Consider the following 113,446-nt stretch of genomic DNA (forward strand, 5'->3'; position numbering starts at 1 on the left):
AGGACTTCATGATCCTGTTCCTGTCCACCCGTCGCAACGGCCGCTCCCTGGGGGACATGGTCCGCGAAGAAATGGGCCGCATTCCCGGGACTATCGCGCTGTTTGGCTGCTTCCTGATCATGATCATCATCCTCGCGGTGCTGTCGCTGATCGTGGTCAAGGCCCTGGCCGAAAGCCCGTGGGGCATCTTCACGGTGATGGCGACCATCCCGATCGCGATGTTCATGGGCGTGTACATGCGCTACATCCGTCCGGGCCGCATCGGCGAAATTTCGATCATTGGCGTGCTGTTGCTGCTGGGTTCGATCTGGCTCGGCGGGCAGATTGCCGCTGATCCGGTATGGGCCAAGGCCTTCACCTTCACCGGGATCCAGATCACCTGGATGCTGGTTGGCTACGGATTCGTGGCCGCGGTACTGCCGGTGTGGCTGATCCTGGCCCCGCGCGACTACCTGTCTACCTTCCTGAAAATCGGCACCATCATCGCCCTGGCGATTGGCATCCTGGTCACCATGCCTGACCTGAAAATGCCGGCGCTGACCCAGTTTATCGACGGCACTGGCCCGGTGTGGAAGGGCGGCCTGTTCCCGTTCCTGTTCATCACCATCGCCTGTGGCGCGGTATCGGGTTTCCACGCGCTGATTTCCTCGGGCACCACGCCCAAGCTGTTGGCCAATGAAGCCCACTCGCGCTACATCGGTTATGGCGGCATGTTGATGGAGTCGTTCGTCGCCATCATGGCCATGGTTGCCGCTTCGGTGATCGAGCCAGGCGTGTACTTCGCCATGAACAGCCCTGCGGCGATTGTCGGCACTGATGTGGTGACAGTTGCGCAAACCGTCAGCAGTTGGGGCTTTGCGATTACCCCGGAAGCGCTGCAAGCGGTGGCCAATGACATCGGTGAAACCACCATCCTGGCCCGTGCCGGCGGTGCGCCGACCCTGGCGGTCGGCATCGCGCAAATCCTGCACAGTGTGTTGCCGGGTGAAAACACCATGGCGTTCTGGTACCACTTTGCAATCCTGTTCGAAGCGCTGTTCATCCTGACCGCTGTGGACGCCGGTACCCGTGCCGGGCGCTTCATGCTCCAGGATCTGCTCGGTTCCTTCGTGCCGGCGCTCAAGCGTACCGAGTCCTGGACGGCCAACCTGATCGCCACTGCAGGCTGTGTGGCGATGTGGGGCTACTTGCTGTACCAGGGCGTGATCGACCCGCTGGGTGGTATCAACACCTTGTGGCCGCTGTTCGGCATCTCCAACCAGATGCTGGCCGGTATCGCGCTGATGCTCGCCACCGTTGTGCTGATCAAAATGAAGCGCCAGCGCTACATCTGGGTGACCCTGCTGCCGGCTGTCTGGCTGCTGATCTGCACCACCACCGCAGGCTTCATCAAGCTGTTCGACGCCAACCCGGCGATCGGCTTCCTGTCGCTGGCCAAGAAGTACAGCGATGCGCTGGCCAATGGGCAGATCCTGGCCCCGGCCAAGAGTATCGACCAGATGCAGCACGTGATCTGGAACGCCTACACCAACGCGACGTTGACGGTGTTGTTCCTGTTCGTGGTCTTCAGCATCCTGTTCTATGCCATCAAGGTCGGCGTTGCCGCCTGGGGCACCAAGGAACGTACGGATAAAGAAGCACCATTCCAAGCCATGCCGGACGCGTGATAGAGGGTTGCAGACATGTTCAATGACATCGGTCGCCTCGGTAAATACCTCGGTCAGGCTGCACGCCTGATGGTCGGCATGCCCGACTACGACACCTACGTCGAGCATATGCAAACCAAGCACCCGGACAAGCCGTTGATGGACTACAAGGCGTTCTTCCGGGAGCGCCAGGAAGCCCGTTACGGCGGCAAGGGCGGGCCCAAGTGCTGTTGATCCAATAGGGTTGGGCCTATGTGATCCCCTGTGGGGGCGGGCTTGTGTGGGAGCGGGCTTGCTCGCGATAGCATCACCTCGGTATACCAGATAGACCGAGTTGCCTGCATCGCGAGCAAGCCCGTTCCCACACAAGCCCGCTCCCACATTTGTTTTGTGTTTCCTCAAGGAGAATATTTTGTCCTCTCCCATCCCCGTCACCGTCCTCAGCGGCTTCCTCGGCGCTGGCAAGACCACCTTGTTGCGCCATCTGCTCAAGGCCGAGCACGGCTTGAAAATCGCCGTGATCGAAAACGAATTCAGTGACGCCGGCATCGACACCCAGCTACTGGGCGATGAGCCGGTCCAGGTCATGACCCTGTCCAACGGTTGCGTGTGCTGCACCATCCACACCGACTTGACCAAAGCCCTGTACCTGCTGCTCGAACGCCTGGACAGCGGCGAGATCGCCTTCGACCGTCTGGTGATCGAGTGCACCGGTCTGGCTGACCCGGCGCCGGTGGCCCAGACCTTTTTTATCGACGAGGAATTGCGCGAGCGCTATCTCCTCGACGGCATCATCACCCTGGTGGACGCGGCCCACGCCGAGCACCACCTGACCCAGACCATCGCCCAGGCCCAGATCGGCTTTGCCGACCGCCTGCTGATAAGCAAGCGCGACCTGGTGGACGACGCCAGCTTCGAGGCGCTCAGTCAGCGCCTGACCCGCATCAACCGTCGTGCGCCGATTCGTGTGGTGGAACATGGCAAGATCGACCTGGCTGAGCTGCTGGACGTGCGCGGCTTTAACCTCAACGCCGGCATGACCCTGCGCCCGGTCAGCCAGGCGCCGTCCATCGACCGTATCTCCAGCCTGGTGTTGCGCACCGACCAGCCGCTGGATATCGACCGGCTCAGTGAGTTCATGAACGAACTGTTGGAAGAACACGGCAAACAACTGCTGCGCTACAAGGGCGTGCTGAACATCGCCGGGGAAGATCGGCGCATGGTGTTCCAGGGCGTGCTCAAGCTCTACGGGTTCGATTGGGACACCGAATGGGCCGAGGGTGAGGCGCGGGAGAGTGTGATTGTGTTTATTGCCGATGAGTTGCCGGAAGACAAGATCCGCGAAGGCTTCCAGCGGGTCTACCAACCCTGACTTGAAACGCGGTCAACAGGCATAAAAAAGCCCGGCTCAAGAGCCGGGCTTCTTATTCAAGCAACTGCAATCAAGCGCCGTATACCGGCAGCTTCTTGCAGATGGCCTTGACCTTCTCACGTACCGCGTCAATCACGGCTTCATTGGAAAGGTCAGCCAGGATGTCGCAGATCCAGCCAGCCAGTTCCTTGCACTCTGCTTCCTTGAAGCCACGAGTGGTCACGGCCGGGGTGCCGAAGCGCAGGCCCGAGGTGACGAACGGCGAACGTGGGTCGTTCGGTACAGAGTTCTTGTTCACGGTGATGAAGGCTTTGCCCAGGGCAGCGTCAGCATCTTTACCGGAGATGTCCTGCTTGATCAGCGACAGCAGGAACAGGTGGTTTTCAGTACCGCCGGACACCACGTCAAAACCGCGCTCGATGAACACAGTGGCCATGGCCTGGGCGTTTTTCACCACTTGTTGCTGGTAAGTCTTGAACTCAGGCTGCAAGGCTTCCTTGAAGCAGATCGCTTTAGCGGCGATCACGTGCTCCAGCGGGCCACCTTGGGCGCCTGGGAATACGGCGGAGTTCAGCTTTTTCTCGATATCGGCGTTGGCGCGCGCCAGGATCAGGCCGCCACGTGGACCGCGCAGGGTCTTGTGGGTCGTGGTGGTCACCACGTCAGCGTAAGGCACCGGGTTCGGGTAGACGCCAGCGGCGACCAGACCGGCCACGTGGGCCATGTCGACGAACAGGTAGGCGCCCACTTTGTCAGCGATTTCACGGAAGCGTGGGAAGTCGAGGATCTGCGAGTAGGCAGAGAAACCGGCCACGATCATTTTTGGCTTGTGCTCGACGGCCAGGCGCTCGACTTCGTCGTAGTCGATCAGACCGTTGCCATCGATGCCGTACTGGACAGCGTTGTACAGCTTGCCGGAGGAGGAAACGCTGGCGCCGTGGGTCAGGTGACCGCCGTGGGCCAGGCTCATGCCCAGGATGGTGTCGCCGCCTTGCAGCAGGGCCAGGTACACGGCCGCGTTGGCTTGGGAGCCGGCGTGTGGCTGGACGTTGGCGTAATCGGCGCCGAACAGTTCCTTGGCGCGGTCGATAGCCAGTTGCTCGACGATATCGACGAATTCGCAACCGCCGTAGTAACGCTTGCCCGGATAACCTTCGGCGTACTTGTTGGTCAGAACCGAACCTTGAGCCTCCATCACGGCAGGGCTGGTGTAGTTTTCCGAAGCGATCAGCTCAATGTGCTCTTCCTGGCGCTGAGCTTCTTGCTCCATGGCGGCAAAGAGATCGGCGTCGTACTTGGCAATAGTCAAATCACGGCTGAACATGGCGGTCCTCAAGGATCGGGGGCAGAAAAGAGGGGCATTCTAACCCAATGGGTTTTAGATGGCATATGAAAGGACATCATGTCGCGGACAAGTGGCGTTCATCCAGAGATGGATGGCGTATTTGATGGCCCCTTCGCGAGCAAGCCCGCTCCCACATTTGAATGTGTTCGCAAATCAAAATGTGGGAGCGGGCTTGCCCGCGATGAGGCCATCAGCCCCACCGCAAAACCTCAGTCAAACATGAAAAGGGCGTCGTTACTGAACTGCGCCTCAAACCGATTGGCCGGCATCGGCCGCCCGAACAGGTAGCCCTGCACCTCGTCGCAGCCATGCTCGCGCAGGAAGTCCAGTTGCTCATGGGTTTCCACGCCTTCGGCGATCACCGCCAGGTTCAGGCTGTGGGCCATGGCGATGATTGCCCGGGCGATCTGCGCATCCTGTTCGCCAGACGGCAGGCCGTCGACGAAAGTGCGGTCGATCTTCAGCACGTCGATGGGGAATTGCTTGAGGTAATTGAGCGATGAGTAGCCGGTGCCGAAGTCGTCCACAGCGATGCTCAGGCCGAGGTTTTTCAGGCTGGCAAGGATCTGCAGGGCCTCGTTGACCTCGCGCATCAGGATGCTTTCGGTCAACTCCAGCTCCAGGCACGCCGGCGGCAGGCCGGTTTCCTTGAGGATGGTGGCGATCCGCGTGCCCAACTGCCCGTCGGAGAACTGCCGCGCCGAAATATTCACCGAGACCTTGGGCACTCGCACCTTGTTCTGGTGCCAGGTCTTGAGTTGGCGGCACGCCTCGTCGATCACCCAGTCGCCCACGTCCACCACCAGGCCCAACTCTTCCAGGACCGGAATGAAATCCCCCGGTGGCACCAGGCCACGGCGTGGGTGACGCCAGCGCAGCAGGGCTTCGGCGCCAGTCAAACGTTTGCCATCGCCACTGAACTGTGGCTGGTAATAGAGCACGAATTCGTTCTGGTCCAGGGCATGGCGCAGGTCGCTTTCCAGTTCCAGGCGCTCCAGGGCGCTGGCGTTCATGTCGGCCTGGTAGAACTGGAAGTTGTTCTTGCCACGTTCCTTGGCGTGGTACATCGCCGTGTCGGCGTTTTTCATCAACTGGCTCAGTTCGTTGCCGTCCTGAGGGCTCAGGGCGATACCGATACTGGCGGTGACAAAAAACTCGCGGCCTTCCAGCACAAACGGCTTCACCAGGCTGGCGAGGATCTGTTCGGCCACATGAATCGCCCGGTTCAGCGCCATTTCGCGGCTGACCCGGGGTTGCAGGAGCAAAGTGAACTCGTCACCGCCCATGCGCGCCACCGTGTCGTCCTCGGCCACACAGCCGAGCAGGCGGGTCGCCATTTCCTTGAGCATGCGATCGCCGGCGGCGTGGCCCAGGGAGTCGTTGATCGGTTTGAAGCGGTCGAGGTCGAGGAACATCAGCACCACCCACGACTTTTGTCGTTCGGCCGACTGCAACGCGGTGTGCAGGCGGTCCTGGAACAGCGTGCGGTTGGGCAGGTGGGTCAGGGCGTCGTAGTAGGCCAGGCGGTGGATGCGTTGTTCGCTCGCCTTGCGCTCGCTGATGTCGCTGAAGAAGCACACATAGCTGGCCAGGTCGCCCTCGTCATCGAGCACAGCGGTAATGCCGACCCAGGCCGGGTAGTGCTCGCCGCTGCGGCGCTTGAGCCACACTTCGCCTTCCCAGGTGCTGTGCTGGTGCAGTTGCTTGAGCACATAGCGCAGGTGGGCTTCCTGCTGTTCGTCGACGGTGAGCATGTTCGGCAGTTGGTCGAGCACATCGGCCACGGCATAACCGCTGACCCGACTGAAGGCTTCGTTGGCCTGCACGATATAGCCGGCCGGGTCGGTGATCAGGATCGCCGAGGTGGAGTGCTCGAATACCGTGGCCGCCATGCGCAGGTCTTTCTCGGCGCGGCGTTGCTGGCTGATATCGCGGCCCACGCCGAGGATGCCTTCGAACGCGCCGTGCTCGTCCCACACCAGTACCAGGCGCAGTTCGATCGGCACCTTGCGCCCGTCGGCCCGCAGGCAATCGAACAGGAACAGCTGGGTCTGCACATCGTCGCGCAACAGGGCCAGGGCTTCGGGCTGGTCGAGGGCGCGGCTGACCCGCTCCACCAGGGTGTAGATGCCGGTCAGTTGCTGCGGGTTGGCGATGGTCGATTGCCAGCCGTTCTTGAAGATCCAGTCGACTTCATAGCCCAGCACCGCATTTACCGACGGGCTAACGTAGTTGAGGGCCAGCTTGCTGTCGGTGGAGAAAATCACGTCGCTGATGCTTTCGGCCAGCATGCGGTAGCGCTGCTCGCTGTCGCGCAGGGATTCGCTGGCCTCGATCTGGTCGGTAATGTCTTTGGCCACCCCGATAATCCGCGTGACCTGGTCGGTCTTGTCCCGTGCCAGGGCCTGTTCGCGGATCTCGAAGCGCCGCCATTGGTTGTTGCGGTGGCGAAAGCGCAACTGGCATTGCAACTGCGCCAGGTACCCGGCGGCGCGTTGTTGCTGGCGCAGGTCGTGATAGCTCTCGGCGTCTTCGGGGTGCAGCAGGATCTCCCAGAAGTACTCGCCCATTTGCTGCAGTTCGTGTTTGTTGTAGCCCAGGGTGTGGCCCAGGTGGTGGTTGCTGAAGATCATGCGCTGGCTGATCACATCCTGCACATACAGGTGGTCCGGCACGGTGCGCACCACGTCCGACCAGAACGCCTCGCGCTCCACCAGCGACAGTTCCACCAGTTTGCGACTGGTGATATCACTGATGCTGAGGATCACCGCCTTATAGTCGTGCTGTTCTTCCGGCAGGCGCATGACCAGCCACAGGTACTGGTCGTTGCCCTCGATGTCGCTGAGTTGAATCTCCAGCTCCAGCTGTTTGTGCTGGATCAGCACCGCTTCAAGCACTGCGTAGCCGATGGCGCTGGTGTTCAGCGGGCAACCGTCGATCAAGCGTTCCCAGGCCTGTTCGCAGGACGCCACGTTCAGCAGGCGCACGGCGACCTGGTTGACCTCGGTGATGCGCAGTTCCTTGAGCAATTGCTGGCGTTGCTCGGGGCTGTTGTGCAGCCACTCCTGCAATTGCTCGCGGGTGTGCAACTGGGCTTTGTCGAAGAAACCGCGCAGGCCCGACAGGTCGAGCACGCACAAGGCCACACCGGTGCCGTCGAAAATATCCTGATAGCGGCGCCGGCCTTCATTGACCTGGCGCTGGCGCCGCCGCATGTTCAGCAGCACCAGCACCGGGATCAGCGAAAAGGCCAGGCCCAGCAGGCATTTGCCGATAAACGCCGGCAGCAGTTGCTCCAGCACAGCGGCGCGATCAAACAGCCCGCGCAGTTGCCAGTCGCTTTTGCTCAAAGGGGTGACCAGTACGGTTTTATTCAGCTCTTCGGGGGTCAGCCCGGCCGACCACTGGCTGGGCATGCCGCTGTCACGGCTGACAACCCGGTGGTTCACCTGGTTTTCAATTGCCCACATCGGGCGTGAGCCCTGGCCGTCCTGGCGCGTCAGGTTGGCCAGGTAATTGGGAGCCAGGCGCAACACCCAGTACATCTTGGCGCCGCCGCTGGGCTGGTGCAGCAGCAGGTAGATGATGGAGCCGTCGCCGTTATTGCTCAAATAATAGGACTGCGCATGGCTGCGCTTGACCAGTTCTTCGAGCCAGGCACTGTCCTGGCTGTTATCGGCGGAGTCACTGAGGATCGCGCCGCTGGGGGCGAGCAGGGCAACGCTGCGCAGTTCCGGCAACGAGCGTTGCAAGCTGCGCATCAGGGCCTGGTGTTGTTCTTCATTGCGTGGCGGTTCGACGATCGGCAGCAGGTTGAGGGCGATTTGCGCGCTCAGGGCCATGTTCAGGCTGATCTGTTCGGCCAGGTCGGCGCTGTAGTTGATGGTGTATTGCTGTTGGTCCTTCTGGTTCTGCTGCAATTGATCCAGCAGTTGTCAGAACAATAGTGCGAGCAGCAACAGGACCAGCGTCGCCAATGCGCCCTTGAGGGGGCCGTGCAGGGGGGCGCCCGGCGCAATATGGGCTGCGCGCAACGGGCTCGGCTTTGTTACGTTGGTCAAGCTGTGATCCTGCGGTTTGGCTGGATTGGCGCGCGACGTGCACTATAAGCCGGACGCCCGAAGGGCGGCTAGCATGCCTTGAGTTGTGGCAAAGTGCCAGCCCCGCCTGGCAGGACTACAGCGCCGGGCCAGTACTGATCAAGCCATCCGCCAGTTTGAATAAAATGGCCAGTGCAAAGCAACTAATAACCACAGAAGCGGTGCGGTTTATGTTCTGCGGCGTCAGCCAGGCATGCCCGCTGCGTTTGATGCGTGCGCCGAATAGCACCCAGGCGCAGCCCACTGGGATCACCACTGCGGTGAATTGCATGACGAACTGCCCATATAAGGCCAGATCGGCAAAGGTCTGCACCGGCACGATGAACGAAACCACCAGCAAACCCTTGGGGTTGATCAGCGTCAGTAAAAAGAAGTGCCACCTCGACACCCGCGCTCCGGGCAGCAGGGACAGGTCGACGGCGGGCTCGCGCCACAGGTCGTACGAGGTCTTGACCAGGTAACAAATAGAGACGAACTGCATCACTTTCAGGCACCAGGGCGCATTGGCGCCAATATGGCTGAGGGCGTAGCCCCAAAAAGAGATCTGCAGCAGGTAGGCCAGGCACTCCAGCAGGCTCAGGGTCCAGGCCCGCCTGAAACCCGAGAGCACGCCCGAGCGCAATAGCAGGGTATTGGTCGGCCCCGGCATCAAGAGCAATAGCCCAAGTGCAGACATGACGTTAAGCATCGAAGCTGTCTCCCGGGACAGTCAGGGGGTAAGGCGTGGTCCAGAATGCAGGTGGCATGTGTCTTCTTCATTAGGGGGATGTTGCCGGGTATTGTGTTCCATCTGGCCCACAGCAGGAAAAAGCGCGGCTCAAAAGCGCCTGTCAATCTGCCCGCCGTCGCTGACTTAGGTTAACCTTGATCATTCGATGTGCTACGTACAGCGCCATGACGCTACGCAGGCCCTGTTCTCATCTTTTTACGAGGTCCACATTTTGGCTCAATACGTTTTCACCATGCATCGGTTGGGCAAAGTTGTTCCACCGAAGCGGGAAATCCTGAAAAACATTTCGCTGTCCTTCTTCCCGGGCGCCAAGATCGGCGTACTCGGCCTTAACGGTTCGGGTAAGTCCACGCTGCTGAAAATCATGGCCGGCGTCGACACCGAGTTCGAAGGCGAAGCCCGCCCAATGCCCGAACTGAACATCGGTTACCTGCCGCAAGAGCCGATCCTGGACCCGTCCAAGACCGTGCGTGAAGTGGTCGAGGAAGCCGTCAGCGTGATCAAGGACGCCCAGGCCCGCCTGGACGAAGTCTACGCGGCCTACGCTGAGCCGGATGCCGACTTCGACAAACTGGCCGCCGAACAGGCCAAGCTCGAAGCCATCCTGCAGGCTGGCGACGGTCACAACCTGGAGCGCCAGCTGGAAGTCGCCGCCGATGCGCTGCGCCTGCCGGCCTGGGACGCCAAGGTCGAGCACCTGTCCGGTGGTGAAAAGCGCCGCGTGGCGCTGTGCCGCCTGCTGCTGTCGGCCCCCGACATGCTGCTGCTCGACGAACCAACCAACCACCTGGACGCTGACTCCGTGGCCTGGCTGGAACACTTCCTCCATGACTTCCCGGGCACCGTGGTCGCGATCACGCACGACCGGTACTTCCTGGACAACGTCGCGGGCTGGATCCTGGAACTCGACCGCGGCGCCGGTATCCCTTACGAGGGTAACTACTCCGGCTGGCTGGAAGCCAAGTCCGACCGTCTGGCGGCCGAATCCAAGCAGCAGTCGGCCCATGAAAAGGCCATGAAGGACGAACTGGAGTGGGTGCGCAAAGGTGCCAAGGCTCGTCAGTCGAAATCCAAGGCCCGTCTGCAACGCTTCGAGGAAATGCAGTCCCAGGAGTTCCAGAAGCGCAGCGAGACCAACGAAATCTACATCCCGGCCGGTCCGCGCCTGGGTGACAAGGTCATCGAGTTCAAGAACGTCTGCAAAGGCTATGGCGATCGCGTGCTGATCGACAACCTGTCGTTCTCCATGCCTAAAGGCGCCATCGTCGGCGTGATCGGGGGTAACGGTGCGGGTAAATCCACGCTGTTCCGCATGCTGATGGGCAAGGAACAACCGGATTCGGGCACCATCGAAGTCGGCGAAACCGTGCAGTTGGCCTGCGTGGACCAGAGCCGTGAAGACCTCGACGGCAGCAAAACGGTGTTCCAGCAGATTTCCGACGGTTCCGACCAGATCCGTATCGGCAACTATGAAATCCCGTCGCGCACCTACGTTGGCCGTTTCAATTTCAAGGGTGGCGACCAGCAGAAGTTCGTCAAGGACCTGTCCGGTGGTGAGCGCGGGCGCTTGCACCTGGCCTTGACCCTGAAGGAGGGCGGCAACGTCCTGCTGCTCGACGAACCGTCCAACGACCTCGACGTTGAAACCCTGCGTTCCCTGGAAGAAGCCCTGCTGGACTTCCCGGGCGCCGCGATTGTGATCTCTCACGATCGGTGGTTCCTGGACCGCGTGGCAACACACATCCTGGCGTACGAAGACGACTCGCAAGCGGTGTTCTTCGAAGGCAACTACACCGAGTACGAAGCCGATCGCAAGAAGCGCCTGGGCGAAGCGGCTGCCCAGCCGCATCGTGTACGGCACAAAAAACTGGCCTGATTCGGGTTGGTTTGAACAAAACGGAGCCTTCGGGCTCCGTTTTTTTTTGCACAATTGAGGTGGCCCGAGTTGCCTGCATTAGCGGTTTAACTATTGGTGCATAGCTCTTGTTGAAATCCCTGTTAAGGGGCAGAAAATCAGGGTTATTTATATCTATTGCACCATTTAAATTCACAAAGGCGACATTTTGCCCTGTCACGGTGCGGCGCGAATTGATAAAGTCCTGGGCAAATCGCCATTAATGACAATAAATCTGCCGAGACTTTTCATGATCGAATCCGTCGAATCCTTCCTTGCCCGCCTCAAAAAACGCGACCCGGACCAGCCGGAATTCCACCAGGCTGTGGAAGAAGTCCTACGCAGCCTGTGGCCGTTTCTTGAGGCCAATCCCCACTACCTGACTTCGGGCATTCTGGAGCGCATCTGCGAGCCGGAACGCGCGATTACCTTCCGGGTCTCGTGGGTTGATGATCAGGGCAAGGTCCAGGTCAATCGCGGCTTCCGTATCCAGATGAACAGCGCCATCGGCCCTTACAAAGGTGGCCTGCGCTTCCACCCCTCGGTCAACCTGGGGGTGCTGAAATTCCTCGCCTTCGAGCAGACCTTCAAGAACTCCCTGACCTCGCTGCCCATGGGCGGCGGCAAGGGCGGCTCGGACTTTGACCCCAAGGGCAAGAGCGACGCCGAAGTCATGCGGTTCTGCCAGTCGTTCATGAGCGAGCTGTACCGTCATATCGGTGCAGACGTGGACGTCCCGGCCGGCGATATCGGCGTGGGCGCTCGGGAAATCGGTTTTCTGTTTGGCCAGTACAAGCGCCTGAGCAACCAATTCACCTCGGTATTCACCGGCAAGGGCATGAGCTACGGCGGCAGCCTGATCCGCCCGGAAGCCACCGGCTTTGGTTGCGTGTACTTCGCCGAAGAGATGCTCAAGCGCCAGGGCCAGCGGGTTGAAGGCAAGCGCGTGGCAGTCTCTGGCTCCGGCAACGTGGCACAATACGCGGCACGCAAAGTCATGGACCTGGGCGGCAAGGTGATCTCCCTGTCCGACTCCGAAGGCACCCTGTACTGCGAGACTGGTTTGACCGAGGAACAATGGTCGGCGCTGCTGGAGCTGAAAAACGTGCAGCGCGGGCGCATCAGCGAGTTGGCCCCGCGTTTTGGCCTGGAATTCCGCGCCGGCAAGACCCCATGGGAACTGGCATGCGACATCGCCCTGCCCTGTGCGACCCAGAACGAACTGGACGCCGAAGCCGCCAGCGCTCTGCTGCGCAACGGCTGCATCTGCGTGGCCGAAGGCGCCAATATGCCGACGACCCTGGAGGCTGTGGATATCTTTATCGACGCCGGTATCCTGTTCGCGCCGGGCAAGGCATCGAATGCCGGCGGCGTGGCAGTGAGTGGCCTGGAAATGTCCCAAAATGCCATGCGTCTGCTGTGGACCGCCGGTGAAGTGGACAGCAAGCTGCATAACATCATGCAGTCGATCCACCATGCCTGTGTGCACTACGGCGAAGAAAACGGCCGGATCAACTACGTGAAAGGCGCGAACATCGCCGGTTTTGTGAAAGTGGCGGATGCAATGCTGGCGCAGGGCATCGTCTAGGCTGCGACCTGAGCGCCACCGAGAATCAATTGTGGGGGCTTGCAGCTCCCACATTCGTTCTGGGTGGTGTTACTGGCTGCGATACGCCCGTGCGGCGTCGCGGTCCTTCTCCTGCTGCCAGGCGCGCTCGCGCTCGTCCCAATGGCGTTCCCTATACTCATCGCGGTCTTCGCTCTCACGCATGGCCTTGCACTGGCGAAAGCCATCTTCCCAACCTTCGGCGTAGGCGCGGTCTTTCAAGTAACGCGGGACGTCCTTGCGAAACGTCCCGGTGATCACCCCGGCCGCCTGGCGCCCACTGCTACAGCCACCGTCAAACCCGTCGGCGAAGGGCGGTGGATAACCCTTGGCCAGCAACTCATCGCGGGTGGACTGGCAGCCTGAAAGCGCCATCACCACCCCCAGCATTACGGCGAACCGCCACATCTCATACTCCCAGGCCGTTAAGCGGCTGATAAGGGAAGTCTAGAAGGGGATTCGTCGGGGAGATGTGAAAAGCGGGTGAGTAATGTGTTTGGGCGGCTTACTCGCCACAGGGGCTTATGTGGTGGGTTGCGAGAGAGCGGCGTGTTCGGCCAGTTCCTGCTGGATGAATGCGCCAATCATCGCGCGGTACACCTGCTCCGTGACGTCGGGGTTGGCGCCCAGGGTCTGCGCTAAATCGCGAACCTTGCTGATGACCTGTTCGACGCGCTGAGGGGCCTTGACCCCATCGCTGTCTTTTTTGAAACCGGCGGCCTGGGACACGAAGCTGCCGCGTTCGGCCAGCAGGGCGACGATCTGTCGATCAAGACGGTCGATGTTTTCCCGGACTTGTTCAAGGGTGGTGCAGGTAACGGCCATGTCGTAAAAACTCCTTAAGGTGCGGGATAAACGCGGGCCCAATGTGGGAGCGGGCTTGCCCGCGATGGCGGTGGATCAGTCATATCCACAGCGACTGACACATCCCTATCGCGGGCAAGCCCGCTCCCACATTGGATCTTCAATAGGCGTTGGGGCCGTTCAGTAGTGATACCACTTCACTTCAAGCATCACTTCGTTCACCGGCGTTGCCAAGTGGCTGAACTCCCGTTGTGCACTCAGGCGCACACCCAGGTTGCGTGATACTTCCCACTGCTGATTCAGGCTGATACTACGCCTTACCTCGCCATTGGTGAAAAAGTCGCCCTTGGCCTCCAGGCTCAGGTTGCCCAGTGGGTTTTTCCACAGCAGGCCGGTATTAAAGCCGGCCGCAGGGGAGATGAATTCGCTGAAGTCGTTGTTATGTTCCACACGTACCGTGCCGAGGGCGAAGCCGAGCATGTCGTCGTGCAGTTGCCAGGTGCCGCCGGCACCGCCGTTGACATGGCTGACCAGGGTTTCGTCGTCATGTTTGCCCGGCACGCGCTCCAGGCCGCCGGTGACCTGCCAGGACAACGGCTGCAGCAGCTCATTGCGCGGAGTCAGGGAACGGATGGTCGCCAGGTCCAATTGCTGCAATTGCCAGTTGTTGCCTTCGTACTGGCGCAGTTTCATTTGCAGGATCTCGATCTGCGCGCCCAGGGGGAAGCCTTCGGCGTTGTCGTTGAGGTCGTGGTAGGCCATGCGCAGGCCGTACTCAGCAAAGGCCTTGTCGCCACGGGTGCCGATACCGGCCTGCCAGGTACGTGACTCATGGCCGTTCTCCGGCAGGCCGGGGCGCTCGATCTGCAGGTCGGGCGCCGGGTTCTGGTTGATCGCCCGCAACAACTCGAAGCTGCGCTGGGAGCGTTCGCTGTCGCGCTCCAGGCCGTTGGCGCGGTAGCGGCCCAGGCGGTAGGCGGCGTCGATGATCAGGGCCTGGCGGTCTTTGCCGAGGGCTTTGAATGTCGGGTCTTGCAGCTGCTTCTGGTCATCGCTGATCCTTAGCACCCATTGCTGCTCGTCACTGTCCAGGGGCTTGGCGCGCTCCAGCAATTCGCGTTCGCGGGACGGACGGTAGTCGATTTTTTCCACCAGGCCCGCGTCCTTCACCGCTTTCACGGTGTCGGTGGGGATGGCGGTCAGCGGGAACTGTTCGGTCAGGCGCAGGCCGGGGCGGGCCACTTGCAGCAATTCCAGCAGGCGGTACGAGCAGTTTTCATCGAAGAAGAAGTAGTCGAACTGGATCTGCTTGAGTTCCCACACATGCTCGACCATGCGCTCGGTCTCGACCTGGGTCAGGTTCAGGCGGTATTCCCACAGGTCGCGGTTCTCCAGGCTACGGTATTCCGAGAGTTTTTCCTGGTAGGGCACCAGGGCGAACAGGCCGGGATAACCACCCATCAGGCCTTTCCAGGCGTAGAGGATGCTGTTGTCCGAACCTTCAATGTAGGCGCCGAAGTTGATCGCGTAGCTGAGCAACGCGGTCTTGTTGCTTTGCACGTCAGCCTGGTCGATACGCAGCAAGGTATGGCCGAACATCGACGACGGGCTGTTGAGGTAGGCCGCGGGGAAGATCATCACCGCGCTGTGGGGCGCGACATCCTTGAACCATTGCTTGAATTCGACGCAGTCCACGGCGGGCAGGTCGGTCAGGTGCAACTGGTCCTTGAGCCAGCGGGTGCGGGCCGGATACACGCATTGAGCATGTTTTTCGCCGAGGCTGGCCGGTGCGTAGAGCGCGTCGACGGTGGCCTTGAGTTCGGCGTCCGGGTGGTGCGCGCCGTCTTTGGCGAGGAAGAATTTCGCGTCGCTGACATAGCTGCGCCAGCCTTTGAGCTTGCCGGCTTCGTAGTGCCCCAGCGAGAGCCAGAACGGATCATTGGCCAGGTGCTGCAAACGTTGATCATCAAGGTGCGGCGCCGCATATAGCGGGGCGCAGGCGAAGAGTGCCAGGCTGGCAAGGCGTTTGAGCATAGGGGCAACTTAAGTCGGAATAAATAAAGACCCAAGAAAGGGGCAGGTCCAAAAAATAAAACCCGCGCCGGGTAAGGGCGCGGGCAGGTCGAGCTTAAGCCTGGGTGGCGTATTTCGCCAGGCGGGCGTCGCCTTTGAGGATCGCCAGGGTGTTGGAATGCACGTCTTCTGCGGTCACGTCAGCCTTGCTGAAGATCTGCTGGAAGTGCTCGTGAGTCACAGCGGCGAAGTGATCACGATCTTCTGGAGCAACGCCCAGGACCACGGCATAGGTGGTCAGAGCTTCGCCATTGCCTTTGGCCATGTCTTCGGACAGCTCGTTCATCATGCCATTCATGGCAATCCACGATTTGCCGCCGTAAGTCAGCGCGCTGTTGGTGCTGCAACCGTTGGTGCCCGAGGTCATGCCGAAAGTGGCGTTACCGGAGGTGCCGTTGGTGGTGGAAGCGAGGAAGTGAGCCGGCGTGCCGCGCTGGCCTTCGAACAACATGTTGCCCCAACCACAGTTCGGGCCACCTGGCGCTTCGGCCATTGCATTGAGGGAGACAACGGTGAAGAGAGTACCGAGAAGGATCCGTTTCATAGCTTTGTTCTCTTAGTGTGCAAACCAATGGACAAGGGTTCAGGCGCCGCAAAGCACCCTAGGGGCCAGTTATTAGTCCAACCCGCGCAGTTTGGAGTTTAGGCATGTTCCAAGGGTTCCGTGGTTTTTTGTAAAACAATCAATGCAGACTGGTTTTTTTGCAGGCGGCATCCCGTGTCTATGCTTTACCTCAGTCGTGCCTTGCCAGCCGGCTACGCACGGCGCCAGAATGCCGCCATTGCCCCGCCTGATGTAAGGAAGCCCGATGCCTGATCCTGTTGCTGCCAGCTTGCGTCTAGCGCCCGAAGCGCTGACCCGTCCTTTCTCCGCTGAACAGTTCAGCTTCTCGACCACCAATGATTTGGAGCCCTTTCGCGGTGTGCTTGGCCAGGAACGCGCGGTTGAAGCCTTGCAGTTCGGTGTGGCCATGCCGCGCCCCGGTTACAACGTATTTGTCATGGGTGAGCCCGGTACCGGCCGTTTCTCGTTCGTCAAACGCTACCTCAAGGCCGAAGGCAAGCGCCTGCAGACCCCGGCAGACTGGGTCTACGTCAATAACTTCGACGAGCCTCGCGAGCCCCGCGCCCTGGAGTTGCCTGCGGGCGGTGCGGCGCCCTTTATCGCCGATATCAGTGGCCTGATCGACAACCTCGTCGCCACCTTTCCGGCAGTGTTCGAGCACCCAACGTATCAACAGCGCAAAAGTGCCATCGACCGTGCCTTCAACCAGCGCTACGACCGTGCCCTGGATGTGATCGAGCGCCTGGCCCTGGAAAAGGACGTGGCGCTGTACCGTGATAGCACCAACATCGCGTTTACCCCGATGCTCGATGGCAAGGCCCTGGACGAGGCCGAGTTCTCGCAGTTGCCGGAAGCCGACCGCGAGCGTTTCCACACGGATATTTCCGCGTTGGAAGAGCGCCTCAACGAAGAACTCGCCAGCTTGCCGCAGTGGAAGCGCGAGTCCAACAACCAGATGCGCCATTTCAACGAAGAGACCATCACCCTGGCCTTGCAGCCGTTGCTGGCGCCGTTGTCGGAAAAGTACGCCGAGAACGCCGGGGTGTGCGGCTACCTGCAAGCCATGCAGGTCTATCTGCTCAAGACCGTGGTCGAGCTGCTGGTGGATGACGCGAAAACCGACGCCCAGGCGCGCAAGTTGCTCGAAGAGCAGTACTGCCCGAGCCTGGTGGTAGGCCATCCGCTCAATGGTGGGGCGCCGGTGGTGTTCGAGCCGCACCCGACCTACGACAACCTGTTTGGCCGTATCGAATACAGCACTGACCAGGGCGCGCTTTACACCACCTATCGCCAGCTGCGCCCGGGGGCGTTGCACCGCGCCAACGGTGGTTTCCTGATCCTCGAAGCCGAGAAGATGCTCAGCGAGCCATTTGTCTGGGATGCGCTCAAGCGAGCCCTGCAATCGCGCAAGCTGAAGATGGAGTCGCCCCTGGGCGAGTTGGGCCGCCTGGCCACTGTGACCCTCAACCCGCAAGTGATCCCGTTGCAGGTCAAGGTCATCATCATCGGCGCCCGTTCGCTGTACTACACCCTGCAAGACCTGGATCCGGACTTCCAGGAGATGTTCCGGGTGCTGGTGGATTTCGATGAAGATATCCCGATGGTCGATGAGAGCCTGGAGCAATTCGCCCAGTTGCTCAAAACCCGCACCTCGGAAGAAGGCATGGCGCCGCTGACCTCGGATGCCGTGGCGCGGCTGGCGACCTACAGCGCCCGCCTGGCGGAGCACCAGGCGCGCCTGTCGGCGCGGATCGGCGACCTGTTCCAACTGGTCAGCGAGGCGGACTTCATCCGTCATCTGGCGGGCGACGAACGCACCGACGCCGGGCATATCGAGCGTGCACTGAAAGCCAAGGCCACGCGCACCGGGCGGGTCTCGGCGCGGATTCTCGACGACATGCTCGCCGGGGTAATCCTCATCGACACGGCGGGTGCCGCAGTGGGCAAATGCAACGGGCTGACCGTGCTGGAGGTCGGTGATTCGGCGTTCGGTGTGCCTGCGCGGATTTCCGCCACGGTGTACCCCGGCGGCAGCGGCATCGTCGATATCGAGCGCGAGGTCAACCTCGGCCAGCCGATCCACTCCAAGGGCGTGATGATCCTCACCGGTTACCTGGGCAGCCGTTATGCCCAGGAATTCCCCCTGGCGATCTCCGCAAGTATCGCCCTGGAGCAATCCTATGGTTATGTCGATGGCGACAGCGCCTCGTTGGGCGAGGCCTGCACGCTGATTTCGGCACTGTCGAAGACGCCGCTCAAGCAGTGCTTTGCCATCACCGGGTCGATCAACCAGTTCGGCGAAGTGCAGGCGGTGGGTGGGGTCAACGAGAAGATCGAAGGTTTCTTCCGCCTGTGCGAGGCCCGTGGTTTGACCGGGGAGCAGGGTGCGATCATTCCCCAGGCCAACGTCGCGACGTTGATGCTCGACGAGAAGGTCTTGCAGGCGGTAAGGCAAGGGCAGTTCCACGTGTATGCCGTGCGCCAGGCCGACGAAGCCTTGAGCCTGTTGGTGGGCGAGCCTGCCGGTGAGCCGGATGCCGAAGGGCAATTCCCCGAGGGCAGCGTCAATGCCCGCGTAGTTGAGCGTCTGCGGGCCATTGCCGAGATGATCAGCGAAGAAGACCTCAAGGAGGCGGAAAAGGAGCTGGCGCAGCAGGCGTTGGCCGCAGCCAAGCCAAGCTGAGGTTTCCACTGTAGGTGCGCGAGCTTGCTCGCCCCTACAGACAGCGTGTCATGATTTTGACTGGGTTTTTCGGGGCCAACCGCCGTTGGTCCCTACGGCCTTGGTTTGTACCGGTTTTCTTCTATTCTCAGCTCTAGGGATAGCTACAGGGGTCATGGGATAGAGACAGCCTTGTGTCTGGAGGCTGAACACCGGATCTACCGAGGGTCGCCGCTATGCCGCGCAGCCTTTGCCTCACTCGCCAGTGCCTGGGCCTGGTCACCCGAATTGAATGTTCCATTCGCCCTCTTGCGGGGGATACCGGGATGTGGACGTTGCTGTTTGCCGCCGGAATGACCGGCGAGCAGCCCTCGACCATCAAGTCCCAGGGGCCCTTCCCTGGGCCGTTCGTCGCAGAAAATATGCTGGATTCCATCGTGCAAAGCCTGACCCTGCACGGCTATGAACTGGCCGACGATCCGCAGATATGGTGCCTGCACCTGCAGGCACACCTGCGCCAGCTAAATGGCGGGCGGGTTCATGCGGTTCACCTCTAGCCCACGGCTTATTTGGTCTCGGGCTTGTCCAGCTTGACCTCAAAGCCGTATTGCAGCGTGTTCAGCGCAGTGCGCTGGTAGGTTTCAAGCACGGTCGGCTGGCCATAAAAGTAATGCACGTCAAACAGTGCGGTGCCGTATTCCTCGGCGCGGTGGCTGACGCCTAGGATTTCCTTCAGGTAGTTGCCGCTGGCATCCTTGGCAAAGAACCGCCAGCTGTCGGAAGGGAACAGCGCCTGGTCGACGATCAGGGCGTTATCTTTCAGCAACAGGCCCTTGGGCAAGTGCGTGGTGTCTAGGGTGTTTTTTTCGATCGTGGCCAGGAACAGCGGGATGGATCCCACCGCATAGGCCGGGGTTTCCGGGAATAAATTGAGATCGTAGGTGATGGCGCCGCGCCATGGGTCGACTTCAAAGGCTTCGGTGGGCAACTCGATGGGTTCCCCGCGGTTGCCTTCATCATCTGCGGTAAAGAACGTCAGCGGGGCGTCGCTGCTGGTGCGTGTCGAGCCGACCAGGTCGTCATTGAAGGTGAAAGGGTGGTCGAAGGTGATGTGGGCGGCGCTGGCGTCCTCTACTGACTGGCTGATGGTGATGCTGCTTTTGAGCTGGTCTTCGGAGAGCGTGGCACTTTTGAGCCAGTCCGCAGCTTGGTCGTCATACACAGTGACCGGCATGGGCAGGCCCTGGACGGTCTTTTCCAGGCTGTTCTTGTCGAAGCGCCGTACAGGCAGCTCCAGATCCTTATGGGTGACTGTCGCGTCGGAGAAATCCAGCACGTTGACCTGCAGCGTATCGATCACCCCATTGAAGTAGACCTTGGCGTAGTGGCTGGCCTGCTTTTGTTCAAAGGCTTTTTGCGCGTCTTCCAACTGTTTCTCAAAGGCCTCGGACCAGGTGTTCTGCTTGCGCATCTGTGCCAGTTGCTGCTCGTAGAAGGCGACCTGGGCGGCACTTTCGTTGATCGAGCCGGAGCGGGAAAGAAACTGCCCCGTGGTGTCCCGGGCCTGGACCAGCAGCGGGTTGGGTGATTCATCTGCCACTTGTGGCGCCAGGGGGCTGGTGTTGCTCAGCTCGATCTCTGCGTAGTTGTTTTCCAGGGCCAGCAGGGTCAGCGTGATGTTTTCCTGAGTGCGTTTCTGGCCCACGTCCTGGCGGGTCAGGTCGAAGGCCAGGACTTTACTCGGGGCAATCACCTCGACCTGGCCTTTGAGCATGACGGGCTGCGGCTGGCTCTTGTTGTCCGTCTCGATACCTTCGATGAACGGATAGGTCACGGTCAGGTCGTCCGGATTGGTCAGGTTGGAGCTGCTGGGGCTCAACTGAATGCCGGGGTCGGTTTCCGACCATTCCGGCTGGAACGGGATGATCTTGTTGTTGCTCAGGGTCACCGACTGCCATTCCAGGCCATGGGGAAAGGGGAATTGGTCCGGCATATTGAAACTGAACGGGAACACCGGTTGCAGATCGGTCAGGTAGTCCGAGTGCGAGTTCTTGCGCAGGACAAACAGCCCGTTGATGTAGGTATCTACCAGGGCTTGCGGGGTAGGGTAGTGGGCAAGCACGGCCAGGGCGTTTTCCCCGTACTCGGTCTCGACAGGCCTGGTGTCGAGCTTGATGCGCGCCCGCTCCAGTAGCAGCAGCGAGCCGCCCAGTTCGCCTACGGCCTCTTTGAGGCGGGGATCCTGGATGGTGTCAAGGGACTGTTCGAACTGGGCGGTTTTTTCTTCGAGAGTGGCTTGCTTGTGCTCGTCGCTGGGGGAGCAGCCGCTGGCCGCCAGCAATGCCACACACAGGCCAAGACTGGCCAAGGGAGATCGCACATCCATTATTTGAGATTCCTGTCCGGCAGCATCGAGCCACGTTGATGGGGCCGACACTAGCAGAAAAATTGTCTTACAGAAGCGCTACAGGTCAGTTTCCGGGTGGTTATGGCGCGATGCGCGCGGCTGATATACTCGCCGCCATTTCTAGCCAAGCTGTGTGAGATTCCATGGAACGCTTTATCGAAAATGCAATGTACGCCTCCCGCTGGCTGCTGGCGCCGATCTATTTCGGCTTGTCCCTCGGGCTGCTGGCGTTGGCGCTGAAATTCTTCCAGGAAGTGATCCATCTGCTGCCCAATGTCTTTGCGATGGCCGAGTCGGAGCTGATCCTGGTGCTGCTGTCGTTGATCGACATGGCCCTGGTGGGTGGCTTGCTGGTGATGGTGATGATCTCCGGCTACGAGAATTTCGTCTCGCAACTGGATATCGACGACAACAAGGAAAAGCTCAACTGGCTGGGCACCATGGACTCTTCGTCGCTGAAGATGAAAGTGGCGGCCTCCATCGTGGCGATTTCCTCGATCCACCTGCTGCGTATCTTCATGGATGCCAAGAATGTCGATCCACAGCACCTGATGTGGTACGTGATCATTCACATGACCTTCGTGATCTCGGCGTTTGCCATGGGCTACCTGGATAAACTCACCAAGCATTGATCCGCGCCGGGCGCCTGTTTGCCTGGGATTTTGGGCTGATCAAGCGTAGGGCGAGTGTGCTAGTCTGCTCGCCCTTTTAGTTTGGATGACACGCAAGAAACTGCGCTTTTGCAGCATCTTGGGTTTGTCCTACAGCGGAGCCTTTCCATGTCCGAAGTCAATCTGTCCACCGACGAAACCCGCGTCAGCTACGGCATTGGCCGTCAGTTGGGTGACCAACTGCGCGACAACCCGCCACCGGGCGTCAGCCTGGACGCGATCCTGGCCGGCCTGACCGACGCGTTCGGCGGCAAGCCAAGCCGTGTTGACCAGGAACAAATGGCTGCCAGCTTCAAAGTGATCCGCGACATCATGCAAGCCGAAGCAGCCGCCAAGGCTGAAGCGGCCGCGGGTGCTGGCCTGGCTTTCCTGGCTGAAAACGCCAAGCGTGACGGCATCACCACCCTGGCTTCCGGCCTGCAATTTGAAGTGCTGACTGCTGGTGACGGCGCCAAGCCGACCCGTGAAGACCAGGTACGTACCCACTACCATGGCACCCTGATCGACGGCACTGTGTTCGACAGTTCCTACGAGCGTGGTCAGCCGGCAGAATTCCCGGTCGGCGGCGTGATCGCTGGCTGGACCGAAGCCCTGCAACTGATGAATGCCGGCAGCAAATGGCGCCTGTACGTGCCGAGCGAACTGGCTTACGGCGCACAAGGCGTTGGCAGCATCCCGCCGCACAGCGTTCTGGTATTTGACGTCGAGCTGCTCGACGTTCTGTAAGACCCGCTGCAGGTTACGCCTGGCTCTCTATAGGGCCGGGCTTGTGTGGGGGCTGGCTTGCCTGCATCGCGAGCAAGCCAGTTCACACATAAAGCGGGTGGTGGCTCATGGGTGAAACTTGCCATTGAGCTCCGTCACCGGGCGCAACGCTCGGGCATAGCAGAACAGAAACAGATTCCTCACCACCTCCTTCAGCACTCCAGGCTCACTGGAACTCAGGCCGTTGACGTCCAGGTCGCCCTGGTCCTGCAGTTCATTCAGCGCTTCTTCTTCCAGTACCGCACACACTTCGCCGGTTTCCCGATGAAGGATCCGCAGGTAAGGGTGCGGACGGTCCAGCCAGGCATCAATCAAATAAGTCATGGGTCGCATCTCCTTGAAGAGTTTCAATGAGAATAATTCTTATTCGTAGAATAGCAAGTGCCTATTGGCAATTTCCTGGTTTTTCGGAGTGGACATTGTGCAAGGTCAACAGGGCTGGCCTTTTGCTACTGGGGAGGTCATGGGGGGAGGGTGAAACGCCATCCCGCGTCAGGCGCGGGATGGGGGGCAGGCCGGTCAGACCTTGCGGACGAACTCGGACTTGAGCTTCATCGGGCCTATACCGTCGATCTTGCAGTCGATATCGTGGTCGCCATCGCACAGGCGGATGTTCTTGACCTTGGTGCCGACCTTGACCACCAGCGAGGTGCCCTTGACCTTGAGGTCCTTGATCACGGTGATGGTGTCGCCGTCTTGCAGGACGTTACCAACAGAGTCTTTTTTTACGGTTTCATCGCTGGTTGTTTCGGCTTCACCACCGGCGGACCACTCATGGGCGCATTCCGGGCAGATCAGCTGGGCGCCGTCTTCGTAGGTGTATTCGGAATTGCATTTTGGGCAGGGTGGCAACGTGCTCACTAAAGCTCCTTGAAAGTCAGGATGGCTAAAAGTCGCACATTATATAGGGTTTTGTCGGGGGGAGGGGCGATGCGGTCTAAATGTGGAAGCTGGCTTGCCTGCGATGCAGACACCTCGGTCTATCAGCTGTAGCGAGGTGATGCTATCGCAGGCAAGCCAGCTCCCACAGAGCGTTAGTGAGTACGGGCTACCGCAAACTCACTCAGCTCCACCAGGGCATCCCGGTATTCGCTGGCTGGAAGGGCTTCCAGGCATTTGATGGCGCGGGCCACGTAGTCACGGGCCAGTTGTGCGGTGTAGTCGAGCGAGCCCGAGGCTTCCACGGCGGCGCGGATGCTTTCCAGGTCTTCGATGCCGCCTTTCTGGATCGCCTTGCGCACCAGTGCCGCTTGTTCCGGGGTGCCTTCGCGCATGGTGTAGATCAGCGGCAGGGTCGGCTTGCCTTCGGCCAGGTCGTCACCGACGTTCTTGCCCAGGGTTTCGGCGTCGCCGCGATAATCGAGCAGGTCATCCACCAACTGGAAGGCCACGCCCAGGTGATCGCCAAAGGTGCGCAGGGCTTCGGCCTGTTCGGCGGTCGCCTCGCACAGGGCGGCGGCGCTGTGGGTCGAGGCTTCGAAGAGCATCGCGGTCTTGCCGCGAATCACTTCCATGTAGGTTTCTTCGGTGGTGCTGGCGTCGCGTACCTTGGACAGTTGCAGCACTTCGCCTTCGGCGATGATGCGCGTGGCCTGGGACAGGATCTTCATCACCGGCATCGAGCCCAGTTCGACCATCATTTCGAACGAACGCGAATACAGGAAATCACCCACCAGCACGCTGGGCGCGTTGCCCCACATGGCATTGGCGGTCTCGCGACCCCGGCGCATGCCAGACATGTCGACCACGTCGTCGTGCAGCAGGGTGGCGGTGTGCAGGAACTCGATAGTGGCGGCCAGCAGGCGCAGGTCATCGCCTTCGCGGCCCAGGGCCTTGCCACACAGCAGCACTAATAAAGGACGCAGGCGTTTACCGCCGGCCGAAGTAATGTAGTCGCCAATTTTGGAGACCAGCGGCACTTTAGAAGTCAGCTGCTTCTTGATGATGCCGTCGACGGCGCTAAAATCGTCCGCCACCGCGCGGTAGAAAGCTTGGGGTTGCATCAGCGACAGTCGCTCCAGAAGGGTTGCGCGGCATGCTAGGACCCGCGCCCCTGGGTGTCAAGGCGCGATAGACGGCTACTTGCAAGCCTTCCACAGCTTGCGTACAATCGCGCACCCTGAACTTCCTGGGCAGCACCTGCCTTACGCAATTGCATTCGGGACGTCCATCCCATGCAGCCATGCCAGCCAATACCTCTTCTTATAAAGCGCTGGGTGAGCAGGATTATCGGAGAAATACCATGTCGTACGCAGTAATTGTTACTGGTGGCAAGCAATACAAGGTCGCCCCAGGTGAATACCTGAAGATCGAAAAACTGGAAATCGCTACCGGCGAATCCGTTACTTTTGATCGCGTTCTGTTGGTCGCCAATGGCGATGACGTGAACATCGGCGCTCCAGTTGTTGCTGGCGCTACCGTTGTGGCTGAAGTGATCTCCCAAGGTCGTCACGATAAAGTCCGCATCATCAAGTTCCGTCGTCGTAAGCACCACATGAAGCGTATGGGCCACCGCCAGTGGTACACCGAGATCAAAATCACCGGTATTCAGGCTTAATTTCAGCCTAATTCCTCACTAGGAGAATTGACTCATGGCACACAAAAAAGCTGGTGGTAGTACCCGTAACGGTCGCGACTCAGAAGCCAAACGCCTTGGCGTTAAGATGTATGGCGGCCAGAAAATCATTCCGGGCAACATCATCGTGCGTCAGCGCGGCACCCAATTCCACGCCGGTTACGGTGTAGGCATGGGTAAAGATCACACCCTCTTCGCGAAAATCGAAGGCGTGATCAAGTTTGAAGTAAAAGGCGCGTTCAACCGCCGTTACGTGAGCGTTGTCTCGGCTTAATTGCGAGCTCGCTGGAAAAGCCCTGTCTTGCGACGGGGCTTTTTCGTTTGTGGGGTGAGTCTCTTGCAAAGCTGTTTGTGGTGGGCGAAGGCAGCGGGATTTGCGGTCGCTGATTGAGGTTGCTGCGCTCATTTTTGCAAGAGTCTTATGTCTTGGTTTCTTAAGCTCGTCCGTGCGGCGAGAGGCGTTTTGTTATGAAGTTCGTTGATGAAGTTTCGATCCGAGTAAAAGCTGGCGACGGCGGCAATGGTTGCATGAGTTTCCGTCGCGAAAAGTTCATCGAAAACGGTGGCCCGAACGGCGGCGACGGTGGTGATGGCGGTTCCATCTACATGATGGCCGACGAAAACCTCAATACCCTGGTGGACTACCGTTACACCCGGCACTTCGATGCCGAGCGCGGCTCCAACGGCGGCAGCACTGACTGCACCGGTAAAAAGGGTGAGGATCTGGTGCTGCGTGTACCGGTCGGCACCACGATCATCGACTCTGCCACCCAGGAAGTGATTGGCGACCTGACCAAGGCCGGCCAGAAACTGATGGTTGTGCAGGGTGGCTGGCACGGTCTGGGTAACACCCGATTCAAGTCCAGTACCAACCGTGCGCCGCGCCAGACCACGCCGGGCAAGCCGGGCGAGCAGCGTGACCTGAAGCTGGAAATGAAAGTGCTGGCGGATGTGGGCCTGCTGGGTCTGCCAAACGCTGGCAAAAGTACTTTCATTCGCTCGGTGTCGGCCGCTAAGCCGAAAGTTGCGGATTACCCGTTCACCACCCTGGTGCCAAACCTGGGTGTGGTCAGCGTCGATCGCTGGAAGAGCTTCGTGATCGCGGATATTCCGGGTCTGATCGAGGGTGCTTCCGATGGCGCGGGTCTGGGGATTCGCTTCCTCAAGCACTTGTCCCGTACCCGTCTGTTGCTGCACCTCGTCGACATGGCGCCGCTGGATGAAACCAGTGCGCCGGACGCGGCTGAAGTGATCGTCAACGAATTGACCAAGTTCAGTCCGTCCCTGGCTGAGCGTGACCGTTGGCTGGTGCTGAACAAGTGCGACCAGATCCTCGAGGAAGAGCACGAAGAGCGGGTCAAGGAAATCGTTGACCGCCTGCAGTGGGAAGGCCCGGTCTACGTGATCTCCGCCATTGCCAAAGAAGGCACTGAGCGTTTGACCCGCGACATCATGCGCTACCTGGAAGATCGTGCTGATCGCCTGGCTGCCGACCCGGCCTACAAGGCTGAATTGGCTGACCTCGATCAGCGTATCGAAGACGAGGCGCGTGCCCAGTTGCAGGCGCTGGATGATCAGCGTGCCCTGCGTCGCAGTGGCGTCAAGTCGGTCCATGACATCGGTGACGATGATTGGGACGAGGAAGATGTGGATGATGAAGATGGTCCAGAAATCATTTACGTGCGTGACTGATCTGTTGCGATAAACTTAAGCGCCGCTCAATCGAGCGGCGTTTTAGTATCTGGAAATCGGTAGTCACGAATAACGTTATGGGCGGCGCTGGGTCGCGTGGCCCTCAATCTAAGGTTGAAGATGATGCGGAGCAAAGTGACGGGTGCGCAACGCTGGGTCGTAAAGATCGGGAGTGCGCTGCTGACGGCGGATGGCAAGGGGCTGGATCGCGCAGCCATGAGCGTCTGGGTTGAACAGATGGTGGCCTTGCATGAGGCGGGTGTCGAGTTGGTGTTGGTGTCGTCCGGGGCGGTTGCCGCCGGGATGAGCCGCCTTGGCTGGACCGCGCGACCCAGCGCGATGCATGAGTTGCAGGCCGCTGCTGCGATTGGTCAGATGGGGTTGGTGCAGGCCTGGGAATCCAGTTTTGCCGAGCACGGCCGCCACACCGCGCAGATTCTGCTGACCCATGACGATCTGTCCGACCGCAAGCGCTACCTCAATGCCCGTAGCACCTTGCGTGCCCTGGTCGAGCTCAAGGTGATCCCGGTGATCAACGAGAACGACACCGTGGTGACCGACGAAATCCGCTTTGGCGATAACGACACCCTGGCGGCCCTGGTGGCCAACCTGGTGGAGGCTGACCTGCTGGTGATCCTCACGGATCGCGATGGCATGTTTGACGCTGATCCGCGCAACAATCCTGACGCTCAGCTGATTTACGAAGCGCGGGCCGACGATCCGGCGCTCGATGCGGTAGCGGGCAGTGTCGGTGGTGCGTTGGGGCGTGGTGGCATGCAGACCAAGCTGCGCGCGGCGCGCCTGGCGGCCCGTTCCGGTGCCCATACCATCATCGTCGGCGGGCGTCTGGAGCGCGTGCTGGATCGCCTCAAGGCAGGCGAACGCATCGGCACATTGCTGTCGCCCGAACGTGGCATGCTGGCGGCGCGTAAGCAGTGGCTGGCTGGTCATCTGCAGACCCGCGGCACCCTGGTGCTGGATGCAGGTGCGGTGTCGGCGCTGTCCCAGGGTAACAAGAGCTTGTTGCCGGTAGGCGTCAAGCTGGTCCAGGGTAGCTTCCGGCGCGGTGAAATGGTGGTGTGTGTCGCGCCGGACGGTCGTGAGGTTGCCCGTGGGCTGGCCAACTACAGTGCCCTTGAGGCGCAGAAAATCATTGGGCAGTCGTCTGAGTCGATTGTCGGTCTGTTGGGTTACATGGCTGAGCCGGAACTGGTTCACCGCGATAACCTGATTCTGGTCTAAAGGGAAAATTGCGATGCGCGTAATGAAGGGGTTGCTGGGGCTGCTGATGGCGATGCCGCTGCTGGCTTCGGCCGAAGAGATTGGCCAGGTGTCGACCGTGTTCAAGTTTGTCGGCCCCAATGATCGGATCGTGGTCGAGGCTTTTGATGATCCCAAGGTAGAGGGCGTGACTTGCTACCTGTCTCGCGCCAAGACGGGTGGGGTGAAGGGTGGTCTGGGCTTGGCCGAGGATCGCGCCGAGGCATCCATTGCCTGTCGTCAGGTGGGGCCGATTCGCTTCAAGGGCGAGCTCAAGGATGGTGATGAGGTGTTCAAGGAGCGCACCTCGCTGGTGTTCAAGACCATGCAGGTGGTGCGTTTCCTCGACAAGAAGCGCAATACCCTGGTGTACCTGGTCTACAGCGACCGTCTGATCGAAGGCAGCCCGCAGAATGCGGTGACGGCGATTCCGATCCTGCCGTGGCCTGGCGCGCAATAAGCCTGGCAGCTCCGCTCTGCTTTATGTGGGCGCTGGCTTGCCTGCGATAGCGGTTTAACAGTCGACTTCAATGTTGGATGTTATGTACCTGTCGCAGGCAAGCCGGCTCCCACATTTGTTTTTGGGAGGCGGCATAAATCGTAGGCAATAAAAAACCGACCCTGGGGTCGGTTTTTTAACAAGCTTATCGCTTAGGCTGCAGCAGCAAGGTTCAGAGCCTTGATGTGGCCATTCAGACGACCTTTATGGCGAGCAGCTTTGTTCTTGTGGATGATGCCTTTATCGGCCATACGGTCGATAACTGGCACGGCCAGAACGTAAGCAGCTTGAGCTTTTTCAGCGTCTTTTGCGTCAATGGCCTTAACTACATTCTTGATGTAGGTACGAACCATGGAACGCAGGCTGGCGTTGTGGCTGCGACGCTTCTCAGCCTGTTTTGCACGTTTTTTGGCGGAAGGTGTGTTGGCCACCGTCGAGCTCCTCGAAAGACTTTTTAGGAAATAGCAAACAAAATAGGCCGCGAATCATGCCGATGAGTTGAAGTCTTGTCAAGGGCGGCTGATGCGAACTGCTGAGTGGTCGATCTGAAGAGGCGGGTGATTTATTTCCGGCGCTTGACCTGTAAACTCGCGAGCTTTGGCTCTGTGCTGTTGCAGGCGCGCAGTATCGCATAAGTAGGCGCTTTGTTCGCCTGCTCTTTATCTATAGGCAAAAACTCTTTCAATGAATCTGCTCAAGTCGTTGGCCGCCGTCAGCTCGATCACCATGATTTCCCGGGTTCTGGGGTTTGTGCGTGACACCCTCATCGCACGTATTTTTGGCGCGAGCATGGCCACGGATGCCTTCTTTATCGCGTTCAAACTGCCTAACCTGCTGCGGCGGATCTTCGCCGAGGGCGCGTTTTCCCAGGCGTTCGTGCCGATCCTGGCGGAATACAAGACCCAGCAAGGCGAGGAGGCCACCCGCACCTTTATCGCCTATGTCTCGGGCCTGCTGACCCTGGTGCTGATGCTGGTGACCGTCGCCGGGATGCTCGCTGCGCCCTGGATTATCTGGGCCACGGCGCCCGGGTTTGCCAACACTCCGGAAAAATTCGCCCTGACCAGTGATCTGTTGCGGGTGACCTTTCCTTATATATTGCTGATTTCCCTGTCTTCCCTGGCGGGCGCGATCCTCAATACCTGGAACCGGTTCTCGGTGCCGGCGTTTGTGCCGACCCTGCTTAACGTCAGCATGATCATCTTTGCCCTGTTCCTCACGCCGTACTTCGATCCGCCGGTGATGGCGCTCGGCTGGGCGGTGCTGGCCGGTGGCCTGGCGCAACTGTTGTATCAACTGCCTCATCTGAAAAAGATTGGCATGCTTGTGCTGCCGCGCCTGAACCTCAAGGACACGGGTGTGTGGCGGGTGATGAAAAACATGCTGCCGGCGATTCTCGGGGTATCGGTCAGCCAGATTTCCCTGATTATCAACACCGCATTCGCTTCGCTGCTGGTCTCCGGTTCCGTGTCGTGGATGTATTACGCCGATCGCCTGATGGAATTGCCCTCCGGTGTGCTGGGCGTGGCGCTGGGTACCATTTTGCTGCCGACCCTGGCCCGCACCTATGCCAGCAAGGACCGCCACGAATACTCGCGTATTCTCGATTGGGGCCTGCGTCTGTGCTTTGTGCTGGTGCTGCCATGCTCCCTGGCCCTGGGGATCCTGGCCGAACCGCTGACCGTTTCGCTGTTCCAGTACGGCCAGTTCAGCGCGTTCGACGCCTTGATGACCCAGCGTGCATTGGTCGCCTATTCGGTGGGGTTGCTGGGGATTATCGTGATCAAGGTCCTCGCGCCGGGCTTTTACGCCCAGCAAAACATCCGGACCCCGGTGAAAATTGCGATTTTCACCCTGGTGGTCACCCAACTGTTCAACCTGATCTTCATCGGGCCGCTGGCTCACGCGGGCCTGGCCCTGGCGATCAGTGCCGGGGCGTGCATCAATGCCGGCCTGTTGTTCTATCAATTGCGCAAACAAAAAATGTACCAGCCGCAGCCAGGCTGGGGCATGTTCGCCCTCAAATTGCTGGTAGCGGTGGCGGTGATGTCAGCGGTATTGCTGGGGTTGATGCACTGGATGCCGGCGTGGGGCGAGGGGCAGATGCTTGAGCGATTCCTGCGCCTGGGCCTGCTGGTGGTGGCCGGGGTGATCGCCTACTTTGGCATGTTGCTGCTGCTGGGCTTCCGCCTGCGGGATTTCAATCGTAAGGCGCTGAATTGATCGCAATCAACAATAAGCTGGCTGTTTTTTCGATTCGGATCATTTGGCCTGTGCTGTTGCCTGTCGTCCGGGGCCGGGTGTGGTTATAATCGACCACTTTATGAGCAAGAAGCGCGTTATGCAGCTGGTTCGAGGTCTCCACAACCTGCGCCCCGAGCATCGGGGCTGCGTCGCCACTATTGGCAACTTTGACGGTGTTCACCGTGGCCACCAGGCGATCCTGGCGCGGCTGCGCGAGCGCGCAGTCGAGTTGGGCGTGCCCAGCTGCGTGGTGATTTTCGAGCCGCAGCCCCGTGAGTTCTTCACTCCCGAGACGGCTCCAGCCCGTTTGGCCCGCTTGCGGGACAAACTGCAACTGCTGGCCGAAGAGGGCGTGGACCGGGTTCTGTGCCTGGCCTTCAACCAGCGTTTGCGCAGTCTCAGCGCCACCGAGTTCGTCGACCGTATCCTCGTCGATGGCTTGGGCGTGCAGCATCTGGAGGTCGGCGACGACTTCCGCTTCGGTTGCGACCGGGTAGGGGATTTCGATTTCCTGCAGCAGGCCGGCGTGACCCAGGGGTTTACCGTCGAAGCCGCGCAAACCGTCGAACTGGACGGCCTGCGCGTGAGCAGCACCCAGGTGCGAAATGCCTTGGCCGCTGCCGACTTCGCCTTGGCCGAGCGTTTGCTCGGTCGCCCGTTCCGGATTGCCGGGCGGGTCCTGCACGGCCAGAAGCTGGCGCGCCAACTGGGCACGCCAACCGCCAACGTGCAACTCAAGCGCCGTCGCGTGCCACTGACCGGGGTGTACCTGGTGAGTGTCGATATTGACGGTCAACCCTGGCCCGGAGTCGCCAATATAGGCGTCAGGCCAACGGTTGCAGGTGATGGCAAGGCCCACCTGGAAGTTCACCTTTTGGATTTTGCCGGGGATTTGTATGACCGGCGTTTGACGGTGGTTTTCCACCAAAAGCTGCGTGAAGAGCAGCGATTCGCCTCCCTGGAGGCGCTGAAAACGGCGATCAATGCGGATGTCGCCGCCGCCCGTGCACTAGCCGCACCTAGCGCCCATCGCTAATGAAGAGCCTTAAATGACCGACTATAAAGCCACGCTAAACCTTCCGGACACCGCCTTCCCAATGAAGGCCGGCCTGCCACAGCGCGAACCGCAGATCCTGCAGCGCTGGGACAGTATTGGCCTGTACGGAAAGTTGCGCGAGATTGGCAAGGATCGTCCGAAATTCGTCCTGCACGACGGCCCTCCTTATGCCAACGGCACGATTCACATCGGTCATGCGCTGAACAAGATTCTCAAGGACATGATCATCCGCTCGAAAACCCTTTCGGGCTTCGACGCGCCTTATGTCCCGGGTTGGGACTGCCACGGCCTGCCGATTGAACACAAAGTCGAAGTGACCCACGGCAAGAACCTGGGCGCCGACAAGACCCGCGAGCTGTGCCGCGCCTACGCCACCGAGCAGATCGAAGGGCAGAAGTCCGAATTCATCCGCCTGGGTGTGCTGGGTGACTGGGACAACCCGTACAAGACCATGAACTTCAAGAACGAGGCCGGGGAAATCCGTGCCTTGGCCGAGATCGTCAAGGGCGGCTTCGTGTTCAAGGGCCTCAAGCCCGTGAACTGGTGCTTTGACTGCGGCTCGGCCCTGGCCGAAGCGGAAGTCGAGTACGAAGACAAGAAGTCCTCGACCATCGACGTCGCGTTCCCGATCGCTGACGACGCCAAGCTGGCCGAGGCCTTTGGCCTGGCAAGCCTGGCCAAGCCCGCCGCCATCGTGATCTGGACCACCACCCCGTGGACCATCCCGGCCAACCAGGCGCTGAACGTGCACCCGGAATTCACCTACGCCCTGGTGGACGTCGGTGACCGCCTGCTGGTGCTGGCCGAGGAAATGGTCGAGGCCTGCCTGACTCGCTACGAGTTGCAAGGCTCGGTGATCGCCACGACCACGGGCTCCGCGCTGGAGCTGATCAACTTCCGTCACCCGTTCTACGACCGTCTGTCGCCGGTGTACCTGGCTGACTACGTCGAACTGGGCTCGGGTACCGGGGTGGTTCACTCCGCGCCGGCCTACGGTGTGGACGACTTCGTGACCTGCAAAGCCTATGGCATGGTCAACGATGACATCCTCAACCCTGTGCAGAGCAATGGCGTATACGTGCCGTCGCTGGAGTTCTTCGGTGGCCAGTTCATCTTCAAGGCCAACCAGCCGATCATCGACAAATTGTCGGAAGTCGGTGCGCTGCTGCACACCGAAACCATCAAGCACAGTTACATGCACTGCTGGCGCCACAAGACCCCGCTGATCTACCGCGCCACCGCGCAGTGGTTCATCGGCATGGACAAAGAGCCTGTCGCCGGCGAAACCCTGCGCAAGCGTGCGATCAAAGCCATCGAAGACACCAAGTTCGTTCCGGCCTGGGGCCAGGCACGCCTGCACTCGATGATTGCCAACCGTCCCGACTGGTGCATCTCCCGCCAGCGTAACTGGGGCGTGCCGATCCCGTTCTTCCTCAACAAGGAAAGCGGCGAACTGCACCCACGCACCGTCGAACTGATGGAGGTGGTCGCCCAGCGTGTGGAGCAGGAAGGCATCGAAGCCTGGTTCAAGCTGGACGCTGCCGAGTTGCTCGGTGACGAAGCGCCGCTGTACGACAAGATCAGCGACACCCTCGACGTGTGGTTCGACTCGGGTACCACCCACTGGCACGTGCTGCGCGGCTCGCACCTGATGGGTCACGAGACCGGCCCGCGCGCCGACCTGTACCTGGAAGGCTCGGACCAACACCGTGGCTGGTTCCACTCGTCCCTGCTGACCGGTTGCGCCATCGACGATCACGCCCCGTACCGCGAGCTGCTGACCCACGGGTTCACCGTCGACGAGAACGGTCGCAAGATGTCCAAGTCCCTGGGCAACGTGATTGCGCCGCAGAAGGTCAACGACACCCTGGGCGCCGACATCATGCGTCTGTGGGTGGCTTCCACCGACTATTCCGGTGAAATGGCCGTTTCGGAGCAGATCCTGCAACGCAGCGCCGATGCCTACCGCCGTATCCGCAATACCGCACGCTTCATGCTGTCGAACCTGACCGGCTTCAACCCGGCCACCGACATCCTGCCGGTCGAGGAAATGCTCGCCCTGGACCGTTGGGCTGTGGACCGTACCCTGTTGCTGCAACGCGAGCTGCAGGAACACTACGGCGAATACCGCTTCTGGAACGTCTACTCGAAGATCCACAACTTCTGCGTGCAGGAGCTGGGTGGTTTCTACCTCGACATCATCAAGGACCGCCAGTACACCACCGGCGCCAACAGCAAGGCCCGCCGCTCGGCGCAGACCGCGCTGTACCACATCTCCGAAGCGCTGGTGCGCTGGATCGCGCCGATCCTGGCCTTCACTGCCGACGAGCTGTGGGAATACCTGCCGGGCGAGCGTAACGAGTCCGTAATGCTCAACACCTGGTACGAAGGCCTGACCGAATTGCCGGCCGACTTCGAACTGGGCCGCGAGTATTGGGAAGGTGTGATGGCCGTCAAGGTTGCGGTGAACAAGGAACTGGAAGTCCAGCGTGCGGCCAAGGCCGTCGGTGGCAACCTGCAGGCCGAAGTCACCCTGTTTGCCGAAGAAGGCCTGACCGCCGACCTGGGCAAGCTGAGCAACGAACTGCGCTTCGTACTGATCACCTCCACGGCCAGCCTGGCACCCTTCGCCCAGGCCCCGGCTGATGCGGTCGCGACCGAAGTCCCGGGCCTCAAGCTCAAGGTCGTCAAGTCCGCCTTCGCCAAGTGCGCCCGTTGCTGGCACTGCCGTGAAGACGTTGGCGTGAACCCGGAGCATCCGGAAATCTGCGGTCGTTGCGTCGACAACATCAGCGGTGCCGGTGAGGTTCGCCACTATGCCTAAATCCAGCCGTTTCGGACGTCTGGGTTGGCTCGTACTGAGCTTGCTGGTCCTGGTCATCGACCAGGTCAGCAAGGCTCACTTCGAGGGCACCCTGGAAATGTTCCAGCAGATCGTGGTGATTCCTGACTACTTCAGCTGGACCCTGGCCTATAACACCGGTGCCGCTTTCAGCTTCCTCGCTGACGGTGGTGGCTGGCAGCGTTGGCTGTTCGCCCTGATCGCTGTGGTGGTCAGTGCGGTGCTGGTGGTCTGGCTCAAGCGCCTGGGCCGCAATGACACCTGGCTGGCTATCGCCTTGGCACTGGTGCTGGGCGGTGCGCTGGGCAATCTGTACGACCGCATCGCCTTGGGCCATGTGATCGACTTCATTCTGGTGCATTGGCAGAACCGCCATTACTTCCCGGCGTTCAACTTTGCCGACAGCGCCATCTGCGTTGGCGCAATCATGCTGGCGCTGGATATGTTCAAGGGCAACAAGCCCGGAGAAGCCGTAAATGACTGAACAAGTATTGGCCGAACAACGTATTGGCCAGAACACGGAAGTCACCTTGCATTTCGCACTGCGCCTGGAGAATGGCGACACGGTCGACAGTACGTTCGATAAAGCCCCGGCGACCTTCAAGGTCGGCGATGGCAACCTGCTGCCGGGTTTTGAGACGGCGCTGTTCGGCTTCAAGGCCGGTGACAAGCGCAACCTGCAGATCCCGCCGGAAAACGCCTTTGGCCAGCCCAACCCGCAGAACGTACAAATCATCCCGCGTTCGCAGTTCCAGGACATGGAGCTGTCGGAAGGCTTGCTGGTGATCTTCAACGATGCGGCGAATACCGAACTGCCCGGTGTGGTCAAAACCTTCGATGACACTCAGGTGACCATCGACTTCAATCACCCGTTGGCCGGCAAGACCTTGACCTTTGATGTTGAAATCATCGACGTTAAAGCGCTCTAACTGACGAAACCGGTTCTGTAGGCGCTGGCTGGCCTGCGATAGCAACGCCTCGGTGTACCAGTTGCACCGAGGCGTTGCTATCGCAGGCCAGCCAGCTCCCACAAAGACACGAGGCCCAGCATGCAAATCAAACTCGCCAACCCCCGTGGCTTCTGCGCCGGGGTGGATCGGGCGATCGAAATCGTCAATCGCGCCCTGGAAGTCTTCGGCCCGCCGATCTACGTGCGCCATGAAGTGGTCCATAACAAGTTCGTGGTCGAAGACCTGCGCGCCCGTGGCGCCATTTTTGTCGAAGAACTGGATCAGGTGCCGGACGACGTCATCGTTATCTTCAGCGCCCATGGCGTTTCCCAGGCAGTGCGCACCGAAGCCGCAGGCCGTGGCCTGAAAGTCTTCGATGCGACCTGCCCGCTGGTGACCAAGGTGCATATCGAAGTGGCGCGCTATAGCCGCGACGGCCGTGAGTGCATCCTGATCGGCCACGCCGGTCACCCCGAAGTCGAAGGCACCATGGGTCAGTACGACGCCCGCAATGGCGGCGCGATCTACCTGGTGGAAGACGAAAAAGACGTCGCCGAGTTGCAAGTGCATAACCCTGAGAAGTTGGCATTCGTGACCCAGACCACCTTGTCGATGGATGACACCAGCCGGGTCATCGACGCCCTGCGTACCCGTTTCCCTGCCATCGGTGGGCCGCGCAAGGACGACATCTGCTATGCCACGCAAAACCGCCAGGACGCGGTCAAGCAACTGGCCGACGAGTGTGACGTGGTGCTGGTCGTCGGTAGCCCTAACAGCTCCAACTCCAATCGTCTGCGTGAACTGGCCGAACGCATGGCTACCCCGGCGTACCTGATTGACGGTGCCGAAGACCTGCAGCGCAGTTGGTTCGACGGTGTCGAGCGCATTGGCATCACTGCGGGCGCCTCGGCGCCGGAAGTCCTGGTACGTGGCGTGATCCAGCAGTTGCAGGCGTGGGGCGCGACAGGTGCCGACGAGTTGTCAGGGCGCGAAGAGAACATCACTTTCTCCATGCCCAAGGAGCTGCGGGTTCGTTCGCTGCTCTGAGCCCCAGATCATCGTAGCCCCGGCACAAGGCCTGCTCGGCCTTGTCGCTGCGCAGGCTGATGCGGCCGGTGGGCGCCAGCACCACTTGATGCAGGCTCAGCGGCTGGTCCGTTGAGCACACATGCACGGTGCCGGCGCGAAACCCACCCGCAGACAGCAGGGGTTCGCCCAAACCGCTGAAGCGAATCTGCGTGCGCACCGGGGTATTGCCCACAATGGGGATCCGCCCATTGTCCTGGCGTTCCAGCAGTACCGGGTTGTCGTCGTCCAGATGACCGCGGCCATTCATGTCCACCACCACCCTCCAGCCCCGACTCCAGTCATCATCCAGCGCGTGGATGATCACCGTTCGATTGCGCGCAATGGCCTGGGTGCGGGCGTAGCGCAAGCCAGACGCCAGTGTCTGCGCGGCGCTCAGTCGCGTTTGTGAGTCCAGCAGGCTCTTGAAGCCGGGTACCGCCAATTGCGCCAGGATGCCGCTGACGATCAAGCCGAGCAGCAATTCGATCAATGTGAAACCGCGTTGTTTCATACCTCGTCCCTCCGTGGACCGTGTGCCTGAACTAGTTATAGCGGCACTGCGTGCGGGGGCAGTGATGGCCTTCCTGTCCAAAGTATTTCCCTTTATTCCGAGGGGCAGCGCGACGGCAACAGCGGCGCTAGTCTTGGGCAACGCACGGCTATCTCGGCCGTCTGGATGACCCTCGACAAGGATGACGATGGCTATGCGAGCTTGCCTGGTAACGTCTTGTACACCCCCGACCGACACGCAACAGATCGGTATGAGCCTGATCGAAGTGCTGGTTTCGCTGTTGATTCTCGGCGTTGGCCTGCTGGGGGCCGGGCTGATCCAGCTGAATGCGCTCAAGTACACCGACAGTTCCAGGATGATCAGCCAGGCGAGCTTCGTTGCCTACGACATGCTCGACCGGATTCGCGCCAATGCCGCCGCCGACTATTCCTGGGGAGGCGACGATATCTCGCTCGCCAACACCTTGGTCGCGAGTGTCCGGGACCTGGACTTGCACGACTTCGAGGCCAATATCCGCCACTTGGCCGGCGATACCGGCAAAGGTTCGATTGCGATCAGCCAGCGCGAAGTCACCATCAGCATCAGTTGGGACGACTCACGCGCAGCCCATGCCGGCGGCGCCCGGGAAACATTCACCCTGACCAGTCGCGTCGCGGTCGATCCGAGGCCTGCGCGATGAGGCGCTCCAGTACGGGTTTTGGCCTGGTCGAGGCATTGCTGGCGGCGACCCTGGGGTTGGTGGTGGTCCTGGCAGCCGTCCAGGTAACGCTGGCCGCCCGAAGCACCGCAGCCAGCCAGCATGCCTCGGCGTTGTTGCAGGATGATGGGCGATTTGTCCTGGGCAAGATGATTCAGGAGATTCGCCTGGCGGGGATGTTCGGTTGCCTGTCCCTTCCCGCGATTGTTCAGGCGCCGGCTGACTTTTCCACGCCGATCAGTGTGGCGGTCAGCGGTGCCTCAACCAGCCTGACCCTGGTCACTGGCGATGTCGGCGGTCAGGGCAGTCGGCCCGACTGGACCGTGCTCAGTAATTGTGTCGACAGCGCCCAGGCCTACTCGGGGGTACCGCCCAAGCCTGGTCCTGGGCAGATTGCTTTCCCGGTTCGCAAACTGACCTACACCTTTGAGTCAGGGCAGTTGAAGCTCAGCACTCCGACAACGCCGGCCAAGGCGGTGCTGGTGGATAACGTGGGGGCGTTTGAGTTGAGTTTCGGGGTGGCCAGCCGGCCAGGGTCCAGTGTCGTGAGCCGCTATGACAGCCATCCCGGCGACGAGTCGCTGATCCGCAGTGTGCGGGTGATGTTGACGCTGCGCGATCCGCTTGGTCGCGTGCGGGACCAGGTCTACAGCGTCGTCGCTGCCGTGCGTAATCGTCTTGAATAGCGAGTGCCGGGTACCGGCCCCTGGGCAGCGCGGCATGGTGCTGTTGATCAGCCTGGTATTGCTGCTGTTGTTGACGGTTATCGGCCTGGCTTCGATGCAGGGCGCGACGTCGCAGGAACAGCTCGCCGGCAGCCTCAGGCATCGCAACCAATCGTTCCAGGCGGCCGAAAGCGGGCTCAGGCGCGGTGAGTCGGCTGTACAGGCGCGCGGGTTCGGTTTGCTGGCCTGTCAGTCGCTGGTGACCTGTGCCCCGCCGAACGAGGCGTATGCCATCAGCCAGCCAGGCGTCGATCCAGTCTCGGCTATCACCTGGGTCGGCATGAAAGCGGGTGTGTACGGTATTCAGAACCTTGGCCCCGCTAGCGGGTTGGCACATTTGCCGCCCGACACCCCGGCGACGTTGTATCGGGTTACGGCAGTGGGGATCAGTGGCCAATCGCGCACCGTTCTGGAAAGCGTCTATGCGCGGGTAGCCGCGGATGCTGATGCCAGTGAGCGATTCCGGCGAATTCTATGGCGACAACTCCAGTAGGTGATCATGACGATGAGCGGCAATTGCAAGGGGTTCACTTTGATCGAGTTATTGATCGCGCTGGCGATCATTGCCACCTTGGCGGCGGTGATTTATCCGGGGTACGCCGCCCACGTAAAAAAGGCTTACCGCACAGAAATTGTCGGGCTGCTCGCGGAGCAAGCCCAGCATCTGGAGCGCTATTACGTGAGAAATGGCACTTTTATTGATGCCAGCGGCGTCAGCACCGGCAATGATCGCTATAGAATTACGGTGATGCTGAACCCCCAGGATTTCACCCTGACCGCGACGCCTTTTGCTGACGCGATGCTGGGTGATCCTTGTGGTGAGTTCAGTTTGACCAGCACTGGCGCGCGGGCCAATCCCGGCGCCGCACCCGGCACCACGCGTCAGGAGTGCTGGGGGCGATGACGCTGGTGGGCGACGGTGTGCCTGGAGCACTCCTTTCTTTTTATGAGCTGGATCGAACAATGACCAAGCAACAGCAAGTCGTGGTTGTGGGTGGTGGTGTTATCGGGCTGTTGACGGCGTTCAACCTGGCAACCCAAGGGCTGGCGGTGGTGGTGCTTGACCGTTCGTCGGTTGGGCAGGAGTCTTCCTGGGCCGGTGGCGGGATTGTTTCGCCGTTATACCCCTGGCGCTACAGCCCGGCCGTCACGGCGCTGGCCCATTGGTCCCAGGATTTTTACCCGCAATTGGCCCAGCGCCTGTTTGCGGCCACCGGCGTGGATCCCGAGGTTCATACCACGGGCCTGTATTGGCTGGACCTCGATGACGAGGCCGACGCCCTGGCCTGGGCTGCGCGGGAAGGTCGGCCCTTGAGCAAGGTGGATGTGTCGGCCGCCCGTGACGCGGTGCCGGTATTGGGCGCGGGGTTCGCCGAGGCTATCTATATGGCGAACGTGGCCAATGTACGCAATCCACGCTTGATCAAGTCCCTGAAGGCGGCGTTGCTGGCATTGCCGGGTGTGACCCTGCATGAGCAGTGCGCGGTACAGGGCTTTATCCAGGAGGGCGGCAGCATTGTCGGGGTCAATACTGCGCAGGGCGAGGTGCGAGGCGACCAGGTAGTGCTCGCGGCCGGTGCCTGGAGTGGTGAGCTGCTCGCCAGCCTGGGGCTGACGCTGCCGGTGGAGCCGGTCAAGGGCCAGATGATTTTGTACAAGTGTGCTTCGGACTTTCTGTCCTGCATGGTCCTGGCGAAGGGGCGCTATGCGATTCCCCGCCGGGACGGACATATCCTGATTGGCAGCACGCTGGAGCATGAAGGTTTCGACAAGACACCGACCGAATCGGCTCTGGACAGCCTCAAAGCCTCGGCTGTGGAACTGATTCCGGCCCTGGCGGATGCCGAGGTGGTGGGGCATTGGGCCGGTTTGCGGCCTGGTTCGCCGGAGGGCATTCCCTATATCGGCAAGGTGCCAGGGTATGAAGGGCTGTGGCTCAACTGCGGGCATTACCGCAATGGCCTGGTATTGGCGCCTGCGTCTTGCCAGTTGTTTGCTGACTTGCTGCTGGGGCATGAGCCGGTGATCGACCCGGCCCCTTATGCGCCCACTGGTCGGATATAAACCGGGTCTCCTACCGTTCCAGAGGACTCAGCGCTCGATAGACTTCGGACCCTGCTCCAGATGCGCCTGGGTGCAGTACCAGTCCTGGCGCTGGCTCAGTGCCCGGTCCTGCGGCAGGTGCACGCCACAGTGTGCACAGCGAACCATCGGCGCGGCGCCTTGTTCGCCGGGCTGTTGCTGCGTCGAAGCGGGGCGCTTGAACTTGCGCCAGAACCATACCGCAGCAGCAATCAGGGCAATCCAGAACAGTAAACGAACCATGGCAGGCAGCTTCTCAACAGGGAATCCGGCAGTTTAGCCAAGGATGTTAGCGGCGCACAGGGTAATAAAGTCGCGCCATGAAAAAAGGAGCCCCGAGGGGCTCCTTCTTGCGCTGCCAAGACGGGTTTCAGTCAAAGACACCGAACGTCATGTAGCTGAACCACGAGCGATCCTGGTTGTTGCCCAGGGCTTCTGGTGCTTCTTCCTCGATCACGTCGCCGTTCTCGTCATGGGGCTTGAGCTCCGACGGAATGGCGTCCTTGGCATCCTGGTACTGCTTGAGGATGTCCTGGTTGGCGCGGGTTTCGCCCGGCGGCAGCGGTGGACGGGACTCGATCATGCCCAGGGTGTACTTGCTCAACCACGAGCGGTTGTCCGCTTCGGCAACCTGCGGCACAAACTGGCCGTCTTGCAGGCTAGGGTGGTCCGGGTAGTTGAGTTTCAGGGTCTCCAGGCTGGTAGCGGCCAGGGTATCGAGGTGCAGGCGCTGGTAAGCCTCGGTCATCACTGCCAGGCCGTCACCCACGGAAGGGGTTTCCTGGAAGTTCTCCACCACATAGCGACCACGGTTGGCGGCGGCGACATAGGCCTGGCGCGTCAGGTAGTAGTGGGCTACGTGGATTTCGTAGGAAGCCAGCAGGTTGCGCAGGTAGATCATGCGCTGCTTGGCGTCCGGCGCGTAGCGGCTGTTGGGGAAGCGGCTGGTCAGCTGGGCGAACTCGTTATAGGAGTCGCGCGCGGCACCTGGGTCACGCTTGGTCATGTCCAGCGGCAGGAAGCGCGCCAGCAGGCCAACGTCCTGGTCAAACGAGGTCAGGCCCTTGAGGTAGTAGGCGTAGTCCACGTTCGGATGCTGCGGGTGCAGGCGGATAAAACGCTCGGCAGCGGACTTGGCAGCTTCCGGCTCGGCGTTCTTGTAGTTCGCATAGATCAGTTCGAGCTGGGCCTGGTCGGCATAGCGGCCAAACGGATAACGCGACTCCAGGGCCTTGAGTTTGGCCGTGGCGCTTGTGTAGCTATTGTTGTCCAGGTCGGCCTGAGCCTGCTGGTACAGCTCGACTTCACTGAGGTTTTCGTCGACGACGTCCTTTGTTGACGAGCAAGCAGCAGTCATGGCGAGGATGGCGATCAGCAGCAGGTGTTTCACTTGCATGGCGGCTTGCGTCCCTATGACGGCCGCTGTCTTGGGCGGGGCCGTCCTGTTATGATGAGCGCCCCGATGAAAGCCTCGGGGCAAAAGACGCCGTATTTAACCACAAGCGCGCAGCCGAAACCAAAGGCTGTGCCACGCCTAGTCTGAGCATGTCCGATAAAATTGAACTTCGCGCAGAGGTGCCGTCCGAATTGGGCGGCCAACGCCTCGATCAAGTCGCCGCACAACTATTCGCTGAGCACTCGCGCTCGCGCCTTTCCGCCTGGATCAAAGACGGCCGCCTGACTGTGGATGGAGCGGTTATCCGCCCGCGAGACATAGTGCATGGCGGTTCGGTTCTTGAGCTGACTGCCGAGCAGGAAGCCCAGGGAGAATGGATCGCCCAGGACATCGAGCTGGATATCGTCTATGAAGACGACGACATCCTGGTGATCAACAAACCCGCAGGCCTGGTGGTTCACCCGGCGGCCGGGCACGCTGATGGCACCTTGCTCAATGCCTTGTTGCACCATGTGCCGGACATCATCAATGTCCCGCGCTGCGGCATCGTCCACCGCCTGGACAAGGACACCACTGGTCTGATGGTCGTGGCCAAGACCATTCAGGCGCAGACGCAGTTGGTCACACAATTGCAGAGCCGCAGTGTCAGCCGCATCTATGAGTGCATCGTGATTGGTGTGGTCGTGGCCGGTGGCAAGATCAACGCGCCTATCGGTCGTCACGGCCAGCAGCGCCAGCGCATGGCGGTGATGGAGGGCGGCAAGCAGGCCGTCAGCCACTACCGCGTGCTGGAGCGTTTCCGTTCCCACACCCATGTGCGGGTCAAGCTGGAAACCGGCCGTACCCACCAGATTCGGGTACATATGGCGCATATCAACTTCCCGTTGGTCGGCGATCCGGCCTACGGTGGTCGCTTCCGTATTCCGCCGGCCGCCAGTGTGACCATGGTCGAGTCGCTGAAGTCGTTCCCGCGCCAGGCGCTGCATGCACGCTTCCTGGAACTGGATCATCCGACGAGCGGTGAGCGGATGAGCTGGGAATCGCCTCTGCCCGACGATTTTGTCTGGTTGCTGTCGTTGCTCAAGCAGGACCGCGAGGCCTTTGTCGGATGAATGACTGGCTGATTCCTGACTGGCCTGCGCCGGCCGGGGTCAAAGCCTGCGTCACCACCCGTGCGGGCGGCGTCAGTCTGGCGCCGTTCGACAGCCTCAACTTAGGCGATCATGTCGAGGACAGCCCCGAAGCTGTGCTTGAGAATCGCCGTCGTCTCACCGCCGCATTTGCTATCCAGCCCGCCTGGTTGCGCCAGGTTCATGGTGTGGTCGTGGTCGAGGCCGATCCGGGACGGATTGCCGAGGCCGACGGCAGTTGGACCGGTACGCCCGGCATCGCCTGCACGGCGATGACCGCCGATTGCCTGCCGGCCTTGTTTTGCAATAAGTCCGGAACTCGTGTTGCTGCCGCCCATGCCGGTTGGCGTGGCCTGGCGGCGGGTGTGCTGGAAGCGGCCGCCGACAGCCTGGATGCTGCGCCTGCCGACGTACTGGTGTGGTTGGGCCCGGCGATTGGCCCAAAGGCCTTTGAAGTCGGCCCGGAAGTGCGTGAAGCCTTTATGCAGCAACACCCGCAAACCGCGCAGGCTTTCGTTCCCAGCCACAACCCTGGCAAGTTCCTGGCTGATATCTACCAGCTGGCGCGCCTGCGCCTGGCTGCGCGTGGTATCACCGCTGTCTACGGTGGCGGTTTGTGCACCGTGACCGACCCGCGCTTCTTTTCTTACCGGCGCAGCCCGCGTACCGGTCGATTTGCCTCCCTGATCTGGCTCGAACGCTAGACTCTCCTGATCCATATCAAGCATTGCCGGCTTGAATGTTCCAGAATCCCCCCCATCTATAGGGGTATCTGGCAGGTTTCTTCATTCAGGATGCGTTTCTCGCGAGCAAGCTCGCTCGCACATAGCTCCGGCCTGCTCAAAAGGAAGGTGACTAATGCGTATTGATCGTTTAACCAGCAAATTACAATTGGCGTTATCGGATTCCCAATCCCTGGCCGTTGGCCTCGACCATCCGGCCATCGAGCCCGCGCACTTGATGCAGGCACTCCTCGAACAGCAGGGTGGTTCTATCAAGCCCCTGTTGATGCAGGTGGGCTTCGACGTCAACAGCCTGCGCAAGGAGTTGAGCAAAGAGCTCGACCAACTGCCGAAAATCCAGAATCCGACGGGTGACGTGAATATGTCCCAGGATCTGGCGCGCCTGCTTAACCAGGCCGATCGCCTGGCCCAGCAGAAAGGCGACCAGTTCATCTCCAGCGAACTGGTGCTGCTCGCCGCCATGGATGAAAACAGCAAGCTCGGCAAGTTGTTGCTGGGCCAGGGCGTGAGCAAAAAGGCCCTGGAAAATGCCATCAACAACCTGCGCGGCGGCGACGCGGTGAATGACCCCAATCATGAGGAGTCGCGCCAGGCCCTGGACAAATACACCGTCGACCTGACCAAGCGCGCCGAAGACGGCAAGCTGGACCCGGTAATCGGGCGTGACGACGAGATTCGTCGCACCATCCAGGTCCTGCAGCGCCGCACCAAGAACAACCCGGTGCTGATCGGTGAGCCTGGGGTGGGTAAAACCGCCATCGCCGAGGGCCTGGCCCAGCGCATCATTAATGGTGAAGTGCCGGACGGCCTCAAGGGCAAGCGCTTGCTGTCCCTGGACATGGGGGCCTTGATTGCCGGTGCCAAGTTCCGTGGTGAGTTTGAGGAGCGCCTGAAATCCCTGCTTAACGAGCTGTCGAAGCAGGAAGGGCAGATCATTCTGTTTATCGACGAACTGCACACCATGGTCGGTGCCGGTAAAGGTGAAGGCTCGATGGACGCAGGCAACATGCTCAAGCCTGCACTGGCTCGGGGTGAGTTGCATTGCGTGGGGGCTACCACGCTCAACGAGTATCGCCAGTACATTGAAAAGGACGCGGCCCTTGAGCGTCGTTTCCAGAAAGTCCTGGTGGAAGAACCGAGCGAAGAAGACACCATCGCGATCCTGCGTGGCCTGAAAGAGCGTTATGAGGTCCACCACCGCGTGGCAATCACTGACGGCGCGATCATTGCGGCGGCCAAGTTGAGCCATCGCTATATCACTGATCGTCAGTTGCCGGACAAGGCTATCGACTTGATCGACGAAGCGGCCAGCCGGATTCGCATGGAGATCGACTCCAAGCCTGAAGTACTGGATCGCCTGGAGCGTCGCCTGATTCAACTGAAAGTCGAATCCCAGGCGCTGAAAAAAGAAGACGATGACGCGGCGAAGAAACGCCTGGAAAAACTCCAGGAGGAAATCGGCCGTCTGGAGCGTGAGTATTCGGACCTGGAAGAAATCTGGACCTCGGAAAAAGCCGAAGTACAGGGTTCCGCACAGATCCAGCAGAAGATCGAGCAGTCGCGCCAGGAACTGGAAGCTGCCCGCCGTAAAGGCGACCTGAACCGCATGGCCGAGTTGCAGTACGGGGTGATCCCGGACCTGGAACGCAGCCTGCAAATGGTCGACCAGCATGGCCACAGCGAAAACCAGTTGCTGCGCAGCAAGGTGACCGAGGAAGAAATTGCCGAGGTTGTGTCCAAGTGGACCGGCATTCCTGTGTCGAAAATGCTGGAAGGCGAGCGTGACAAACTGTTGCGTATGGAAAGCCTGTTGCACCAACGCGTGATTGGCCAGGAAGAGGCCGTGGTGGCAGTGTCCAACGCGGTGCGGCGTTCCCGCGCCGGTTTGTCCGACCCGAACCGTCCGAGCGGCTCGTTCATGTTCCTCGGCCCGACCGGTGTGGGTAAGACCGAGCTGTGCAAAGCCCTGGCCGAGTTCCTCTTTGATACAGAAGAGGCGATGGTGCGCATTGATATGTCCGAGTTCATGGAGAAACATTCCGTGGCTCGTTTGATCGGGGCGCCACCAGGCTATGTGGGCTACGAGGAAGGCGGCTACCTGACCGAAGCGGTACGGCGCAAGCCTTACTCGGTAATCCTCCTGGATGAGGTCGAGAAGGCCCACCCGGATGTGTTCAACGTGTTGCTGCAGGTGTTGGAAGATGGCCGGCTGACGGACAGTCACGGACGTACCGTGGACTTCCGTAATACGGTGATCGTGATGACCTCCAACCTGGGCTCGGTACAGATCCAGGAGATGGTCGGTGATCGTGAAGGCCAGCGTGCTGCGGTAATGGATGCGCTGACCAGCCACTTCCGCCCGGAATTTATCAATCGGGTCGATGAGGTAGTGATCTTCGAGCCTTTGGCGCGGGATCAGATCGCCGGTATCACCGAGATCCAACTGGGCCGCCTGCGCAGCCGTCTGGCAGAGCGCGAGCTGATGCTGGAACTGAGCAGCGAGGCTTTGGACAAGTTGATCGCCGTCGGTTACGACCCGGTGTATGGCGCGCGGCCGTTGAAGCGTGCGATCCAGCGCTGGATCGAGAACCCGTTGGCCCAACTGATCCTGTCGGGCAGCTTTATCCCGGGGACCAGCGTCAAGGCCACCGTGGAAAACGACGAAATCGTCTTCCACTAAGCCCGAATTGGGTGGTTATGAGCAAAGGCCCCGCATTGCGGGGCCTTTTTTTTCGATAGGGCGTTGAACTGTAAGGCAAAGGCTTGTAAAGTGCGCCCCGCAGCAACGTCAGCCCACGGGTTTCTTCTCCCCAAGGAGAAATCAGAAAGAAGCGCAAATCATTGTCTTAAAAGCAATTTAAAGGGTTGACAGGGGTTTTTAAGATTGTAGAATAGCGCGCCTCAGAGACACGAACGTAGCGATACGGACAAGTCGAAGAGAAGGTAACAAGCAGCACCGTAGTACTTTGAAATATGTAGTTCCGTGATAGCTCAGTCGGTAGAGCAAATGACTGTTAATCATTGGGTCCCAGGTTCGAGTCCTGGTCACGGAGCCAATTTCAAACCGGGGTATAGCGCAGTCCGGTAGCGCGCCTGCTTTGGGAGCAGGATGTCAGGAGTTCGAATCCCCTTACCCCGACCATATTTGGGTCGTTAGCTCAGTTGGTAGAGCAGTTGGCTTTTAACCAATTGGTCGTAGGTTCGAATCCCACACGACCCACCATTTTTGAGACCAGTTAACGCTGGAATCGAATCTTAAGATCAGAGGTCAAAAGCCCTGATCGAAGAAGGCGACTTGAAAAGGTCGCCTTTTTTTTACCGGGGTATAGCGCAGTCCGGTAGCGCGCCTGCTTTGGGAGCAGGATGTCAGGAGTTCGAATCCCCTTACCCCGACCATATTAAAAATCCTCGTATCGAAAGATACGGGGATTTTTTTGCCTGCGCAAAACCTGAAGGTGCATGGTGATCAAAGGTGGGAGCTGTCTCGCCCTGCGAGGCTGCGATGGCGGCGTCACTGCCAGCCTTTATGTCGCCTGGCACACCGCTATCGCAGCCTCGCAGGGCGAGACAGCTCCCACAAGGGAGGGCAGGGCGCGCATGCTTATAAAATCGCCTCGCTTGCGCCCCGTCCGGAACCGTATTGTCAGTGAAGTTTGAGCCGCGGCTCGGTGCCCCGTCCGATTTTGCTGCCCAGCATCAACATCATCGTGCGGAAGAACCCGTACAACGCCATCTGGTGCATGCGGTACAGCGACACATAGAACATCCGCGCCAGCCAGCCTTCGAGCATCACACTGCCGGTCAGGTTGCCCATCAAGTTACCCACAGCCGAAAAACGCGACAGCGAGATCAGGGAGCCGTAATCGGTGTACTTGTAGCTGGGCAGCGCCTTGCCGTCGATGCGCAACTTCAGCGATTTAGCCAGCAGCGACGCCTGCTGGTGCGCCGCTTGCGCCCGTGGCGGAACGTTGCGGTCGGTGCCCGGTTGCGGGCAGGCCGCGCAGTCACCGAAGGCGAAGATATTCTCGTCACGGGTAGTCTGCAGGGTTGGCAGCACCTGCAGCTGGTTGATGCGATTGGTCTCCAGGCCGTCGATATCCTTGAGGAAACCTGGCGCGCGAATCCCCGCCGCCCAGACCTTCAGGCTGGCAGGGATCACCTGGCCACTGCTGGTAATCAGGCTGTCGGCGGTGACTTCACTCACGGCCGAGTTAGTCATGACCGTCACCCCGAGCTTTTCCAGGGTTTTATGCACAGGCCCGCTGATCCGCTCTGGCAGGGCTGGCAATACCCGGGGCCCGGCTTCGATCAGGGTGATGTACATGTTTTCCGGCTTGATCCGGTCCAGGCCATAGGCCGCCAGTTCGTGGGCCGCATTGTGCAGCTCGGCGGCCAGTTCGACGCCGGTGGCGCCAGCGCCAACGATTGCCACGCTGATCTGTTCCACCACATCGGTTTGCCCGGCATGGGCGCGCAGGTAGTGGTTGAGCAATTGCTGGTGGAAACGTTCGGCCTGCTTGCGGGTATCGAGGAACAGGCAGTGCTGCGCCGCGCCTTCGGTACCGAAGTCATTGGTGGTGCTGCCGACGGCAATCACCAGGGTGTCGTAACCCAGCACGCGCGCAGGCACCAGTTCCCGGCCTTCTTCATCGAGGGTCGCGGCCAGCTGGATTTTCTTCTGTTCACGATCGAGCCCGCTCATGCGCCCCAGCTGGAACTCGAAGTGGTTCCATTTTGCCTGGGCAACATAATTGAGTTCGTCTTCAGAGGAGTTCAGCGAGCCGGCGGCCACCTCGTGCAGCAGGGGCTTCCAGATATGGGTCAGGTTGGTATCCACCAGCGTGACACTGGCGGTACCGCGCTTGCCCAGAGTCTTACCCAGGCGGGTAGCCAACTCCAGGCCGCCGGCGCCGCCGCCGACGATAATAATACGATGGGTCATGGGGGTATCTCGCAAGGCTAAAAGAAATCGGTGCAGTTACCCGAGCGAGCGCCAGGCAGCTCATAGCGTCAGGTAACTCAAAAGGCGGCTCAGGACGCCCAGGCCAATCACCACAACCAGTACCACCCCAAGGAGCAGCCACGGCCGGAAAGGCTTGCGCTCAACCTGGTGCTGGGACAGTTGCAGGTACTCTTCGACATGTTGTTGGTCGTCAGGGTTCAGGCGGCTGGTCATAAAGGCCTCGTCAGGGAGACGTTGCAAAAGGGCACCACGTTACAGGCTGATACCCACATCGAACACTATGCTGCGCCCCAGGTTGTTGCGCAAGAAATCCGGTGCGTCGGGATGGGCGAACAGCACCCGCGCAAAGGTCGGGCCGACCAACGACAGCGAGCGCCAGCCCTGGCGCAGGTATTCGGTGGGCGGCGGGAAATGGCTGTTGAGGTCCAGCACTTCGCGCTTGAGGCTGGCGAAGGCGATGATATCCAGCTCCCCGAGGTCCATGCCGCGCTCCTTGTAGTTATGGGCTTTCTTGCGCAGGGTCGGGGCCAGGCGCAGCAGGAACTCATGGGCGGGAATGCGCCTGGGCTTGGCCTCGCGCCGCACCAGTTGGCTCAGGGAAAAAGCGCTGCGCCGACGCACCAGTTCGTCGCGCCACTCGTCATTCAGGCGCCGGCCTTCATCGAGGACAAAAAATACTTCGAAGCTGGCATCGCGAAACAGTACGTCCGGCGGCTCCTGACCGGCGGCATGAAACTCTTCGGCGCGGTAGGGCACATTAAGGCCTTGCAGCAGGCGCTGGCAGACCCAACGCTCACGCTCCCATTTGCGGGCATTGGACAGGAACGCGTTGGCTTGTTCGGCCGCTATGGTGAGCAGGCGCAAATAATCTGAGTCATCCATGCTTGCAGCTTAGCGTTCAAATGATGACTGCAGGAAGTCCCGTGTGAAAAGGCTCGGTGTAGACTGGCGGTTCTGTCGACGGTTTTGCACAAGGAGTTCGCGGTGAAGTTTTTGCTTACGGTGTTGCTCAGCCTTTTGCCCCTGTGGGCCCAGGCGGTTGAACTCGGGGAGCGGCTGGCGCCGTGGACCCTGCTCGATCAATTCGACCAGGCCTATACCCTGGATAACCAGGCGCAGGTCTTGCTGGTGGCGCGCAGCATGGATGCCGCCAAGTTGGTGGATGCGGCCTTGCAGGGCCAGCCCAAGGGGTATCTGGAGGCGCGCCATGTGGTGTTTGTCGCCGATATCCAGCGTATGCCGAGGCTGATCGCCAAGCTCTTTGCCGTCCCGGCGATGCAAGCCTACAACTACCGGGTGATGCTTGACCGTGATGCGCGGATCGCTCCGCGTTATCCGGCGCCTGTGGATAAAGTGCTGTGGTTGCAACTCGAAGACGGCAAGCTGGTTGCGCGCCATGAATACGCGACTGCCGCCGAGCTGCGCCAGGCCCTGGAGCAGGTGCAGCCGTGATCAGTGCCGCCGTGCTGGCGCCGCAAACCCTGTGGCTGGGCTGGCTGCTGTATGCGCCGGTAATTGTCTGGGCGATCCTGCGCTCGTCCTGGGTCGAACTGTTTGCCGACCGGCGCCGCCAGCACCTGTTGTTTGGCACGGTGTTCGCGCTGTTCATGCTGTGGCTGGTGCGTCGGGACTTCGATACCGGGGTGTCCTACCACTTTATCGGCATGACCGCCGTGACCCTGCTGCTCGACTGGCCCTTGGCGATTGTCGGTGGGCTGGCGGCACAGTTGGGCCTGGTGCTGCTCGGGCGCCAGGACTTGGCGGCGGTCGGGGTCAATGGCGCGCTGCTGGTCCTGCTACCGGTGTTGGTGACAGAGACGTGCGCGCTGCTGGTGGAGCGGGCGCAGCCGCGCAATCCTTTTGTGTATATCTTTTGTTCGGGTTTTTTTGCCGCTGCTCTGTCGGCGTTGTTGTGCCTATTGGCGGGCCTGGGCCTGCTGTGGCTGGACGGCCGCTTCGCCATGCCGGAGTGGATCGAGGATTTTATCGGTTACCTGTGGCTGATCATCTTTCCCGAAGCCTTTATCAACGGCACCGTGATCAGTGCGCTGGTGGTGTTTTGCCCGGAGTGGCTTGAGACGTTCAACCGCACGCGCTACCTCTCGGCGCCCTGGAAAGACGACAATTCGCGCCCTTGATCCAAATCAAGGGTGCCACGCAAAAGTGGTCGCATGCTCTGCGAAACTTCCAGGAGCACGATCATGAGTGTGTACGAGTGGGCACGGCAGGAGTTGCGCAGAAGCCAGGACGCAGCACAGGAAATCGGTTTTGACCCGGGTCTGAGCCTGCGCGCCTTGCTCAGCGCGGTGGTGCAGCAGAGCAAAGGCGTGCGCAGTGCCGAAGACCTGGCCGACGAGTTGCAATTTCTCGCGGAAAACCTCGACGACCAGCAGGATTACGGCTTTATGCGGCCTTAGTGGGCGCGCGGTGGCAGGTCTTCGGAGAACAATTCGTCTTCGGCGTCCGGGCTGACCGGAATCTTGTGTTCTTCCGCAGCCCAGGCGCCCAGGTCGATCAGTTTGCAGCGATCCGAGCAGAATGGCCGGTTGAGGTTGGTCGCTTTCCATTCCACGGGGGCGCCGCAGGTTGGGCATTCGACGGTCAAGGGTTGGCTCATGTTCGGCCTCCACGCAAAGTAAGGTAAAAGTGGTGCAGTCGCTCGACCTCGGCCTTTAGCCAGGCCAGGTCCTGATCATTGACCAGTACATCGTCGGCTTGGCGCAAACGGTCTTCCCGTGAGGCCTGGGCCTTGAGAATCGCCTGCACCTGTTCTTCGCTGATGCCATCGCGCAGCAGGGTACGCTGAATCTGCGTTGCTTGCGGCACATCGATCACCAGGATGCGCTGGGTCATGGTGTGCTGGCCCGACTCGATCAACAACGGCGACACCAGGATCGCATAGGGTGAGCGGGCGCGGGCCAGATGGCTACGGATCTCGTCGGCAATCAACGGATGCAGCAGGGCCTCAAGCCACAGGCGTTCTTGCGGCGCCTCGAAAATGCGCTTGCGCAAGGCCGCGCGATCCAGTTGGCCATCGGGCAGCAGGATCTCGCCGCCGAAGTGCTCGGCAATCCTCGCCAGCGCCGGGCGGCCGGGTTCCACCACCCAGCGCGAGGCATGGTCGGCGTCGATAAGGTCCACGCCAAGGTCGATAAAGTGCTGGGCCGCAGCGCTTTTACCGCTGCCGATGCCGCCCGTCAGGCCAAGAATCCAGGGTGTTGCGACAGAAGTGGTCATCTGAAACCGACAGACTGCAAATAGAAGTCGGTTATTTGACCACCCCAGAGCAATGCAATCCAGCCGGCAATCGCCAGATAGGGACCAAAAGGCAAGGGCACTGACGTCTGCGCGTTGCGTATGCGCAAGACAATCACCCCTGCGATCGCACCCACCAGCGATGCCAGCAACAGCGTCAGCGGCAGGATCTGCCAACCGCCCCAGGCACCGAGCAGGGCCAGCAGCTTGAAGTCGCCATAGCCCATGCCGTCCTTGCCGGTGCACAACTTGAACAGCCAGAACACCGACCACAGGCTCAGGTAACCGGCAACCGCGCCCAGCAGGGCATCGGGCAGGGTCGTGTACAACTCGAAATAATTGAGGATCAACCCCAGCCACAGCAGTGGCAGCACCAGCACATCCGGCAGCAGTTGGTGATCGGCGTCGATCAGGCTCATGGCCAGCAAGCCCCAGCTCAAGAACAGCACGCCAGCGGCTGGCCAGCCGAAGCCGTAATGCCAGGCAATAAATGCCGAAAGCAGCCCGCACGCCAGTTCGGTCAGCGGGTAGCGTGGGCTGATGGAACCGTGGCACTGCGCGCAGCGCCCCCTCAGCAGCAAGTAGCTGAGCACCGGGATGTTTTGCCACGGGCGAATCGGCTGTGAGCAGTGCGGGCAGCAGGAGTTGGGGTGCAACAGGTTATAGGTCGGGCCGCCGGATTCCGGGGGCAGGCCGAGTATTTCATGGGCCTGGGCGCGCCAGTCGCGCTCGAGCATTTTTGGCAGGCGCCAGACCAGCACGTTGAGGAAGCTGCCGACGATCAGCCCCAGCACCAGTGAAGCCCAGACGAACAGCCAGGGATGGAGGGTCAGGAGGAGGTCCAGGGTCATGTTCAAAACGCCGTGCCGAGCTGGAAGATCGGCAGGTACATGGCGATCACCAGCGCCCCGACAATGCTGCCGAGCACCACCATGATCAGCGGTTCCATCAGGCTGGTCAGGTTGTCCACCAGGTTGTCGACGTCCGTTTCATAATGGTCGGCGACCTTCTCCAGCATGCTGTCCAGTGCGCCCGATTCTTCGCCGATGGCTGTCATCTGGATCGCCATGCCAGGGAACAGGCCGCTGGCGGTCATAGTTCGATTCAATTGCATTCCTATTGCTACGTCCTGGCGCATACGCGTGACTGCTTGTTTGAAGCGTTCGTTGCCGGCGGCTCCCGCCACTGAATCCAACGCCTGTGCCAGCGGTACGCCGGCGGCAAAGGTGGTGGCGAGGGTGCGAGCGTAGCGGGCGACAGCGGTTTTTTTCAGCAGTGTGCCTGCCAATGGCACTTTCAACAAACCAGCGTCCAGCCACAGACGAAAACCACTGTGTCGACGATAGCTGCGACGTATGCCCCAAGTAGTCGCCACCACGGCCAGCAACAGCATCCACCACGCGCTTTGCATGAATTCGGACAGCACAATAACCAGCAGGGTAAAGCGCGGCAGCGGCGTGTCGATGCCGGCGAACAGGCTTTCGAACTGGGGCACGACGTGGATCAGCAAGATACTGCTGACCAAGGTGGCCACGAGCAGGACCACCAGTGGATAGGTCATGGCTTTCTTGATCCGGGCCTTGAGGCGTTGGCTTTTTTCCAGGTGGGTGGCGACCCGCTCCAGCAGGGTTTCCAGGGTGCCGGCCTGTTCGCCGGCCGCGATCAGGCTGCAATACAGGGCGTTGAAGCACTGCGGTTGTTTCAATAACGCGCCGGTCAGGCTGTTGCCGGCGGCAATCTCCTGCTTCAATCCCTGGACCATTGTGCGCATGGCCCGGTTTTCAAAGCCTTCGCCGATCATGTCGAAGGCTTGCAGCAGGGGGATTCCCGCCTTCAGCAGGGTCGCCAGTTGGCGGGTGAACAGCGCAACATCGGCTGGGGTGATGGGGTTGCGCAGGCCAGACAGGAGGCTGGAGCGCATCTGGACCCGAACCGGGTTGATCCCTTGCCGGCGCAATTGGGCCTTGATCACGGCCGGGCTATGCCCGCGGGTTTCGCCGGACACCTTGCGGCCATTGCGCAGGGTGCCTTCCCAGGCGTAGGTGGCGGTGGGGGCCGGGTTTACGGTGACATCATTCATGGGGTGCTACGGCTCATCGACAGGTGACGATTTACAGCTTAGTCAGGGCTGTGTGTCCGTCAGGCGATTGGGCAAGGGAAAAATGTCAGATTGTGCGTCTTGTGAGGGCCTGGCCCGGCGCGGATGAGTACACTGGCGCGGTTGTTGAGGGCAGGGCGCAGGAGGTGCCTTGCGATGGGTTTTATTCTGGAGAGTGAATGTGATGCGTCAGAACGGCTTTACTTTGATCGAGTTGTTGATCGTCGTGGCGATCATCGGCATCTTGGCCACGATTGGCCTGCCCATGTATACCAAGCACCAGGCCAAGGCCAAGTTCACTGCGGGGTTGGCGGAAGTCTCGGCGTTGAAGGCGGGCTTCGAAGACACCTTCAACCAGGGCACGGCACCCACGCTGGCGCTGATCGGCGGCACCAGCCCGACCGCCAATTGCGTGATCAGCGTGGCGGGCGATGTGGTTGCGGGGACGGGTTCGATTGCCTGTGAGATCCTCGATGCGCCTGCGCCTGTCCAGGGCAAGCTCATTACCCTGGCGCGCAGTGCCAGTGACGGTTGGAAGTGCACCACCAACGCTGACGAGCAGTACGTTGCAAAGGGTTGCACGGCTGGCAACTGAGCCCGGGCCACCTAAATCAGTGATGGGGGCCTGGCGTGACGGGCTCCCAGGCACTTCACAGGGAAGTAAGGGGTGCCCATGACGTTATCCGTGCAACAGCGAGGAAGCGTGTTTTTGGTGATGGCGCTGAGCCTTTTGCTGTTGGGCATCACCCTGTCCTTCAGTGGTCATGACTGGCAGCGTGTGCTGCAGGTCGGCGTGGCTGTGTGTGCGTTGCTCTATGGCCTGGCGACTCCCGCCGGGCGCCTGGTCGATAGACCCACCGCTATCGGCCTGGGGCTGGTGTTCGGCCTGGGCCTGATCTCTTCGTTGTTGGCCCACCAGCCTCTCTGGGCGTTGACCGAATGGGCGCTGATGATCACCTGCGGGGTGATTGCCGCAGCTTTTGCCCGCTTGCGACGCAATGGCGATCAAACCCTGGATCAGGTGCTGATCCTGTTTGTGTTGCTGCTGTGCCTGATCAAGAGCCTGCAATATGGGTACGCGGGCGTCCTGGCGTTTACCAGTGGCGAACCGACACTGGACACCGACCTGCTGCTTTCCGGGTTCTCCAACAAGCGCTTCTACGGCCAGTTCCAGACGTTTACCTTGCCCTTGCTGGCGTTGCCGCTGCTGCTCACGGGCACCTCGCGGTTGGCGCGTGGGCTGGTGTTCGCCCTGTTGTGTGCATGGTGGTTGATTGCAATCAGTGGCGGCACCCGTGGCACCTGGCTGGGCTTCGGCGTTGCGGCACTGGTCCTGGCTTTTCTGGGGGCGGCGGGGCGTCGCTGGTTGACCTGGCAGCTGGCTGCGCTGTGTGGCGGGCTGGTTTTATACGGGTTGTTGTTCACGGTGTTGGCGCCTTACCTGGGGCTGGAAATTGCCAGTCTTTCCAAGGACCGCCTTACCACCAGCCTTTCGGGTCGTGAAGTGATCTGGTGGCAAGCCTGGGACATGATCCGCGAACGGCCGTGGCTCGGTTTCGGGCCGATGCACTTTGCCGATATCCCCAACCCGATTGCTGCCCATCCGCACCAGGCAATCCTGCAGTGGGCCAGTGAATGGGGTGTGCCCTCGGCCCTGTGCGTCGCGTTGCTGGCGCTGCGCGGCGGCTGGGCCACACTGAGGGTCATTCATCGGCAAGGGCCGTCAGGGGCACCGCAAGACCTGCTGCGCCTGTGTCTATTCGCCGCGCTGCTGGGCGCGACGGTGCAGGCGATGGTCGACGGGATTATCGTGATGCCCTATTCGCAACTGTGGTTGGCGCTGGTGGTGGGTTGGTTGATGGCATTGCATCCGTGGCGCACGCCGGTTGTCGAGCCGATGCCGCTGTTGCGCGGGGCGTGGCAGGTGTCGGCTGTGCTGTCGGTGGCGTTGCTGGTATTTGTCGTGTACCGCGACCTGCCAGGCGCCACCGAGCGTAGCCAGCACTATATCGACATTGCCAAAAGCCATCTGCAGCCGCGCTTCTGGGTCCAGGGAGTCATTGCGCCGCACATTCGGTAAGTTGCCGGGCGCCCATTGCAGTGCTAGCTTTAGCCCACAGCCCGTGTAGCTCAGTTGGTAGAGCAGCGCACTCGTAACGCGAAGGTCGCAGGTTCGATTCCTGTCTCGGGCAAAAAGGCACCACAGTTTTCAGATGATCCCAGAATGGTTCTGAAGGCCAGACGAACCGGTATTCGTGCCCGTTCTTTTGTATCTGCGCAACCTTGATGACCCAGATGCATCCCCATTCCTTCGATCTAAGAGAACGACATGACCACGACAGAAATGACCCAGGAAGTGCGGCACGCAGAAGCCCTCAAGAAATACCTCGAGGAGTCGGCGCAGCTTAAGGAAGAGATCAAGGACCTGAGCGCTGATGATCAGCGCGACCAGATCCAGTGGGCATTCGAGGACGAGGCCGAGAGCCAGGGCTTCCAGCCTTGGGAACTGACCCTCAAGTACACCTGCACAGCGGAAGAATTCGAAGCTGCGCGCCTGGCCCTGCACAAAGAGGCGGCCGAGGTGCTGGGTGTCGAGTGGGAAGAGTATTGCGAGATGAACAATCTGGTGGTTTAGAAGCTACGGCAGGTTTCAAGCTGCAAGTGTCGCCAGGCGCCCTTGCAGCTTGAAGTTTGCAGCGACTCAGATACTGAGCCGCATCGACAGATCCACCGCCTTCACATCCTTGGTCATCGCGCCGATAGAGATGTAGTCCACGCCGGTCTCGGCAATGGGCAGCAAAGTGCTTTCGTTGATCCCGCCACTGGCTTCCAGCTTGGCCTTGCCGCCGTTCAAGCGCACGGCTTCGCGCATGTCGTCCAGGCTCAACTCATCCAGCATGATGATGTCGGCACCTGCCGCCAGGGCCTCGCGTAACTCCTCCAGGCTTTCCACTTCGACTTCCACCGGCTTGCCCGGGGCGATCTTGTGGGCGGCAGTAATGGCCTGTGCAATCCCCCCGCAGGCGGCGATATGGTTTTCCTTGATCAGGAACGCGTCATACAGACCGATGCGGTGATTGTGGCAACCGCCGCAGGTCACCGCGTACTTTTGCGCCAGGCGCAGCCCCGGCAGAGTCTTGCGGGTGTCCAGCAGCTTGACCTGGGTGGTGGCGACAAAGTCCGCCAGGTACTGCGCGCGGGTGGCCACGCCTGACAACAGTTGCAGGAAATTCAGCGCGCTGCGTTCGCCGGTCAGCAATGAGCGGGCAGGGCCTTCGAGGTGGAACAGCGCCTGGTTGGGGCTGACGCGTTCACCGTCGCGTACCTGCCAATGCACGGCAACCCGTGGGTCCAACTGGCGGAACACGGCATCGACCCAGGCGGTGCCACTGATAACCGCAGCATCACGGGTGATGATCGTGGCCTTGGCCAGGCGTTCGGCCGGGATCAGTTGCGCGGTGATATCGCCGCTGCCGATATCTTCCAGCAGTGCGCGGCGCACGTTGGCTTCGATTTCGGCGGTGAGGTCGGCGAGGCGTAGATTCGGCATAGCGGGCTCCACATACAAAGTGCCTCGATTATAGGGGCATGGCAGCGCCGAACCCAAGGTATGCCGGCATAACCTGGCTGATTACAAAGCCCGTACAGAGTTTGCTGGCGCTACAGGGTCTATTTGCAAGATAATCTCGCGCCTTGCAATTGGCGTCATAGCTTTGACGTCTCGGTGATCTACAAATAATCGTGGTAGCCCCCGGTATTCCATCGGTGGTTGTGGCGATCGTTCACAAAACCGAACCCCGTCGCTCCAGGAGGCCAGCATGCACAATGACGCAAAGGTGGTGCCGATCAACAGGATCGCCGCACAAGCGATGCCGTCGCCGCTCGCCCGCCTGCCTGTGATTGTGCTGCAGGTGCGTGACAAGGCCACGCAGCAACTCGACCGGGGGCTGCAGGAGTTGTTCGATAACGCCGACGACACTCTGTTCGAGATGGCCGACAAAGCCCGCAGCAGCGCCGACCACAATATTTTTTTTGAAGCCATGCGCGACCTGCGCCTCAAGCGCAAGAACTTCGAGCGCATGTTCATGGAACAGCTCTTCGACGCATTTGCCAACCTGGGGCAGGCCGGGCAAGGCGAGTTGCTGCTGCCGACGGTCTCCTACGAAGCAGCGCCCGGCGCGTGCGCCGATGACCTGGAAAAAGCCGTGGCCCTGGAGGCCATGCTCGACAAGGTCATGCACCGTGACGGCCTGGCCCTGGGGCAACTGACCGCCCGCCTCGGTGCGCTGCTGGGCAAGCACCTCGACGATCGGGAAAACCCCCTGGGCCCGGCGATGCTCTGCGAGTACTTCCTGCGGGCCGGGCGCAGCCTGGGGGTGGAGATCCGGGTCAAGCTGATCATTTTGAAACTGTTTGAAAAATACGTGCTCAGCGATGCCGACCTGCTGTACGGCGAGGCCAATCAGTTACTGGTGGCCACGGGTGTGCTGCCCGAGCTCAAGGCCGTACCCTCACGACGTCCCGGCGAACGTGCCAGCCGGGTCCGCCCGCCGGCGGAGGTAGCTCCGGCTGCCGACGCCCAGGCCGACGAGGGTGAGCAGCAAGTGTTCGCGGCCCTGCAGGAACTGTTGCTGACAGTGCGCGGCAGCGTCGCCCCGACCCTGGAGGCCAGCGCCCAGGCCCAGCCTATTTCCACCCGCGACCTGCTGCGTCTGCTCTCCCACTTACAGCAATATGTGCCAGACCCTGCGGTCGAGGACGATTTTGACCTGCGCCGCCAGTTGGAAGAACTGCTGACCCGGGTCAGCGTCAAGAGTGGCAAGTCGCGGGTGGTGGAGGATGCCGACGAGGACGTGATCAACCTGATCGCCATGTTGTTCGAGTTCATTCTCGACGACCGTACCTTGCCCGACTCCCTCAAGGCGTTGATTGTGCGCCTGCAGATTCCCATGTTGAAAGTGGCCGTGCTGGACAAAAGTTTTTTCAGCCGTGGCAGCCACCCGGCGCGGCGCCTGCTCAATGAAATCGGCACGGCCGCCTTGGGCTGGGGCAAGCGTGATGACTATCAGCGTGACAGTCTTTATGTGCGCATCGAGCAGGTGGTGCAGCGCCTGTTGAACGACTTTGTCGATGACCCGGCGATTTTCGCCGTACTTCTGCAGGAGTTCACCGCGTTTACCCAGGACGAGCGCCGCCGCAGTGAGCTGCTCGAACAGCGTACCCGCGACGCCGAAGAAGGGCGCGCCCGCACCGAACAGGCGCGGCAGCGGGTCGCCGATGCGGTGAATCAACGGTTGCGGGGCAAGGTCTTGCCGCACTTCGTGGTGCAGTTCCTGCAGCAGGCCTGGAGCCAGGTGTTGTTGCTCGAATGCCTCAAGCACGAGCAACCCTCGCCGCAGTGGCAGGCGCGGCTGCGGGTCATGGACGAATTGATCTGGAGTGTCGGCCTGAGTGAAGACACCGAAGCCGGCCGCCGCCTGCTGGAACAATTGCCCGCGTTGCTCAAGGCCCTGCGTGAGGGGCTGAGCGAGGCGGCGTTTGATTCCTTTGTGACCCGTGAGTTTTTTATCCAGTTGCAGGCCCTGCATACCCAGGCGTTCCAGGGGGCGGCGCTTCCCAATGTGACGCTGATCGAAGTGCGCGAAAACTCAGGCGCTGCGCCGCCGGTGGAGGCGGTCAGGCTGGCAGAGGACGATCCCGATCTGCTCAAGGTCCGGCAATTGCGCATCGGCAGTTGGGTCGAGTTCCGTGAAGATGAGGAAAACACCCTGCGCTGCAAGCTGACGGCGATCATTGCCCCGGCCAACAGCTATATATTTGTCAATCGCACTGGCCTCAAGGTCCTGGAAAAAACCTGCACGGAGCTGGCCCTGGAGTTCAAGCGTGGCGGGGTCCGCACCCTGGATGATGCACTGCTGTTCGACCGCGCGCTGGCGTCGGTGATTGGCAGCTTGCGCCAACTCAATCGCGCCAAGTGATCGCAACCACCCTGCGGATCACGGCATACTGAGCGCTCCCAAGTCGTGCGCAAGGAACCTGTATGCAGTTGGACCCCGCCAGCGGTTGGTGCCAGGGCATTGCCCATTGCCCGTCGCCCAACTTCAATGAACGCCCAGGCGGCGAGATTTCCCTGTTGGTGGTGCACAACATCAGCTTGCCACCGGCCCAGTTCGCCACGGGCAAAGTGCAGGCGTTTTTCCAGAATCGTCTGGATGTCACGGAACATCCCTACTTTGCAGGCATCGCTGACCTACGGGTATCCGCGCATTTTCTGATTGAGCGTGATGGTACGGTGACGCAATTTGTCTCCTGCCGGGACCGTGCCTGGCATGCTGGCGTCTCCTGTTTCGAGGGGCGCGAGACCTGCAATGACTTTTCCCTGGGGATCGAGCTTGAAGGGACCGACGACCAACCCTTTACCGACGCCCAGTACCATTCCCTGATCGAACTGAGTCGCCAATTGCTGGCCGCCTACCCGGGCATCACGCACCAGCGCATTTGCGGTCATAGTGACATCGCCCCAGGACGCAAGACCGATCCTGGACCGGCTTTTGATTGGGCGCGTTTTCGCGGCGCCTTGCAGGATGGAGGACATGCACAATGAGTTTCCTGGTGTTGGTGCTGGCAGTGTGGATCGAGAAGTTCTCGGCCTTGCGTCAGCGGGTACAGCGTGATGGCCGTTGGCTGCGCCAACTGGCGCGGCTTGAGTCGAGCGCGCGGCTGGGCAAACAACCCTGGCTGATCCTGGCGCTGCTGGTGTTGCTGCCGGTGGCATTGCTGGGGCTGTTACTGCTGGTCCTGGAGCCGCTGGCCTATGGTTTGCTAGCGCTGCCGGTGCACCTGTTGGTGGTGATCTACAGCCTGGGCCGCGGCGATTTGCTGGGCCAGTTGGGGCCGTTTCGCGATGCCTGGCGCCGGGGTGACTTGCAAGCCGCTGAACACGTTGCCGAACGTGACCTGGGCATTGGCGCCGACAGCGGCGAGCAACTGCTGGAGCGGGTCCAGGGCCATTTGCTGTGGCAGGCCTATCAGAGTTTTTTTGCGGTGATTTTCTGGTACTTCCTCCTCGGCCCGGTGGTGGCCCTGGCCTACCGCCTGTTGGCCCTGGCCAGTGAACACGGGCAGAACCCGCTGGTGGTCGAGCGCGCCGGGCAATTGCGCCATGCGTTCGACTGGTTGCCGGTGCGGTTGCTGGCGGCGAGCTTTGCCTTGGTCGGCAATTTTGTCGCGGTCAGCCGGGTAATGCTGCATGAACTGTTGAACTGGGATATCAGTGCGGCGCAGTTGGTGGAAAAGGTTGGCCTGGTGGCCGGCGAAATTCCTGCGCCGGTGGTCGGTGCCGAAGGGATCAACAGCCTGGATCGGTTGTGGGAACTGCTGCTGCGAGCGGCCGTGTTGTGGTACGCCGGGTTTGCGATCTGGACCGTCCTGCCCTGAAAAACACCTCTTGTGGGAGCGGGCTTGTGTGGGAGCGGGCTTGCCCGCGATGCGGTGTAGCAGTCAAAAAATCCGGTACTGACACACCGCTCCCACACAAGCCCGCTCCCACAAAGAGCCCGTAATGGCTTCAAAAATCGGTCGGCCGCCAGGCCCCGCCGATCGCGTTAACCTTAAGTTACAAAACTTCCCGCCGATTTAAGCTATACAGACAGCGCGCCCAATAGTGGCTTTCTGCCGCTGCCCTGCGCCTTCAATAAAAATAAAAGAAAAGGGAGTTCATCTGTGAAGAGCTTGCTCTATCCCGCCATCGCGCTGATGAATCGCCTGAGCTTCGGCATGAAGTTCAGCCTGATCAGTGTGTTGTTTTTCCTGCCCATGCTGGTGACCAACTATTACCTGGTCCGCGATTCCTGGCGTGAGTTCCAGGGCACGCAGGTTGAGTTGCAGAGCCTGGACCTGTTGGGCAGCAGCCTGATCCTGCGGCGCGACCTGGAAACCCTGAACAATCAGGTGCAGATCAACGCCACCCTTGGGCAGGCGGGCAAGGCGGGGGATATCGAAAGTCAAATCAGCGCTTTGGAGCAGCGCGTACTGGAGCGTCTGCAAGGTTTCCAGGCGATGACGACCGATCCCGAGCAGGTCGCGGTGTTCGAGGGCAAGCGCGATGAGATGATTGCGGCCTTCAAGGCCCAGCAAAGCGAGTCTTCACTGCTGAGCAAAAGTGCCTTGATCGGCAAGTTGCTGAACAAGGCGCAGATGTTCAGCCAGATCATTGCCAGCCAGTCGGGGTTGAGTCGTGATGTCCAGGGCGACGTGCGCCAACTCAGCGAACTGATTACCAGCGTCACTCCGCAAGTCACCCAGACCCTGGGCGAAGGCCGGGCCATGGGCGCATATTCCCTGGGCCAGGGTTTTCTCAACTCATCGTCCAGCACGCGTTTTGACGAACTGCTGCAGCAACTGGAAAAACTCCAGGCGGAATACGGTTTGAAAGTGCAGGACGCCCTGGGCTCCAGCAAGGCCGCCCATGGTTCACTGGATGCCTTGGCCCAAGCCAGCCAGGCCAGCCTCAAGCAGGGCAGCGAGCTGTTTGAAGAGCAGGTGGTGATGGCCGAAACCCTGGAGGCGCCGTGGCAGACCTTCTATGACGAAGTGACGGCCTTGATGGCCAAGACCTATCAACTGGACGACGCGACCCTGTCCTTCCTCGACCAGCAACTGCAGCAGCGCCTGGCCCAGAACCGTACGCACATGGTGCTGCTGGTCACAGCGCTGGCGGCGGTGTTCTTGTTGATTTTCTATCTGTACGGCGGCTTCTACGCCTCGACCCGCACCACCCTGCGCCACCTGGGGGCAATGATGGATAAGGTCGCTGCCGGGGACATGACTGTCAGCTTCAAGTCCCAGAGTCGCGATGAGCTGGGTGAATTGGGCGAAGTGTTCAATGGCACCGTGGCGAAAATCCACGACCTGATCGAGCGGGTAGGGCAGACCGTCCAGGAGGTCGAGCATCAGGCCGGACAAGTGGAGTCGGTGTCGGCGCGCAGCAATCAGGCGGTGTCGGGCCAGCGCAGCCAGATCGAGCAGGTGGCGACGGCCATGAACCAGATGTCGGCGACTGCCCATGAAGTGGCGCGCAGTGCCGCGGCGGCTGTCAGCAGTGCCCATAGCGTCAACGATGAAACCCTTAACGGGCGTGGCCTGGTGCAATCCCAGCAGGGCAGCATCGCGCTACTGGCATCGGAGATCGACCAGTCAGTGCTGGTGATCAACCAACTGGCCATCGACAGTCAATCCATCAGCAGCGTGCTGGAAGTGATCAAGAGCATCGCCGAACAAACCAACCTGCTGGCCCTGAACGCGGCCATCGAGGCGGCGCGGGCGGGGGAGCAGGGGCGTGGGTTTGCCGTGGTGGCCGATGAGGTGCGCACCCTGGCCCGGCGCACCCAGCACTCCACCGAAGAAATCGAGCAGATGATCGCCAAGTTGCACCAAGGCGTCGGCGCGGCCGTGAAGGCCATGGGCAGCAGCCATAAAATGGCCAGCGGCACGGTCGGGCAGTCGGAACAGGTCCAGTTGGCCCTGGAAAATATCCTCGGTGCGGTGGGCATGATCGTCGATCAGAACCAGCAAATCGCGGCGGCGGTGGAGCAGCAGACGGCGGTGGCCCACGACATCGACCAGAATATCGTCGAGATCAATCGGGCTGGCGAGCACGCGGCCCAGGGCGCGCACCAGACCGAAGAGGCCAGCCGGCAATTGTCCTTGCAGGTGATTGAGTTGAAAAAGCTGATCGGTGCCTTCCGCGTGTAAGACTTGGTTGTAGGCTTTATCCCTTTGCTATGTGGTGCATGTCCTGTTTTCCCGCGTGAGCTTTTTTTGCGCTGGGATTGGGTGAGAATTTGTTTCACCCCATCCAGCGCTTCCGGGAGGCAGGGCCATGACCGCGACAACTCCAGGCGTGAAAGGGCATTGCGCCCATTGCGATATCACCTTTGTGCTCAAGCCCTGGCAGCTCAATGCCATTGCACTCAACGAGCCCTTTGATTGCCCGTATTGCCACAAAGTCCTGCTGCTCAATTGCCCCAGGCAACTGCGTCAGTTGAAGTCCCTGGACAACCTGGCCCTGCTGCGCCCGAGCATGCTGGTGCTGACCTGCGTGGCCTTGTTGGTGGCCCTGGTGGTCGAGTGGGTCGGCTTGATCAGCAAGATCGGGCAATTGAATGTGTCGCTGGTGGCGATCCTGATTCACTTCCTGACCCTGCGCCACGCCCGCCACCGGCATCGCATGACCCTGACGCTAGAGGCGGTCAACCCCGTTATCGACGGGCCAGTGGAACACTTCGCAGGCGTTGCGGGTGCTCGCTTCGGCCAGCGCTGAAGGGCTGATGCCCATCAGTTCGGCCAGGGCGCTGCAGATGGCCGGCAGGTGTTGCGGGCTATTGCGTTGGCCGGGGTACATGGCGGGCGCCATGTCCGGCGAGTCGGTTTCCAGCACCACTGATTCCAGCGGCAGTTGGGCGATGACCTTGTGCATGCGCAGGGCCTGAGGCCAGGTTGGCGCGCCGCCCAGGCCCAGCTTGAACCCCAGCTTGATGTATTCGCGGGCTTCTTCGCGGCTGCCGGCGAAGGCATGGATGATCCCGCCCCGGGGCAGGCGAATGCGCTTGAGGGTGGCGATAACGGCCGCATGGCTGCGCCGCACATGCAGCAGCGCCGGCAACTGGAAGTCCACGGCCAACTGCAACTGGGCTTCAAACAGGGATTGCTGGCGTTCGCGGTCCAGGTGCGCCAGGAAGTAGTCCAGGCCGATTTCACCCACGGCGCAGAGCTGGCGATGGCCCTTGAGGCGGGTCAGCCAGTCGCCCAACTCGATCAGGTCTGCGGGGCGATGCTCATCCAGGTACACCGGGTGCAGGCCGAAGGCCCCGTGCAGGTCCGGGTCCTGTTGTGCCAGGTCCCATAGCCGCTGCCAATTGCGCTGGTACACCCCCAGCACCACCATGCGTCGTACGCCGAGCTGGCGACTGTGCCTGAGCACCTCGTCGCGATCAGCGTCGAAGTCCTCGAAGTCGAGGTGGGTGTGGCTGTCGATCAGCTCCACGCCTACGCCTCGTGAATCCGCTGCTTGAAGGTCCGGCCAATGGCATGCACACCCGGCTGGTAGTGTTGCTCTTCAATCGCCGCGAGTGCCAGGCGCAGGGCCGTCTCGGCGATCAGCGCGTGCTGCTGGGCCATGGCGTTGACCGGCAGCGGCAGGAAGTCCAGCAACTGGGTGTCACCAAAAGTGCCCAGGCGCAGCGGCCGGGATTTGAGCGGGAAGTCATGCAGCGCGTCAAACACCCCTTGCAGCAGGACGTAGGAAGTCGTCACCAATGCATCGGGTAAATGCCCCAGGCGTTGCAGGAGTTCTTCCATCAACTGGCGACCGCAGTCGCGGCTGAAGGCTTCGCCGTGCTCGACCAGCACATCACCTTTGAAGTCTTCAAGTGCTTGCTGGAAACCCGCCGCGCGCTCCTGGCTGATGCTCAGCTCGGGGCGGGCACCGATCAGGACGATCTGCCGGGGCAGGGGTTGCAGCAGGCTGCTGGTCAATTGCTGGCAGGCCTGGCGGTCATCGCTGACCACCGAGCAGAACTGCTCGGCGTCCATCACCCGGTCGATGGCAATCACCGGCAGGCCCTTGGCTTGCAGCTCGCGATAGCTGTCATCGCTGGCGGGCAGGCAACTGGCGACGAACAGTGCATCGCAACGCCGCGCGCGGAACAGTTGCAGCAACTGGCGCTCGCTGTTGGCATCGTCGTCGGAACTGGCGATCAGCAACTGATAGCCACGGGCCCGTGCGCCTTGTTCCAACAGCTTGGCGATCCGTGCATAACTGGGGTTTTCCAGGTCCGGCAGGATAAAGCCCAAGGTACGCGTGTGCCGGCTGCGCAATCCGGCGGCCTGGGGGTTGGGGGTAAAGCCGTGCTCCTCGACCACCGCCCGCACCCGTTCCACGGTGGCGCTGCTGATCCGTTGCTGTGCGGCCTTGCCATTGATGACGTAGCTGGCGGTGGTCACGGACACACCGGCTAAGCGTGCAATATCACTGAGTTTCAAACCGGGATTTCCTTGTTTTTTAGAGCTTGCCCCGACATTTTGTCCAATCGTAACCGATTCCTGCACGCGACCATTGTCGCAACTCAAGCGCCGAGCGGTGCTTCAAGGATGCAGAATTACCCAGTAATCTGCCATAAATTCTAGATTAAACGTTTCAGCAGGCGTATTTTTACGATGATCGCTGCTGAGTGCCTACTGCCAATTGACCACTCAGTCAGTTATTTTTGCACGGTTTAATCAAAACAATACCTAGTGCGCACCCCGCACTAACTAGGAGAAAGGCATGCTTGAGCTCACCGTAGAGCAGATATCCATGGGCCAGATGGCTGTGGATAAGTCTGCTGCCTTGCAACTGCTCGCCGAAAAACTGGTGGCCGATGGCCTGGTCGCCGAGGGTTACCTGAGCGGCCTGCAAGCCCGTGAAGCGCAAGGCTCGACCTTCCTTGGCCAAGGTATTGCGATCCCCCACGGCACTCCCGAAACCCGCGACCAGGTATTCGCCACCGGCGTGCGCCTGCTGCAATTTCCCCAAGGCGTGGATTGGGGCGATGGCCAGATCGTCTACCTGGCGATTGGCATCGCGGCCAAATCCGATGAACACCTGCGCCTGCTGCAACTGCTGACCCGCGCCCTCGGTGAAACCGACCTGGGCCAGGCGCTGTGCCGCGCCACCTCGGCCGACGCCTTGCTCAAACTGCTGCAGGGTGCGCCCCAGGAGCTGGCGCTGGATGCACAGATGATCGGCCTGGGCGTGTCCGCCGACGATTTTGAAGAACTGGTGTGGCGCGGCGCGCGCCTGTTGCGCCAGGCCGATTGCGTGAGCAATGGCTTTGCTGCCGTGTTGCAGCAAGTCGATGCATTACCCCTGGGTGATGGCCTGTGGTGGCTGCACAGTGAACAAACGGTCAAGCGCCCGGGCCTGGCCTTTGTCACCCCGGACAAACCCATGCGCTACTTGGGCCAGCCATTGAGCGGCCTGTTCTGCCTGGCCAGCCTCGGTGAGGCCCACCAGGCCCTGCTTGAGCGCCTGTGCGCCTTGCTGATTGAAGGGCGCGGCCAGGAACTGGGGCGTGCCACCAGCAGCCGGGCGGTCCTCGAAGTACTGGGTGGCGAACTGCCCGCCGATTGGCCCAGCGCACGCATTGCCCTGGCCAATGCCCACGGCCTGCATGCGCGGCCGGCCAAGGCACTGGCGCAACTGGCGAAGGGCTTCGACGGCGAGATCCGCGTGCGAATCGTCGACGGGCAGGGCGGCGCAGTGTCGGTCAAGAGCTTGAGTAAGCTGCTCAGCCTCGGCGCCCGCCGTGGTCAGGTGCTGGAGTTTGTCGCCGAGCCGGCGATTGCCGACGATGCGCTGCCGGCGTTGTTGGCGGCTGTGCAAGCGGGGCTTGGTGAAGACGTCGAGCCGCTGCCGGCCGTCAGCGCACGGGTTGAAGTCATCGAGGCCGAACCACCGCTCAGTGCGCCACTCTCCGGCAGCCTGATTCAGGCAATCCCTGCGGCACCGGGGATCGCCATCGGTCCGGCCCATATCCAAGTGTTGCAGCCTTTCGATTATCCACTGCGGGGCGAGTCGGCCAGCGCCGAGCGCGAGCGCCTATCCGCTGCGCTGCGTGATGTGCGCCACGATATCCAGGGCTTGATCGAGCGCAGCACGTCCAAGGCGATCCGCGAGATTTTCATCACCCACCAGGAAATGCTCGACGACCCGGAACTGACCGACGAAGTCGACACCCGCCTCAAGCAAGGCGAAAGCGCCGAAGCGGCGTGGATGAGCGTGATCGAAGCGGCCGCCAAACAGCAGGAGTCCTTGCAGGACGCGTTGCTCGCCGAACGCGCCGCCGACCTTCGGGATATCGGCCGGCGGGTGCTGGCGCAACTGTGTGGCATCGACACCCCGCAGGAGCCCGACGAACCTTACATTCTGGTGATGGATGAGGTCGGCCCGTCGGATGTGGCGCGCCTCGACCCGACGCGCGTGGCGGGGATCCTCACCGCACGCGGGGGGGCCACCGCCCACAGTGCCATCGTCGCCCGCGCCCTGGGGATTCCCGCATTGGTTGGCGCGGGGCCGGCGGTCTTGCTGCTGGCCTCGGGCACGCCACTGTTGCTCGACGGCCAGCGTGGGCGCCTGCATGTGGATGCCGATGCCGGCACCTTGCAGCGCGCCACGCAGGAGCGCGACACCCGCGAACAACGCCTGCAGGCCGCCGCCGCCCAGCGCCATGAACCGGCCATAACCCGTGATGGGCATGCCGTGGAAGTGTTCGCCAATATCGGCGAAAGCGCAGGAGTGGCCGCGGCGGTCGAGCAGGGCGCCGAAGGCATTGGCCTGCTGCGTACCGAACTGATTTTCATGGCCCATTCCCAGGCCCCCGACGAAGCCACCCAGGAAGCCGAATACCGCCGGGTGCTCGACGGCCTGGCTGGGCGACCGCTGGTGGTGCGCACCCTGGATGTGGGCGGTGATAAACCCCTGCCTTACTGGCCGATTGCCAAAGAAGAAAACCCGTTCCTGGGTGTGCGCGGCATCCGCCTGACCCTGCAACGCCCGCAGATCATGGAAACCCAACTGCGTGCGCTGTTGCGTTCGGCGGACGGTCGCCCGCTGCGCATCATGTTTCCCATGGTCGGCAGCGTCGATGAGTGGCGCCAGGCCCGGGACATGACCGAGCGCCTGCGCGAGCAGATCCCGGTAGCGGACCTGCAACTGGGGATCATGATCGAAGTGCCTTCGGCGGCCTTGCTGGCGCCAGTACTGGCCAAGGAAGTGGACTTCTTCAGCATTGGCACCAATGACCTGACCCAGTACACCCTGGCCATCGACCGTGGGCATCCCACCCTGTCGGCCCAGGCTGACGGGCTGCACCCGGCGGTGCTGCAACTGATCGACATCACCGTGCGCGCCGCCCATGCCCATGGCAAATGGGTCGGGGTGTGCGGTGAACTGGCGGCCGACCCGCTGGCCGTGCCGGTGTTGGTCGGCCTTGGCGTCGACGAGTTGAGCGTGTCGGCCCGCAGCATTCCCGAGGTCAAGGCCCGGGTCCGTGAATTCACCCTGAGCGAGGCCCAGACCCTCGCACAAAACGCCTTGGCCGTGGGCTCTCCCGCGCAAGTGCGCGCCCTTGTGGAGGCTGTGTAAATGGCAAGGATTCTAAGCCTGACGCTGAACCCGGCGTTGGACCTGACCGTACAACTGGCGCGCCTGGAGCCCGGGGCGGTCAATCGTAGCCAGGCCATGCTGACCCATGCGGCGGGCAAGGGCGTGAATGTCGCCCAGGTGTTGGCGGACCTTGGCCATCAAGTGACGGTTGGCGGATTCCTGGGGGCAGACAATCCCCAGGCGTTCGACGCGTTGATTGCCCGTCGGGGTTTTGTCGATGCGTTTATTCGTGTGCCGGGGGAAACCCGCAGCAATATCAAAATCGCTGAGCACGACGGCCGGGTGACCGATATCAACGCCCCGGGGCCACAGGTCAGCGCGCAGGCGCAAGAGGCGATGCTTGAGCAGTTGACGCGGATTGCCCCCGGCCATGATGTGGTGGTGGTCGCTGGCAGTCTGCCCCGTGGGGTCAGCCCGCAGTGGCTGTACGCCTTGTTGCAGCACCTGAAAACCCTGGGTCTCAAAGTCGCCCTGGACACCAGCGGCGAGGCTTTGCGTGCCGGGTTGCAGGCCGCTCCCTGGTTGATCAAGCCCAACACCGAAGAACTGGCCGATGCGCTGGATTGCCCAGCCGACACGCCTGCGCAACAGGCCCAGGCGGCCAAGCGCCTGCATGCGCAAGGTGTGGAGCATGTGGTGGTGTCCCAGGGTGCCGAGGGGGTCAATTGGTTCACTGCAAACGGCGCGTTCCATGCCACGCCGCCCCGCGTCACCGTCGCCAGTACGGTGGGCGCGGGTGACTCGTTGCTGGCCGGCATGCTCCACGGTCTGCTGGTACAGGACAGCGCACATACGACCCTGGCGCGGGCCACGGCCATCGCCGCCATGGCCGTCACACAGATCGGTTTCGGCATCAGCGATGACGCGCACCTGGCGCGCCTCGAAAGCGGCGTGCAAGTACGCCCGCTGACAGAACAATAAGAGGGTTTGTCATGAAGTTAGCCATTGTTACCGCCTGCCCCAACGGCATGGTCACCAGTGTGCTGTGCGCCCGCTTGCTGGACGCCGCCGCACAACGCCAGGGCTGGAGCACCAGCGTGGAAGTGGTGGACGTGAACCACCCCGAGCGCGCCCTTTCCCAGGCCACCCTCGACGCGGCCGAATGGGTGTTGCTGGTCGCCAGCACGCCCGTGGACATGCAGCGCTTTGTCGGCAAGCGCGTGTACCAGAGCACTCCGGCCCAGGCGTTACAGGACGTTGAAGCGGTGCTGCAACGGGGCGCGCAAGAGGCCCAGTTGTACGTTGCCAGCACCACAGTGCCGACGGTAAAAAACGTGCCGCGCATTGTCGCCATCACCGCCTGCCCCACCGGCGTGGCCCACACTTTTATGGCCGCCGAAGCGTTGCAGCAGGCCGCCAAGGCCAAGGGTTACGACCTGCAGGTGGAAACCCAGGGCTCGGTAGGCGCACGTACGCCCCTGACCGAGCAAGCCATTCGCGATGCCGACGTGGTGCTGCTGGCCGCCGATATCGAAGTGGCCACCGAGCGCTTTGCCGGCAAGAAAATCTACCGCTGTGGCACTGGCATTGCGCTCAAGCAGTCCGCCGCGATCCTCGATAAAGCCCTGGCCGAAGGCCAGCAGGAAAGCGCCGCCAGCGGTACGGCGGCCAAACCAGAGAAAACCGGGGTCTACAAACACCTGCTGACCGGCGTGTCATTCATGTTGCCGATGGTCGTGGCCGGGGGCTTGTTGATTGCCCTGTCCTTCGTCTTCGGTATTCACGCCTACGAAGAGCCCGGCACCCTGGCGGCGGCCCTCAAAGCGGTCGGCGACCATGCCTTCACCCTGATGGTGCCGCTGCTCGCCGGCTACATCGCCTATTCGATTGCCGACCGTCCGGGCCTCGCGCCGGGGATGATCGGCGGCCTGTTGGCCAGCACCCTGGGCGCAGGTTTTATCGGCGGGATCTTTGCCGGTTTCCTCGCCGGCTACAGCGTCAAGCTGATTACCCGCGCGGTGCCATTGCCGCAGAGCCTGGAGTCGCTCAAGCCGATCCTGATCATCCCGTTGCTGGCGAGCCTGATCACCGGCCTGGCGATGATCTACCTGATCGGCCCGCCGGTGGCGCAGATGCTAGTGGGCCTGACGGACTTCCTCAGCACCATGGGCACCACCAATGCGGTGCTGCTGGGCATCCTGCTGGGCGGGATGATGTGCGCCGACCTTGGCGGGCCGATCAACAAGGCGGCCTACGCGTTCTCCGTCGGCCTGCTGGCCTCCCAGAGCGGCGCACCGATGGCCGCCACCATGGCCGCGGGCATGGTGCCGCCGATTGGCATGGCAATCGCCACGTTCCTGGCCCGGCGCAAGTTCGCCCAGACCGAGCGCGAGGCCGGCAAGGCTGCGTTGATCCTGGGCATGTGCTTTATCTCCGAAGGCGCCATCCCGTTTGCCGCCAAGGACCCGCTACGGGTGATCCCGGCTAGCATCGCCGGCGGCGCATTGACCGGTGCCTTGTCGATGTACTTCGGCTGCAAGCTGATGGCCCCCCACGGCGGGCTGTTTGTGATGCTGATCCCGAACACCATCAACCATGCGCTGTTGTACCTGTTGGCGATCGTCGCTGGCAGCGTGCTCACCGGCTTGGTGTATGCCGTGATCAAGCGCCCCGAGGCCGTCGCCTCAATGTAGGTGTCGGCGCCTGTCATCTGTGCTTCATCCGCCCATGCTTTAGTTTTCCTTTTGCTGTGCAGAGGGAAAGCCATGAGCCACTTCAACCCCGGCCGTCGCCGGGTGATTCAGGGTGTCGGCGCCGGCCTGCTGTTGCCGGGGCTGGCACCGGCGGTGATCGCGTCGGTCAAGGACCGGCCGCAGTTGACCGATGGCGTGCAGTCCGGCGACTTGCTGGGCGACCGCGCCATGATCTGGAGTCGCTGCGACCGCCCGGCACGGATGGTGGTCGAGTGGGATACCCGCAGCCTGTTCAGCAACCCGCGCCGATTCATCTCGTCTTTGGCCGACAGCCGCAGCGACTTCACCGCCCGCGTCGAGTTGACCGGGCTGCCCGCCGACCAGGCGATTTTCTACCGTGTGCAATTTGAGGACGCGCAGACCGGCGTGGCTAGCGAGCCCTGGTTCGGCCACTTGCGCAGCGTGCCGCAACAGCGCCGCGATATCCGCTTTGTGTGGAGCGGCGACACCGTCGGCCAGGGCTTCGGCATCAACCCGGACATCGGCGGCATGCGCATCTACGAAGCCATGCGTCTGCGCCTGCCGGATTTTTTTATCCACAGCGGCGACACCATCTACGCCGACGGCCCGGTGCCGGCGCAACTGACCACCGAAAGCGGGCGTATCTGGCGCAACCTCACCACCGAGGCCAAGAGCAAAGTCGCCGAAACCCTGGATGAATACCGTGGTAACTATCGCTACAACCTGATGGACGAGAACGTGCGCCGCTTCAATGCCCAGGTGCCGCAGATCTGGCAATGGGACGATCACGAAGTGGTCAACAACTGGTCGCCTGGCAAGCAACTGGACGAGCGTTACCAGACCAAGGACATCACCACCCTGGTGGGCCGCGCACGCCAGGCCTGGCTGGAATATGCGCCGATGCGCTTGCAGAGCGCCGATCAGGGCGGGCGCATCTACCGCAAGCTCAGCTACGGGCCGTTGCTCGATGTGTTTGTACTGGACATGCGCAGCTATCGTGAGGCCAACGATGGCAACCTGGGCGCTGCCAAACCGTTTCTGGGGCGGGCGCAATTGGACTGGCTCAAGGGCGGACTCAAGGCATCGAAGGCGCAGTGGAAGGTGATTGCCGCCGACATGCCTATCGGCCTCGGCGTGCCCGACGGCGAAGTCAGCCCCGGTGTGCCGCGCTGGGAAGCGGTGGCCAACGGCGACCCTGGCGCGGCCCAGGGCCGTGAGCTGGAAATTGCCGAGTTACTCGGTTTTCTGCGCGCGCAACAGGTGCGCAACCATGTGTGGCTGACCGCCGATGTGCACTACTGCGCGGCGCACCACTACCACCCGGACCGGGCGGCGTTCCAGGATTTCGAGCCGTTCTGGGAGTTTGTCGCGGGGCCCTTGAATGCAGGGAGCTTCGGGCCCAATCCGCTGGATAAAACCTTTGGCCCGCAGGTGGTGTTTGAAAAAGCCCCACCGGCGCAAAACACGTCGCCGTTTGCCGGGTTCCAGTTTTTTGGCGAGGTGCAGATTGATGGGCAAACGGCGGAGCTGACGGTCACGTTGCGCGACCTGGATGGCGTGTCGGTATTCGAACAAAAACTCCAACCCACCTGACCTGAAATGCGCCCAAACCTGTGGGAGCAGGCTTGCCCGCGATTGCGATAGATCAGCCAGCCAATCGGTTACTGACAGACCGCCATCGCGGGCAAGCCCGCTCCCACATTTTGATAGGTGTAGGTCAGTAGACATCCCGGCGGTAGCGGCCCTGTTCGATAAGGCGTTGCACCGCCTCGCTTCCCAGAACATCCACCAACACCTGATCCACCCCGGCCGCCATGCCCTGCAAACTCCCGCAGACATAAATCGCTGCGCCCTCGGCGAGCCATTTACGCAGTACATCGGCGGATTCGCGCAGGCGGTCCTGGACGTAGATTTTCTCGTCTTGATCCCGCGAAAACGCCAGGTCCAGCAACGCCAGGTCGCCACTGGCCAACCAGCCTTGCAGCTCCTCCTGGCAGTGGTAGTCATGGGCGATGTTGCGTTCGCCGAACAGCAACCAGTTGCGCTGCTGGCCATCGGCGATGCGCGCCTTGAGCAGGCTGCGCAAGCCGGCCAGGCCAGTGCCGTTGCCCAGCAGAATCATTGGCACAGGCTCCGTTGGCAGATGGAAGCCGCTGTTGCGCCGCAACCGCAGGCTGATCGCGGCACCCAGCGGCGCGTGCTCGGTCAGCCAGCCCGACCCCAGGCCCAGGCTGCCGTCAGGGTGGCGTTCCTGGCGCACGATCAGCTCCAGCACGCCGTCGCTGGCAATCGAGGCGATGGAGTATTCGCGCACGCCCACTGGCACCAGTGCCTCCACCAGCGCCTGGGCGTGCAGGCCGACCAGATGGGAGCGGTTGTCCGGCAATTGGCGGCTGGCCAGCACCTGTTCCAGGGGCCGCGCCAGGCCATCGACAAGCACTTCGTCCGTGCCGGCGATGCCCAGGCCATCGAGGAAATGCTCGACGGCCCACGGGCAATGGCGTGGCAGAATTTCCACCAGGTCGCCGGCCAGCCAGTCGCGCGGGGCGGGCGGGTTGAGGCCCAGCAGGTAGACACCCGTGCCGCTGCTGTCTGGGTTGAGCAAGGTACGCCGGCTCAGGGTCCAGCTTTCATAGTGGGCGCTGGCCCAGGCGGCCGGTGCATGGCCGGTGATCTGCCCCAGTTGGTGTTGCCAGTGCAGCAGGGCCTCCTGGTCGCCGCTGTCGACTTCGACCGGGGCGAACAATGCGTTGCCGCCCTGGTGGGTCAGCCAGAAGTGCAGGCGCCGGGCAAAGCCGCAGAAGTGCTGGTATTGGCGATCGCCCAGGGCCAGCACCGAGTAGTTCAGGCCCTGGAGGGAAAGGTCGCGCCCCAGCACGCTGCGTTCGAAGCCGCGCGCGCTGTCCGGTGCTTCGCCATCGCCGAAGGTACTGACCACAAACAGTGCGTGTTCCGACTGGCGCAAGTCCTCTTCGCTGACGCTGCCCAGGGGCTTGACCTTCACCGGCAACCCGTCGGCCTGCAACTGGCCGGCGGTCTGCCAGGCCAGTTGCTCGGCAAACCCGCTCTGGCTGGCGAAACCGATCAGCCAGGCCGGTGCATCGCTGTGGTTCTCGCCCAGGCCTTTACGGGCATCGCGCACCTGGCGTTTTTTGCGGCGGCGGTCCAGGTACAGCAACCAGCCGGTAATAAAGAACAGCGGCATGCACAGCGCGGTGACGGTAAGAATGATCCGCCCCACCAGGCCGAAATAACTGCCCACATGCAGGGCATAGATGCTGGTCAGCAACTGCGCCTTGAGGCTTTTGTCGCCATAGCGCTCGACGCTTTTGACGACGCCTGTGGCCGGGTCGAGGTTGATCTGGTTCAGCGCGCGGTCATGGGGCGAGCTCTGCAACAGGTAGTAGACCGTGGCCGGTTGCCCGGCGACAGGTGGCATACGGATGTTGTAGGCGCTCAAGCCCGGGCCGGCAGAGCTGTAGATGCTGCTCCAGATCGCCTCGTAATTGGCGATGGGCGCCGGGCCCGCAGGCGCCGGGCCGCGATTGCGCACCCGCTCGTTCTGCGGTGCATCGGACAGCAGCCGGGTCAGGCCTTTGTTGTACCACTCGTAGGACCAGGACAGCCCGGTAAGCGCGGCCAACAGATAGAACAGCAGGCACCAGGTGCCGAACACCGAGTGCAGGTCCCAGTTGAAGCTGCGGCCTTTCTTGCGCCAGTCCAGGGTCAGCCAGGCACGCCAGCTCGCCACCTGGCGCGGCCAGCGCAGGTACAGGCCGGAAAGGCAGAAGAAAATCAGAATCAGCGTACAGGCGCCGGTGATTTGCCGGCCGGTGTCACCCATGGCGAGGAAGCGGTGCAGTTGCAGCATCAGGCCGAAAAAGTCCTGGCCGACGGCGTCGCCCAGGTAGTCGCCGGTGTACGGGTCGAAGTAGCGCATCTGCCCCCGGCGCTCGCCCGGTGGCGGGGTGAAGAACACGCGGGCAGCGTTGCCGCTTTCGCTTTCTACCCACAGCATGGACACGGCCTTGCCTTCGGTGGCTTCGAGCTTGCGTACCAGTTCAGCGGGCGGCAGCACCCCGGCGGGTTGTTTTTGCACGGTCAGTACCGTGGGGTTGAGCGCCCGCAGGATTTCATCCTGGAACGAGTACGCGGCCCCGGTAATCCCCATCAATGCCAACACCAGCCCGGCGGTAATGCCGAAAAACCAGTGCAACTGGAACAGGGTTTTCTTCAACACGTCGGACGGCCTCGCTGAGCTGGATATGATTTTTACGGCGCGCATTATGCCGTGGGTGGTCGAGAAACTTTCTTTTTTACAGACGAAAGCCCCGGGCAGCCAATGCGCGGGGCTTTTGCATGAAACGTCTAGCGCCTTAGAAGTGGAAGCTGGTGGTCAACAGCGCGGTACGACCGGCTGCCTGGTTGGCGAAGTGCGCGCCATAGGCCTTGTCGTAGTAGGTCTTGTCGGTCAGGTTTTGCACGTTCAATTGCAGGTCGACGTTTTTGGTCAGCTTGTAACTGGCCATGGCGTCGTAGCGGGTGTAGGACGGCACGTAGACGGTGTTGGCCGGGTCGCCGTAGACGTCGTCCACATAGAACGCGCCGCCACCGACGGTCAGTTTCGAGGTGATGTCATAGGTGGTCCACAGGCTGAAGGAGTGCTTCGGCGTGTTGGGCATTTCGTTGCCTTTGTTGGAGCCCGCAGTCACCACGCCTTGGCGGTTGCCGTTTTTGCCTGGGTCCACCAGCTCGCTTTTCAGGTAGCTGTAGCCGGCGAATACCTGCCACTGCTCGGTGAGTTTGCCGCTGGCGGAAAGCTCCAGGCCATCGACCCGGGATTCGCCGGCATTTTCATAGGTGTTGGAGTTCACCAGGATGCGCGCGTTTTTCTTCTCGGTGCGGAACACGGCAGCGGTCAGGGACAGGCGGTCGTGGAACAGATCCCACTTGGTGCCCAGCTCGTAGTTGACGGTTTCTTCCGGCTTCATGTCGCTGGTGTTGATGCCGGTTGGGATGGCGTTGGAGTCGACACCTTCACCCACCAGGCCGCCAGCGGGCGAGGCCGAAGTGGCATAGGAGGTGTAGATGCTGCCGTTTTCCATCGGCTTCCAGACCAGGCCGGCCTGCCAGTTGAAGAACTGGCTGTCGTCTTTGAGCTTGGTACGGCCGGTGGCTGCGTTGGTGTTGGCGACGGTGTCGAAGGTGTCATAACGCAGGCCAACGTTCAGCAGCCACTGTGGATCGAGCTCGATGGTGTCGAACACGTACGCGGCGCGGCTGGTGGCCTTGGTGTTGGTGCCCATGTAGTTGCGGGCGACGCTGCCGGTCCAGGCATCGTTTGGGTTCGGGTCGCTCAATGACGTGCACTGACCACCCTTGCCACCCCCGGCCACAGTGCAGACAGGGTTAGTGTTTGGGCTGACGGTGTAACCGCTGACACGGGTTTCTTCCCCGGTAAATTCCAGGCCGGTGGAGTAGCTGTGCTTGAAGCCCAGGGCCTGGAAGCTGCCAAACAGATCGGTCTGGTTGGTGGTGGTCGTGGTGGTCGACACACGGCTATTGGCCCGGCGCCAGACGGTGCCGAACTGGTTGACGTTGAGTTTGCTGTCGTCCGGCTGAGTGAGGACGTAATCCTGACCCGTACTGCCATGACGCAGGGTGTTCTTGATCGTCATGTTGTCGTTCAGATCGTGCTCGATGGAGAACGTACTGATATCGGCGCGGGTCTTGCGGAAGTCGCGATCCTTGAGGCCGTAGAAGTTGCTGCTGTCGCCGCCGTCGGTAGGCTTGTCGTGACCATGGTTGGTGGCTGCGGCGGAGCTATAGCCATAAGGAATGCCCGAATCCGGCAGGTCGTTGCTTTCCATATGGTAGTAGCTGAGGTTGACGCGGGTCGGGGTGCCCAGGCCAAAGGTCAGCGACGGTGCCACGCCCCAACGGTCGTAGTTGACTGCGTCGCGGCCGGCCACGTTCTGTTCGTGGCTCATCAGGTTCAGGCGAAACGCGGCACTGTCGAGGAACTGGCGGTTGACGTCGAGGGCATAGCGACGGGTCTGGTCGGAGCCGTAGGTAAAACCGCCGTTGAGGAAGTCCCGTGCTTGTGGGGTTTTGCTCACCAGGTTAAGGCTGCCACCGGCCGAGCCACGGCCCCCAAACGAGGAGTTGGGGCCCTTGCTGACTTCGATGGACTCGATATCGAAAATTTCCCGGCTCTGGCCGCCGGTGTCACGCACGCCGTCCAGGTAGGTGTCGCCCTGGGCATCGAAGCCGCGGATGAACGGGCGGTCGCCCTGGGGGTTGCCGCCTTCGCCAGCACCAAAGGTAATGCCCGGCACGGTACGCAGAGCGTCCTGCAGCGAGGTGGCGGCAGTGTCCTTGAGTACCTGCGCCGGTACCACGGTGACGGAGCGCGGGGTGTCGACCAGCGGCGCGGTGTATTTCTGCGAAGAGGCGTTTTCGGTCTGGTAGGAGGTCGCGTCCTGTTCCTGGCCGGTGATGCTGGTGGCTCCCAGGGAAATGCTGTTGCGCTCGCCTTTTTGTTCGGTCTCTTCGGCCGCTTGCGCCATGTGGGCCACGGAGCTGGCGCTGATGGCCACGCCAATGGCCGAGGCCAGCAAGCGCGGTGAACTGTTTGGTGTTTTTGTAATGTGGCGCGACATGAAATTCCCTACCCCAAGGATGTTAGGGCGCGAAATATATTGTAAACAATTATGCATAGCAATTGAGAGGCATTGCTATTTGCATCCTATTTACAAAATTTACACTTCGGGAGTTACGGTTTTTGCGGGCTCATACGTCTGCCCGTCGGATCAGGGTTTTACAGCGCCAATAGTAATCAATACCATTGGCGCCCCTCTGCTCTCAGGTAACGCCCCATGCTGCTGCATATTCCCGGCCTGTTCTCCCGCGACGAGGTATTGCGCATCCGCGAAGCCCTGGAGCAGGCGGACTGGGCTGACGGCAAGATCACCGCCGGTCATCAGTCGGCCAAGGCCAAGCACAATCTGCAATTGCCGGAGGGCCATCCACTGGCCAAGGAAATCGGCGCGGCCATGCTCGAGCGCCTGTGGCAAAACCCGCAGTTCATGTCGGCGGCGCTGCCGCATAAAGTCTTCCCGCCCCTGCTCAATTGCTACACCGCCGGCGGCAGCTTCGACTTCCATATTGATAACGCCGTACGCCAGCCCAAGGGCAGCCACGAGCGGGTACGCACTGACCTGTCCTCTACGCTGTTTTTCAGCGACCCGGATGAATACGACGGCGGCGAACTGGAGATCCAGGACACCTTCGGCCTGCAGCGGGTCAAGTTGCCGGCCGGTGACATGGTGTTGTACCCAGGCTCCAGCCTGCACAAGGTCAATGCCGTGACCCGGGGTGCGCGCTATGCCGCGTTTTTCTGGACCCAAAGCCTGGTGCGCGAAGACAGCCAGCGTACGTTGCTGTTCGAAATGGACGGTGCGATCCAGCAACTGAGCCGTGACGTACCGGACCACCCGGCGCTGATCCAGCTCACCGGCACCTATCACAACCTGTTGCGTCGCTGGGTCGAGGTCTGAGCATGGCTTTTCACTTGCGCCGCGAAGAACGCCTCGACGGCGAACAACTGCGGGCCATGCTCGACGAATCACCGGCCCGCGCGGCCCAGGCGATCCTGATGGCGGCGAAGGAGGGCGTGCTCGATGCCCAGGCGCTGCTGGGGCAAATCCTCCTGGAAGGGCGCGGGATCGAGCGCGATGAAGCGCTGGCCCTGCGCTGGTTCCGGATTGCCGCCCAGGGCGGCCACTTGATGGCCCGCAATATGGTGGGGCGCTGCCTGGAGCATGGTTGGGGTTGCGCCGCCAATGAGCGGGCGGCTGCCGGGGAGTACCGCCAGGCGGCAGAAGCCGGGTTGGATTGGGGGCTGTACAACTACGCCAACCTGCTGGCCACCGGGCGCGGGGTGACGCAAGACCAGCAGCAGGCACTGGCCTGTTATCGCCAGGCTGCCGAACGGGGGCATGCCAAGTCGATGAACCTGTTGGGGCGTTACCTGGAAGAAGGGCAGTTCTGTGCGCAAGACGTGCCCGCAGCGCTTGAGTGGTATCGCCGCTCGGCGCAAGGTGGGGATTTTCGCGGGCAGTTCAGTTATGCGGCCATGCTGGCTGAGCACGAGCAGATCGAAGCGGCGCTTGAGTGGTTGCACAAGGCGCTGGAGGGCGGGAATCTGAAGTTCTTGCGGGTGGCCCATAAAGCGCTGGCAGCGGCCAATGATCCGCAGATTCGCGCCATGGCCGATGCCTACCAACAACGCGCAGAGGAATTGCAGGAGCCGGCAAGCCGGCTCCTACGGGATCAGACGTAGAAGGATTTCAGCGGCGGGAAACCGTTGAATTCAACTGCGCTATAGCTGGTGGTGTACGCACCCGTGGACAGCCAGTACAGGCGGTCACCAATGGCCAGGTTCAGCGGCAGGCCGTACTTGTAGTTTTCGTACATGATATCGGCGCTGTCGCAGGTAGGACCGGCGATCACCACTTCTTCCATCTCGCCCTTTTTCTCGGTCCAGATCGGGAACTTGATGGCTTCGTCCATGGTTTCGATCAGGCCGGAGAACTTGCCCACATCCGTGTACACCCAACGCTCGACGGCGGTGCGGGATTTACGGGCGACCAACACCACTTCACTGACCAGGATCCCGGCGTTGGCGATCAACGAACGGCCTGGTTCCAGGATGATTTCCGGCAGCTCGTCACCGAAGTCTTCCTTGAGGAAGCGGATGATTTCCTCGGCGTAGGTTTCCAGGCTGTTGGTGCGGGTGATGTAGTTGGCCGGGAAGCCACCGCCCATGTTGATCAGCTTGAGGTGGATGCCGTCTTCTTCTTTCAAACGCTCGAAGATCACCTTGACCTTGGCAATGGCGGCGTCCCACACGCTGATATCACGCTGCTGCGAACCCACGTGGAACGAGATGCCGTAAGGCACCAGGCCCAAATCGCGGGCGAGGATCAGCAGGTCCATGGCCATGTCGGTCTGGCAGCCGAATTTGCGCGACAGAGGCCAGTCAGCCGTGGTCGAGCCTTCGGTGAGGATGCGCACATAGACTTTCGAGCCCGGCGCGGCCTTGGCGATGTTGCGCAGGTCGGCTTCGGAGTCGGTGGAGAACAGGCGCACGCCCTTCTCGTAGAAGTAGCGGATGTCCTTGGATTTCTTGATGGTGTTGCCGTAGCTGATACGGTCGGCGCTGACGCCGCGGTCCATGACCTTGTCCAGCTCGTAGATCGAGGCGATGTCGAAGCTCGAACCCTTGTCTTTCAACAGGTCGATGATCTCGACAGCCGGGTTGGCCTTGACGGCGTAGTACACCTTGGCGAATTCGAAACCGGCGCGCAGGTCATCGTAGGCCTGGCTGATCATCGCGGTGTCGATCACCACGAACGGGGTTTCTTGCTTGTCGGCGAACGCCTTCATTTTGTCAAAAGTGGCGCGCGCGAAATAATCTTCGACGTTGATCGACATGCTGGGAACTCCTAAGGGCAAACTGAAATTAACAATGGGTGCAAATGAACGTCCTCCGTATCCCCACTTTGGTTCGCCTACTTCCCAAGGCATGTCGCCGAAAGCAAAAAGGCCACGGGATAAGCTTCCCTTGGCCTTGCTGTCTCGTCGTCAGTACTTGAGCCGGATGGATCGTTTCCAGCATGGACGTTCGGCGCGAACTTTAGGGCGTGAGGGGCTTGAGATCAACTAAAAATGTCGCGTTTTTGCACGCGTTCGTCGCGTGACCCAGTTCAGCTACTTATGTAACCGACCGGTGTGACGGATTGATGTTCCCCAATGAGGAGGAATCAGGCTATTTCCTGACACCCAGCAGAACTAAATGCGGGAGCGGGCTTGCTCGCGAAGGCGGTGGGTCAGCACCCATTCAGTGACTGACACACCGCTTTCGCGAGCAAGCCCGCTCCCACAATTTTGACCGAGTGGTGTCAGGCCAGTGCAGTCTCGGCAGGCGACACAATACTGGTCTTGCCCCCACGGGACTTACCAGAGCTCAGGTACTCGGCAATCGACTCCTGGGTCACCTCACCCAAAAACACCCGCTCGGCATCCATCACCGGCAGCCACGAGCGGTTGAACTCGTACATGCGCGACAACAGGATGCGCAAGTGCTCGTCAAACGCCGCCGTGGCGTTGAACTCGCGCAGGTATTGGGCGCAGGTACCCGTCTGACGATGCAGGTCGCGACGTCGTACATAACCCAGCGCCTTGTTCTCGGCGCAGGTGACCACCACATAGCGGCGGTCATGCTCGTCCATCAGCTCCAGGGCATCGGCCACCGGGGTTTCCGGGCTGACCGACGGGGCGTTGTCCGCCGCGTCTTCGGCCTTGACCAGCAGCAGGCGCTTGAGGGTGCTGTCCTGGCCGACAAAGTTGCTGACAAACTCGTCGGCAGGATGGGCCAGCAGAGTGTCCGGGTGGTCGATCTGCAACAGTTTGCCGGCGCGGAAGATGGCGATTTTGTCGCCCAGTTTGATTGCCTCGTCGATGTCATGGCTGACCATGATTACTGTCTTGTTCAGCGCGCGTTGCATCTCGAAGAACTCGTTCTGGATCATCTCGCGGTTGATCGGGTCGACCGCGCCGAACGGCTCATCCATCAGCAGCAACGGCGCGTCGGCCGCCAGGGCGCGGATCACGCCGATGCGCTGTTGCTGGCCACCGGACAGCTCGCGCGGGTAGCGGTGCAGATACTGCTTGGGTTCGAGCTTGATCATGCTCATCAACTCGCGGGCGCGGTCGTGGCATTTCTGCTTGTCCCAGCCCAGCAGCTTGGGCACGACCACGATGTTTTCCTCGATGGTCATGTTGGGAAACAGGCCGATCTGCTGGATCACGTAGCCGATATTGCGGCGCAGGGTCACTTCGTCGAGGTCGGTGGTGTCTTCGCCGTTGATCAGGATCTTGCCCGAGGAGGGCTTGATCAGGCGGTTGATCATCTTCAGCGTGGTGCTCTTGCCGCAGCCCGAGGGACCGAGGAACACGCAAATCTCGCCTTCATTGACAGTCAGGCTCACGTCGTTAACGGCGGTGACAGTCTTGCCGTTGCTTTGGAAGGTCTTGGACAGGTTTTGAAGTTCGATCATTTGAGCAATCCTTTTGGAGTCAGCGAGCGTTGCAGCCATTGCAGAAGCAGGTCGGCGAAGATGGCCAGGAGACTGACCAGCACGGCGCCAACGATCAGCATCGACATGTCGCTGCGGCTGATGGAAGCCAGAATAAGTACACCCAGGCCACCGGCGCCGATGGTGGCGGCAATGGTCATTACACCGATGTTCATCACCACGGCGGTGCGCACCCCGGCGAGGATCACCGGCACGGCAATCGGCAGCTCGACCATGCGCAGGCGCTGGCCGAAGGTCATGCCAATGCCTTTGGCGGCTTCGCGGATGCCCGGCTCGACGCCGGTCAGGGCCAGGTAGGTGTTACGCATGATCGGCAGCAGGGAGTAGAGGAATACGGCGGTGATCGCCGGCATCGGCCCCAGGCCCTGGCCAAATTTGGAGTAGAACGGCAGCAGCAGGCCGAACAGGGCAATCGATGGCACCGTCAGCAGCACCGTGGCACTGGCTTGCAACGGGCCGGCCAGGGTCGGGAAGCGGGTCATCAGCACGCCCAGGGGCACGCCTACGACGATCGCGAGGATCACGGCGATCCCGACCAGGGTGATGTGCTGCCAGGTCAGGTGCAGGACTTGGGCCCAATCAAGATGGGAAAAGGCGTTCAGAAATTCCATGTCTTCTCCTCTTTTAGTTGAGTGGGTGCTGGCGCAGGAAATCAGCGGCTACAGCCGATGGGCTTTCATGGTCGACGTCGACCCGCGCGTTCAGCTGGCGCATGGTTTCATCGTCGAACAGCGCTGCCAGTGGCTTGAGGTCGGCGGCCAATTGCGGGTGGGCATCCAGATAAACCTGACGCACCACGGGGGCTGCGGTGTAGTCCGGGAAGTAGTGCAGGTCATCTTCCAGCAGCTTCAATTTGAAGGCATTGAGGCGACCGTCGGTGGTGTACACCAGGCCGGCAAATACCTGGCCATTGCGCAAGGCGGTGTAGACCAGACCGGCGTCCATCTGCCGGGTGTTCTTGCGGGTGAGGTTCATGCCGTACAGCTTGACCATGCCGGCCATGCCGTCGGAACGGTTGGCGAACTCGGTGTCCAGGGCCACCAGGCGGTTTTCACGGGTTGTCTCGTCCAGCGCCTGGGTCAGGTCGCTGATGGTGTTGATCTGCGGATACTCCTTGGCCACGTTTTCCGGCAGGGACAGGGCGTAGGTGTTGCTGAATTTCGACGGCGACAGCCAGACCAGGCCTTTTTTTGCGTCGAGTTCTTTAACCCGTGCGTAGGACTGTTCGCTGTCGAGCTTCTCGTCCACATGGTTGTAGGCCACCAGGGACACGCCGGTGTATTCCCAGATCAGGTCCAGTTGCCCGCTTTCCTGGGCACTGCGCGCCAGGTTGCTGCCCAGGCCGCCGGTCACGCGGGTGTCGTACCCCTTGGTGCGCAGGTACTGGGAGGTGATTTCGGCGAGCAGGGTCTGTTCGGTGAAGACCCGGGCGCCGATGCGGATCACCGGTTTTTCAGCAGCTTGCGCAATGCCTGCAAACAGCAGGACGCAGCTCAGTATCAAAGTCAGTTTTTTCATGTGAATTCCTTTGCCAAGCCTTAAGACGGACGCAACCCGCGTTCCAGCCAGAGGCGGCTGGCCATGGTCACCAGACCGTCAAGCAGCAATGCCAGCAGCGCGGTGCACGCGGCGCCGAGCAGCAATTGCGGCTGGTTGTTCAGGGCGATGCCGGGGAAGATCAGGCTGCCCAGGCTATTGGCGCCAATCAGGAACGCCAGCGGTGCGGTGCCGACGTTGATTGCCAGGGCCACACGTACGCCACCGATAATGATCGGCACGGCGTTGGGCAATTCGACGCGAAACAGCACCTGGCGTGGGGTCATGCCGATGCCGACGGCGGCTTCCTTCAAGGAACCCTGCACGTTTTTCAGGCCTTCGTAGGTATTGCGCACGATGGGCAGCAAGGAGGCGAGGAACAGGGCGAAGATGGCCGGGCCACTGCCGATGCCGAGGACGCCGAGGGCGATGGCCAGTACGGCCAGGGGAGGGACGGTGTTGCCGATGTTGAAGATCTGCATGAAGCGTTCTGCGCGCCCGACCATATTCGGTCGGCTGAGCAGGATACCGGCGGGGATCCCTACGATCAGGGCAGCCAGCATGGAGACAAGTACAAGAATCAGGTGAGCTTGCAGGTAAAACAACAAATCGTCGCGGTACAGTTCGATCGTGTTGATGCCGATCCAGTGGACCAGCAGGGCCAGGAGAGCGACGACAACCGCTCCTCCTATCAGCCCTTTGCCATAGCGAATAGCCACAGGCGGACTCCTTTTTTCTTTTGTCGGCGAACACATTTCCGAGCGGCAATGCCATTCCTGGCTGTCGGCGAATATGTTCGCGAAAAGCAGCTCGCCGATACCGGCAACGCGGTATGCGATCAAGCCATGAGCGCAGCCTCGTCAGGCTAACTTGCTGATTTTTCAGCCCCTGTCACGAGTGCGGTAGCAGGGGAGTGGACGTCTCTACCTTTTAAAAGGTTCCATACTTGGCAGCATTTAGCCACCCCCAATCGGGTGAACGGTGGTCTGGCTCCCCGGGTTTGCGCTATACTCGCCGCCCTTTTTTGACTCACCTGCCAGGCGATTTCCCATGACCCACCAGGCCGCCGAAGTCGCGAAACGCCGCACTTTCGCCATTATTTCCCACCCCGATGCCGGTAAAACCACCATCACCGAAAAGCTCCTGCTGATGGGCAAGGCGATCGCAGTGGCCGGCACGGTGAAATCCCGCAAATCCGATCGCCATGCCACCTCTGACTGGATGGAGATGGAGAAACAACGGGGTATTTCCATTACCACGTCGGTCATGCAGTTCCCCTATCGCGACCACATGGTCAACCTGCTCGACACCCCGGGCCACGAAGACTTCTCCGAAGATACCTACCGCACCCTGACCGCGGTGGACTCGGCCTTGATGGTCCTCGACGGCGGTAAGGGCGTCGAGCCACGCACCATCGCGCTGATGGACGTGTGCCGCCTGCGTGATACGCCGATCGTCAGCTTTATCAACAAACTCGACCGTGACATCCGCGACCCGATCGAACTGCTGGATGAAATCGAAGCCGTCCTGAAGATCAAGGCCGCGCCGATCACCTGGCCGATTGGCTGCTACCGCGACTTCAAGGGCGTGTACCACCTGGCCGACGACTACATCATTGTCTACACCGCCGGCCACGGTCACGAACGCACCGATGTGAAGATCATCGAGAAACTCGACTCCGATGAGGCCCGCGCCCACCTGGGTGACGAGTACGACCGCTTCGTCGATCAACTGGAACTGGTGCAGGGCGCCTGCCATGAGTTCAACCAGCAGGAATTCCTCGACGGGCAACTGACCCCGGTGTTCTTCGGTACCGCCCTGGGCAACTTCGGCGTCGACCACGTACTGGATGCGGTGGTCAATTGGGCACCGAAACCACTGGCGCGGGTTGCCAACGAGCGTACCGTGGAGCCGGTTGAAGAGAAATTCAGCGGCTTCGTGTTCAAGATCCAGGCGAACATGGACCCCAAGCACCGCGACCGTATCGCCTTTATGCGTATCTGCTCCGGCAAGTACGAAAAAGGCATGAAGATGCGCCACGTACGCACCGGCAAGGACGTACGCATCGGCGACGCCCTGACGTTCTTCTCCTCGGAGCGTGAGCAACTGGAAGAAGCGTTTGCCGGCGATATCATCGGTTTGCACAACCACGGCACCATCCAGATCGGCGACACCTTCACCGAAGGCGAAGCCCTGAGCTTCACCGGTATCCCGCACTTCGCCCCGGAACTGTTCCGCCGCGTACGCCTGCGCGACCCGCTGAAATCCAAGCAGCTGCGCCAAGGTCTGCAGCAATTGGCGGAAGAGGGCGCCACCCAGGTGTTCTTCCCCGAGCGCAGCAACGACATCATCCTCGGCGCCGTGGGTGTGCTGCAGTTCGATGTGGTGGCCAGCCGCTTGAAAGAGGAATACAAGGTCGAATGCTCCTACGAGCCGATCACCGTGTACTCGGCACGCTGGATTGATTGCAGTGACAAGAAGAAGTTGGAGGAGTTCTCCAACAAGGCCGTGGAAAACCTCGCCATCGACGGCGGTGGCCACCTGACCTACCTGGCGCCTACCCGGGTGAACCTGGCGTTGATGGAAGAGCGCTGGCCGGATGTGAAATTCCGTGCGACCCGCGAACACCACTAAGGGTTAGCGGTATAAAAAAAGGCGAAGCTGTGATGGCTTCGCCTTTTTTTGCGGTAGATTACCGGGTGTTGGGGCCAACTTTAAGTTGTTTAAGGGACAGTTCAGCACCGGCCATTAGCGTTTCAACTTGTGCGGCTATTGCATCCTTGACAATGGCTTCGCCCACATCAGTGATTTCCTGGTCCTTTATGTAGTTCAGGCTCAAAAACAATAAGTGCATGGCAACATCCATCGAACTTTGAAATGCCAGCAATGTATTGTTTTTCCCCAGTTCATCGACCACCCTTCCCCAACGCAGGTCGGATTCAACCTGCAAGGCCTTGAACTCCATCAGCGACACGTCGCCGTCCTCGTAGATATCAGACAGCAGCTTTTTCAGAGATTTTGAAATTTCTCTCATGACAGTTCTCGCAAAGAATATAGGAAGTTGTAGCTGGCGGACTTTATTCTTCTGAGATTGCGTTGCGCAATTGCGGAAACATGGTAGTTACAAGTTGCGGAAAGTTTACTTTGTTGGTGGGCGATAGTGCTGTTTTTAATGTCGGACTTGTCGTTGGTTTGCTCGCGAATAAACGGTAATTGCTAACGCTTAATTAAAGGTAACACCCACTGGTGGCGAGGGGATTTGTCCCCTCGCCAAAGTGTCCAGATACAGCTGACTATTCAAAGACCTTCAACAGCATGGCCCTTAGAACGAAGCCGTCACCGACGCAAAGTAAGCCCGACCCGGTTCGTTATACGTCTGGGCACCGGCATCGTCAGCATTGCCTTTGCGATACAGGCGCTTGTCCAGCAGGTTCTCGATGCCCACGCGCACACTCAGGTTCTTGGTGAACTCGTAGCCGCTGCTCAACCCCATCAAACCGTACGGGTCCACATCCTGCTGGGCGCTGCGATCATAGCGATTGGCGCTGCGGGAGTTGAGGGTCGGCGCCTCCTGCTTGCCGTAGTAGGTGCCGCTGACCTGGAACGACAGCTTGTCGGTGGCCTGCCAGTCCAGGGTGGTGTTGACCGTGTACTTGGGAATGACACTCAGCGGTTCGCCGGTGTCCTTGTCCTTGGAGTCGATCATGTAGGTCAGGTTGGTGTTCCAGTCCAGGTCGTCGCGCAAGGTCATGAACAGGTTGCCCTCGACCCCCTGCACCAGTGCCGCCCCGCTGTTTTCCCACTCCAGCACGCGGCGCCCTCCGTCCAGGCGGTAGGCGGCGGTGTTGCTGGCGTTGATTTTGTTCTTGTAGTCATTACGGAAGTAGGTCGCGCTGGTGCGCCAGGTGCCTTTGTCATAGGCCAGGCCGATTTCCTTGTTGACGCTGATTTCCGGTTTCAGGTCCGGGTTACCCACCAGGTAGCAGCCGCCGGAGTTGGCTTCGCTGGCGTTGCAGCCGTTGCCACGGCTGTACAGCAAGTAGTTGGGGTTGGACTGGTACAGGTTGGGCGTCTTGTAGGCGCGGGCAATACCGCCCTTTAGGCTCAGCTCATCGGTCAGTTGGTGCGAGGCGTTGAGGCTCGGGCTCCAGTTGCCGCCGTACTCTTCATGATCGTCGTAGCGCAGGCCGGGGGTGATGATGGTCTTGCTGCCGACTTCGATGTTGTCCTCGGCGAACAGCGCATAGCTGGAGGCCGTGGTCTTGGTGCTGCTGCGGCTCATCCCCGGAATGCTCGGTACGCCACCTGTGCCAGGGTCGTAGCTTTGTGGGCGCAGCGAACCCGGGTCGTTCATCGACTCGTAGAGGTATTCGCTGCCCAGGGTCAGCACCTGCTCGGTGCCGAAACTCAGGGGCAGGTTGACCTCAGCCGTGGCCCGGGTGTTGCGCAGCCGCGATTCGAAACGGCCAGCGGTGGCGGAGGGCGCGCCCTCGCCGGAACCCGCCAGGCCTTCGTTTAGGCGTGCGTTGCGGGTCAGGTCGTGGCTCAGCGATGCCATGGTCGAGCCCCAGTCGAACTCGCCACGGTGGGTGGCGGAGAAACTGCTGCGCTGGATCACGCTGGTTTCCTTGCCGACCAGGCTGTTCACGAATACACCGCCGCCGTTGAGCATGGTGTCGCCGGCGAAGATATTGCCCTGACGGCTGTAGCTGGCTTCCAGGTCCAGGGTCTGCTCGGGGGTGAATTGCCAACTGAGCAAACCGTTGACGTCCTTGTTGCGCACACCCTCGCGGCCGGCGACCAACGAGTCTGCGCTAGCCTGCTCGGCCTGGTTGATGGTGGAGTCATCGGCATCGGTCTTGTTCAGGCCGCCATACACCCGGAACGCCAAGGTGTCGCTCAACGGGCCGCTGAGGTTGAAGTTGGTGCGTTTGCTCATGCCTTCGGCATCGTCTTCGGGCAGCGACACGTAGGTGGTCAGCGAGCCGTGCAACTGGTCGGTGGGGCGCTTGGTGATGATGTTGATCACCCCGCCCATGGCCCCGGAGCCGTAGCGAGCAGCCGCCGGGCCACGCAGGATTTCAATGCGTTCGACCTCTTCGGCCGGCACCCAGTTGGTTTCGCCACGGGTGTCACGGTCGCCGCTCCAGCCGTAGCGCACGGCGTTGCGCGAGGTCGAGGGCTTGCCATCGATCAGGATCAGGGTGTTTTCCGGGCCCATGCCGCGCAGGTCGATCTGGCGGTTGTTGCCTCGGCTGCCGCTGGAGCTGTTGCCACTGAGGTTGACGCCCGGTTCACGGCGGATGATGTCCGACAGGTCGTTGGTCGGCGGGCGTTTCTTGATGTCTTCGGCGGTGATGATCGACACGCCGGGGGCTTGTTTGAGTTCTTCGGCAGCGGTGCCCAGGATTCGTGTTTCGCTCAACTCCAGGGCTTGGGAGGTGCCATCGACGGGCAGGTCGGTAGCGGCTACCGGCACTTTGCCGTGTTCTCTTTCCAAGGTATCCGCCAGCAGTGCGGGAGACGAGAGGGCGGCGATAAACGCCAGGGAGAAATGGCTGAGCCTGAATCGAGGTGACATGTCCGCAGAATCCTTTAGGGAAGGTGGCAACTGAGCGAGATGCACCAGAACTGCCTTCCAGCAGGATTCGGCGCCCTCTGTGCGCCGGAATGCTAGTCATTATCAAATACAAGTAAATGTCATTTACAACTTTTACACTTTGCTAAAAACAAAAAAGCCCCTCCCGCCAGACTGATGCGCAATCTGGCGGGAGAGGCTGTACAACGCTGTATCGCCCTGTGGGAGAGGGGCTTGTGTGGGATAGGGCTGGCCCGCGATGCAGGCACCTCGCACTGTCAGTTAAACCGCGCTGATGCTATCGCGGGCAAGCCCGCTCCCACACAAGTCCACCCCTACAGGGGGTTAGGCCACGAACTGCTCCGCGTGATGGCAAGCCACTTGGCGGTTGTCCAGTTCACGCAGCAGCGGCTCTTCACTGCTGCAGCGCTCGGTGGCATACGGGCAGCGCTTATGGAACGCACAGCCGGAGGGCGGGTTAAGCGGGTTGGGCAGCTCGCCGACGATCTTGATCTTCGGCTTGTTCGGGTCCGGGTGAATGGTCGGGGTGGCCGACAGCAACGCCTGGGTGTAAGGGTGCAGCGGGCGCTCGTAGATGTCGTTCTTCGCGCCCATTTCCACCGGGCGACCGAGGTACATCACCATCACGTGGTCGGCAACGTGTTGCACCACCGCCAGGTTGTGGGAAATGAACACGTAGGCCGTGTTGTACTGCTGCTGCAGGTCCATAAACAGGTTGAGCACCTGGGCCTGGATCGACACGTCGAGGGCCGAGGTCGGTTCATCCGCCACCAGCACCTTGGGTTGCAGCATCATGGCGCGGGCCAGGGCAATGCGCTGGCGCTGGCCACCGGAGAACATGTGCGGGTAACGCTGATAATGCTCAGGGCGCAGGCCCACTTGCTTCATCATCGCCTGCACTTTTTCGCGGCGTTCGGCGGCGGACAGGTTGGTGTTGATCAACAGCGGCTCGCCCAGTTGATCACCGACTTTCTGCCGCGGATTCAACGAGGCATAGGGGCTCTGGAACACCATCTGCACGTCTTTGCGCAGTTGTTTGCGCTGGGCCTTGTCGGCGCCGGCGACTTCCTGGCCGGCGATTTTCAGCGAGCCGGACGAGGGCTCTTCAATCAGCGTCAGCGCGCGGGCCAGGGTGGATTTGCCACACCCCGACTCGCCCACGACGGCGAGGGTCTTGCCGGCTTCCAGCTCGAACGACACGCCATTGAGGGCGCGCACGGTGGCGTGGCCCTTGAACAGGCCACGGGACACTTCGTAGTGACGGGTCAGGTCGCGGGCGGTAAGAACGACGGCCATTACGCCACCTCCTGGTTCAAGGGGTAGAAGCAGCGCACAAGGCTGTGGGCTTGCGGGTCCAGGGTCGGACGGGTCTGGCGGCAGCTGTCTTGCACATACGGGCAGCGTGGCGACAGCAGGCAGCCTTGCGGGCGGTCATACCGACCGGGGACGATGCCCGGCAAGGTCGACAGACGGGCGGCGCCCATGCTGTGTTCCGGGATCGCCGCCAGCAACGCTTCGCTGTACGGGTGCGCCGGTACATCGAACAGGCCGGGCACCTGGCCGACTTCCACCGCTTGGCCGGCGTACATCACGCACACGCGCTGAGCGGTTTCCGCGACGACTGCGAGGTCGTGGGTGATCAGCACCAGGCCCATGTTCTGTTCTTTTTGCAGAGCCAGCAGCAGTTCCATGATCTGCGCCTGGATGGTCACGTCCAGGGCGGTGGTGGGTTCGTCGGCGATCAGCAGCTTTGGTTCGCCGGCAATCGCCATGGCAATTGCCACACGCTGGCTCATGCCGCCGGACAGTTGGTGCGGGTAGGCATCCATACGGCTGGAGGCGCCAGGGATCTCGACCTTTTCCAGCAGTTCAATGGCCCGCTTGCGCGCTTGCTTGCCGGACATTTTCAGGTGCAGGCGCAGTACTTCTTCAATCTGGAAGCCCACGGTGTAGCTGGGGTTCAGCGCGGTCATCGGGTCCTGGAACACCATCGCCAGGTCTTTGCCGACGATCTGCCGGCGCTGGCGATTGCTCAGTTTGAGCATGTCCTTGCCGTCGAAGGTCAGCGAGTCGGCGGTGACAATGCCGGGATGCTCGATCAGGCCCATCAGCGCCATCATGGTCACGGACTTACCCGAACCCGACTCGCCAACGATGGCCAACACTTCGCCTTTGTCCACGGACAGGTCGAGGCCATCGACCACCGGCACAGCGGTTTTGTCGCCGAAGCGCACATTGAGATTCTTGATTTCTAGCAGTGACATGGGAATCTCCTCACGCGGCATTCTTGAGTTTCGGGTCCAGCGCATCGCGCAGGCCGTCGCCCATCAGGTTGATTGCCAGCACGCTGAGCAAAATGGTCAAACCAGGCAGGCTCACGACCCACCAGGCACGTTCGATGTAGTCACGGGCCGAAGCCAGCATGGTGCCCCACTCAGGTGTCGGCGGTTGCACGCCAAGACCGAGGAAGCCCAGGGCGGCGGCATCGAGAATCGCCGAGGAGAAGCTCAAGGTGGCCTGCACGATCAATGGCGCCATGCAGTTGGGCAGCACGGTCACGAACATCAGGCGCGGCAGGCCGGCACCGGCCAGGCGCGCGGCGGTCACGTAGTCACGGTTGAGCTCGCCCATCACCGCCGCGCGGGTCAGGCGCACGTAGGACGGCAGCGACACAATGGCAATCGCGATCACGGTGTTGATCAGGCCAGGGCCGAGGATGGCGACAATCGCCACGGCCAGCAGCAGCGACGGCAGGGCCAGCATGATGTCCATCAAACGCATGATGGTCGGGCCGAGCAAGCGCGGGAAGAACCCGGCGAACAGGCCCAGCAGGATCCCCGGGATCAGCGACATCACCACCGACGACAAACCGATCAGCAACGATAGGCGTGAGCCCTGGATCAGGCGCGACAGCAGGTCGCGGCCCAGTTCGTCGGTGCCCAGCAAAAACTGGATCTGCCCACCTTCCAGCCACGACGGCGGGGTCAGCAGGAAGTCGCGGTATTGCTCGCTCGGGTTATGGGGCGCCACCCAGGGGGCGAAGATCGCGCAGAACACGATCAGCAACATAAACAGCAGGCCGGCAACCGCGCCCTTGTTCTTGGAGAAGGCTTGCCAGAATTCTTTGTACGGCGACGGGTACAGCAGGCTTTGATCGACTGCTGACACTTGAGTTGGTGTGGTCATGGTCATGATCTCAGCGCTGGTGACGGATGCGTGGGTTGGCGAAGCCGTAGAGGATATCCACCACGAAGTTCACCAGGATCACCAGACAGGCGATCAGCAGGATGCCGTTTTGCACCACCGGGTAGTCCCGCGCGCCAATGGCTTCGATCAGCCATTTGCCGATGCCGGGCCAGGAGAAGATGGTTTCGGTCAAAACCGCACCGGCCAGCAGTGTGCCGACTTGCAGGCCTACCACTGTCAGCACCGGGATCAGCGCGTTACGCAGGCCATGCACGAACACCACACGCGCCGGCGACAGGCCCTTGGCCTTGGCGGTACGGATGTAGTCTTCGCGCAGCACTTCAAGCATCGAGGAACGGGTCATCCGCGCAATCACTGCCAGCGGGATGGTGCCCAGTACGATGGCCGGCAGGATCAGGTGGTGCAGGGCATCCCAGAATGCGTCCGGCTCGTCGGCCAGCAGGGTGTCGATCAGCATGAAACCGGTGCGCGGCTCGATGTCGTAGAGCAGGTCGATACGCCCGGAAACCGGGGTCCAGCCCAGGCTCACCGAGAAGAACATGATCAGGATCAGGCCCCACCAGAAGATCGGCATCGAATATCCCGCCAGGGAGATGCCCATCACCCCATGGTCGAACAGGGATCCTCGCTTGAGTGCCGCTATCACCCCGGCCAATAGCCCGAGGATGCCGGCGAACAACAGGGCGGCCATGGACAGTTCCAGGGTCGCGGGGAACAGGGCGCTGAACTCGGTCCAGACGCTGGTGCGGGTGCGCAGGGATTCGCCGAGGTCGCCCTGGGCGAGCTTGCCGACGTAGTCCAGGTATTGCGCATACAAGGGTTTGTTCAAGCCAAGGCGTTCCATTGCCTGGGCGTGCATCTCGGGGTCAACCCGCCTTTCGCCCATCATGACTTCTACGGGGTCGCCAGGGATCATGCGAATCAACGCAAAAGTCAGCAACGTGATGCCGAAGAACGTGGGGATCAATAACCCCAATCGGCGGGCAATAAAACTAAACATCGTGTTGTCTACCTCAATCAGCCGGTTAGGCAGGTCCGGCTCCGTCAACGTCGACGGAACCGGGCGTCTCTTATTACTTCACCTGGGTGGTGGCGAAGTTATTGTTGGTCAGGGGGCTCTGGGTATAACCCTCGACGTTCTTGCGCATGGCGGTGAACATTTTCGGGTAGGCCATGGGGATCCATGGTTGGTCCTTGTCGAAAACGACCAGCGCTTGTTCATAGAGTGCGGCGCGTTCGGCGGGTTCAGCCACGGCGCGGGCCTTGTCGATCAAACCCTGAAACTCTTGGTTACACCAGCGGGCGTAGTTTTCGCCGTTTTTAGCGGCATCGCAACTCAGGTTGGGCGTGAGGAAGTTGTCGGGGTCGCCGTTGTCTCCGGCCCAGCCGGCGGAAACCATGTCGTGTTCGCCGGCTTTGGCGCGCTTGAGCATTTCGCCCCACTCCATGACCCTGATATTGACCTTCAGGCCAATCTTCGCCAGATCCGCCTGCATGCGCTGGGCGCCGAGCATCGGGTTGGGGTTGGTCGGGCCGCCGCCGTTGCGGGTGAACAGGGTGAATTCGGTGCCTTCCGGCACGCCGGCTTCCTTGAGCAGGGCACGGGCCTTGTCCAGGTCGCGGGGCGGGTTTTTCAGCTGGTCGTTGAAGCCCAGCAGGGTCGGCGGGTACGGGCCGGTGGCGTCGATGGCATTGCCTTTGCCGTACAGGGATTCGTTATAGCCCTGTTTGTCGAACGCGATGTTGATCGCGTGGCGCACCCGCGCGTCGCTCATGTACTTGTGGGTGGTGTTCATGGCGGTGTAGGCGGTGGTCATCGCCGCCAGTTCCGCGACCTTCAGGTTTGGATCGGCCTTGATACTCGGCAGGTCGTCAGGCTTTGGATACAGCGCGATCTGGCACTCATTGGCCTTGAGCTTTTGCAGGCGCACGTTGTTATCCACCGCGATGGCCAGGATCAGCGGGTCGGCGGGCGGCTTGCCACGGAAGTATTCCGGGTTGGCCTTGAAGCGCACCTGGGCATCTTTCTGGTAGCGGGTAAAAATAAACGGGCCGGTGCCGATCGGCTTGCTGTTGAGCTCGCCGGTCTTGTTGGCGGCCAGCAGTTTGTCGGCGTATTCGGCGGAGTGGATGGCGGTGAAGGGCATCGCGACATCGGCCAGGAACGGGGCTTCGGGGCGGGTCAGAGTGAAGACCACGGTGTGGTCATCGGTCTTCTCGACGCTTTTGAGCAGTTCCTTGAAACCCATGCTTTCGAAATAGGGGAAACCGGTGGTGGACTTGTTGTGCCACGGGTGTTTCGGGTCCAGTTGACGCTGGAAGCTCCAGAGCACGTCGTCGGCATTCAGGTTGCGCGTGGGCTTGAAGTAGTCGGTGGTGTGGAACTTGATGTCATCACGCAGGTGGAAGGTATAGGTCAGGCCGTCTTCACTGATGTCCCACGATTTGGCGAGTGCAGGCCTGATTTCAGTAGTGCCGGGCTTGAAGTCCACCAGGCGGTTGAACATGGTTTCGGCCGCAGCATCGGCGGTGACGGCCGTGGTGTACAGGACCGGGTCGAAGCCTTCCGGACTGGCTTCGGTGCAGACCACCAGCGGCTTGGCCGAAATGCCCAGGGCCACACTCAGCAGTGCAGCGGTCATGGCGGCTTGTAACGGGAGCATTTTCATTGAAGAGCCCTCTGCAAACGATTCAACCACACAAATGTAGACGGCAGGCTCGTCCTGAGCCTGCCGTTTACCTGGCGCTAATTAAAGGATGTTGAATGGGATGGTGGTGACCAGACGGAATTCCTTGACGCTGCCGTCAGATTGGAACTCGCTGCCACGGTGTTCGACGTAGGTCGCACGGATAGCAGTGGCCTTGAGCGGGCCGCTCTGGATCGCATAACCGGCGCCTACACCGTATTCCTGGTGTTTCTCGCCGTCTTGAGTCTCGATACCGGTGTAGGCGTAAGCACCATTGCGGTTACCCGTGTAATGGGTACCGTCGATGCCCCAGCCACGTGCCGAGTAGATGTTGAACTTCAGGCCCGGCACGCCGTATTCGGCCATGTTGATACCGTAGGCAATCTGGAAAGACTTCTCGTTCGGACCGTTGAAGTCCGAGGTGAGGGAGTTGGCCAGGTAGATGCCGTTGGTTTCGTGCAGGTAGTCGAAGTACTCGTTACCGTTAACTTCCTGGTAGGAGAAGGTCAGGCTGTGAGCCTGGTGCGCCAGGCCCAACGACAGCGAGTAAGTATCGTTGTCGATTTCGCCCATCAGCTTCTTGCCTTCGTCCACGGTCTTGTAATAGTTCAGGCCGGTGGTCAGGGACAGTACCTGGCTATCGCCCAGCTCGTGGGTCGCGCCGAAGTAGTACTGGTTCCAGAAGTCCTTGACGTTGGCGCCGAAGAAGCTGGTTTTCAGGCTTTTGAACGGCTGGTAGTTGGCACCCAGGGTGTAGACCTTGTCGGTGGTCGCGCTGCGGGCGCCTTGTTGGCTGTACTCGCTACGGAACTTCGACAGGCTCTGTTCGGTACGTGGGGAAACGCGGTCGAACACGCCACCCTGGAACGACAGGTTGCTGAATTCTTCGCTGTTGAAACTCACACCTTGAAAGCTCGACGGCAGTGCGCGGTTGCCGATGGTGTCGACAATCGGCGTGCTGAAGTTCTGACGGCCAGCGGTCAGGGTCGTGTTGGATACACGAAATTGCACGTTGGCCAGGCCCAGCTTGCTCCACTGATCAACAGGGTCTCCGTTGGAGTGGCCCAGGGTCCGGTTGGAACTCCCCTTTACATCGCGTCGGCTGCGATCGAGGGCCACGACGTTGTAGAGCGCGACTTCGGCCTTGACGCCCACGGTACCTTCGGTGAAGCCCGAGCTGGCGTTGAGGATAGTGCCCTGTACCCAGTTGGTACGGTTACGGTCGGTCAGGGTTTTGCCATGCTTCTGGTATTTCCATGAGCCGCCCCGGTACAGGCTTTCGTGGGAGTACCAGTTACGCGTCTGACCACCCAGGCTGAAGTCTTCGATAAAGCCCTTGGCTTCGCTTTGGGCGCTGGCGCCGGCCAGTGTGGTCGGCACGAATTCCTGGCTTGCAGGTTCGGCGTAAGCGGTCGCGGTGATGCTGCTGATGGCCATGGCCAGTAGCACTTTGCTGCTTAGTTTCATGGGTGGAGCTCCTTTGGTTCTCTTTTTTTTATGCCGGCCTTATTAGGTGAACCGGCTATTGGGTGTGTAACTCTTCAAGCATCTGCAAACGTTTGCTGTAGGGCATTTCGCGAATTACAGCTGCACGTTTGCGGCAGAGCCAACTTCGCTCTGCGCATCCGGTTATTTTCTTATGGGGTGATACTGACGCCCGAGAACACGTTGCGGCCGAAGGGGCTGACTTTGAAACCTTCGACCTTGGTGCTTAACGGCTGGTTGACCGTCGAGTGGGCGACAGGCGTGATCGGCACCTGTGTTTTAAGCAGTTGCTGCGCCTGTTTGTACAGAACAGTCCGTTGTTCACGGTCGGTGACGACCTTGGCTTGCTTGATCAGCTTGTCGTACGCCGGGTCACACCACATCGAGTAGTTGTTCCCGCCGATGGCGTCGCAGCTGTAGAGGGTGCCCAGCCAGTTGTCCGGGTCACCGTTGTCGCCGGTCCAGCCAATCAGGCTGACATCGTGCTCGCCGTTCTTGGTGCGCTTGATGTACTCGCCCCACTCATAGCTGACGATCTTGACCTTGAGGCCAATCTTGGCCCAGTCGCTTTGCAGCATCTCGGCCATCAGCTTGGCGTTGGGGTTGTACGGGCGCTGGACCGGCATGGCCCACAGGGTGATCTCGGTGCCCTCCTTGACGCCGGCCGCCTTGAGCAACTCCTTGGCTTTTTCCGGGTTGTAGGCGGCGTCCTTGATGCTGTCGTCATAGGACCACTGGGTCGGCGGCATGGCGTTGACCGCCAGTTGCCCCGCGCCCTGGTACACGGCATTGAGGATGCTCTGCTTGTTCACCGCCATGTCCAGGGCCTGGCGCACTTCGAGCTGATCGAAGGGTTTGTGCCGCACGTTATAGGCGATGTAGCCGAGGTTGAAGCCGGGTTTGGTCAGCAGTTGCAGGTTCGGGTCGGCCTTGAGCGCGTCGACATCGGCGGGGCGGGGATGCAGGGTGACCTGGCATTCATTGGCCTTGAGCTTCTGCACGCGTACCGAGGCGTCGGTGTTGATGGCGAAAATCAGTTGGTCGAGCTTGACCTTGCTCGGGTCCCAGTAGTTTTTATTGCCGGCGAAACGGATCTGCGAATCCTTCTGGTAACGCTGGAACACGAACGGCCCGGTGCCGATCGGCTTCTGGTTGATATCGCTGGGTTTGCCGGTCTTGAGCAGTTGCTCGGCGTATTCGGCCGAGAGGATCGCGGCGAAGCTCATGGCGATGTTCTGGATAAACGCGGCATCCACCGTGTTCAGGGTCATTACCACGGTATGCGGGTCGGTTTTCTCGACCTTGGCGATGTTCTTGTTCAGGCTCATCCCGTTGAAGTACGGAAACTCGGTGGGGTAGGCCTTGCGAAACGGGTGGTTGGCGTCAAGCATGCGGTTGAAGGTGAACAGCACGTCATCGGCGTTGAAATCCCGTGTCGGCTTGAATTCCTTGTTGCTGTGGAACTTCACCCCTTCGCGCAAGTGGAAGGTGTAGGTCAGGCCGTCTGGCGAGATATCCCACTTGGTAGCCAGCCCTGGTACGACGCCGGTTTCACCCTTTTCGAACTCAACCAGGCGGTTGTAGATCGGCTCGGCCGCATCGTTGTCGGTGGCGGTGGTGTACTGCGCAGTATCGAACCCGGCCGGGCTGCCTTCGGAGCAGAACACCAGGCTTTTCTTTTCGGCAGCCTGGCCCATCGAAGCGACGGCCAACAGGCTGGTACCCAATATCGCGGATAGAACGGTGGTATGGCGCATGACGGTCCCCAATCCATGTTTATCGTTTTCGTCAGTGAACAATCACCACGCCTTACCTGGCATGGAGAAAGCACTGCTCCCATCCACAGCAAATGCCGTATCGGAACTGCGCGTTTGCCTACCTCGACGTTAGGGAACGAGGGCAGGGCGGTAAATGCGCAGAACCGGACAGACCTTGTAGGTATCGGACGTAACCTGCGCAGTTAGCTGCTGTAGGACGGCAGCCCATGCGGGGGTAGTTCGATTCCTAGGATCTGGGCGGATGCAATAACGGCGACGTTATGAAACGTCGCCGCTAGAGATCACTACTTGCTGACGCTCACCCCGTAGAAGGAATTCAAGCCAAATGGGCTGATCTTGAAGTCCTGCACGTTGTTGCGCATGGGTTGATACACCGTCGAGTGCGCGATAGGTGTCATGGGCACTGCATCTTTGAGGACGTGTTGCGCCTGTTTGTACAGTTCGGTGCGCTTGGCGACGTCCGATGTGGCCTTGGCTTCTTTCACGATGCCGTCGAATTTCTTGTCACACCATTTGGAGAAGTTGTTGCCGGCCAGGGAGTCGCAGCCAAACAGCACGTTCAGCCAGTTGTCCGGGTCACCATTGTCACCGCTCCAGCCGATGATCATGGCCTGGTTCTCGCCGCCCTTGGAACGCTTGATGTACTCGCCCCACTCGTAGCTGACGATGTTGACCTTCAAGCCGATCTGCTTCCAGTCGTTCTGCAGCATCTCGGCCATCAGCTTGGCGTTGGGGTTGTACGGACGCTGGACCGGCATGGCCCACAAGGTGATCTCGGTGCCTTCCTTGACGCCGGCCTCCTTGAGCAGTTCCTTGGCCTTGGCCACATCGTGCGGGACGTCCTTGATGGTGTCGTCATAGGACCATTGGGTCGGCGGCATGGCGTTGACCGCCAGTTGGCCTGCGCCCTGGTACACCGAGTCGATGATCTGCTGCTTGTTGACCGACATGTCCAGCGCCTGGCGTACGCGCAGGTCGGCCAGGGGGTTGGCGGCCGTCTGGCCCTTGAGCACTGGCATGACGTTGTAGGCGATATAACCCAGGTTGAAACCGGCCTGGTGCGGCAGTTTAAGGGTTTTGTCCTCGCCCAGGGCCTTGAGGTCGGCCGGACGCGGGAAGAGGGTGACCTGGCATTCATTCTTCTTGAGTTTCTGCACACGCACCGACGGGTCGGTGGTGATGGCGAAGATCAGGTTGTCGATCTTCACGTCTTCAGGCTTCCAGTAATCCTTGTTGCCGGTGAAGCGGATGTTGGAGTCTTTCTGGTAGCTCTTGAACACGAACGGACCAGTGCCGACCGGCTTCTGGTTGATGTCCTGGGGCTTGCCGTCCTTCAACAGTTGGGCGGCGTATTCGGCCGACTGTACCGAGGCGAAGCTCATGGCCAGGTTCTGGATAAACGCGGCGTCCACGGTGCCAAGGGTGAACTTGACGGTGTGGTCGTCGATTTTCTCGATGTTCTTGATGTTGGTGTCCATCCCCATGTCCGTGAAGTACGGGAACTCGGTGGGGTAGGCCTTACGGAACGGATCGTCTTTATTGATCATCCGGTTGAAGGTGAAGAGCACGTCGTCGGCGTTGAATTCACGAGTCGGCTTGAAATACGGCGTGGTGTGGAACTTGACCCCTTCGCGCAGGTGGAAGGTGTAGGTCAGGCCGTCTTCGGATACATCCCACTTGGTGGCCAGGCCAGGAATCACGGCGGTGCCGCCGCGCTCGAACTGGCTGAGCCGGTTGAACATGGTTTCGGCCGAAGCATCGAAGTCTGTTCCGGTAGTGTACTGGCCTGGGTCGAAACCGGCCGGGCTCCCTTCGGAGCAGAACACCAGATTAGTCGCCGCCTGGGCGAAAGGTGCAGCGGCCATTAAACTGGCGCTGACTAAAAACGGAATGACTGCGTGTTTAAGCATGTTGGCCTCATGATTTGTTGTCATTTTTGGAATTGAGGGCGACCTCGTGAGTCGGCCTGCGGATACTTATGCAGGCCCCATACCCAATGCAAGACGTTGAGAGGCAACAAGCGGCAAAGAGTGGTACGAACGTACAGGAATGTCGCATTCATATAATTTTCGACACGAAACTGTACTTTTGAGGGCTTTTTTCGGTGCGTGGAGTGCACCGAATAAGTCCAACCGAGGTGTCTGGCGCACCCGGTTGGGGCATAGTTGTTACTTATTCAGACTTACGCCGTAGAACGGTGTCAGGCCAAACGGGCTGATCTTGAAGTCCTGGACCTCCTTGCGCAGTGGCTGGAAAACCGTCGAGTTCGCAATAGGCGTTATAGGTGCTTGATCCTTAAGTATTTTTTGCGCCTGTTGATACCACTTTATGCGTTCGTCACGGTCACTGCTGAGCTTGGCCTTCTGCACCAGTTGGTCGTACTGCGGGTTACACCATTTTGCATAGTTGCTGCCCTTGACCGCGGCACAACTGTAGAGCACGCCCAGCCAGTTATCCGGGTCGCCGTTGTCGCCGGTCCAGCCGTAGATCATCACATCGTGCTCGCCGTTTTTTGCGCGCTTGATGTATTCGCCCCACTCATAGCTGACGATATTGGCGGTGATCCCGACTTTGGCCCAATCCTGCTGGATCATCTGCGCCGACATCCGCGCGTTGGGATTGGAGGCGCGCTGCACGGTCATCGCCCACAGATTGATGGTGGTACCTGGTGCAACCCCTGCTTCTTTTAGTAGCGCCCGGGCCTTGGCAGGGTCGTGCGGTGCGTCCTTGATGCTGGGGTCATAAGACCACTGGGCCGGCGGCAGTGCGTTCTGCGCCAATTGCCCGGCACTTTGGTACACCGCCTGGATAATCGCCGGCTTATCGATGGCCATGTCCAGGGCCTGGCGCACCTTGAGCTGGTCCAGCGGCGGATGGGTCACGTTATAGGCCAGAAAGCCCAGGTTGAAGCCCGCCTGCTGCTGCACGCGCAGGTTTGGATCCTGCTTCATCACCTCGATATCCGAGGGGCGCGGATAGCCGCTGACCTGGCATTCGCCGGCCTTGAGCTTTTGTAGGCGCGACGCGGCGTCCGGGGTGATCGCAAACACCAGGCTGTCGAGTTTCACATCCTCAGGCTTCCAATAGTTTTTATTGGCGACGTAGCGAATCTGCGAGTCCTTCTGGTAGCGCTTGAACACAAACGGCCCGGTGCCGATCGGTTTCTGGTTGATATCGGCGGCCTTGCCGTCTTTAAGCAACTGCGCCGCGTACTCGGCCGATTGCACGGACGCAAAGCTCATGGCCAGGTTCTGCACGAAAGCGGCATCGACGTTATTGAGGTTGAAGCGCACGCTGTGCTCGTCGAGCTTTTCCACACTTTTGATCGTGGTATTCAGGCCCATATCGGTGAAGTACGGCGACTCGGACGGGTAGGCCTGACGGAATGGATGGTTGGCGTCCAGCAGGCGCTGGAAAGTGAACAGCACATCGTCGGCATTGAAGTCGCGGGTCGGGGTGAAGTACTCGGTGCTGTGGAACTTGACCCCGTCGCGCAGGTGAAAGGTGTAGGCCAGGCCGTCCTTGGACACCTCCCAACGGGTCGCCAGGCCCGGCTCGACTTCGGTCCCGCCGCGCTTGAACTGGGTCAGGCGGTTGAACACGGTTTCGGCCGAGGCATCAAAATCGGTGCCGCTGGTGTACTGGCTCGGATCGAACCCGGCGGGGCTGGCTTCGGAGCAGTAGACCAGGGTGCTTGCCGCCTGGGCCGTGGGCATGCACGCCAGCAGGCTGGCAACGAGGAGGAGCGGCTTGAAGACAGTTCTATCCATGGTGACCCCTGAAATGGCAGGTAAACAACGGCCAAAAAAAACGGCGGTCACCGAGGTTACCGCCGTTGTGGGCCATCAGGTAAGGCTTATGGCATCTGTACTTCAATCACGCCATCAGCGCTCATGCTGACCTGGCTGGTGCCGGCCTCGACCTCAGGTGTCGGCGCCGAATCCATCGCTGCCGCCTTCATCATCATCCCGCCATTTCGCGCGTACGGCATTGGGTAGCCGTTGGTATTGAAGTTCAGGTTGACGATCTTGTAGCCCTTGCCGCCGAGTGCATCGGTGGCCAGTTGGGCGCGGGCCTTGAACGCGGCGACCGCATCCTTGAGCAACGCGTCTTCGCTGGACTTGCGCGTGGCGTCGGCGATGGCGAAGTCCATATTGTCCATTTTCAGGGTGTTGAGCAGCTCGCCGGTGAGCTTGGACAGCGCCGGGAAGTCCGCGCTTTCCAGACGCAGTTCGGCGCGCTCGCGCCAGCCGGTGATCTTCTGGTTCTTGTTGTCGTAGATCGGATAGCTGTTGCGGCTGCCCTGGCGCAGGGTCACGGCTTTTACTTCGCGAGCTTCGCCCAGCGCCTTGTTCATGATGGTTGTGACTTCGGCGGCGAGCTTGGCCGGGTCAGTATTTTGCGACTCGGTGTAGAGGGTGACGATCATCTTGTCACGGGCCACTTCCTGGCTGACTTCGGCCCGCAGGGAAATCTGGTTGTAGTGCAGTTGATCGGCGGCCAGCGCGGGCAGGCTGGCAATGCTGCCAACGCTGAGGGCAATAAGGGCGGCACTGCGAGTGAAACGTGACATGGAAGCTCCTTGAGGGTGATCGTGTTCGGTAAGACTGTAGACGGGGGATTCGGGTTCGGCGGGTTACAAAATCTCTACATCTGGCGACGATGCCGACGAACGGTCATAAAGCCATGACCTGCGTCAAAGGGCCACAGACTCGCAGACTGTACCGTCGCTTCGTTTATACTTGCTGCGATCCGCCTGGAGCGCTCATCAGGAGAGCTCATGCTCGCCCCCGTAAAACTGACTTCCGCCACTCGCCAGAACCTCTGGCGCCTGACGTTTATCCGCACCCTGGTGCTGGCCGCCCAGGCCGGTTCCGTGGGGCTCGCCTATTGGTTTGAACTGCTGCCGCTGCCTTGGCTGCAACTGTGGGTGACCCTGGCCTTTTCCACGGTGCTGTGTGTGTTCACGGCCATCCGCCTGCGCACCACCTGGCCGGTGACGGAGCTGGAGTACGCGCTGCAACTGGCCTGCGACCTGTTTATCCACAGCGTGTTGCTGTATTTCTCCGGTGGCTCCACCAACCCCTTCGTTTCCTATTACCTGGTACCGCTGACCATCGCTGCCGTGACCTTGCCGTGGCGCTATTCGGTGATCCTGTCGGGGATTGCCCTGGCGCTTTACACCTTGTTGCTGGCGCAGTTCTATCCCCTGGAAACCTTCCCGATTGCCCGGGAAAACCTGCAGATTTACGGCATGTGGCTGAGCTTCGCGCTGTCGGCGGCGGTGATCACCTTTTTTGCCGCGCGCATGGCCGAAGAGCTGCGGCGCCAGGAAGAACTGCGCGCAATCCGCCGTGAAGAGGGCCTGCGTGACCAGCAACTGCTGGCCGTGGCGACCCAGGCCGCCGGTGCGGCCCATGAACTGGGCACGCCGCTGGCAACCATGAGCGTGCTGATCAAGGAAATGCGCCAGGACCATCACGACCCGGCCTTGCAAGACGACCTCGGCGTGTTGCAGGAACAGGTCAAGCAGTGCAAGCAGACCTTGCAGCAACTGGTGCGCGCCGCTGAAGCCAACCGGCGCCTGGCGGTGGATATGCAAGACGTCACCCAGTGGCTGGACGAAGCCCTGAACCGCTGGCACTTGATGCGTCCCGAAGCCAGTTACCGTTTCCACCTGCTGGGGCAGGGCGCAGTGCCGCGTATGGCGCCACCGCCGGACCTGACCCAGGCGTTGCTGAACCTGTTGAACAATGCAGCCGACGCCTGCCCGGAAGGGTTGGAAGTGCAGTTGGACTGGGATTGGGAAAACCTCACCATCAGTATTCGCGACCACGGCGCTGGCGTGCCGCTGGCGATTGCCGAGCAGATCGGCAAGCCATTCTTTACCACCAAGGGCAAAGGCTTCGGCCTGGGCCTGTTCTTGAGCAAGGCCAGCGTGACCCGCGCTGGCGGCTCGGTGAAACTTTACCCCCATGAGGAAGGCGGCACGCTCACCGAGCTGCGCCTGCCCCGTGCTGCACGAGGAGACATCGATGAGTGACGAGATCCAAGTCGAAGGCGAAGAACTGCCGCACCTGTTGCTGGTAGATGACGATGCCACCTTTACCCGCGTAATGGCGCGAGCCATGAGCCGTCGCGGGTTTCGCGTCAGCACTGCAGGTTCCGCCGAAGAAGGCCTGGCCATCGCCCAGGCCGACCTGCCGGACTACGCGGCACTGGACCTGAAAATGGACGGTGACTCGGGCCTTGTGCTGCTGCCCAAGCTGCTGGAGCTGGACCCGGAAATGCGCGTGCTGATCCTCACCGGGTATTCGAGCATTGCCACCGCTGTCGAGGCGATCAAGCGCGGTGCCTGCAACTACCTGTGCAAGCCGGCGGACGCCGATGATGTGCTGGCCGCCTTGCTCTCCGAGCATGCCGACCTCGACACCCTGGTGCCGGAAAACCCGATGTCGGTGGACCGCCTGCAGTGGGAGCATATCCAGCGCGTGTTGACCGAGCACGAAGGCAATATCTCAGCCACGGCCCGTGCCCTGGGCATGCACCGCCGGACCTTGCAGCGCAAGCTGCAGAAGCGCCCGGTACGGCGCTGAATTACGGTGTGGGCTTGTGTGGGAGCGGGCTTGCTCGCGAAGGCGCAGTGTCAGTCAAGTCTTTAACAACTGACACTCCACCTTCGCGAGCGAGCCCGCTCCCACATTGGATCTCCATTGTTCTGCCGATCCAGTTCCAACAAAAAGCCCGGCTGATCATGGATCAGCCGGGCTTTTTGTATGGCTTGAAAACGACTTACTTTTTCAAGCCGTAATGCTCATCCAGCATGCCGGGGGCGTTCGGCGTCTTTGGCGCGTAGTCCCGCGGCGGCTCCTGGTTTTCCCGTGGCGGGGTCAGGCGCTCCCGTGGGGCTTGCGTGGCATCGGAATGCAGCGCGGCCAGCAGACGCTGACGGGTAATATCGTCCAGAGCCAGGCGGTTGGCGCCATCGGCGAGGTGATCCTGTACTTCCTGGTAGCTCTGGGTGAGCTTCTTGACCAGGGTCGCGGTGCTGTTGAAGTGGGTAACAACCTCGTTCTGATAACTGTCAAAACGTTCCTGGATGTCATCCAACTGACGCTGCGTGCGGTTAGGCGCGGCATTCGGCAGGAGGCGAGCAACCAGGAATCCAATGGCGACACCGGCAACCAGGGCAAGAGTCGGCAACAACCAAACTAAGAGCGAGTGTTCCACGAGTCCTTCCTCTATAAACGGCTTTGCTTTACGTTAACGGCTCGGACCTGCGCTGTATACCGCGATTAAGCTCGCAATGATGCCATGCACAGACTTTTAGCTAGACGAGTCGACCCCTTGAGAGGTCACGGAGTTCATTCCTTGCTCATGCGTGAAACCCCTGTTTTGATTGATGGCCCGGTAGGCCAATTGGAAGCCTTGTACCTCGATCACCCCGAGCCACGTGGCCTGGCGCTGATCTGCCACCCCAACCCGGTGCAGGGTGGGACCATGCTCAATAAAGTCGTCTCGACCCTGCAACGTACCGCCCGCGATGCCGGTTTGATTACTTTGCGTTTCAATTACCGTGGCGTCGGTGCCAGCGCTGGTAGCCATGATATGGCCACAGGTGAAGTGGACGATGCCGAAGCCGCCGTAAGCTGGCTGCGTGAAAAACACCCGGACCTGCCCATCACCTTGCTGGGTTTCTCGTTCGGTGGATTTGTTGCCGCCAGTCTCGGCGGGCGCCTGGAAGCCAAGGGCGAAAAACTCGCGCACCTGTTTATGGTGGCTGCGGCCGTCATGCGTTTGCGTGACGAGGACCCGCTTCCACAGGGCTGCCCGCTGACCGTGATCCAGCCGGAAACCGACGAAGTGGTCGACCCGCAGCAGGTCTACGACTGGTCTGCCGCCCTCAAACGCCCCCATGAGCTGCTGAAAGTGGCAGAATGCGGGCACTTTTTTCATGGCAAGCTCACCGATCTCAAGGATCTGGTGCTGCCGCGCCTTTCGAATTGATAGCAGTCTGATAAGCGATTACCCATGACGACTCGTACCCGTATCCTCACCGGCATCACCACCACCGGCACCCCGCACCTGGGCAACTACGCCGGTGCCATCCGCCCGGCGATCCTCGCCAGCCAGGATGCCAATGCCGATTCGTTCTACTTCCTGGCCGACTACCACGCCCTGATCAAGTGCGATGACCCGCAGCGCATCCAGCGCTCGCGTATGGAAATCGCCGCGACCTGGCTGGCCGGTGGCCTGGATGTGAACCGGGTGACCTTCTACCGTCAGTCCGATATCCCGGAAATTCCCGAGCTGACCTGGCTGCTGACTTGCGTCGCGGCCAAGGGCCTGCTCAACCGCGCCCACGCCTACAAGGCCTCGGTGGACAAGAACCTGGAAAACGGCGAAGACCCGGATGCCGGGATCAGCATGGGCCTGTACAGCTATCCGGTGCTGATGGCGGCGGACATCCTGATGTTCAATGCCCATAAGGTGCCGGTCGGCCGCGACCAGATCCAGCACGTGGAAATGGCCCGTGATATCGGCCAGCGCTTCAACCACCTGTTCGGCAAGGGCAAAGAGTTCTTCACCATGCCCGAGGCAGTGATCGAAGAAGGTGTCGCCACCTTGCCGGGCCTGGATGGGCGCAAGATGTCGAAGAGCTACGACAACACCATTCCGTTGTTCACCACCGCCAAGGACATGAAGGACGCGATCTCGCGAATCGTCACCGACTCCCGCGCGCCGGGTGAGGCCAAGGATCCGGATAACTCGCACCTGTTCACCTTGTACCAGGCGTTCGCCACCCCTGAACAGGAACAGCAACTGCGCAGCGAACTGCTCGACGGCCTGGGCTGGGGCGAGGCGAAAAACCGCCTGTTCCAACTGCTGGACGGCCAGTTGGGCGAAGCCCGCGAGCGCTACCATCAATTGATGGCGCGCCCTTCGGACATGGAAGATCTGCTGCTGGTCGGCGCCAAGAAGGCCCGTGCCGTCGCCGGTCCATTCCTGCAGGAGCTGCGGGAAGCCGTGGGCCTGCGCTCGTTCGTCAACCAGGCCACCGAGGCTGCCAGCACCAAGAAGAAGGCAGTCAAGGCCGCGCGGTTTGTCAGCTTCCGTGAAGACGACGGCAGCTTCCGCTTCCGCCTGCTGGCGGCTGACGGCGAGCAACTGTTGTTGTCGCGCAACTTTGCCGATGGCAAGGCGGCGGGCGCTGTCACCAAGCAGTTGCAGTCCGGCCAGGCGCTGGATGTGCGCAGTGAGGCCTTGGGCTTTACGGTGTGGCTCGACGGCGCGTGTATCGCCGACAGCCCGGCCTTCGCCGACAGCGCTGCGCGGGATGCCGCCATCGAAGCCGTGCGCGTAGCATTGACGCCAATCGAAGACTGACCCGACCAAGGGTTGATTGCCATTATCCGGGGCCGTCGTTACAGTGACGGCCCGTTTTTGTTGCCTTGCTAACGAAATTATGACGCCCCTAGAACGATATCAAGCTGATCTGAAGCGCCCCGACTTCTTCCATGATGCTGCCCAGGAAACGGCGGTGCGTCACTTGCAGCGCCTGTACGAAGACCTGGTCGCCTCTTCCCAGAGCAAGCCGGGGATGCTCAGCAAGCTGTTTGGCAAGAAAGACCAGACGCCGGTCAAGGGCTTGTACTTCTGGGGCGGTGTGGGTCGCGGCAAGACGTACCTGGTCGACACCTTCTTCGAAGCGCTGCCGTTCAAGGAGAAGTCGCGCACTCACTTCCACCGCTTCATGAAGCGTGTGCACGAAGAGATGAAGACCCTGCACGGCGAGAAAAACCCGCTGACCATCATCGCCAAGCGTTTCTCCCAGGAAGCGCGGGTGATCTGTTTCGATGAGTTCTTCGTGTCCGATATCACCGATGCGATGATTCTCGGCACCCTGATGGAAGAGTTGTTCAAGAACGGCGTGACCCTGGTCGCCACCTCGAACATCGTGCCTGACGGTCTGTACAAGGACGGCCTGCAGCGTGCGCGTTTCCTGCCGGCCATCGCTCTGATCAAGCAGCACACCGATATCGTCAACGTCGACAGCGGCGTCGATTACCGCCTGCGGCACCTCGAGCAAGCCGAGTTGTTCCACTTCCCCCTCGACGAAGCGGCCCACGAAAGCCTGCGCAAGAGCTTCCGTGCGTTGACGCCGGAATGCACCCAGGCGGTGGAAAACGATAAGTTGATGATCGAGAATCGCCAGATCATTGCCCTGCGCACCTGTGACGACGTGGCCTGGTTCGACTTCCGCGAGCTGTGCGACGGCCCCCGCAGCCAGAACGACTACATCGAACTGGGCAAGATTTTCCATGCGGTGATCTTGAGCGGTGTCGAGCAAATGAGCGTCACTACCGACGACATCGCCCGGCGCTTTATCAACATGGTCGATGAATTCTACGACCGTAACGTCAAGCTGATCATCTCGGCTGAAGTCGAACTCAAGGACCTCTACACCGGCGGTCGCTTGAACTTCGAATTCCAACGGACCCTGAGCCGCTTGCTGGAAATGCAGTCCCACGAGTTCCTGGCGCGGGCGCACAAGCCTTAGGCAAACACCGAACCAAAATGTGGGAGCGGGCTTGCTCGCGAATGCGGTGTATCAGTCGACTTATTCGTTAACTGACACACCGCATTCGCGAGCAAGCCCGCTCCCACATTTGATTGTGCCCGCCTTTAGTTAGGCGGCCTGCTGGAACTGCTGGCGATACTGGTTCGGCGACAGTTCCGTGTGCTGCCTGAACAGTCGCGCAAAAAAGCTCGCATCGTCGTAGCCCACCTCATAGCTGATGGTCTTGATGCTCTTGCGGCTGCCCGACAACAACCCCTTGGCTGTCTCGATGCGCAGGCGTTGCAGGTAGTGCAGCGGCTTGTCGCCGGTAGCGGTCTGGAAGCGCCGCATAAAGTTGCGGATGCTCATGCCGTGTTCTCGGGCCACGTCTTCAAAGCGGAACTTGTCGGCGAAGTGCTCTTCGAGCCAATGCTGGATCTGCAGGATGATCACATCCTGGTGCAGCTTCTGCCCACCAAAACCGATGCGTCCCGGCGCGTAGCTGCGCTGCACTTCGTAAAGGATGTCGCGGGCCACGGCCTGGGCGATGTTGGCGCCGCAGAAGCGCTCGATCAGATAAATGTAGAGATCGCAGGCTGACGTGGTGCCCCCGGCGCAGTACAGGTTGTCGGCGTCGGTCAGGTGCTTGTCCTGATTGAGCTGGACCTTGGGGAAGCGTTCGCTGAAGGCGTTGAAGAAGCGCCAGTAGGTGGTCGCCTCCTTGCCATCGAGCAGGCCGGCTTCGGCGAGCCAGAACACCCCGGTGGCCTCACCGCATAACACCGCCCCGCGCGCATGTTGCTCGCGCAGCCAGGGCAGGATCTGTGGGTAGCGTTTGCTCAGGGCGTCGAAGTCATCCCAGAAGGCCGGCAGCACAATGATATCGGCGTTTTCCAGGCCGCCGTCGACCGGCATGATCACATCGCTGAAGCTGCACACCGATTGCCCGTCGGGGCTTACCAGGCGGGTTTCAAAGGCTGGCGTGAGGCCCAGGCCCTGCTGTTTGCCGTAACGCAGGCTGGCGAGGTGGAAGAAATCCTTGGCTTGCATGAGGGTGGAAGCAAACACCCGGTCAATGGCCAAAATGCTGACGCGCCGCAAGGGCGTGGAGACGAGGTTAGACATAATTTCGATTATTCTTATAGGGGAAAGTGGTCAACTAACGGCTGGATCGTCTTATTTTTTGTCGCATGTGTCCAGTGTCCTGTGACGTCCGTGCAGCTTAGGCTCTGTGATCTTGTTTTTGTCCGACAATCGACGCAGGTGACTCATGATTCCCAGAACCTTGTTCAGCTCCGAGCACGAACTCTTCCGCCAGAGCGTGCGCACCTTCCTCGAAAAAGACGCGGTGCCGTTCCATGCGCAATGGGAAAAGCAGGGCCATATTGATCGCGCCCTGTGGAGCAAGGCGGGGGAGGCGGGGATGCTGTGCTCGCACCTGCCGGAAGAATATGGCGGCCTGGGCGCGGACTTTCTCTACAGCACCGTGGTGATCGAAGAGATCGGCCGCCTGGGGCTGACCGGGATTGGCTTCTCCCTGCATTCGGACATTGTTGCGCCGTATATCCTGCATTACGGCAGCGAGGCGCTGAAGCACAAGTACCTGCCCAAGCTCGTTTCCGGGGAGATGGTCACGGCCATTGCCATGACCGAGCCGGGTGCCGGGTCGGACCTGCAAGGGGTCAAGACCACCGCCGTGCTGGACGGCGATGAGTATGTAATCAACGGCTCCAAGACGTTTATTACCAATGGCTTCCTGGCGGACCTGGTGATTGTGGTGGCCAAGACCGATCCCAAGGCCGGCGCCAAGGGCACCAGTCTGTTTCTGGTCGAGGCCAATACGCCGGGCTTCGATAAGGGCAAGCGCCTGGAAAAGGTCGGGATGAAGGCTCAGGACACCTCCGAGCTGTTCTTCCAGGACGTGCGGGTGCCCAAGGAGAACCTGCTGGGCCAGGCGGGGATGGGCTTTGCCTACCTGATGCAGGAGCTGCCCCAGGAGCGCCTGACCGTGGCGATCGGCGCCCTGGCGTCGGCCGAGGCGGCGCTGCAATGGACCCTGGACTACACCCGCGAGCGCAAGGCGTTCGGCAAGGCGATTGCCGACTTCCAGAACACCCGCTTCAAGCTGGCGGAGATTGCGACCGAGGTGCAGATTGGTCGGGTGTTTGTCGACAAGTGCCTGGAACAGCACCTGCAAGGCAAGCTGGATGTGCCGACGGCGGCGATGGCCAAATACTGGACCACTGACCTGCAATGCAAGGTGCTCGATGAGTGTGTGCAGTTGCACGGCGGCTACGGTTACATGTGGGAATACCCGATTGCCCGGGCCTGGGCGGATGCGCGGGTACAGCGCATTTATGCGGGGACCAATGAGATCATGAAGGAGATCATTGCGCGGGCGCTTTGAATCTCTGGTGCTGTTGAGGGCCCCATCGCAGGCAAGCCAGCGCCCACATTACCGATCAAATGTGGGTGCTGGCTTGCCTGCGATGGCGGCCTAAAGGTCAATCAAGGCGCAGGATTCGGGTGATCCTTCTGAATCGCCTCGATCCCGTCCAACACCTCTTTCGACAGTTTCAGATCAGCACTGGCGATATTGCTGTCCAACTGCGCAAGCGTCGTCGCGCCAATGATATTGCTGGTCACAAACGGCTGCTGCGTGACAAACGCCAGGGCCATCTGCGCCGGGTCCAGGCCGTGCTCGCGGGCCAGGGCCACATAGCGGCTGCACGCGGCTTCCGATTGCGGGTTGAAGTAGCGGCTAAAGCGGCTGTAGAGGCTCAAACGACCCTCGGCCGGCCGTGCGCCGCCTTCGTACTTGCCGCTGAGCATGCCGAATGCCAGTGGCGAATATGCCAGCAAGCCGCATTGCTCACGGATGGCGACTTCTGCCAGGCCCACTTCAAAGCTGCGGTTGAGCAGGTTGTAGGGGTTCTGAATCGATACCGCGCGGGTCCAGCCGCGGGCCTCGGCCAGGGCCAGGAACTTCATGGTGCCCCACGGCGTTTCATTGGACAGGCCGATATGGCGGATCTTGCCGGCCTTGACCTGCTCGTCGAGGGCTTCGAGGGTTTCTTCCAGCGGTGTGAGGTCGGGCTCTTCCTGGTGCTTGTAGCTCAGTTGGCCGAAGAAGTTGGTGCTGCGT

100 protein-coding genes and 5 tRNA genes (2 of these 105 only partly in view) are annotated in these 113,446 nt (G+C 60.9%); 57 read left to right on the forward strand and 48 right to left on the reverse strand.

Going from position 1 to position 113,446, the window contains the following annotated elements:
* The 3 genes from HBR94_RS01120 to yjiA form a co-directional block, all read left to right on the forward strand.
* Window positions 1-1,667, forward strand: partial view of a carbon starvation CstA family protein gene (locus tag HBR94_RS01120; RefSeq protein WP_115129043.1) — the 3' portion only. The gene continues 400 nt to the left of window position 1, outside the view; 1,667 of the gene's 2,067 nt are visible here — the last part of the coding sequence; the start codon falls outside the window, past its left edge; the stop codon is at window positions 1,665-1,667.
* Between the two features lie 15 nt (window positions 1,668-1,682).
* Window positions 1,683-1,880 carry a YbdD/YjiX family protein gene (locus HBR94_RS01125; protein WP_057441132.1) on the forward strand — a complete coding sequence of 66 codons (198 nt, stop codon included), beginning with the start codon at window positions 1,683-1,685 and terminating at the stop codon, window positions 1,878-1,880.
* Between the two features lie 178 nt (window positions 1,881-2,058).
* Window positions 2,059-3,018 (forward strand): GTPase, encoded by a 960-nt coding sequence (yjiA, locus tag HBR94_RS01130; RefSeq protein WP_169990509.1) that lies wholly within the window; start codon window positions 2,059-2,061, stop codon window positions 3,016-3,018.
* Window positions 3,019-3,088: 70 nt separating this feature from the next.
* Here the strand turns inward: yjiA and glyA are convergent, their stop codons facing one another.
* From glyA to HBR94_RS01145, 4 genes are all read right to left on the reverse strand, one after another.
* Window positions 3,089-4,342 carry a serine hydroxymethyltransferase gene (gene glyA, locus HBR94_RS01135; protein ID WP_057441128.1) on the reverse strand — a complete coding sequence of 418 codons (1,254 nt, stop codon included), beginning with the start codon at window positions 4,340-4,342 and terminating at the stop codon, window positions 3,089-3,091.
* A 230-nt stretch (window positions 4,343-4,572) separates the two neighbouring features.
* Entirely contained in the window at window positions 4,573-8,295 is a 3,723-nt protein-coding gene (locus tag HBR94_RS01140; protein WP_262383340.1) for a bifunctional diguanylate cyclase/phosphodiesterase, read from the reverse strand.
* A 3-nt stretch (window positions 8,296-8,298) separates the two neighbouring features.
* Window positions 8,299-8,424 carry a hypothetical protein gene (locus tag HBR94_RS28500; protein ID WP_262383337.1) on the reverse strand — a complete coding sequence of 42 codons (126 nt, stop codon included), beginning with the start codon at window positions 8,422-8,424 and terminating at the stop codon, window positions 8,299-8,301.
* A 115-nt stretch (window positions 8,425-8,539) separates the two neighbouring features.
* On the reverse strand, window positions 8,540-9,151 hold the full coding sequence (locus tag HBR94_RS01145) for a LysE family transporter (protein WP_169959794.1): 612 nt from the start codon (window positions 9,149-9,151) through the stop codon (window positions 8,540-8,542).
* Window positions 9,152-9,404: 253 nt separating this feature from the next.
* Here HBR94_RS01145 and ettA point away from each other — a divergent pair, with 253 nt between their 5' ends.
* Together ettA and gdhA are read left to right on the forward strand one after the other, a co-directional pair.
* Window positions 9,405-11,069 (forward strand): energy-dependent translational throttle protein EttA, encoded by a 1,665-nt coding sequence (gene ettA, locus HBR94_RS01150; protein WP_029292090.1) that lies wholly within the window; start codon window positions 9,405-9,407, stop codon window positions 11,067-11,069.
* 268 nt (window positions 11,070-11,337) lie between these two features.
* Window positions 11,338-12,675, forward strand: a complete 1,338-nt coding sequence (gene gdhA / locus HBR94_RS01155; protein WP_170044032.1) for an NADP-specific glutamate dehydrogenase — start codon at window positions 11,338-11,340, stop codon at window positions 12,673-12,675.
* Between the two features lie 69 nt (window positions 12,676-12,744).
* On the opposite strand, the gene HBR94_RS01160 is transcribed toward gdhA, so the two are convergent.
* The 4 genes from HBR94_RS01160 to HBR94_RS01175 all read right to left on the reverse strand — a co-directional run bounded on the left by HBR94_RS01160 (window position 12,745) and on the right by HBR94_RS01175 (window position 16,114).
* A complete protein-coding gene (locus HBR94_RS01160; protein WP_170044033.1) occupies window positions 12,745-13,101 on the reverse strand; it encodes a hypothetical protein in 357 nt (118 codons plus the stop codon).
* Window positions 13,102-13,215: 114 nt separating this feature from the next.
* Complete coding sequence (locus tag HBR94_RS01165) at window positions 13,216-13,518, reverse strand: chorismate mutase (protein WP_057441122.1); 303 nt, start codon at window positions 13,516-13,518, stop codon at window positions 13,216-13,218.
* A gap of 159 nt (window positions 13,519-13,677) precedes the next feature.
* The gene (locus HBR94_RS01170) at window positions 13,678-15,531 is read right to left on the reverse strand and encodes a DUF4105 domain-containing protein (protein ID WP_170044034.1); all 1,854 of its coding nucleotides are present in this window, start codon (window positions 15,529-15,531) and stop codon (window positions 13,678-13,680) included.
* 94 nt (window positions 15,532-15,625) lie between these two features.
* Window positions 15,626-16,114, reverse strand: a complete 489-nt coding sequence (locus HBR94_RS01175) for a DUF3015 domain-containing protein (RefSeq protein WP_057441118.1) — start codon at window positions 16,112-16,114, stop codon at window positions 15,626-15,628.
* 265 nt (window positions 16,115-16,379) lie between these two features.
* Between HBR94_RS01175 and HBR94_RS01180 the strand changes: the two genes are divergently transcribed.
* Both HBR94_RS01180 and HBR94_RS01185 read left to right on the forward strand, forming a co-directional pair.
* The gene (locus tag HBR94_RS01180; protein WP_115129040.1) at window positions 16,380-18,818 is read left to right on the forward strand and encodes an ATP-binding protein; all 2,439 of its coding nucleotides are present in this window, start codon (window positions 16,380-16,382) and stop codon (window positions 18,816-18,818) included.
* 215 nt (window positions 18,819-19,033) lie between these two features.
* Complete coding sequence (locus HBR94_RS01185; protein ID WP_057441113.1) at window positions 19,034-19,354, forward strand: hypothetical protein; 321 nt, start codon at window positions 19,034-19,036, stop codon at window positions 19,352-19,354.
* 8 nt (window positions 19,355-19,362) lie between these two features.
* On the opposite strand, the gene HBR94_RS01190 is transcribed toward HBR94_RS01185, so the two are convergent.
* Window positions 19,363-21,183, reverse strand: a complete 1,821-nt coding sequence (locus tag HBR94_RS01190) for a hypothetical protein (RefSeq protein WP_120734173.1) — start codon at window positions 21,181-21,183, stop codon at window positions 19,363-19,365.
* Window positions 21,184-21,347: 164 nt separating this feature from the next.
* On the opposite strand from HBR94_RS01190, the gene HBR94_RS01195 reads away from it, so the two are divergent.
* Complete coding sequence (locus HBR94_RS01195; protein WP_057441112.1) at window positions 21,348-21,836, forward strand: TIGR00645 family protein; 489 nt, start codon at window positions 21,348-21,350, stop codon at window positions 21,834-21,836.
* Between the two features lie 147 nt (window positions 21,837-21,983).
* A complete protein-coding gene (locus tag HBR94_RS01200) occupies window positions 21,984-22,601 on the forward strand; it encodes an FKBP-type peptidyl-prolyl cis-trans isomerase (RefSeq protein WP_038443496.1) in 618 nt (205 codons plus the stop codon).
* 105 nt (window positions 22,602-22,706) lie between these two features.
* Here the strand turns inward: HBR94_RS01200 and HBR94_RS01205 are convergent, their stop codons facing one another.
* From HBR94_RS01205 to HBR94_RS01215, 3 genes are all read right to left on the reverse strand, one after another.
* Entirely contained in the window at window positions 22,707-22,964 is a 258-nt protein-coding gene (locus tag HBR94_RS01205) for a hypothetical protein (protein ID WP_038443494.1), read from the reverse strand.
* Between the two features lie 195 nt (window positions 22,965-23,159).
* Window positions 23,160-23,501 (reverse strand): zinc ribbon domain-containing protein YjdM, encoded by a 342-nt coding sequence (locus tag HBR94_RS01210; RefSeq protein ID WP_115129038.1) that lies wholly within the window; start codon window positions 23,499-23,501, stop codon window positions 23,160-23,162.
* A 173-nt stretch (window positions 23,502-23,674) separates the two neighbouring features.
* On the reverse strand, window positions 23,675-24,643 hold the full coding sequence (locus HBR94_RS01215; RefSeq protein WP_032861875.1) for a polyprenyl synthetase family protein: 969 nt from the start codon (window positions 24,641-24,643) through the stop codon (window positions 23,675-23,677).
* A 239-nt stretch (window positions 24,644-24,882) separates the two neighbouring features.
* On the opposite strand from HBR94_RS01215, the gene rplU reads away from it, so the two are divergent.
* The 5 genes from rplU to HBR94_RS01240 all read left to right on the forward strand — a co-directional run bounded on the left by rplU (window position 24,883) and on the right by HBR94_RS01240 (window position 28,627).
* Window positions 24,883-25,197, forward strand: a complete 315-nt coding sequence (gene rplU, locus HBR94_RS01220) for a 50S ribosomal protein L21 (RefSeq protein ID WP_003176051.1) — start codon at window positions 24,883-24,885, stop codon at window positions 25,195-25,197.
* A gap of 34 nt (window positions 25,198-25,231) precedes the next feature.
* Complete coding sequence (gene rpmA, locus HBR94_RS01225; protein WP_029292052.1) at window positions 25,232-25,489, forward strand: 50S ribosomal protein L27; 258 nt, start codon at window positions 25,232-25,234, stop codon at window positions 25,487-25,489.
* 194 nt (window positions 25,490-25,683) lie between these two features.
* On the forward strand, window positions 25,684-26,907 hold the full coding sequence (gene cgtA / locus HBR94_RS01230; RefSeq protein ID WP_057441108.1) for an Obg family GTPase CgtA: 1,224 nt from the start codon (window positions 25,684-25,686) through the stop codon (window positions 26,905-26,907).
* 123 nt (window positions 26,908-27,030) lie between these two features.
* On the forward strand, window positions 27,031-28,149 hold the full coding sequence (gene proB, locus HBR94_RS01235; RefSeq protein WP_170044119.1) for a glutamate 5-kinase: 1,119 nt from the start codon (window positions 27,031-27,033) through the stop codon (window positions 28,147-28,149).
* Between the two features lie 13 nt (window positions 28,150-28,162).
* A complete protein-coding gene (locus tag HBR94_RS01240) occupies window positions 28,163-28,627 on the forward strand; it encodes a CreA family protein (protein WP_057441103.1) in 465 nt (154 codons plus the stop codon).
* A 191-nt stretch (window positions 28,628-28,818) separates the two neighbouring features.
* On the opposite strand, the gene rpsT is transcribed toward HBR94_RS01240, so the two are convergent.
* On the reverse strand, window positions 28,819-29,097 hold the full coding sequence (gene rpsT, locus HBR94_RS01245) for a 30S ribosomal protein S20 (RefSeq protein ID WP_003215870.1): 279 nt from the start codon (window positions 29,095-29,097) through the stop codon (window positions 28,819-28,821).
* A 253-nt stretch (window positions 29,098-29,350) separates the two neighbouring features.
* On the opposite strand from rpsT, the gene murJ reads away from it, so the two are divergent.
* From murJ to ispH, 6 genes are all read left to right on the forward strand, one after another.
* The gene (gene murJ / locus HBR94_RS01250) at window positions 29,351-30,889 is read left to right on the forward strand and encodes a murein biosynthesis integral membrane protein MurJ (protein ID WP_115129037.1); all 1,539 of its coding nucleotides are present in this window, start codon (window positions 29,351-29,353) and stop codon (window positions 30,887-30,889) included.
* Between the two features lie 118 nt (window positions 30,890-31,007).
* Window positions 31,008-31,946: a bifunctional riboflavin kinase/FAD synthetase gene (ribF, locus tag HBR94_RS01255; protein WP_057441100.1), complete on the forward strand. Its 939-nt coding sequence runs from the start codon at window positions 31,008-31,010 to the stop codon at window positions 31,944-31,946.
* A 13-nt stretch (window positions 31,947-31,959) separates the two neighbouring features.
* On the forward strand, window positions 31,960-34,791 hold the full coding sequence (gene ileS / locus HBR94_RS01260) for an isoleucine--tRNA ligase (RefSeq protein WP_170044035.1): 2,832 nt from the start codon (window positions 31,960-31,962) through the stop codon (window positions 34,789-34,791).
* A complete protein-coding gene (gene lspA, locus HBR94_RS01265) occupies window positions 34,784-35,293 on the forward strand; it encodes a signal peptidase II (protein ID WP_057958393.1) in 510 nt (169 codons plus the stop codon). The genes ileS and lspA overlap by 8 nt, the downstream gene beginning before the upstream one ends.
* A 7-nt stretch (window positions 35,294-35,300) precedes the next feature.
* Window positions 35,301-35,738: an FKBP-type peptidyl-prolyl cis-trans isomerase gene (fkpB, locus tag HBR94_RS01270; protein WP_169959852.1), complete on the forward strand. Its 438-nt coding sequence runs from the start codon at window positions 35,301-35,303 to the stop codon at window positions 35,736-35,738.
* A gap of 120 nt (window positions 35,739-35,858) precedes the next feature.
* Window positions 35,859-36,806 carry a 4-hydroxy-3-methylbut-2-enyl diphosphate reductase gene (gene ispH / locus HBR94_RS01275; RefSeq protein WP_057441092.1) on the forward strand — a complete coding sequence of 316 codons (948 nt, stop codon included), beginning with the start codon at window positions 35,859-35,861 and terminating at the stop codon, window positions 36,804-36,806.
* Here ispH and HBR94_RS01280 read toward each other — a convergent pair.
* Window positions 36,760-37,338, reverse strand: coding sequence for a GspH/FimT family pseudopilin (locus HBR94_RS01280; protein WP_057444403.1), 579 nt, complete (start codon window positions 37,336-37,338; stop codon window positions 36,760-36,762). The two genes, ispH and HBR94_RS01280, sit on opposite strands and share 47 nt — an antisense overlap.
* A gap of 187 nt (window positions 37,339-37,525) precedes the next feature.
* Here HBR94_RS01280 and pilV point away from each other — a divergent pair, with 187 nt between their 5' ends.
* From pilV to thiO, 5 genes are read left to right on the forward strand one after another with little or no spacing between them, the layout of a single operon-like run.
* On the forward strand, window positions 37,526-38,017 hold the full coding sequence (pilV, locus tag HBR94_RS01285) for a type IV pilus modification protein PilV (RefSeq protein ID WP_170044036.1): 492 nt from the start codon (window positions 37,526-37,528) through the stop codon (window positions 38,015-38,017).
* Window positions 38,014-38,721 (forward strand): hypothetical protein, encoded by a 708-nt coding sequence (locus HBR94_RS01290; protein ID WP_057958395.1) that lies wholly within the window; start codon window positions 38,014-38,016, stop codon window positions 38,719-38,721. The genes pilV and HBR94_RS01290 overlap by 4 nt, the downstream gene beginning before the upstream one ends.
* Before the next feature lie 34 nt (window positions 38,722-38,755).
* Window positions 38,756-39,253: a PilX N-terminal domain-containing pilus assembly protein gene (locus tag HBR94_RS01295; protein WP_057441083.1), complete on the forward strand. Its 498-nt coding sequence runs from the start codon at window positions 38,756-38,758 to the stop codon at window positions 39,251-39,253.
* A gap of 12 nt (window positions 39,254-39,265) precedes the next feature.
* Window positions 39,266-39,664 carry a type IV pilin protein gene (locus HBR94_RS01300; RefSeq protein WP_057441193.1) on the forward strand — a complete coding sequence of 133 codons (399 nt, stop codon included), beginning with the start codon at window positions 39,266-39,268 and terminating at the stop codon, window positions 39,662-39,664.
* Between the two features lie 59 nt (window positions 39,665-39,723).
* Window positions 39,724-40,824 carry a glycine oxidase ThiO gene (gene thiO, locus HBR94_RS01305; protein ID WP_057441081.1) on the forward strand — a complete coding sequence of 367 codons (1,101 nt, stop codon included), beginning with the start codon at window positions 39,724-39,726 and terminating at the stop codon, window positions 40,822-40,824.
* A gap of 27 nt (window positions 40,825-40,851) precedes the next feature.
* Here thiO and HBR94_RS01310 read toward each other — a convergent pair whose 3' ends face one another.
* Window positions 40,852-41,085, reverse strand: coding sequence for a PP0621 family protein (locus HBR94_RS01310; RefSeq protein WP_057441079.1), 234 nt, complete (start codon window positions 41,083-41,085; stop codon window positions 40,852-40,854).
* A 127-nt stretch (window positions 41,086-41,212) separates the two neighbouring features.
* Complete coding sequence (locus HBR94_RS01315) at window positions 41,213-42,238, reverse strand: outer membrane protein assembly factor BamD (RefSeq protein ID WP_057441077.1); 1,026 nt, start codon at window positions 42,236-42,238, stop codon at window positions 41,213-41,215.
* A 149-nt stretch (window positions 42,239-42,387) separates the two neighbouring features.
* On the opposite strand from HBR94_RS01315, the gene rluD reads away from it, so the two are divergent.
* The 7 genes from rluD (at window position 42,388) to HBR94_RS01350 (ending at window position 47,507) form a co-directional block, all read left to right on the forward strand.
* The gene (gene rluD / locus HBR94_RS01320; protein ID WP_029292014.1) at window positions 42,388-43,350 is read left to right on the forward strand and encodes a 23S rRNA pseudouridine(1911/1915/1917) synthase RluD; all 963 of its coding nucleotides are present in this window, start codon (window positions 42,388-42,390) and stop codon (window positions 43,348-43,350) included.
* Window positions 43,347-44,072: a peptidoglycan editing factor PgeF gene (pgeF, locus tag HBR94_RS01325; protein WP_128592789.1), complete on the forward strand. Its 726-nt coding sequence runs from the start codon at window positions 43,347-43,349 to the stop codon at window positions 44,070-44,072. The genes rluD and pgeF overlap by 4 nt, the downstream gene beginning before the upstream one ends.
* A 154-nt stretch (window positions 44,073-44,226) precedes the next feature.
* Window positions 44,227-46,791: an ATP-dependent chaperone ClpB gene (gene clpB, locus HBR94_RS01330; protein ID WP_057441075.1), complete on the forward strand. Its 2,565-nt coding sequence runs from the start codon at window positions 44,227-44,229 to the stop codon at window positions 46,789-46,791.
* Window positions 46,792-47,091: 300 nt separating this feature from the next.
* Window positions 47,092-47,167 (forward strand) — tRNA-Asn (locus tag HBR94_RS01335).
* Between the two features lie 9 nt (window positions 47,168-47,176).
* Window positions 47,177-47,253, forward strand: a tRNA-Pro gene (locus HBR94_RS01340).
* Between the two features lie 5 nt (window positions 47,254-47,258).
* Window positions 47,259-47,334, forward strand: a tRNA-Lys gene (locus HBR94_RS01345).
* Window positions 47,335-47,430: 96 nt separating this feature from the next.
* Window positions 47,431-47,507 (forward strand) — tRNA-Pro (locus tag HBR94_RS01350).
* Window positions 47,508-47,754: 247 nt separating this feature from the next.
* Here HBR94_RS01350 and HBR94_RS01355 read toward each other — a convergent pair.
* Genes HBR94_RS01355 through HBR94_RS01365 form a run of 3 tightly spaced genes read right to left on the reverse strand, consistent with a single transcriptional unit; the run spans window position 47,755 to window position 49,956 of the window.
* Complete coding sequence (locus tag HBR94_RS01355; RefSeq protein WP_057441073.1) at window positions 47,755-49,053, reverse strand: NAD(P)/FAD-dependent oxidoreductase; 1,299 nt, start codon at window positions 49,051-49,053, stop codon at window positions 47,755-47,757.
* A gap of 60 nt (window positions 49,054-49,113) precedes the next feature.
* Window positions 49,114-49,287, reverse strand: coding sequence for a DUF3094 family protein (locus tag HBR94_RS01360; protein WP_057441071.1), 174 nt, complete (start codon window positions 49,285-49,287; stop codon window positions 49,114-49,116).
* Between the two features lie 39 nt (window positions 49,288-49,326).
* Entirely contained in the window at window positions 49,327-49,956 is a 630-nt protein-coding gene (locus HBR94_RS01365) for a DUF1780 domain-containing protein (RefSeq protein WP_057441069.1), read from the reverse strand.
* A 102-nt stretch (window positions 49,957-50,058) separates the two neighbouring features.
* On the opposite strand from HBR94_RS01365, the gene HBR94_RS01370 reads away from it, so the two are divergent.
* The 3 genes from HBR94_RS01370 (at window position 50,059) to HBR94_RS01380 (ending at window position 51,491) form a co-directional block, all read left to right on the forward strand.
* Window positions 50,059-50,526: a hypothetical protein gene (locus tag HBR94_RS01370; RefSeq protein ID WP_057441067.1), complete on the forward strand. Its 468-nt coding sequence runs from the start codon at window positions 50,059-50,061 to the stop codon at window positions 50,524-50,526.
* The gene (locus HBR94_RS01375) at window positions 50,523-51,212 is read left to right on the forward strand and encodes an energy-coupling factor ABC transporter permease (protein WP_057441064.1); all 690 of its coding nucleotides are present in this window, start codon (window positions 50,523-50,525) and stop codon (window positions 51,210-51,212) included. The genes HBR94_RS01370 and HBR94_RS01375 overlap by 4 nt, the downstream gene beginning before the upstream one ends.
* A gap of 63 nt (window positions 51,213-51,275) precedes the next feature.
* A complete protein-coding gene (locus HBR94_RS01380; protein ID WP_057441062.1) occupies window positions 51,276-51,491 on the forward strand; it encodes a hypothetical protein in 216 nt (71 codons plus the stop codon).
* Here the strand turns inward: HBR94_RS01380 and yacG are convergent.
* Genes yacG through HBR94_RS01400 form a run of 4 tightly spaced genes read right to left on the reverse strand, consistent with a single transcriptional unit; the run spans window position 51,488 to window position 54,409 of the window.
* Window positions 51,488-51,691, reverse strand: coding sequence for a DNA gyrase inhibitor YacG (gene yacG / locus HBR94_RS01385; RefSeq protein WP_032861907.1), 204 nt, complete (start codon window positions 51,689-51,691; stop codon window positions 51,488-51,490). The two genes, HBR94_RS01380 and yacG, sit on opposite strands and share 4 nt — an antisense overlap.
* Window positions 51,688-52,311 (reverse strand): dephospho-CoA kinase, encoded by a 624-nt coding sequence (gene coaE / locus HBR94_RS01390; protein ID WP_057441061.1) that lies wholly within the window; start codon window positions 52,309-52,311, stop codon window positions 51,688-51,690. Before coaE ends, yacG begins: the two co-directional genes overlap by 4 nt.
* Window positions 52,308-53,174 (reverse strand): A24 family peptidase, encoded by an 867-nt coding sequence (locus HBR94_RS01395; protein WP_057441189.1) that lies wholly within the window; start codon window positions 53,172-53,174, stop codon window positions 52,308-52,310. The genes coaE and HBR94_RS01395 overlap by 4 nt, the downstream gene beginning before the upstream one ends.
* Window positions 53,175-53,182: 8 nt before the next feature.
* Window positions 53,183-54,409, reverse strand: coding sequence for a type II secretion system F family protein (locus HBR94_RS01400; protein WP_170044037.1), 1,227 nt, complete (start codon window positions 54,407-54,409; stop codon window positions 53,183-53,185).
* A 202-nt stretch (window positions 54,410-54,611) separates the two neighbouring features.
* On the opposite strand from HBR94_RS01400, the gene HBR94_RS01405 reads away from it, so the two are divergent.
* The 4 genes from HBR94_RS01405 (at window position 54,612) to HBR94_RS01420 (ending at window position 57,062) form a co-directional block, all read left to right on the forward strand.
* Window positions 54,612-55,022, forward strand: a complete 411-nt coding sequence (locus tag HBR94_RS01405) for a pilin (RefSeq protein ID WP_170044120.1) — start codon at window positions 54,612-54,614, stop codon at window positions 55,020-55,022.
* 78 nt (window positions 55,023-55,100) lie between these two features.
* On the forward strand, window positions 55,101-56,507 hold the full coding sequence (locus HBR94_RS01410; protein WP_170044038.1) for an O-antigen ligase family protein: 1,407 nt from the start codon (window positions 55,101-55,103) through the stop codon (window positions 56,505-56,507).
* Window positions 56,508-56,546: 39 nt separating this feature from the next.
* A tRNA-Thr gene (locus tag HBR94_RS01415) sits at window positions 56,547-56,619 on the forward strand.
* A 137-nt stretch (window positions 56,620-56,756) separates the two neighbouring features.
* Complete coding sequence (locus tag HBR94_RS01420; protein WP_057444407.1) at window positions 56,757-57,062, forward strand: DUF6388 family protein; 306 nt, start codon at window positions 56,757-56,759, stop codon at window positions 57,060-57,062.
* A gap of 66 nt (window positions 57,063-57,128) precedes the next feature.
* Here the strand turns inward: HBR94_RS01420 and nadC are convergent, their stop codons facing one another.
* Window positions 57,129-57,977, reverse strand: coding sequence for a carboxylating nicotinate-nucleotide diphosphorylase (gene nadC, locus HBR94_RS01425; RefSeq protein WP_057958406.1), 849 nt, complete (start codon window positions 57,975-57,977; stop codon window positions 57,129-57,131).
* A gap of 268 nt (window positions 57,978-58,245) precedes the next feature.
* Between nadC and HBR94_RS01430 the strand changes: the two genes are divergently transcribed.
* The 5 genes from HBR94_RS01430 to HBR94_RS01450 all read left to right on the forward strand — a co-directional run bounded on the left by HBR94_RS01430 (window position 58,246) and on the right by HBR94_RS01450 (window position 64,748).
* The gene (locus HBR94_RS01430) at window positions 58,246-60,405 is read left to right on the forward strand and encodes a DUF1631 domain-containing protein (RefSeq protein ID WP_170044039.1); all 2,160 of its coding nucleotides are present in this window, start codon (window positions 58,246-58,248) and stop codon (window positions 60,403-60,405) included.
* A 62-nt stretch (window positions 60,406-60,467) separates the two neighbouring features.
* A complete protein-coding gene (gene ampD / locus HBR94_RS01435; protein ID WP_128592790.1) occupies window positions 60,468-61,031 on the forward strand; it encodes a 1,6-anhydro-N-acetylmuramyl-L-alanine amidase AmpD in 564 nt (187 codons plus the stop codon).
* On the forward strand, window positions 61,028-61,864 hold the full coding sequence (gene ampE / locus HBR94_RS01440) for a regulatory signaling modulator protein AmpE (protein WP_057441051.1): 837 nt from the start codon (window positions 61,028-61,030) through the stop codon (window positions 61,862-61,864). The genes ampD and ampE overlap by 4 nt, the downstream gene beginning before the upstream one ends.
* A 285-nt stretch (window positions 61,865-62,149) precedes the next feature.
* Window positions 62,150-64,180 (forward strand): methyl-accepting chemotaxis protein, encoded by a 2,031-nt coding sequence (locus HBR94_RS01445; protein WP_057441048.1) that lies wholly within the window; start codon window positions 62,150-62,152, stop codon window positions 64,178-64,180.
* 127 nt (window positions 64,181-64,307) lie between these two features.
* The gene (locus HBR94_RS01450) at window positions 64,308-64,748 is read left to right on the forward strand and encodes a hypothetical protein (RefSeq protein WP_057958408.1); all 441 of its coding nucleotides are present in this window, start codon (window positions 64,308-64,310) and stop codon (window positions 64,746-64,748) included.
* On the opposite strand, the gene HBR94_RS01455 is transcribed toward HBR94_RS01450, so the two are convergent.
* Window positions 64,668-65,471, reverse strand: a complete 804-nt coding sequence (locus HBR94_RS01455; protein ID WP_170044040.1) for a TatD family hydrolase — start codon at window positions 65,469-65,471, stop codon at window positions 64,668-64,670. The two genes, HBR94_RS01450 and HBR94_RS01455, sit on opposite strands and share 81 nt — an antisense overlap.
* Before the next feature lie 2 nt (window positions 65,472-65,473).
* Window positions 65,474-66,469: a catabolite repressor/activator gene (gene cra / locus HBR94_RS01460; protein WP_057444409.1), complete on the reverse strand. Its 996-nt coding sequence runs from the start codon at window positions 66,467-66,469 to the stop codon at window positions 65,474-65,476.
* 283 nt (window positions 66,470-66,752) lie between these two features.
* Between cra and ptsP the strand changes: the two genes are divergently transcribed.
* The 4 genes from ptsP (at window position 66,753) to HBR94_RS01480 (ending at window position 73,879) form a co-directional block, all read left to right on the forward strand.
* Window positions 66,753-69,611: a phosphoenolpyruvate--protein phosphotransferase gene (ptsP, locus tag HBR94_RS01465; RefSeq protein ID WP_170044041.1), complete on the forward strand. Its 2,859-nt coding sequence runs from the start codon at window positions 66,753-66,755 to the stop codon at window positions 69,609-69,611.
* A complete protein-coding gene (gene pfkB / locus HBR94_RS01470) occupies window positions 69,612-70,553 on the forward strand; it encodes a 1-phosphofructokinase (protein WP_057958412.1) in 942 nt (313 codons plus the stop codon).
* 11 nt (window positions 70,554-70,564) lie between these two features.
* Window positions 70,565-72,265: a PTS fructose-like transporter subunit IIB gene (locus tag HBR94_RS01475; protein WP_170044042.1), complete on the forward strand. Its 1,701-nt coding sequence runs from the start codon at window positions 70,565-70,567 to the stop codon at window positions 72,263-72,265.
* Between the two features lie 72 nt (window positions 72,266-72,337).
* Window positions 72,338-73,879 carry an alkaline phosphatase D family protein gene (locus HBR94_RS01480; RefSeq protein ID WP_170044043.1) on the forward strand — a complete coding sequence of 514 codons (1,542 nt, stop codon included), beginning with the start codon at window positions 72,338-72,340 and terminating at the stop codon, window positions 73,877-73,879.
* A gap of 124 nt (window positions 73,880-74,003) precedes the next feature.
* Here HBR94_RS01480 and HBR94_RS01485 read toward each other — a convergent pair whose 3' ends face one another.
* Window positions 74,004-76,526, reverse strand: coding sequence for a sulfite reductase flavoprotein subunit alpha (locus HBR94_RS01485; protein WP_170044044.1), 2,523 nt, complete (start codon window positions 76,524-76,526; stop codon window positions 74,004-74,006).
* A gap of 136 nt (window positions 76,527-76,662) precedes the next feature.
* Window positions 76,663-78,948, reverse strand: a complete 2,286-nt coding sequence (locus HBR94_RS01490; RefSeq protein ID WP_057441035.1) for a TonB-dependent siderophore receptor — start codon at window positions 78,946-78,948, stop codon at window positions 76,663-76,665.
* Window positions 78,949-79,164: 216 nt separating this feature from the next.
* Between HBR94_RS01490 and HBR94_RS01495 the strand changes: the two genes are divergently transcribed.
* Both HBR94_RS01495 and HBR94_RS01500 read left to right on the forward strand, forming a co-directional pair.
* Window positions 79,165-79,845 carry a Fe2+-dependent dioxygenase gene (locus HBR94_RS01495; RefSeq protein WP_057441033.1) on the forward strand — a complete coding sequence of 227 codons (681 nt, stop codon included), beginning with the start codon at window positions 79,165-79,167 and terminating at the stop codon, window positions 79,843-79,845.
* Between the two features lie 2 nt (window positions 79,846-79,847).
* Entirely contained in the window at window positions 79,848-80,630 is a 783-nt protein-coding gene (locus HBR94_RS01500; protein ID WP_170044045.1) for a tetratricopeptide repeat protein, read from the forward strand.
* Here the strand turns inward: HBR94_RS01500 and HBR94_RS01505 are convergent.
* From HBR94_RS01505 to HBR94_RS01525, 5 genes are all read right to left on the reverse strand, one after another.
* Window positions 80,621-81,784, reverse strand: coding sequence for a type III PLP-dependent enzyme (locus tag HBR94_RS01505; protein WP_032861941.1), 1,164 nt, complete (start codon window positions 81,782-81,784; stop codon window positions 80,621-80,623). The two genes, HBR94_RS01500 and HBR94_RS01505, sit on opposite strands and share 10 nt — an antisense overlap.
* A 467-nt stretch (window positions 81,785-82,251) precedes the next feature.
* Window positions 82,252-83,409, reverse strand: coding sequence for an ABC transporter ATP-binding protein (locus HBR94_RS01510; protein ID WP_104910916.1), 1,158 nt, complete (start codon window positions 83,407-83,409; stop codon window positions 82,252-82,254).
* Window positions 83,406-84,059, reverse strand: a complete 654-nt coding sequence (locus HBR94_RS01515) for an ABC transporter permease (RefSeq protein ID WP_027604864.1) — start codon at window positions 84,057-84,059, stop codon at window positions 83,406-83,408. Before HBR94_RS01515 ends, HBR94_RS01510 begins: the two co-directional genes overlap by 4 nt.
* 13 nt (window positions 84,060-84,072) lie before the next feature.
* Complete coding sequence (locus tag HBR94_RS01520; RefSeq protein WP_057438044.1) at window positions 84,073-84,966, reverse strand: glycine betaine ABC transporter substrate-binding protein; 894 nt, start codon at window positions 84,964-84,966, stop codon at window positions 84,073-84,075.
* Between the two features lie 20 nt (window positions 84,967-84,986).
* On the reverse strand, window positions 84,987-85,703 hold the full coding sequence (locus HBR94_RS01525) for an ABC transporter permease (protein WP_003215977.1): 717 nt from the start codon (window positions 85,701-85,703) through the stop codon (window positions 84,987-84,989).
* Window positions 85,704-86,034: 331 nt separating this feature from the next.
* On the opposite strand from HBR94_RS01525, the gene HBR94_RS01530 reads away from it, so the two are divergent.
* Entirely contained in the window at window positions 86,035-87,618 is a 1,584-nt protein-coding gene (locus HBR94_RS01530; protein ID WP_057438046.1) for a peptide chain release factor 3, read from the forward strand.
* Window positions 87,619-87,676: 58 nt separating this feature from the next.
* On the opposite strand, the gene HBR94_RS01535 is transcribed toward HBR94_RS01530, so the two are convergent.
* The 12 genes from HBR94_RS01535 to HBR94_RS01590 form a co-directional block, all read right to left on the reverse strand.
* Window positions 87,677-88,018 carry a hypothetical protein gene (locus HBR94_RS01535; RefSeq protein ID WP_057958422.1) on the reverse strand — a complete coding sequence of 114 codons (342 nt, stop codon included), beginning with the start codon at window positions 88,016-88,018 and terminating at the stop codon, window positions 87,677-87,679.
* A gap of 288 nt (window positions 88,019-88,306) precedes the next feature.
* Entirely contained in the window at window positions 88,307-90,565 is a 2,259-nt protein-coding gene (locus HBR94_RS01540; RefSeq protein ID WP_057438048.1) for a TonB-dependent siderophore receptor, read from the reverse strand.
* Window positions 90,566-90,907: 342 nt separating this feature from the next.
* Window positions 90,908-91,879, reverse strand: a complete 972-nt coding sequence (locus tag HBR94_RS01545; RefSeq protein ID WP_057958423.1) for a peptide ABC transporter ATP-binding protein — start codon at window positions 91,877-91,879, stop codon at window positions 90,908-90,910.
* Window positions 91,879-92,847: an ABC transporter ATP-binding protein gene (locus tag HBR94_RS01550; protein WP_057438051.1), complete on the reverse strand. Its 969-nt coding sequence runs from the start codon at window positions 92,845-92,847 to the stop codon at window positions 91,879-91,881. Before HBR94_RS01550 ends, HBR94_RS01545 begins: the two co-directional genes overlap by 1 nt.
* A 10-nt stretch (window positions 92,848-92,857) precedes the next feature.
* On the reverse strand, window positions 92,858-93,769 hold the full coding sequence (locus HBR94_RS01555; protein ID WP_029291943.1) for an ABC transporter permease subunit: 912 nt from the start codon (window positions 93,767-93,769) through the stop codon (window positions 92,858-92,860).
* Window positions 93,770-93,779: 10 nt separating this feature from the next.
* Complete coding sequence (locus HBR94_RS01560) at window positions 93,780-94,790, reverse strand: ABC transporter permease subunit (protein WP_032860135.1); 1,011 nt, start codon at window positions 94,788-94,790, stop codon at window positions 93,780-93,782.
* A gap of 73 nt (window positions 94,791-94,863) precedes the next feature.
* On the reverse strand, window positions 94,864-96,459 hold the full coding sequence (locus tag HBR94_RS01565; protein WP_115129010.1) for an ABC transporter substrate-binding protein: 1,596 nt from the start codon (window positions 96,457-96,459) through the stop codon (window positions 94,864-94,866).
* Window positions 96,460-96,540: 81 nt separating this feature from the next.
* A complete protein-coding gene (locus HBR94_RS01570; RefSeq protein ID WP_057438053.1) occupies window positions 96,541-97,944 on the reverse strand; it encodes an OprD family porin in 1,404 nt (467 codons plus the stop codon).
* Between the two features lie 170 nt (window positions 97,945-98,114).
* Window positions 98,115-99,719 carry an ABC transporter substrate-binding protein gene (locus HBR94_RS01575; RefSeq protein WP_115129008.1) on the reverse strand — a complete coding sequence of 535 codons (1,605 nt, stop codon included), beginning with the start codon at window positions 99,717-99,719 and terminating at the stop codon, window positions 98,115-98,117.
* A gap of 305 nt (window positions 99,720-100,024) precedes the next feature.
* Window positions 100,025-101,650: an ABC transporter substrate-binding protein gene (locus HBR94_RS01580; protein ID WP_170044046.1), complete on the reverse strand. Its 1,626-nt coding sequence runs from the start codon at window positions 101,648-101,650 to the stop codon at window positions 100,025-100,027.
* A 258-nt stretch (window positions 101,651-101,908) separates the two neighbouring features.
* Window positions 101,909-103,510: an ABC transporter substrate-binding protein gene (locus tag HBR94_RS01585; RefSeq protein WP_170044047.1), complete on the reverse strand. Its 1,602-nt coding sequence runs from the start codon at window positions 103,508-103,510 to the stop codon at window positions 101,909-101,911.
* Window positions 103,511-103,596: 86 nt separating this feature from the next.
* A complete protein-coding gene (locus HBR94_RS01590) occupies window positions 103,597-104,313 on the reverse strand; it encodes an SIMPL domain-containing protein (protein ID WP_115129006.1) in 717 nt (238 codons plus the stop codon).
* A gap of 207 nt (window positions 104,314-104,520) precedes the next feature.
* On the opposite strand from HBR94_RS01590, the gene HBR94_RS01595 reads away from it, so the two are divergent.
* Together HBR94_RS01595 and HBR94_RS01600 are read left to right on the forward strand one after the other, a co-directional pair.
* A complete protein-coding gene (locus HBR94_RS01595) occupies window positions 104,521-105,783 on the forward strand; it encodes an ATP-binding protein (RefSeq protein WP_057958430.1) in 1,263 nt (420 codons plus the stop codon).
* A complete protein-coding gene (locus tag HBR94_RS01600) occupies window positions 105,776-106,336 on the forward strand; it encodes a response regulator transcription factor (RefSeq protein WP_057958431.1) in 561 nt (186 codons plus the stop codon). Before HBR94_RS01595 ends, HBR94_RS01600 begins: the two co-directional genes overlap by 8 nt.
* Before the next feature lie 196 nt (window positions 106,337-106,532).
* Here the strand turns inward: HBR94_RS01600 and HBR94_RS01605 are convergent, their stop codons facing one another.
* Entirely contained in the window at window positions 106,533-106,970 is a 438-nt protein-coding gene (locus tag HBR94_RS01605) for a DUF1043 family protein (RefSeq protein WP_029291922.1), read from the reverse strand.
* Between the two features lie 147 nt (window positions 106,971-107,117).
* Here HBR94_RS01605 and HBR94_RS01610 point away from each other — a divergent pair, with 147 nt between their 5' ends.
* From HBR94_RS01610 to zapE, 3 genes are all read left to right on the forward strand, one after another.
* On the forward strand, window positions 107,118-107,747 hold the full coding sequence (locus tag HBR94_RS01610; protein WP_057438061.1) for an alpha/beta fold hydrolase: 630 nt from the start codon (window positions 107,118-107,120) through the stop codon (window positions 107,745-107,747).
* A gap of 24 nt (window positions 107,748-107,771) precedes the next feature.
* Entirely contained in the window at window positions 107,772-109,127 is a 1,356-nt protein-coding gene (locus tag HBR94_RS01615; RefSeq protein ID WP_170044048.1) for a tryptophan--tRNA ligase, read from the forward strand.
* Between the two features lie 79 nt (window positions 109,128-109,206).
* On the forward strand, window positions 109,207-110,301 hold the full coding sequence (zapE, locus tag HBR94_RS01620) for a cell division protein ZapE (protein WP_057438065.1): 1,095 nt from the start codon (window positions 109,207-109,209) through the stop codon (window positions 110,299-110,301).
* A gap of 129 nt (window positions 110,302-110,430) precedes the next feature.
* Here the strand turns inward: zapE and HBR94_RS01625 are convergent, their stop codons facing one another.
* Window positions 110,431-111,351 (reverse strand): GlxA family transcriptional regulator, encoded by a 921-nt coding sequence (locus tag HBR94_RS01625; protein WP_169866093.1) that lies wholly within the window; start codon window positions 111,349-111,351, stop codon window positions 110,431-110,433.
* A 220-nt stretch (window positions 111,352-111,571) separates the two neighbouring features.
* Between HBR94_RS01625 and HBR94_RS01630 the strand changes: the two genes are divergently transcribed.
* Window positions 111,572-112,708: an acyl-CoA dehydrogenase family protein gene (locus HBR94_RS01630; RefSeq protein WP_115129003.1), complete on the forward strand. Its 1,137-nt coding sequence runs from the start codon at window positions 111,572-111,574 to the stop codon at window positions 112,706-112,708.
* A gap of 101 nt (window positions 112,709-112,809) precedes the next feature.
* Here HBR94_RS01630 and HBR94_RS01635 read toward each other — a convergent pair whose 3' ends face one another.
* Window positions 112,810-113,446: the 3' portion of an NADP(H)-dependent aldo-keto reductase gene (locus tag HBR94_RS01635; RefSeq protein WP_169959768.1), read on the reverse strand. Its footprint extends 404 nt past the window's final position; 637 of the gene's 1,041 nt are visible here — the last part of the coding sequence; its start codon lies off the right edge, out of view; its stop codon occupies window positions 112,810-112,812.

This window comes from Pseudomonas sp. WS 5412, from assembly GCF_012985615.1.
Classification (GTDB): domain Bacteria; phylum Pseudomonadota; class Gammaproteobacteria; order Pseudomonadales; family Pseudomonadaceae; genus Aquipseudomonas; species Aquipseudomonas shahriarae.

Bases quoted from the DNA above. Each gene is read 5' to 3' on its own strand.
- HBR94_RS01125 (WP_057441132.1), top strand. From the start codon at position 1,683: ATGTTCAATGACATCGGTCGCCTCGGTAAATACCTCGGTCAGGCTGCA.
- glyA (WP_057441128.1), bottom strand. From the start codon at position 4,342: ATGTTCAGCCGTGATTTGACTATTGCCAAGTACGACGCCGATCTCTTT.
- HBR94_RS01145 (WP_169959794.1), bottom strand. From the start codon at position 9,151: ATGCTTAACGTCATGTCTGCACTTGGGCTATTGCTCTTGATGCCGGGG.
- gdhA (WP_170044032.1), top strand. From the start codon at position 11,338: ATGATCGAATCCGTCGAATCCTTCCTTGCCCGCCTCAAAAAACGCGAC.
- HBR94_RS01160 (WP_170044033.1), bottom strand. From the start codon at position 13,101: ATGTGGCGGTTCGCCGTAATGCTGGGGGTGGTGATGGCGCTTTCAGGC.
- HBR94_RS01165 (WP_057441122.1), bottom strand. From the start codon at position 13,518: ATGGCCGTTACCTGCACCACCCTTGAACAAGTCCGGGAAAACATCGAC.
- HBR94_RS01170 (WP_170044034.1), bottom strand. From the start codon at position 15,531: ATGCTCAAACGCCTTGCCAGCCTGGCACTCTTCGCCTGCGCCCCGCTA.
- HBR94_RS01175 (WP_057441118.1), bottom strand. From the start codon at position 16,114: ATGAAACGGATCCTTCTCGGTACTCTCTTCACCGTTGTCTCCCTCAAT.
- HBR94_RS01180 (WP_115129040.1), top strand. From the start codon at position 16,380: ATGCCTGATCCTGTTGCTGCCAGCTTGCGTCTAGCGCCCGAAGCGCTG.
- HBR94_RS01185 (WP_057441113.1), top strand. From the start codon at position 19,034: ATGCCGCGCAGCCTTTGCCTCACTCGCCAGTGCCTGGGCCTGGTCACC.
- HBR94_RS01190 (WP_120734173.1), bottom strand. From the start codon at position 21,183: ATGGATGTGCGATCTCCCTTGGCCAGTCTTGGCCTGTGTGTGGCATTG.
- HBR94_RS01195 (WP_057441112.1), top strand. From the start codon at position 21,348: ATGGAACGCTTTATCGAAAATGCAATGTACGCCTCCCGCTGGCTGCTG.
- HBR94_RS01200 (WP_038443496.1), top strand. From the start codon at position 21,984: ATGTCCGAAGTCAATCTGTCCACCGACGAAACCCGCGTCAGCTACGGC.
- HBR94_RS01205 (WP_038443494.1), bottom strand. From the start codon at position 22,964: ATGACTTATTTGATTGATGCCTGGCTGGACCGTCCGCACCCTTACCTG.
- HBR94_RS01215 (WP_032861875.1), bottom strand. From the start codon at position 24,643: ATGCAACCCCAAGCTTTCTACCGCGCGGTGGCGGACGATTTTAGCGCC.
- rplU (WP_003176051.1), top strand. From the start codon at position 24,883: ATGTCGTACGCAGTAATTGTTACTGGTGGCAAGCAATACAAGGTCGCC.
- rpmA (WP_029292052.1), top strand. From the start codon at position 25,232: ATGGCACACAAAAAAGCTGGTGGTAGTACCCGTAACGGTCGCGACTCA.
- cgtA (WP_057441108.1), top strand. From the start codon at position 25,684: ATGAAGTTCGTTGATGAAGTTTCGATCCGAGTAAAAGCTGGCGACGGC.
- proB (WP_170044119.1), top strand. From the start codon at position 27,031: ATGCGGAGCAAAGTGACGGGTGCGCAACGCTGGGTCGTAAAGATCGGG.
- HBR94_RS01240 (WP_057441103.1), top strand. From the start codon at position 28,163: ATGCGCGTAATGAAGGGGTTGCTGGGGCTGCTGATGGCGATGCCGCTG.
- murJ (WP_115129037.1), top strand. From the start codon at position 29,351: ATGAATCTGCTCAAGTCGTTGGCCGCCGTCAGCTCGATCACCATGATT.
- ribF (WP_057441100.1), top strand. From the start codon at position 31,008: ATGCAGCTGGTTCGAGGTCTCCACAACCTGCGCCCCGAGCATCGGGGC.
- ileS (WP_170044035.1), top strand. From the start codon at position 31,960: ATGACCGACTATAAAGCCACGCTAAACCTTCCGGACACCGCCTTCCCA.
- lspA (WP_057958393.1), top strand. From the start codon at position 34,784: ATGCCTAAATCCAGCCGTTTCGGACGTCTGGGTTGGCTCGTACTGAGC.
- ispH (WP_057441092.1), top strand. From the start codon at position 35,859: ATGCAAATCAAACTCGCCAACCCCCGTGGCTTCTGCGCCGGGGTGGAT.
- HBR94_RS01280 (WP_057444403.1), bottom strand. From the start codon at position 37,338: ATGAAACAACGCGGTTTCACATTGATCGAATTGCTGCTCGGCTTGATC.
- pilV (WP_170044036.1), top strand. From the start codon at position 37,526: ATGGCTATGCGAGCTTGCCTGGTAACGTCTTGTACACCCCCGACCGAC.
- HBR94_RS01290 (WP_057958395.1), top strand. From the start codon at position 38,014: ATGAGGCGCTCCAGTACGGGTTTTGGCCTGGTCGAGGCATTGCTGGCG.
- HBR94_RS01295 (WP_057441083.1), top strand. From the start codon at position 38,756: ATGGTGCTGTTGATCAGCCTGGTATTGCTGCTGTTGTTGACGGTTATC.
- HBR94_RS01300 (WP_057441193.1), top strand. From the start codon at position 39,266: ATGAGCGGCAATTGCAAGGGGTTCACTTTGATCGAGTTATTGATCGCG.
- thiO (WP_057441081.1), top strand. From the start codon at position 39,724: ATGACCAAGCAACAGCAAGTCGTGGTTGTGGGTGGTGGTGTTATCGGG.
- HBR94_RS01310 (WP_057441079.1), bottom strand. From the start codon at position 41,085: ATGGTTCGTTTACTGTTCTGGATTGCCCTGATTGCTGCTGCGGTATGG.
- HBR94_RS01315 (WP_057441077.1), bottom strand. From the start codon at position 42,238: ATGCAAGTGAAACACCTGCTGCTGATCGCCATCCTCGCCATGACTGCT.
- rluD (WP_029292014.1), top strand. From the start codon at position 42,388: ATGTCCGATAAAATTGAACTTCGCGCAGAGGTGCCGTCCGAATTGGGC.
- pgeF (WP_128592789.1), top strand. From the start codon at position 43,347: ATGAATGACTGGCTGATTCCTGACTGGCCTGCGCCGGCCGGGGTCAAA.
- clpB (WP_057441075.1), top strand. From the start codon at position 44,227: ATGCGTATTGATCGTTTAACCAGCAAATTACAATTGGCGTTATCGGAT.
- HBR94_RS01355 (WP_057441073.1), bottom strand. From the start codon at position 49,053: ATGACCCATCGTATTATTATCGTCGGCGGCGGCGCCGGCGGCCTGGAG.
- HBR94_RS01360 (WP_057441071.1), bottom strand. From the start codon at position 49,287: ATGACCAGCCGCCTGAACCCTGACGACCAACAACATGTCGAAGAGTAC.
- HBR94_RS01365 (WP_057441069.1), bottom strand. From the start codon at position 49,956: ATGGATGACTCAGATTATTTGCGCCTGCTCACCATAGCGGCCGAACAA.
- HBR94_RS01380 (WP_057441062.1), top strand. From the start codon at position 51,276: ATGAGTGTGTACGAGTGGGCACGGCAGGAGTTGCGCAGAAGCCAGGAC.
- yacG (WP_032861907.1), bottom strand. From the start codon at position 51,691: ATGAGCCAACCCTTGACCGTCGAATGCCCAACCTGCGGCGCCCCCGTG.
- coaE (WP_057441061.1), bottom strand. From the start codon at position 52,311: ATGACCACTTCTGTCGCAACACCCTGGATTCTTGGCCTGACGGGCGGC.
- HBR94_RS01400 (WP_170044037.1), bottom strand. From the start codon at position 54,409: ATGAATGATGTCACCGTAAACCCGGCCCCCACCGCCACCTACGCCTGG.
- HBR94_RS01405 (WP_170044120.1), top strand. From the start codon at position 54,612: ATGCGTCAGAACGGCTTTACTTTGATCGAGTTGTTGATCGTCGTGGCG.
- HBR94_RS01410 (WP_170044038.1), top strand. From the start codon at position 55,101: ATGACGTTATCCGTGCAACAGCGAGGAAGCGTGTTTTTGGTGATGGCG.
- HBR94_RS01420 (WP_057444407.1), top strand. From the start codon at position 56,757: ATGACCACGACAGAAATGACCCAGGAAGTGCGGCACGCAGAAGCCCTC.
- nadC (WP_057958406.1), bottom strand. From the start codon at position 57,977: ATGCCGAATCTACGCCTCGCCGACCTCACCGCCGAAATCGAAGCCAAC.
- HBR94_RS01430 (WP_170044039.1), top strand. From the start codon at position 58,246: ATGCACAATGACGCAAAGGTGGTGCCGATCAACAGGATCGCCGCACAA.
- ampD (WP_128592790.1), top strand. From the start codon at position 60,468: ATGCAGTTGGACCCCGCCAGCGGTTGGTGCCAGGGCATTGCCCATTGC.
- ampE (WP_057441051.1), top strand. From the start codon at position 61,028: ATGAGTTTCCTGGTGTTGGTGCTGGCAGTGTGGATCGAGAAGTTCTCG.
- HBR94_RS01450 (WP_057958408.1), top strand. From the start codon at position 64,308: ATGACCGCGACAACTCCAGGCGTGAAAGGGCATTGCGCCCATTGCGAT.
- ptsP (WP_170044041.1), top strand. From the start codon at position 66,753: ATGCTTGAGCTCACCGTAGAGCAGATATCCATGGGCCAGATGGCTGTG.
- pfkB (WP_057958412.1), top strand. From the start codon at position 69,612: ATGGCAAGGATTCTAAGCCTGACGCTGAACCCGGCGTTGGACCTGACC.
- HBR94_RS01475 (WP_170044042.1), top strand. From the start codon at position 70,565: ATGAAGTTAGCCATTGTTACCGCCTGCCCCAACGGCATGGTCACCAGT.
- HBR94_RS01480 (WP_170044043.1), top strand. From the start codon at position 72,338: ATGAGCCACTTCAACCCCGGCCGTCGCCGGGTGATTCAGGGTGTCGGC.
- HBR94_RS01490 (WP_057441035.1), bottom strand. From the start codon at position 78,948: ATGTCGCGCCACATTACAAAAACACCAAACAGTTCACCGCGCTTGCTG.
- HBR94_RS01495 (WP_057441033.1), top strand. From the start codon at position 79,165: ATGCTGCTGCATATTCCCGGCCTGTTCTCCCGCGACGAGGTATTGCGC.
- HBR94_RS01500 (WP_170044045.1), top strand. From the start codon at position 79,848: ATGGCTTTTCACTTGCGCCGCGAAGAACGCCTCGACGGCGAACAACTG.
- HBR94_RS01505 (WP_032861941.1), bottom strand. From the start codon at position 81,784: ATGTCGATCAACGTCGAAGATTATTTCGCGCGCGCCACTTTTGACAAA.
- HBR94_RS01510 (WP_104910916.1), bottom strand. From the start codon at position 83,409: ATGATCGAACTTCAAAACCTGTCCAAGACCTTCCAAAGCAACGGCAAG.
- HBR94_RS01515 (WP_027604864.1), bottom strand. From the start codon at position 84,059: ATGGAATTTCTGAACGCCTTTTCCCATCTTGATTGGGCCCAAGTCCTG.
- HBR94_RS01520 (WP_057438044.1), bottom strand. From the start codon at position 84,966: ATGAAAAAACTGACTTTGATACTGAGCTGCGTCCTGCTGTTTGCAGGC.
- HBR94_RS01530 (WP_057438046.1), top strand. From the start codon at position 86,035: ATGACCCACCAGGCCGCCGAAGTCGCGAAACGCCGCACTTTCGCCATT.
- HBR94_RS01535 (WP_057958422.1), bottom strand. From the start codon at position 88,018: ATGAGAGAAATTTCAAAATCTCTGAAAAAGCTGCTGTCTGATATCTAC.
- HBR94_RS01540 (WP_057438048.1), bottom strand. From the start codon at position 90,565: ATGTCACCTCGATTCAGGCTCAGCCATTTCTCCCTGGCGTTTATCGCC.
- HBR94_RS01545 (WP_057958423.1), bottom strand. From the start codon at position 91,879: ATGGCCGTCGTTCTTACCGCCCGCGACCTGACCCGTCACTACGAAGTG.
- HBR94_RS01550 (WP_057438051.1), bottom strand. From the start codon at position 92,847: ATGTCACTGCTAGAAATCAAGAATCTCAATGTGCGCTTCGGCGACAAA.
- HBR94_RS01555 (WP_029291943.1), bottom strand. From the start codon at position 93,769: ATGACCACACCAACTCAAGTGTCAGCAGTCGATCAAAGCCTGCTGTAC.
- HBR94_RS01560 (WP_032860135.1), bottom strand. From the start codon at position 94,790: ATGTTTAGTTTTATTGCCCGCCGATTGGGGTTATTGATCCCCACGTTC.
- HBR94_RS01565 (WP_115129010.1), bottom strand. From the start codon at position 96,459: ATGAAAATGCTCCCGTTACAAGCCGCCATGACCGCTGCACTGCTGAGT.
- HBR94_RS01570 (WP_057438053.1), bottom strand. From the start codon at position 97,944: ATGAAACTAAGCAGCAAAGTGCTACTGGCCATGGCCATCAGCAGCATC.
- HBR94_RS01575 (WP_115129008.1), bottom strand. From the start codon at position 99,719: ATGCGCCATACCACCGTTCTATCCGCGATATTGGGTACCAGCCTGTTG.
- HBR94_RS01580 (WP_170044046.1), bottom strand. From the start codon at position 101,650: ATGCTTAAACACGCAGTCATTCCGTTTTTAGTCAGCGCCAGTTTAATG.
- HBR94_RS01585 (WP_170044047.1), bottom strand. From the start codon at position 103,510: ATGGATAGAACTGTCTTCAAGCCGCTCCTCCTCGTTGCCAGCCTGCTG.
- HBR94_RS01590 (WP_115129006.1), bottom strand. From the start codon at position 104,313: ATGTCACGTTTCACTCGCAGTGCCGCCCTTATTGCCCTCAGCGTTGGC.
- HBR94_RS01595 (WP_057958430.1), top strand. From the start codon at position 104,521: ATGCTCGCCCCCGTAAAACTGACTTCCGCCACTCGCCAGAACCTCTGG.
- HBR94_RS01600 (WP_057958431.1), top strand. From the start codon at position 105,776: ATGAGTGACGAGATCCAAGTCGAAGGCGAAGAACTGCCGCACCTGTTG.
- HBR94_RS01610 (WP_057438061.1), top strand. From the start codon at position 107,118: ATGCGTGAAACCCCTGTTTTGATTGATGGCCCGGTAGGCCAATTGGAA.
- HBR94_RS01615 (WP_170044048.1), top strand. From the start codon at position 107,772: ATGACGACTCGTACCCGTATCCTCACCGGCATCACCACCACCGGCACC.
- zapE (WP_057438065.1), top strand. From the start codon at position 109,207: ATGACGCCCCTAGAACGATATCAAGCTGATCTGAAGCGCCCCGACTTC.
- HBR94_RS01625 (WP_169866093.1), bottom strand. From the start codon at position 111,351: ATGCAAGCCAAGGATTTCTTCCACCTCGCCAGCCTGCGTTACGGCAAA.
- HBR94_RS01630 (WP_115129003.1), top strand. From the start codon at position 111,572: ATGATTCCCAGAACCTTGTTCAGCTCCGAGCACGAACTCTTCCGCCAG.